This window comes from Enterobacter sp. SECR19-1250 (genome assembly GCF_013391025.1).
Lineage (GTDB): Bacteria > Pseudomonadota > Gammaproteobacteria > Enterobacterales > Enterobacteriaceae > Enterobacter > Enterobacter cloacae.
Genome location: NZ_JACASJ010000003.1, coordinates 1 through 107,434, shown reverse-complemented (window position 1 = coordinate 107,434; position 107,434 = coordinate 1). Strand labels below are relative to the sequence as shown.

Here is a 107,434-nt window from a genome sequence, read left to right as displayed (position 1 = left end):
ACGAATCACCCGGACACGCTGCATTATTGCGAGTCGGTGTTTGACGTTGACCCAAGTGCAGCCACCAGCGGTAAACCTGTTGGTCTGGCCTGGTTTAGCCCTGACTGCCGCCACTTTTCCAAAGCGAAGGGCGCTAAGCCGGTTAAGAAAGAGATTCGCGGGCTGGCGTGGATTGTCCTGCGCTGGGCGCTGTCAGTACGTCCCCGCGTCATGATGCTGGAGAACGTCGAAGAATTTAAGACATGGGGCCCGCTGCTGGATGAAGAATTACGCCCGGATCCTGAGCGTGCTGGTGAAACATTTGAGGCATTTGTCGGCATGCTGTCGACTGGTATCGCGGCGAATCACCCAGCACTGGCTGAGGTTTGTGAATTTCTTGCCATTGAGCCGCACGGCCAGCAGGCGCAACAGCTGATCGCCGGGCTTGGCTATGAGGTCGATTATCGTGAGCTGCGCGCTTGTGACTACGGCGCGCCGACGATCAGAAAGCGTTTCTTCATGGTCATGCGTTGTGACGGCCGCAAGATTCATTGGCCTGAAGCGACTCATGGGGATCCAAAATCACTGGAAGTACAAAGCGGCAAGCTGGCGCCATGGCGTACCGCGGCGGAGTGCATTGACTGGAACATCCCGGCCCGTTCCATCTTCGACCGCAAAAAGCCGCTGGCGGAAAATACGCTCAAACGTATCGCGCGCGGCATCCAGCGCTTTGTTATCGAAAGTGCATCACCTTTTATCGTGAAGTGTAACCACACCACGACGAAAGGAGGTTATGACTGTTTCCGCGGGCAATCGTTGTTAGAGCCATTGCAGACCATCACTAAAAAGCATGGCTACGCGCTGGCGGTACCGCATCTTACTAAATTCCGCACCGGGGCCACCGGGCAGCCAGTGACCGAGCCGGTTCCAACTGTCACCGCTGGTACGTCGGCGCGCCCAGGCGGGAATGGGCATGCGCTTGGCGTAGTTGAGGCCGCCCTGACACCGTTCCTGGCTGGCAATGGCGGCAGTGAGTACCAGGCAAAGCCGCGCCCGCTGGATAAACCCGCTCATACAATCCTCAAGCAGTCCCGCGCGTGCGTTGTTGCTCCGGTCATCGCCCGCCAGTTTGGCGCCAGTGTTGGGCACAGGGCTGACGAACCGAGCGCGACGATTACTGCTGGTGGTGGCGGTAAGTCGCAGCTGGTAACTCCAACACTGATCCAGATGGGGTACGGCGAACGCCCAGGGCAAGAACCGCGTGTTATTCAACTGAATAACCCGCTCGGCACGGTCACTGCTGGTGGTAATAAGTTTGCAACGGTGAGCGCGTTCCTGGCGAAGCACTATGGTGGGAATTACACGGGGCCGGGTGTTGGTATGGATGAGCCTGCCCACTCAGTCACTACTGTTGATCACCACGCGGTAGTTGCGTCGCACCTGGTGAAGCTACGCGGAACCTGCCGCGACGGTCAGACCATGGATACACCTATGCCGACTATTACCGCTGGTGGCCAGCACGTTGGCGAGGTCCGGACATTCCTCGAAACCTACTGCGGTGATAGCGAGGATGAATGGCTGGTGACGATCGAGGGGGTTAAGTACCAGATCGTCGATATCGGAATGCGCATGCTGCAACCGCATGAGCTTTATAAGGCGCAGGGCTTCCCTGACGGCTACGTTATCGATCAGGACTATCGCGGCAATCGTTACGCCAAAGACAAGCAGGTAGCGCGCTGTGGTAACGCAGTACCGCCGCCGTTCGCTCGTGCGCTGGTAGAAGCAAATCTTCCTGAATTATGTGCAAATCAAAAGGCGGGTGCAGCCGCCTGATATGGAGAAATAGCATGAATCAGTTAACCGCAAAGGGTGTTGTGACAATGTCCAGCCGTGAAATTGCCAGGCTGGTACAGAGCAAACATGGTGATGTGAAGCGCTCAGCTGAGCGCCTTGCATCTGCTGGTATTTTAACCGCGCCGTTGGCGCACACCCCCTACACACACCCGCAAAACGGGCAAACCTACGAGGAGTATTGGTTCAACAAACGTGATTCTCTGGTGATCGTCGCTAGGCTGTCGCCAGAATTTACCGCCGCTGTTGTCGATCGCTGGCAAGAGCTGGAGAACAGCCAGGCCGTAAGTGTCCCGCAAACATTGCCGGAGGCATTACGTCTCGCCGCGGATCTGGCCGAGCAGAAAGAACAACTCAGCCAGCAGTTAGCCGCTGCCGCGCCGAAAGTTGAGTTTGTCGATCGGTACTGTACTGCCAAAGGCTCAATGTCATTCCGCCAGGTGGCAAAGCTATTGCAGGCCAAAGAAACAGATTTCCGCTTGTTCCTCATTGAGAGCGACATTTTGTACCGTCTCGGTGGAGTACTGACACCGCGGCACCAGCATATTGCTGCCGGGCGGTTTGAAGTGAAAACCGGCACTACGAGTGAAACAAACTACGCATTCAGCCAGGCGCGTTTTACACCTAAAGGCATCGAGTGGATCGGCGGCCTGTGGACGGCACACATCGCTAAGGGGCATGCCGCGTGAGAGGACTGTTTACAGCCGAGACTGTTCCGCGCCTGGGGCTTGTGTTGTTAAAGCCAGGTAGCGATCTGATGTCACTGTTCCAGCAGGGGCGTGTGCTGGTGGAGCCTCAGCCAAAAAGTATGGCTGGGCTTCCGTCGGGGCTCGTCCCTGATGCGAGGCAGCCGCTGGCAGAAGATAAGTCCCTCGAGGAATTCTTCTCCGACGAGAGGGTTATCCGCGCCGCAGGCGGTTTATCCGCGTTGGACTCATGGTTAGAGCGCAACGTTAAGGAATGCCAGTACCCGCACGCTGACTATCACCACCGCGAGCTGGTAACAATGCGCCACCCTCCAGGGTCAATGCTGCTCTGCTGGCATTGCGATAACCAGCTGCGCGAGCAGACCACCGCGGCGCTGGCAGAACTGGCCCGGCGAAATCTCATCAACTGGCTGATCAATTCGATCCTGTCTGCGCTTGGCTACAACACCGAGCGCGAACTATCCCTCGGCGAATTGTGCTGGTGGGCCGTTTACTCGGGCATTGCTGATGCAATCACAGAAAGGATGGCACAACGCGCACTCCGCATGCCGGATGAGCCTTTTTTATCCGTTTATCGTGAAAGTGACATTGTGCCGATGCCCCCGGCAAAAAGCATTTTGCAGAAGAAGGTCACCCCTGCGGCCACGGCTGCGAAATTAAAGCATGGAGCAAATCAGGAAGTGGTCTACGACCAGCCAAAGATTCTGGCTCTGCATGCGGATCCAGAATCTCCTGAATCATTCATGTTACGTCCGAAACATCGTCGGTGGGTGAATGAGGATTATACCCGGTGGGTTAAAACCCAGCCGTGTGAAGGTTGCCGGCGGCCAGCGGATGATCCACACCATGTCATTGGTCACGGTATGGGCGGTACCGCCACAAAAGCACATGATTTGTTCGTGTTCCCTCTGTGCAGAGAGTGTCACGACAAACTACATGCCGATTTAGCAGCGTTTGAGAAAAAACACGGTACTCAGCTGGAGCTGCTGTTCCGGTTTATGAATCGAGCGTTGGCGATCGGCGTAATAACAAAAGCGTAATTGTATGGAGCGCTGAGCATTATGAATTTACAAGAACTCGAATATACCCGTATTGAATTGCGCCGCGCGCTGGCCGATTTCTCAGGATCGACGAAGGGACAGCTGCAGGCGTTCAGTGAGCATCCACCAGCAGATAAAAATAAGTATCCCCGGCACCATCCAGAAATAGTCATGGAGGGTGGGGAATGTTGTGGAGCGAAGGTTGTAAAAACGCTGGCCACTCCGCTTTATGTTCTGGAGACAAGAAGCCGTAGACGCCCATTACCCCCTATGAAGGATGCCGAGTTTGCGAGTTCTGCGTGGCGCCGCTCGGTGAATGGACTTGGAGAGCATCTGCAGGCGTGGGTTCGGTATTGCTATGGATATGATCTGTCTTTCCGGTACCAGACCTTAATGTGCCAGTACGTTTGGGCACAGTTTCAGCATCAGCAGGGGAGTAAGAAGCTCCAGGACAGAGTCACAAAAAAATTAGTGGGGCTGGTTTGGCTCGCGGCCCAGGAAGTTGCTGCATCACGCAATAACGATACGTACCAGGAGTATGCGGGGGCGGCACTGGCCCGCATGGTGAGCGTGGAGCGTTCAACCTGGCTTAGGGTATACGCTGCTCACTGGGCAGCATTTAAAGCAGCTTTCGTGGAAATGGACAGCCTGGCGTTATGTGAAAGCCTGGCGCGGTACGAAGAGTATGAGGAAGTTAAAGTGGTAGAAATGTGAAGTAAATTTCACTAACGTCTTCAATCAGGCTTGCAAAATGCAACAAAATAAGCGATATTTGAAGCTAATTTGATATGTTGCCAAAAGTATATAAACCCGCCAGTGAGCGGGTTTTTTTATGGCTTTTTTCCCGGTCTTCTCGGGATGTCGGATTTTCCATTCGGATAATTGAGCGCCTCCAGATCCGGAGGCTTTCTGCTGTGAAAATGGGCGGCTGGTGGATGTTGGAGCACCCACCAGCCATCAGCTCATGCTTTCAGGTCACAAGCTAACCAAGGCCCACTGCTTTAGCGCAAAAGCATAGTGAGCCTATCAGAGTTACGCTTACTGATCTATGAAAAATACTGTAATTATAAACAGTGTTGAGTTAGTCAACGCTGATAGCCTGCAATACATCGCCACTCTCCCTGATAACTCCATTGACCTGATAGTCACGGATCCGCCGTACTTCAAAGTGAAACCAAACGGCTGGGACAACCAATGGAAAGGGGATGATGATTATCTTCGATGGCTTGATATGTACCTCGCACAATTCTGGCGAGTGCTTAAACCTGCCGGCAGTCTTTATCTTTTCTCCGGTCACCGCCTGTCGGCAGACATTGAGATCATGATGCGTGAGCGGTTCAACGTCCTGAACCACATCATCTGGGCTAAACCGTCTGGCCGCTGGAATGGCTGTAATAAAGAGAGCCTTCGCTCTTACTTCCCTGCAACAGAGCGCATCCTGTTCGCTGAGCATTACCAGGGGCCGTATAAACCAAAGAGCGACGGGTACGCTGAGAAGGGAAGCGAGCTGAAGCAGCATGTAATGACTCCCCTAATTTCTTATTTCCGGGATGCACGTGAAGCGCTTGGCATATCCTCAAAACAAATAGCCGATGCGACTGGAAAGAAGAACATGGTGTCTCACTGGTTCAGCGGTAGCCAGTGGCAATTACCGAATGAATCCGACTACCGGAAACTTCAATCCCTTTTCACGCAGGTAGCCATCGAAAAGCACCAGAACGGCGAACTGGCAACACCACACCACCAGCTGGTGGCCCTGTGGCATTCGTTAAATCGCAAGTATTCAGAGCTGCTCGAAGAGTACAAATCGCTTCGGCGGCATTTCTCTGTTTCCGTATCCGTTCCTTATACCGACGTCTGGACACATAAACCCGTTCAGTTTTACCCAGGTAAACACCCATGCGAAAAACCCGCTGACATGTTGCGGCAGATCATCAACGCCAGCAGTAAGCCTGGTGATGTGGTGGCTGATTTCTTTATGGGGTCCGGTTCGACCGTGAAAATCGCGCTGGAACTTGGCCGCCAGGCTATCGGCGTTGAACTCGAGGAAGACAGGTTTAGCCAGACGGTGGAGGAAATAAGGGCGTTAACAGGGGAGTAAACGTGAGGTCGCTCAAGCGGCCTTTTTTATTACCTCAATAACACCCGCACACAGCGAGGTGAGAGACCATGAAAATGAATGATTCAGGGAACATTTTCACGCAGTTCTTCGCGTGGGTAGCAGCTCTGGCGTCAGCCATTGGTTTTACCACTCAGGATATGGTGTTCATGTTCTTTGGCGCCGCTGGTCTGCTTATCTCGTTTGCCTCCTATGTCAATGGTCGCGTGGATGCCCACCGCAGGCGTAGAGAGGACGAAAAGCGAACAAAAATGGTTAATGACTTCCTGAAAGGCGTTGGTGATAAACCCCTTCACGAACGTCCTGCGGCTGCAAGCGTGGTCGTTGAGGCATTACAAAAGGAAGGTGAGTGATGGGATCCAGAGCAAAATTAAGCGCTGCTGTTCTGGGGCTGGTACTTGCTGGTGCGCCAGCATCCGTCATTCTCGATCAGTTTCTGAATGAGAAAGAGGGAAACAGCCTTACAGCGTACAAAGATGGCAGCGGCATCTGGACGATTTGCCGGGGAGCTACCACGGTTGACGGCAAGCCTGTTACCCCAGGTATGAGGCTATCGCCAGAGAAATGTAATCAGGTGAACGCCAGCGAGCTGAACAAGGCGCTGGCTTGGGTCGACCGCAATATCCAGGTACCACTGACCGAACCTCAGAAAGCGGGGATTGCCTCATTCTGCCCGTACAACATTGGTCCTGGTAAATGCTTTCCTTCGACCTTTTATAAACGCATCAACGCCGGTGATCGTAAAGGGGCGTGTGAAGCAATCCGCTGGTGGATCAAAGATGGTGGCCGTGATTGTCGATTAACCAAAGGCCAGAAGAACGGCTGCTATGGTCAGGTCGAGCGACGGGACCAGGAAAGCGCGCTGGTGTGCTGGGGGATAGAACAGTGAAATTTAATCTCTTCGCGGTCCTGGTTGTAGTCATTGCAGGTCTGTCAGTCGCCCTCGTCAAAAGTTGCTCAAACGCCAGTAGCCTACAGAGCGATAACGACGTTCTTCGAAATGACAATGCCTTGCAGGGGCAGGTGATCGCTACTCAGGCTTTCAACTTCAATCGATTTAATCAGGTTGCAGAACATGCCAACAGGCTTAACTCCCTGATCGACATCAGCACTGAAGAAACTGTAACCGAATACCGGGAGATACTCCGCCGTGAAAAAACTTGTGATCTGCCTGTTCCTGCTGATATCGCTGGCGGGTTGCTCGAATACGCGCACCGTTTACGTACCAGCGCCATGCACACCGATACCAACAGACCTGACTCAGCCGATGATCGTGCCGCTGCCGCCAGCCCAATGACGTATTGCCAAGCTGTTTTGTGGATTAAGCCGCTGCTGGGAGTGATTGAGAAGGGCAATAATAATTTCGCGGGTATACGTCAAATCGAGCAGGATAGAAAATGAATCGTAACTCTATTTGCAGATAAATCACGGAATAAATTTATATGTGAATAGCATGAACTGCGAAGTAGAGCGGAAAAGAAGTTATCAGCATAAATGATAAGTATGCACTGCGATGACTAAGGTTGATCGCAGTGCAACCAAATCAGCGATTGGAAGGATGAACTCGAGCGTTTAGAATTGCGCAAAAGCCATCATATGGGATTCCTACGTCATGAATAAAATCTTTTCTGATTGGTAAGAACTCATTAAGCATACGCTGATAAATTGCTATGCGTGGGGAATGAGAGTTTTTTACAATGTTTTGAGTACTAAAACGGTCAAGTAATTCGAACATTCTTGTAATACTTGCGTACTCACTTTCATTGTTCCAGTCGAATCCACTGAAAATCACATCGTGCTTGTAATTGAAATTGCTAACATCTTTTAGTAATTTTTCTTTTTGAATGTCAGTCAAATTTTCGTATGTATATTGTAATAAGCCGAACATATCTAGGACATCACATACGAAAGTAACTTCAGGTGGGGTTGGTGCACCCGTTGACAAATCTTGATAAGCCCACTCGATGGCCCAGTAGTTTCCAGTATCGATTGCTGTTCGAATTATTTCAGGGTTATAGCTGTTCTCAATACCTAACTTTTCATAAATATCGCACATCATAAGGATTTGTAACTTTTCTGCTTGTGAGTAGCTCATATTAGTTTCCTTTTAAGGGCTGAATCGAAGAAAAGATATTGGGTTTTTTTCTCGATAATCAATGAAAATCACCATATTTATTGTCATTACCATGGGCAGACCATCGTAGTGGCATTAGTTAGGGAGACTGTTATGGCGACGCTTAAAGACCTTTCCAGTCAGTTAAGGCAGTTGCAGAAGCAGATACCGTTTGCGACTGCCCAGGCGATGACTAAAGTTGTTCGCCAGATTGAGTCAGCCCAAAGAACAGCATTTGAGCGGCATCTGGATAATCCAACACCTTTTACAGTTAAATCGGTAGGGTCGGTTGGTGCCAGAAAAAACAACCTTCGTGCAAAGGTGTTTGTTCGTGATACTGCTGCTGGTTACCTTGAACCCTTCGAGTTCGGCGGAGAGCACAAGCTTAATGGTAGTGCTTTGCTTAACCCGAAAGACATAAAGCTCAATAAATACGGCAATCTACCGCGTAATAAGCTCTCTCAGCTTAAAGCAAAGCCAAACGTATTTATTGGTGACGTTGGCGGCGTGAATGCCGTGTGGCAGCGAAAAAAGCCCAAAACCAAAAAAGCGAAGAAGCGGGCAAAGCGTTCTCCGAACGGCACGCGCAGGGATAAGATTAAGCAACCTGCACCAAAATTGCTCATTCGGTTTGGTGACGCTCTTCCGGTTAAACCAACGCTCGGCTATATGGACAGAGCAAACACCATGGCCAACGCATTATTACCCTCAGCGCTGCACCAGGCGATTGCTGAGGCGATTAGCTCGGCCAGATAGCCCCCCAGGGGTTTTGGGTCCTTCCTGAGCCTTTTGTAAGGCACGGGCATTGCGCGCCGCGGTGTTTTCCTAGCTACAACTTTCAGATTTGTGTCCCATGTCCCACCTCTGGCGATCATTACGGACACCTCGCCAGCTCTGGCTATTCCAGTTTATTCCAGTGGGACATTCTGGTGGGACATGGCAAAAATGTCCCAGGCGAATGTCCCACCCCAGAAAATGTCCCAGGTGATGTCCCATGACAACGATGAACCAGAGTCAGTACGCACAACATTCAGGTGTGGATCGCAAAACAATTGGCCGGTGGATTAAAGCTGGGCGCTTCATTGTGATGGACGGAGACCTGATTGACGTAGAGGCCAGCGATGCGGCATTGAAGAAAAACCGCGATGGCAAAGACCCGCGCGCCTCGAACGCGAAGAAAAAGAAAACTCCCGTCGTCAGCGATAACGATGATGACGGTGATGAAATCAATAAAACTGTCCGCCAGATAATGCTCACTGAAGGGGCAGATCTTTCGAGAGAGGAAGCGGGACGTATCCGCGAGAATTACATGGCCCTGCAGGCAAAGCTGCAGTATGAAAAAGACAGCGGCCAGCTTATTGAGCTGACAGCAGCCGAGGAGGTTTTATTCAACGCCTTTCGCCAACAGCGTGATGCCTGGCTTAACTGGCCGTCCAGGGTGGCGCCGCTAATGGCTGCTGATCTGGATGTACCGGCGGACAGGATGACAGAGGTGCTGATTGAACATGTCCACAAACACATCTCAGTCCTCGGAGAGCCAGAGTTTAACCCGGCAGAAGATTGAGCGTCTTGAATTAAGCGTCCGCAAAGGCTGGACACCCCCGCCGCGTATCAGTGTGCCGCAGTGGGCAGATGACTATCGTAAGCTGGCAAAAGAGGCTGGGAGCACTTCGGGAAACTGGGAAACATCGACGGTAGAAATTGCCCGCGGACCGATGCTTGCCGCGACGGAGTCCGGGGTTCATATCATCACTGTAATGTGCTGCACCCAGTTGATGAAGACAGCACTGCTGGAAAACCTTTTTGGCTATTTTGCCCACCTCGATCCTTGTCCGATACTGCTGCTGCAGCCGAAAGAAGAAGCCGCTGAACAGTTTTCGAAAGAGCGTATTAGCCCGCTGGTAAGGGTGACGCCGGTACTGCGTAAAATCATCGGTGATTCGAAACAGAAAAGCTCGAAAGAAACCATTCTTTACAAGGCATTCACTGGCGGATTTCTGGCGCTGGCGGGTGCTGGTAGCCCTGATAACCTTGCGCGTCGTCCGATTCGTGTCCTGCTGGCGGATGAAGTGGACAAGTACCCGATAACCCGCGAAGGCGATCCTATTGCGCTGGCCGAAGAGCGTACAGCGACATTTGGCCTGACCTGGCTGTCTGTGCGCGCCTGTTCGCCGACGGTGGAGGATGAGAGCCGCATTGCTGACAGCTACGCCGACTCCGATCAGCGCCGGGCATCTGTAGTTTGCCCGCACTGTGGCCACCGCCAGTTCCCCGACTTTTTCAAACACGTTCAGTGGCCGAAAGAGGGGGATAAACACCTGACTAAATCGGCGATGCTCTATTGCGAATGCTGTGGTAGTGGCTGGTCCGAAGGACAGCGCCTCAGAGCTCTGCACACTATCCGATGGCATCAGACGCGCCCATTTGAGTGCTGCGGGGAGCGGCATTCACCGCTGATGGATTATGACCTTGCCTGGCGGGCGGCAGACGAGGGCAGCGTTGAAAAGGTCTGGCAATGGTCAGAGTCGGAGCGGCATGCGGTCTATCGGGCAATCTGCCCCTCCTGTGGAAAGGAGGCAGTCGATAACCACCACGCGGGGTACCAGGCATCCAAGCTTTTCAGCCCCTGGCAAAAAGATAAGCCGTCGGATATTGCGAAAAAATATATCGATGCGAAGGGCGATCCGGATAAGGAACAGGCGTGGTGGAATACCCAGATGGGGCTTCCGCACCGGCCTAACCATGGGAAACAGCTCCCTGTTGATGTTCTGCTGGCGCGCCGGGAAATATTTCCGGCCGTCGTTCCGGACGGAGTGGCATTGTTAACGGCTGGAGTTGATACCCAGGACGATCGCTTCGAAATTACGATCACCGGCTGGGGGAGAGATGAAGAATCGTGGTCGGTCGCGCATGACGTTATTTATGGTGACCTTGAGACGGAAGAACCCTGGAAGCGACTGGATGCATACCTGAAACAGATCTGGCGACGTGGTGACGGGCGCGGCCTGAATATCATGGCAACGTGCATGGACTCCGGCGGCCACCATACGCAGAAGGTATACGAATTCGCCAAAGAGCGCCTTGGCCGTCGTGTCTGGGCAATTAAGGGGGAGTCTGCGCAGGGGGGCAAACGCAATCCTGTCTGGCCGACCAAACGACCATCATCGAAAAGCAAAGCCAGTTTCCGCCCTGTCATTCTGGGTGTTAACTCAGCAAAAGACGTGATACGCGGTCGCCTGCATCTTGAGCCACCCAAACCTGGTGCCGCCGCTGCGGGTTATATGCATTTCCCTGATGATCGCGATCTCGGGTACTTCAATCAGCTGCTGGCGGAGCGACTGGTTTACAAAGTCATTTCCGGGCAGAGGTACAGTATCTGGGAAGCAATACCAGGACGTGCTAACGAGGCGCTTGACTGCCTCGTTTACAGCTATGCCGCGCTGTGCGGTCTCAAACATATGGGGTTAAAACTCAACGTCCGGGCCGCCAACCTCGAAGCCGATCCGGATAAGTTCCTGCCAGCGCCAGTTGGACAGGAAGAAAAAATCAATTACGAGCTGCCGGGTGCGGTTATTGAAGAACCAACGCCGGTCAAACGTAAGCGAATATCGCAACTCCTGCCGAAATAAGGAAAATCATGTTCAACCGGAACACCAGCCTGCTTGCTGGCGCAATGACTGACGATCAGCTCAGAGATGCACTTGCGAAAGCTCAGCAGGCGTACATTGATTTAGCAACCGGGAGCCACGGTGTTTCGTTTTCCTATACGCAGGGAGACGGGACACGATCAGTGTCCTATCAGCAAAGCACCCTGGCTGATCTGCTGGCCCTGATTCAACTTCTGCAGGCGCAACTGGGGATTATCTCTCGTCCCCGGAAACCAGCGAGGTTTAGATTCTGATGAATAAAGTACAGATACTGGGCTCTGATGGGCAGCCGTTGCGACAGCAGCGTCCCTCTATGCTGGTGGGGGGGAGCCGCGTACCTTATGACGCGGCTGACTCTTTCAGCGATCAACTGGCTAACTGGCAACCCGCGCTGTGGTCGCCGGACAATGAAATTAATATCTACCGGGATCGCATCGTGTCCCGCGCACGCGATCTGGTCCGTAATGACGGCTGGGCAAACGGTGCGGTAACGCGTCTGCTGGATAATGCGGTTGGTGCCAACTTCCGGCCCATAATGAAACCCGATTACCGTGTTCTCAGAATGATCACCGGAAACAAAGCGTTTGATGCGTCCTGGGCGGAAGAGTACGGAAAAGCGCTGGACGGGCACTGGCGGACCTGGAGTAACGATCCTGGCCGGTATTGTGATGTTGAACGAAAACTCACCGTGTCGCAGATGTTACGCCTGGGATTTCGTCACAAGCTTATTGACGGGGATGCTCTGGCCATTCTCCAGTACAGAACTGACAGGCTTGGTCCCGGAAGAGGCCGTTACGCCACCACGGTACAGATTGTCGATCCTGACCGCCTCAGTAACCCTCAGCAGAATTTCGATATGCCAAATGTCCGTGGTGGCGTTGAAATTGATGCGGACGGTGCGCCGGTTGCTTACCACATCAGGGAGGCCCATATCGGTGACTGGTGGAGCGGGGCTAAAACCATGACGTGGCAGCGCATCCCGCGTGAAACTGACTGGGGCCGCCCGCATGTGGTTCACGATTTTGATCATGAGCGTGGCGCGCAGCACCGCGGTAACGGCATCCTGACTCCGGTTATTCAGCGTCTGAAAATGCTGGTGAAGTATGACCAGAGCGAGCTTGAGGCAGCAATTCTTAATGCCATATTCGCCGCATACATTGAGTCACCCTATGACCCTGCGATGGTTCAGTCTGCCCTGGGTGAGACCTATGACGAATCAGAGTTAGGCACTTATCAGGACGGGCGTGTTGAGTTCCATAACGATCGGCGTCTGACACTTCAGAATGGTGCCCGAATGCCCATTCTTTATCCTGGTGAGAAAATCACGACGGTTAACGCGGCGCGGCCCTACAGCAATTTTGAAGTCTTCGAATCTGCTGTTCTCCGTAATTTTTCTTCAGGAACAGGGTTGTCCCCACAGCAGGTCACCCAGGACTGGTCTGACGTTAACTACAGTTCTGCACGCTCCTCGTTGCTGGAGGCATGGAAAACACTGACTCGCCGCCGGGACGATTTTTCTACCGGCTTCGCTCAGCCCATTCTCACCGCCTTTGTTGAAGAAGTTCACGACAATGAGGATTTACCCCTGCCCGCAGGCGCACCTGATTTTGTTGACGCCAGAGCCGCGTATTCCCGTGCGCGCTGGATGGGGCCTGGGCGCGGCTGGGTGGATCCGGTTGCAGAGAAAAAAGGCGCCATTCTTGGTCTGGATGCCGGACTTTCCACCCTCGAGATTGAGGTGGGTGAAAACGTCGGTGAAGACTGGGAAGAAGTGCTTGATCAGCGCCAGAGAGAAATTGAGTCATGTCTTAAACGCGGATTACCGCTTCCGAGCTGGGCACAGGCTGACCAGTTTGCGAGCCAGACCATTACCGACCCGGAGGAAAAGTGAATCTACCCCATCTGGCCCAGCGATTATTTAATACCCCGCTGGCGCTGCACCCGAGTAAAGCCGAAGTCATCATGGCATCCGTAATGGACCGATTTGGTATCAGTAAAATCGAATCTTCTCTTGCCATGGAGGATGACTGGTACGGATATGACGATAACCAGGGGCGGGAATCCCGTCGTGATCCGGGTTATGACAATGTGCTGGGCGTCGCCGTAATCCCGATATGCGGAACGCTGGTACAAAAACTGGGCAGTCTGCGTCCGTACAGTGGCATGACAGGATATGACGGCATTCGTCAGGCCTTTCTTACTGCGATGGAAGATCCCGACATTTCGGGCATTTGCCTGGATATCGACTCACCCGGCGGCGAGGTCGCCGGCTGCTTCGATCTGGTTGATGTCATTTACGGATCCCGGGGGAAAAAGCCTATCCATGCCATTCTGACGGAAAGCGCCTATTCCGCTGCGTATGCCATTGCCAGCGCAGCGGACCGGATTTCTGTTCCGCGCACCGGCGGCGTGGGTTCTGTGGGTGTGATTACCATGCACCTTGACTGGACGCAGCGGATTAAAGATGACGGTCTTAAAGTTACGATCATCACCTATGGATCCCGCAAGGCTGAAGGTTCGCCGCTGAGAGAGCTGTCAGATGAAGCGCTGGCCGCCATTCAGCAGGACATTAACACCATGGGCGAATTGTTTGTGAACACCGTCGCCAGAAACCGGGGGATTAGCGCAAAGGTTATAAAAAGTACCCAGGCCGCCTGTTTTATGGCTGCTGATGGCGTTGAAATTGGACTGGCTGATGAGGTGTGTCCTCCTGACGCTGCGTTCAAAAACTTACTTGAAAAAACAGGAGCCTGAAATGGCAAAGAAAAAACCGTTTAGTTTTGCTCATCTTATGGGTCTTGGCGCTTCCGCTTCAGAGGAAGAAGAGGATAAAAAAGCCAAAAAAGCGAAAGCCCGTCGTGCTGAAGAAGAAGAGGAAGAGGAGACCGCAGAAGAGGAAGAAGAGGAAACTGCGGAAGAAGAGGAGGAAGAGACAGCCTCCGAAGAAGACGACGATCCTGAAGCAGAAGAAGATGAAGACGGTGATGACCCAAAAGAAAGTAAGTCAGCCCGACAGGCGCGTAGTGCAGAGCGTAAGCGCTGCGCCCGTATCTTCGGTAGTAAGCATGCAGCCGCGAATCCTTCCCTGGCCGCGTCACTGGCGTTCAATACCGGGATGAGTTCTGCAGCAGCAATTAACGTCCTGGCCTCTTCGGCTCCGGCAGCAGCATCAGCGCAGCCACCCCGCAAACGCTCTCTCGATCAGCGTATGCAGGAAAGCCACCAGGTTCGGCTTAACCCGGATAGTGGACGGAAAGAGACCGGAAAGTCTGCGCTGGTAAGTAAAATGACCGGCCTCTACAACTCCACAAGAGGAGAGAAATAATGGATCAGTTTGGTCAGAATGCGTTTGCGCCTGGCATGAAGAGCGCGCTGTTTATTCCGGATCAGCTTGTCGCTGGCACGCTCCAGCTGGTGACTGACACCGGGATCATTACGGGCGGTGCCTTTAAGCGTGGTACGGTCCTGGGCCTGGTGGCTGCCAGCGGGAAATACACGCAATGTGTGAAAACGGCTGAAGATGGCAGTCAGGTACCCGTTGCTATTCTGGTTGATGATGTTGATGCATCGTCTTCCGATCAGAACGGCGGCCTGTATCTGATGGGGGAATTCAACCAGCACCGAATTATTTTTGATAACTCCTGGACGACAGCTGACCTGAAAAAAGCGCTCCGACCGCTGGCTATCTTCCTGAAAGACAGTGACCAGGCACCTGTAACCACCTCCTGATTTCCCCCACGGCTCTCCTGACGAATGCTTTAATCGGCAGGGGCTGGCTCGTTTAAAATTTTTGCCAGCTGCGGCTGGCACTATCAAGAGACTGAATATGGAAAATATTTTTGATACCAGCGTGCTGGTGCAGGTTGTTCCTAACCTGAAAACCAGCCAGAACTGGCTGCTTGATCGCTTCTTCCCGAATGTCGTGACTTACGAGACTGAAGAAGTGGCGATTGATGTTGATGTCGGCCTGCGTCGTATGGCGCCGTTCGTCTCCCCGCTGGTGGAAGGTAAGCTGGTCGAATCCCGTAAATACCAGACCAATACCTTCAAACCGGCATACATCAAAGATAAGCGCGCGCCGGACCTGCGCAAACCTATCCGTCGCCAGATTGGTGAGCGTATTGGCGGGGAATATACCGCTGCCGAGCGCGAAATGCTGAACCTTCAGTTTGAAATGGCTGACCAGATTGACATGATCAACCGTCGTCTGGAATGGATGGCGGCCAGTGCGCTGGTGTCCGGGACCGTAACCGTCGCCGGGGAGGGCTATGAAACTAAGGTGGTGGATTTCGGTCGTGCTTCGGATCTAACCATCACTCTTAGCGGCTCGGATAAATGGCCACTGACCGTTGCAGCTGGCGCTAACAATACCCAGCCATCAGATGACATTGAAATCTGGCAGACTACTTTCCTGAAAGAGTCAGGCTCTGTAGCCACGGATCTGGTCTTTACGAATAAGTCATGGCGTGCATTCCGACTGGATACCACCATCAAGGATAACGCCATTACATTCCCGGCGCTGAGCCCGTTTGGTAACCAAATTAACGCCGGCCCACAGGCGATGAAGGGCGCAATTTATAAAGGGCGCTGGGGTAACTTTGACCTCTGGTTATATAACGACTGGTTTATTGACCCGCTGGACAACGTCGAGAAGCCTATGATCCCCGATGGCGCTGTCATTATGAGTGGGGCCGATCTGATGGGGACCCGCGCCTTTGGCGTTATCCTGGACCCGGCTTTCAACTACGGTCCGCTGGCCTATGCGCCAAAATCCTGGGTGAAAGAAGATCCAGCCCAGCGTCTTATCCTGATGCAATCCTCCCCGCTGGTTATTCCGAGCCGGGTAAATGCATCCCTCTGCGCAACGGTGGTCTGATATGGCAAAACAACCTAATACCGGGCTGGCTGATGATCTGAATGCAGAAGGATCTGCCAAAGATGGCCTAAGTGTTGACGACCTGAATGCGGGCGATAACACCCAGGTAAAACAGCCTTTGAGCAAAACAGATGATGCCGAATCGTCTGTTGATGACGATGGTGGTGACGAAAAATCCGAAGACACTGAATCGCAGGAGTATGTGGTGTTGAAAGGGAATTGCATTCGTCATGATGGGGAGATGTACCGCGAAAATATGCGCATCCCTGTAACCGGCAAAGATGCTGAGCGTCTTCTGCAGTCCGGCGTTATTGCTGATGTTGATGTGCTTCGTAAGCGAGTTCTTGCTTCTCAGCCATCAGTTTCAGTTACGACAGGGTAATGACATGGGCGTGGACTGGGATTCTCATCTTCTGAGTCCGCTGCATGATGTCTTTGGCGATGAGCACGAGTACCGTCCACGTAACGGTACTCCTTTTACAATTAACGGGATTTTTGACCGTGGTTATGCGCAGATTGCTGAAAACCTTGATGGCGATTCAGAAATTAACACCTCCAGCCCGATGCTGGGTGTGCGCGATGCTGAATTTCGCAAGCTGGGTAAATCGCAACCTGCTGTATCTGACCGAGTATTTATAAAGACGGTCGGTGGTCACATCATCAATCAGTTATTTGTTGTGTCAAACGTCGAACCCGACAGTCATGGCGGATCTCGTCTTGTCCTCAATGTGGTAAAACCGCGATGAATGCAGCAGCGATACGGCAAATGGTTGTCACTACACTAACCGGGACAACCAGCGCGGGTGACCGCGTATTCTCACCACGCGACTGGTCAACTTCACCTGATATGTATCCTGTGTTGTTGGTTCAGACGCCTTTTGAACAGAAAAAATCACAGGGGCGTAATACCCCTGCTTTTACTACCCTCACCACTGTCAGGATCACTGGGCGCGTTCAGGAGTATGACGGCGATACAGTGGATGATGGAGCCATGCGGGCAGAGCTGGCGCTTGAAAGCCTTCGCGAGCAGGTGGAGCGCGCGGTGATCAACAGCTACGAACTGACGCGGAACATTCAGAAATACGCGGAAGTTCGTTCAACCATCAATGTTGATTCAGACGGAGAGGCCCATATGGGGCAGCTTCTTTTTGAGATCGACATAGAGCATTACCAGGGGCCGGAAGATTTTTATCCTGTCCAGTCGGTTCCCCTTGAGGGCATGGATATTGCGGTCGACATGCCAGACGGCACAGTTAAACCGGGTATCAGCCTCAATCTTCAGGAGTAATCCATGTTTGTAAAGCCGAACAACGGGCTCAGCGTTCGCTGCCCCGTCAAGGGCACCCCATTGCCTAAAGAGGGTGCTGAAGTACCTGACAATATTTTCTGGCGTCGCCGTCTGAGCGATGGGGACGTGATCCTCTCTAAAAAGGATGAGGGCGCGCCAGAGAAACAATCCTTACCTAAAAAAGCGGGAGAAAATGAATGACCGTACCTTTCGCTCGTGTTCCCGATAACCTGCGGGTAGGGCTTTTCTTCGTTGAGTTTGATAACTCAATGGCGAATAACGCCACTGCCACGCAGCGCACTCTGCTTATCGGTGGGATGCTCAGTACCGGCTCAACCCCCCCAGGTATTCCGCAGCGAGTTTCCTCTTCGGATACCGTCGGTGAGCTGACCGGAAAAGGGGGAATTCTGCAGGCCATGATGGCGGCGTATCAGAAAAATGATACCGCAGCCGAAGTCTGGATCCTGCCGCTGGAGGAAGACTCCGATTCCATGGTGGCTGCAACCGGCACCATTAAAGTGAGCAGCGCACCGACGGCAACCGGAGTGATCTCCCTTTATATTGCTGGTGAGCGCATTCAGTTGACCGTTGTAGCAACAGATACGGTGACAGCGATCGCCACCTCTCTGGCCGCGGCGATTAACGCAAAAACCACGCTACCTGTAACCGCCAGCGCGGCTACGGATACCGTAACCCTGACCGCGAAGAACCTTGGTGCTACGGGTAACGGGATCGACATTCGCCTGAACTTCCTCGGCTTACCGGGAGGCGAGTCGACACCTGCAGGCCTGGAACTGACGATTACTGCTATGTCTAACGGAGCCGGGGCTCCGGATATTACCGGCGCGCTGGCTAACCTGCAGGATCGGACATTCGATTTCATCATCAACCCTTACGACGATACAACCTCGTTGAATGTGATGAAGGAGTTCCTGTCAGACACTGGCGGTCGCTGGGCATGGGACAAGCAGCTTTATGGTCATTCCTTTGGTACCACCACCGGGACTTACGCCCAGCTCGGTACCAAAGGTGAGCTGCGCAATAACCAGCATGAGACCCTGCTGGGCGTAAATAAATCGCCGTCCCCTTCCTGGGCATGGTCTGCAGCTTACACCGGTGCAGCGGCGGTGAGTCTGCGTAATGACCCGGGCCGCCCGCTACAGTCGCTCGCTGTTCAGGGGATACTTGCGCCAGAACTGCAGGATCGCTTTGAGTTGACCGAGCGTAACAATCTGCTGTACAGCGGCATTTCGACATTTACGGTCGACGATGATGGCACGGTGCGCATTGAAAACCTGATCACCACCTACCAGAAAAACAGCTACGGCGATGCAGATGATAGTTATCTGGAAGTGGAGACGCTGTTCAGCCTGATGTTTGTGACCCGCTACCTGCGAACAGCGGTGACCAGCAAGTTTGGCCGCATGAAGCTTGCTGCGGACGGGACCCGATTTGCACCTGGCGCGGCGATCGTCACGCCAAACATCATCAAGGCCGATCAGATTGCCGAGTACCAGACTCTGGTATGGAACGGTTATGCACAGGATGCGGAGGCATTCGCAAAAAACATCATCGTCGAGCAGAACGCCAAAAATCCGAACCGCGTCGATGTGCTGTGGCCGGGAACTCTCATGAACCAGTTGCGCATTTTCGCGCTGCTCAATCAGTTCCGCACGCGGGCTGAATCAACAGGAGCTTAAACGATGGCAGGTGATACTACTAACCGCCTGGCGGGAACCGCCTATGTCACTGTTAACGGTGTGACGGTAATGGTGGAGGGCTCGTTTAAATATCAGGCTGCCACCGTAAACCGTACCACCCTGACAGGGATGGATGGTGTGCACGGATATAAGGAAAAACCTGTGGCGCCATACATTTCTGCCCGACTGCGTGACAGTGGCGGAACGAATGTGCAGGGCTTTAACCAGCAGACGAACGTCAACGTGATCGCCGAGCTGGCTAACGGGAAAACTATCATTGGCCGTTCACTCTGGACGGTCAACGTCCAGGAAGTGGAAAGCGAAGATGCAGTATTTGATGTTCGCTGGGAAGGCCGCGACGTAACGGAGAACTAAGATGGCTGAGATTGAACGCGTTAAAACCATTCCCTTAACCGTAGCGCTGGATGATGCTGCGGAGAAGACCACCTATACGCAACTGGAGCTGAAAGCGCCCACGCTAAGTCAGGCGGAGCAGTTTTATGAGAAACAGGCTGCGTCAACGTCGCTCGCGGCGATGCGCCTGCTTATTGCGCTGGTTTCCGGTACGCGTGAAAGCGTGCTGCAGCCGATGGATTTTCTCGACTTCCGTAAGTGTGAGGAGTATCTGCTCAGTTTTTTGACCTGGAAGCCCTGACAACCTGGCAGGAGATGGCCGCTGACGTCACCTTCTATTTCCGCTGGTCTGAGGACAGGGCGTGGGGAATGACCCGCGCCCGGCTGAAATGGTGGGTGGCGCAGGCATCCCGGATAAACAAGCTTAGGAAACCTGACGACGATGAGTAATTCTTTTGATTTTGAGCTGGTGGCCAGCGACCAGGTTAGCGAGGCTATAGACCGCATTAATGAGGCTGTCCGTGACCTGGAGCCGAAGCTAGATAAAACCAAAGAAGGGCTCAAGTTAGGCGGTCAGGAAACAGCCGACGGACTGAATGGTTTTATTTCGCGCCTCGAGAATATGTCGAAGAGCGCGCGGGATAACGTGCAGTACATCGGCGATATGGTTCCCCCGCTGAAAATGGTGGGGGAGCTCGCGGGCAAGATGGGTACACTGGGGCTGGTTGGTGCTGCCGGATACGGGCTGAAACAGGTCGCTTATGGTTTTCGGGAGGCATCCCGTCAGGCCTATAACCTCGATGTCTCGGCAAAAAATGCGGGGATGCGCGTTGACGATTTTACCCGACTTTCCGGGGCTATGCGTATTCTTGGAGCAGACAGCGAGAGCGCTAATGCATCAATAGAGGGTATTTTCAAAGCATTCAATGAGGCTGCCAGCGGTAAAAACGAGGGGGTTATGGCCGCGATGGCGCAAATTGGTGCGCAAATCCAAAAAAACAGCGATGGGTCAGTAAATACCCTTAAAACACTGGAGTCTATTGCAAAAATTTTCCCAACCCTGAGACCTGAACAGCAGAAATCCACAGCCGATGCACTTGGGCTGACACCCGAATTGCTGGCGCTAATGCGTGAAGGCGAGCGTATGAAAAAGCTGCTGGCAAAATCGGATGAATTTGGTCTGACTGTGGATCCGGCGCTGAACCAGCAGTTGAGTGAAGTGAACGGCACAATGAATGAGCTCAGCGCATCCTGGGATGGGCTGTGGCAACGTTCAAAAAACAAGGCACTCAAGACCATTCTCTCGGATGGTTCGGTCAAAGACGGCCTCGAAGGTGTTACTGATCTGTTTACTAACGGTGACTTTACCGGCCTGTCTCATGCTCTCGGTTTTATCAACAGCGATGATGCTGCAAAGTTACGACGAATTCAGAATGATAAGACGCTATATAACAGTTTGCCCCGTAGTGAACGTGGACAGGTTGACGCGGGTTTCATGACTGATGCTGTAAGAAAGCGGTACGATGCAAATTACCGCGCGGCAGATTCTGCGATTCAGTTACAAAATGACATGGCTGCAGTAACAGCCCCACGGACTGCCGGGAGCAAATATGTGCCTTACCGCCAGAATGGCCAGTATGATGACTTACTGAATGAAGCTGGCCTGCAATACGGTGTTGATCCCCGTCTGCTGAAAGCCATTATGACTCAAGAATCTGGTGGAAATTCTCAAGCTATCAGTAGAGCAGGCGCGAAAGGATTGATGCAAATTATGCCGTCAAATTTTAATTCGACTGGGGTTACAGACTGGACTGACCCACGTCAGAACATTATGGCCGGGGCAAAAATCATGGCTGAAAACCTGAAAAGCTCAGGCGGTAATATTCCGCTGGCGCTTCGTTATTACAACGGGGGGTATGATACTAGCCGCTGGGGGCCGCAGAACCAGGCTTATCCTGGGGCGGTTCTTGGACACTATCAGAAAATAATTAATGAAGAACCACTAACCCGCGATGCTATCCCAGAAAACCAAGCCAATGAGCAATCAGCAGGTATCGGTATCAACCTACCTGTTCAACCTAGTGATGATTCGGCTTACCCAGATAGTGAGGTTAATAATAAATCTACAGGCACTGGGATTATCCAGCCCACCCAGCCTAACGCAGACCAAAATCAGGCTTTTGCCGATAAGCTTACCAGCTCATTTAAAAGCGCTGTTGAAGATCAGAAGATGAAGCTTGAAATCACCCTGGTCGACGGCAAAGGTGGCAGGAAGGAGTTCAATACCCAGAATGGCGGACGGATAACGTTACCCATGGCTTATTAAAAGATGATGGTATAAGGTGTGAATGTAAGATTTTAATTCAACACAGCGCTTGGATATTTCTATGAAAAAGATTACAGCTTACTTGTCTCTATCTCTTTTAATTATACCTTATGCTGCTCAGTCGCAGAGTTTAGCCAAGTGGGTGTATCCCAATGGCATACCAACACTGAAGCAGGATAGCAGAGGTATGGATGCTTTTGAGTTTGCTCTCGCTGTTACAAACTCGTCAACTGGTCAGGTGTCAATTCTTGATTTTCGACCAAACACCGATGCTGAATCTTCGTGCTATGGTATACATGAATACAGCAACCCCAAAATAAGAGATATTTCTCCAGCAAAAATCGCAGGGAAATATGTAAAAATGATATCTATTTGCCTTGGGCAGAGTAGCGGGATAATCCAACCAAAAACAGAAGAGGGAAAGAAATATTTTAATGGATTAGTGTTTACAGGTGCACCATTAGATATTTATCTCTCCGATACTAAATTTATTTCATTCCCTGCATCAGACACTGACTCGATGAAGAAAAAACTATCGGAACTAAATTCAGCAATGTGACATAAATAAGTAAAAAAACCGCCGATATGGCGGTTTTTTTATTTCCGGAGGTGAGATGCCAATTATCCAGAATGCAATAACATCCCTGATGGGCGGTGATGCCAGCGATGACTGGCAGGGGCAGTTAAGGCCCAGCTCATTCAGAGGAGTGCCATTTGCAATTGTTGCTGAGGAAGGAAGCCACGGCCGACGCCAGGCGGTACATGAATATCCCTACCGTGATACAGCCTGGATAGAGGATATCGGTCGAGCAACAAGGCGATTTGTTATTCGCGGTTTTTTGATTCAGAACAGCCAGGTTTATGGTGGCGGCGATGCCATCACACAGCGCCAGTCATTAATTGAAGCCTGTGAACAAAAAGGTAGCGGTACGCTCGTCCATCCGACACTGGGCGAATTAACGGTTTCCATCCCTGAGAATGGTTTGCGTATTTCCGGTTCGATGGAGAACGGGCGAGTATTTGAATTTACCCTGATGGCAATTGAATCAGGGCTTAAAGTGTTTGCTGTCACGGGCAGTACCGTTGCAGGCGCCACGGTGAAAACCAACTATCTGAAACTGGTCAGCACTGCTGTGCTGAGCACGATTGCCAGAGTTAAGAGTGAAATCCGCGGTGTCACACAGGCTATAAACACCATCAGAGGCACGGTCACGTTCTGGACTAACATGGTTGACAGCACCATCAGTCAGGTCACGAATCTCAGCAATGTCCTGAACTCCACGTTCGGGAATACCCGGTACGGACGTTACAGTAAAGGCTCTGTGGGCGGTAGTTCCTCTGCTGTTGCTGGCAAATCGTCAGTTGCTGATGTGGATGATGAGAGAGCACTGGCTGACAAGGTAACAGCCCAGTCGGTAATGGACCGGAAAAATGTTACCGACAGGTCGAGCCAGCTTAGCATCTCCAACACACCTGATGAGTTTGTCCAGGGCGTCGCCGACGTGGTAAACGCAATTCTTAACAGCGCCGGCAGCGTTAATGACCGAATCACAGCGCTGGAAAAACTGGCTAATTCAATCAGCACGGAGTACCAGCAGTCCGACAGCAGCAAAGCGATTTCGGCGACCATGAACACGCTGATTGTTGTGCTATGTACTGGTGCCATGACCAGTGCAGCTGCGGACTCCAGACCTGCCAGTACAGACGAGGCAGAAGAGCTAACTCAACGAGTTTCTGTGCAACTGGATACGGCGCTGGTTCTGGCTGGAGACCGCGCTGACGATGATACGTATAACGCGCTTCTCGCCGTCAGATCGGCATTCCTTTCCACGATGAGTGAGCGCGCTTCTGGTCTGAGCGAGCTTCTTCAGGTTACCACCGCTCAGCCGCTTCCGGCGCTGACGCTGGCAAACCGATTATACCAGGATGCCACCCGTGCAGATGAACTGGTGCAGGAAGCGCGCGTACCCCATCCGGCGTTTATGCCGACAACCATGAAGGTACTGAGGCAATGAATGCAGACAGCGATCTGGATGTTGTTTCTCTGACGGTCGACGGCAAAATCATCGAAGGCTGGGATTCTGTCCGGGTAACGCGGGGGATTGAGCGTTTTCCCTCTGATTTCGATCTTGGGCTGATGGATTACTTCCCTGGCAACGAAGATCGTCAGCTCGTTGAAGAGGGCATGTCCTGTGAAGTTCGTATCGGAGATGATCTGACGCTGACGGGATATGTGGATGACTGGGAACCCGCACTATCGCGCTCCCGCCATGAGGTCCGCGCCACGGGCAGGAGCAAATGTCAGGACCTGGTGGATTGCTCAGCCGAGTGGCCTAACAACGTCATTAATGCCAGTAATGCGCTTGAAATTGCTTCTCGCCTGGCATCCTACTATGGCATCACCGTAACCACGGATGTTGATGAACTTGTGAAGGTACCCCAGTTCACTCTGAACTGGGGGGAGTCTCCGCAAGAAGTCATCGATCGGGTGGCCAGATGGTCTGCTCTGCTTTACTACGATCAGCCCGATGGAAATTTGTTACTGACCCGGGTGGGAACACGTCGTGCGGCGAGTGGAATAGCCGAAGGGGTCAATGTCGAACAGGCGTACTACCGCAAATCGATGGCCGACAGGTTTTCAGATTATGTCGGTGTATCAATGAGCGTTTCTCCAATTGCAGGGTATTCGCCTGATACGGCCTATGACGCTGTGACTCTGGCAACGGCGAGAGATCCGGAGGCCGCCCGTATGCGGTACCGAAAACATATATCGATTGTGGAAAGTACCCTGATGGCTACTCAACAGGCACAAAGTGCGATCGACTGGGAAATGAACCGTCGGTACGGACGTTCAAAACAGCTCTCGGTAACCATCGATTCCTGGCGGGATAAAAACGGGAAACTGTGGGAACCAAACACATTGATCCCCGTTGATCTTCCCACGTTACGGTTGCCGGAGACTGAATTGCTGCTGGCAGAAGTCACCTATATGCGCGATGACTACGGCACCCATGCACGCATGACGCTGATGCCGCCTGAAGCATTCACCGTTCAGCCATATGCCTTCTACCAGAACCTGGCGGGATTTAACACATGAAGCAACTCTTTAAACATGCAGCGACCAGGATTGCCGGCATGCTGGGGATTGGCCGGATCACGGCCATGAAAGATGGTGGGGTGGTGCAGTCAATCCAGTACCAGACTCCGCTGGAGGTGGCCAGCGCACCGCGGATGGCAGAATTTGGCTTTTCATCCGGCCTGCCTGCCGGGACTGATGTGGTTCTGGCTTTTATTGGCGGTGATCGTTCCAGCGCGGTGGTAATTGCGTCCAACCACCAGGGGTTCCGTCATACAGGCCTGAAATCGGGCGAAACGGTCATGTATAACCAGTGGGGCCTTAATATTCTCCTGACGGAGAAGGGGATCTTCCTGGATGCAAAGGGCCAGGATGTTGAGGTCAATAACGCCACTAACGTGACCATCAATGCCAGCCAGGGGATCCTTGCAAATACCCCGATCCTGAGATGCACAGGTGACATTGTTGATAACTGTGAAACCAATACCCGAACACTGAAAGAGCTGCGGGATGCACATAATGACCACGATCATGTGGTTAAAAATGCCCAGAGTGGCAATGACAATATCCGCAGCCAAAAAACAGAGGATCAGGTGACATGAGTGACATCGCTTCATTCTGGAATGTGGATGAGATGTTTGCTGACTGGCAGAAAGGGCTGGGTGAACTCACCACGGGGAACGATTTACAGACTGCAATACTGGACAGCCTGTTTACTGACAGGCTGGCAAGGGCTGACGATGATTATGAGGACAGCGATCGCCGCGGCTGGTGGGGGGATTCCGGGGAGGAATCGCAACTGGGATCCCGGCTGTGGCTGCTACGGCGGAAAAAACTGACCCCGGATGTCGCAAAAAAAGCGGAGGAATACTCGAGTGAAGCGCTCAACTGGTTAAAGGTTGATGGTGTTGTCAGCGAGGTTATTCCTGTTGCCAGGATTGTCCTGCCTGACCGGCTCAATCTCATTATCCGCTATCAGGCACCGGGGAAGGACTGGCAGGAATTCAGGTTTTACTGGATATGGGAGCAACGTTAATATGCCGTTTAAACGACCGACGCTGAGCGAACTCCGCGACGGAAACCGGAAATTTATGCAGGCGGAGCTTGAGGATGTTGGTGCGCTCCTGCGCTTCGCGAACCTGAAGGTACTGGCTGACATGGATGCGGGGATGGGGCATCTGCATTACGCCTACCTTGACTATATTGCCCTGCAGACAAACCCGTTTACCTCTACCGATGAGTATCTCGCCGGGTGGATGGCCCTTAAGCAGGTATTCAGAAAACCAGCTGCAGCGGCGAAGTCGCCTGCGGTACAGGCTAGTGGCAGTGTTGACAGTATTATCCCTGTTGGCTCGATCATTAACCGCGGGGACGGATACCAGTACCGGACGGATGCAGATCTTAAAATTCAGGCAGATGGATTTGGTATCGTCGCGGTGACGGCTATACTGCCGGATATTACCAGTGATGTAACGGGTGGAGGCGCGCGCGGTAACGCTGATGCCGGGACCATAATGACCCTGGACGCGAATATTGCTGGCGTGGATCCACAGGTAACGTTACTGTCCGCTGCGACCGGCGGAGCCGATATTGAAACGGAAGAGGATTTTCGCAGTCGTGGCTTGCTGGCATGGCAGAATCCGCCTCAGGGTGGAAGCGACGCCGATTATAAAAAATGGGCGCTTGAGGTTTCGGGCGTCACCCGCGCGTGGGTAAAGCGGCGTCTGAACGGGGCCGGGACCGTTGGCGTGTATATCATGTGTGATCGGAATGACAATGGTGGGTTTCCGGTCGGTACCGACGGAATATCCCAACTTGAGGACTGGGGGGCTGTTAAAGCCACCGGAGACCAGCTCGCTGTCGCCGACCACATCTATCCGCAGCAGACAGACACTGCCATTGTTTTCGTATGTTCCCCGATCAAGAAAGTCATCAATATTGAAATCTCTGGTATCAAAAATGCCGACAGCACCACAGTTCAGGGTATAAAAGACGCGCTGACGGCGCTGTTTTTTGATGAGGCTAACCCTGATGGTTCCGGGAAAGTTTACCTCTCTGATATTAACGGGAGTATCGGCGGTGTTAGTGGCACGACGGGCTATATCCTTAACTCTCCGATGGCCAATATCACCTTTGCTGTTGGCGAAATTCCGGTGCTTGGCGGGGTGAATTTTGTATGAGCCTCTTTTCAAAAAATGATTATGCCGGTGCGCTTGGTGCGCTGCTACCGACGGGCAGGGCATGGCCCCGGTCGCAAAGAACGGTACAGGCTGCGGTATTACGGGCACTGGGTAGCTCGTTTCAGCGTTCTGACAGCGATGCGCAAAGCCTGATTACTGGCGCTTTTCCGCCTACAGCGACGGTAATGTTGCCAGAATGGGAAAGCTCTCTGGGGCTGCCAGATGATTGCGCGATTGGTGAGTCCGGTGGCGTCAGCGATCGCCAGCGCGCCGTGGTAGCAAAGTTAATCAGCACCGGCGGTCTGAACCGCGATTACTACATCCGGGTGGCCGCAGCTCTTGGTTATACCATCACTATCACACAGTTCCGCCCCGCTATGAGTGGCATGTCAGTATGCGGTGATGCGCTTAACGGTGACGAGTGGCCATTTACCTGGCGGATAAATGCGCCACAAACAACAATCAAGTATTCGCTTGCTGGCGCGTCCTACTGCGGCGATCCGCTCGCATCGTGGGGCAATAAACAACTGGAGTGTTCAATCAACAAAATTGCCCCATCCCATCTGAACATCATTTTCAATTATTCATAACTGATATTTCCCCCTCTGATTTTATCGCTTAACACTAAGTGAGGATTAACTATGCTCCGAATCGGGCAAGTCGAAGCCACTGCAACGCAGGATGGCAAATATACTGATGGAAGTGTTGCTGGTGGTATTGCCGCAACGAGGCTGCGGGCAGCAGCGTTTAACGCCATGCAGGAAGAGTTAGCGCATATCGTAGAGTCAGCAGGTTTGACGCTCGACATTAACGATATGACTCAGGTTTTAAAGGCCATTCAAAAACTGACACTGAGCCGTACAAACCCATTTGCCGATATCAAATCAGATGGTGCAGCGGCGATCTCTACGGCTCTCACAAACCTTGGTTTGGGAGAAGCGGCTAAAAGGAATGTAGGTACAGGGGCGAATCAGATACCTGATATGAGCCTGTTCGCGTCAATTAATACCGTAACGGCTGCTGCGCAAAAATTTCCGTCTGGATTAATTTTACAGTGCGGTCAGTTGAATGGCTCCCCGAATGTATCTTCAACATACGGGATGAGGTTCCCGATGACATTCTCAAGAGTCCTTGCTGTCACAGTTACATTGAACGTTACTGGCGCGTCAGGGCAGCCGACTGTATCGGCGACAAATGTCCAGAACACTGGATTTAATATTACGGTGTCGCCCGGTTCAGGATACGGTGCATCTTCTGATGCGTATTACATTGCAATGGGGTATTAACGAAATGTCATATTTTTATTCCGCATCGACAAACGGATTTTATTCGACTGAATTTCACGGCACCAATATTCCTGATGATGCAGTGGAAATCTCGGAATCAGAGTGGAAAACACTGATTAATGCACAGAGTGTAACAAAAATGATTACCTGTGGTGAGAACGGTCATCCTGTCATTGTTGACCGTCCTTCTCCAACACCAGAACAATTAGCCTTAATAAATGATGAAAAGAAATCTGCACTGATAGCAGAGGCAACGAATGTAATAGCTCCGCTTCAGGATGCGGTTGATTTAGGTATGGCAACAGATGATGAAACGAAACTGTTACTGGCATGGAAAAAATATCGGGTGCTGCTTATGCGTATTAATACTTCAACAGCACTCGATATTGAATGGCCTACGCCTCCGGCAGTTCAGGCCAGATGACATCCGGCGCTGTGCTGGTATCTGTTGCCATCACCGCGTCAATGTAATCCAGCACAGCGTTAAGGCGGGTGGTTTCTGCCTGCGTCAGCTTCCGCCCGGCCTGCAGCTTTAACTGAATCACGCTGATATTGACCATTGCTGCGTTTATCAGCGACTGTTTTTTCTGTTCAGCGTCAGCTACCAGTTCATCATGAGAACGTTCCGGAGTGGGTGGTACAGTAAATCCCCCGTCTGAATACGCCCAGCCGATTCCGGGATGCTCACTGATATCTGAAATATCAATGAGATGCTGATTATCCGGCACCGTGAATTCAGCCTCGCCATTCCAGGCAATGACATTCACAACCATCCCATTTTCAATAACTGCATATGACATATTCATTATGCAAACTCCTCGATAATACAAATCCCAGCAGCACCTTTCCCGCCTGTCATACTGGTTCCGCTATAACCGCCATCGTATGCACCACCGCCGCCTGAACCATATGCCTTACCGCTAACACCACCGCCAGCGCCTGCGCGTCCACCGCCCCCCCAGTACGATGTTCCGCCTTCACCGCTGACGCTGATATTTCCGTACTGACCGTCGCCACCATTTCCACCAGTGATGCGGATATCGCCAGTACTCGGCACACCTCCGTTACCGCCGTTTGTGTTTGTGACTCCTACTTTTCCGGCACCTTCGCCACCGATAGCAATTAACGATGCGAACGAACTATAGCCGCCATTAAGGCCGTAATTTGCTCCAATACCACCGGCTCCACCTGCGCCGATAGTGACTGGATAACTATTCTGTGTCGGGGTCATTATTGAAATTATTGTTCCACCGGCCCCGCCGCCAGCACCGAAAAACGTTTCATTATTGGATATAGCCTGGCAGCCGCCCCCACCACCACCGCCACCCGTTATTGTGACCCTGATCCGTTTTGTTCCCGGCGTTGGAGTGTACGTACCTGATGACGTGAAAACCCGGGTATTCACCCAGCGTCCCACGTATCCGCTTGTATCTCCCAAACCAACGTTTTTGAGAATGACCATTCTGCTCACCAGTGGCATGCTTTCTGCTTTTTTCAGGGGGTAAAAGTATGCTTATTGGTTACGTGAGAGTGTCAACAAATGACCAGAACACCGCATTACAGAGAAATGCGCTCGATAGCGCAGGATGTGAACTGATTTTTGAAGATAAAATAAGCGGCAAGACATCCGAGAGGCCGGGTCTCAAAAAGGTACTCCGTATCTTGTCGGAGGGAGACACGCTGGTGGTCTGGAAACTCGATCGGCTCGGTAGAAGCATGCGGCATCTTGTCGTTCTGGTGGAGGAGCTGCGAGAGCGGGGCATTAATTTTCGAAGCCTGACCGACAGCATAGACACATCTACGCCGATGGGCCGATTCTTCTTTCATGTTATGGGGGCTTTGGCAGAAATGGAAAGAGAGCTCATTGTTGAACGCACCCGGGCGGGATTAGCAGCTGCGCGAGCAAAAGGGCGGATCGGCGGTCGCAGACCTAAATTAACGGATGAGCAATGGGCGCAGGCCGGGAGATTGATCGCAGCAGGGGAATCTCGCCAGCGTGTGGCAATAATTTACGACGTAGGGGTTTCAACACTCTACCGAAAATTTCCGGTAGGCAGTGGTAATACATAATGCAGGCCGCCAGTTAATATTGAAGCCGGCAGCCTGAACCATTTTACAGTACAGCCTGGCGAACCGTCGGGAATTCAGACACCAACCACATATCGGACTCTTCAAACATTTCCTCCAGCATGCGGTTCAGCTTTTCCCGATCGCTTTTGCTGGCATCGCTATTCAAGGCGTTTGCCTGCATTGGCTTCACCCTCACTTCTGCATCAGGGAAAATCTGGTGCACTCGCTTTGTTAGCTCAGCCAGGATGATCTCTCTGGCCCCTTGGAGCCCTTCAACATTTCGCTTGTCATAAACCAGTTCAACAAACATACCGATCCTCTTATAAGTGAAAAATTGCCTGTGCTTGATCTGTTTTTATAAAAATACTACTGTATATGCATACAGTCAATGGGCAAGTGAGGGTGTGTTCATGCCTCGTCAACCGGATATTCGTGCTGCTTTTATTGCGGCCATACAGCAAAACCCGAAGGGCTATCTCTGCCTGCATACAGACAAATTCATCGCTGAACTGCAGGAGAGGCACTGGCATTTCAGCCAGGCGGATGCAAATACATGGATTGAGCGATACCAGCCGGACTTCGCCGATAAGACGACAAACGGAAGCGAGAACCGGTACTGGATCCTGCGTAACATGGGGAGGGTTTTCTAATGGGATTTCCATCGCCAGCCATGGATTACCAGGAGCAGCGCATGACGATAGATGTTATCTGCGGTGTAGATAACAACTGCCGGGTTATTGAAACTTCATGCGGCTTGGCCGTTATTAACGTCAGTCTGAAGCCAGAAGGAGGGGATACGTTGCTGGTTAGCATGGACGGGAGAAACCAGTTCGTGAAGCTAATGGGCCACGCGCTGATCACTCAAGATGGTGAAGCGATAGAAGGGGAAGCTCTGAATGACGTAACGGTACACGGCGTTCTTACACATACACTTAACCAAGTTAAAGACGATAAATCGCCTGTAATTTAGCGTGTAAATGTCGGGGGTTATTCCCCCATTTTTCCCCAATGATTCCCCGTACAAATTTTAAACATGAAAAAACCAGCCGTAAGAGGCTGGTTTTCAATGTGTTTTTGGTCGGCACGAGAGGATTTGAACCTCCGACCCCCGACACCCCATGACGGTGCGCTACCAGGCTGCGCTACGTGCCGACGCATGAAATGAATACTACTCGATTCCGTTTTGAATGCAAGGGAATCTGAGGCTAACTGGTTTATAATTAATCAGTTAGCGATAAACCGTTTCTCATCCGTCAGAACCTGTAGCAGCAGATTCAACTGCGGTTTCTGGTCTTTCAGCCGTTCACCCTGCAGATTATACGTCTGGTAGTTTCCGTTATTGTTCAATACCAGCGTCAGCATTGGCGTGGTGACCGCCAGCGTATCATTGCCCGCTGCCGTGACCCAGTTGTGGCGACGCGTGGCGCTGAAGAGATCCTGCCCCTGTGAATACTCATTTGCCGGTGTACTGACGTGCAGCAGCCGTTGCATCAGCGTGGTCATCACATCTTTATGTTCGGTGAGCATGTTAATGCGCTGAGCGGGGGTGCCCGGCCAGTGGATCACCAGCGGAACATGCAGATTCGGCCGCGACCAGCCCATACTCTTCGCTTCGTCGCCCAGCGGTACGCCATGGGCTGCCGTCACTATCACCACGGTGTTTTCGAGCTTGCCGGATTCGCGTAAGGCATCAAGCACGCGGCTAATCTGGTCATCAACATTGCCTGCTGCACGGCTGTAACGGCGCGCAAAGCCTTTCTGATTGCTGTCATCGAGCGTGGTGCCATTAAAGGCAACCCAGGAGAACCAGCGGTTATCTTCCTGCGCATAACGCTGCAGCCAGTTAATCCACTGACTGGCGGTCTGCTCGTCCGACTGGCTTTCCGCGGCTGGCAGGGAGAAATCAGACAGCAGCGCCTGGCGGTACAGCGCGCTGTTAAAGCCGTCTGAGGAGAACAACCCTAACTGATATCCCTGCTGATTGAGCCCGGTGATCAGCGCTGCAGGAATGCGCGCAGAAAGCACGCCGTCCATGTAGGCGGCTGAAATGCCATAGAACAGGCCAAAAATGCCCGCATCGGCGGTGTTGCCGGAGCTCATATGCTGGGTGAACGTCACGTTCTTGCTGGCGAACTCGGCAAGCGCAGGCATCTGCTTCTCGTAACGGGAGTAGTTCAGACCATCGACGGTGATCAGCAGGACGTTCTGTCCGCGTCCCATATCGCGATAGCGCAGATCGCTCAGCGGATACTGCACGCTAACCGCTTCCGGATTCCCTTGCTCAATCAGACGACGCTGGTACTCCTGCGCGTCCAGCAGACCGTGCTTCTCAAGGAAACGACGCGCCGTCATTGGATAAGAGAGCGGCAGGTTCGCCCGCTGCATGGTGATCGGGCGATAGAAGTTCGCATCCGCCCAGATATACATGATGTGCGAACTGATAAAGGAGACGAAAAAGATCGCGGCCACCGGTTTCGCGTAATGGCGTCGGCGGGTCAGGCTGCGCAGTTTTTGCCAGCTCCAGGTGGCAAACAGCATCTCTATCAGAAGGATCACCGGGACGCTGATAAACATCAGCTGCCAGTCACGGGCCGTTTCGTTCTGATCGGGGTTAATCACCAGCTCCCAGACGATGGGATTGAGATGCAGGTGGAAGCGGGTGAACACTTCACTGTCGATAAGCAGCAGCGTCATCCCTGCCGTTGCAAGGATGGCGGATAAAAATCGCATCAGACGCTGCGACATGACGATAAACGTCAGGGGGAAGAGGATCAGCAGATAGGTGGCGAAAACCAAAAAGCTAAAGTGCCCTACAACGCTTATCCAGGAGTAAATACGCCCGGTTAGCGTCGTCGGCCAGTCTGCGACAAACAGATAACGACAGCCGATAAGCGTCGCCAGCAGAATGTTGAACAGGGCAAACCAGTGCCCCCAGCTGACCATCTGGGAGACTTTTTCACGGTAGCGCTGACGATTCGTCACCATAAACTGTTGTTCGTTTCCCTTAATGGGCCTGGTCGTCGCTAACGGAAGACTGTAAAGCCTGGGCGAAAGATTTGGCGATCGCCTGACGCTGAGCCGGAGCAACGCTGGTATTGATAAGGTTGGTGACCATATTTCCCAAAACCATCAGGGAGAGATCGGTCGGTGTTTTATGTTTTTCCAGTACGTTGACCAGCTCACTGAGCAATTGTTCAACGTGTTCATCACTGTAGCGGGAATGTTGTGGCATAAATCAAAATCAGTTTGTTGATGAAAGGGCAACATATTACCGTAGCAACAGCTTTTTTTCCCCTTTTTTATCAGTTGTTGCACACATGTCCTGGTGGTGGTTGAATACCGCCCGGTCTAAAAGGAGAGTTTATCATGAGTCTGGAAATCAACCAGATTGCCTTGCACCAGCTTATCAAGCGTGATGAGCAAACCCTTGAAGTGGTGCTGCGCGATTCGTTACTGGAACCCACGGCAACCGTTGTGGAAATGATGGCGGAACTGCACCGCGTCTACAGTGCAAAAAATAAAGCCTATGGTCTGTTCAGCGACGAGAGTGAACTGGCTGATAGCCTGCGCCTGCAACGCCAGGGTGAAGAAGATTTCCTGGCGTTTAGCCGCGCGGCAACCGGGCGTCTGCGCGACGAACTGGCAAAATACCCGTTTGCCGACGGCGGTATCGTTCTGTTCTGCCACTATCGCTACCTGGCGGTCGAGTATCTGCTGGTCACCGTGCTGAACAATTTAAGCAGTATGCGCGTGAATGAGCAGCTGGATATCAGCTCCACCCATTATCTGGATATCAATCATGCGGATATCGTTGCGCGTATTGATTTGACCGAGTGGGAAACCAATCCGGAGTCGACGCGCTACCTGACCTTCCTCAAAGGGCGTGTTGGCCGTAAAGTGGCCGATTTCTTTATGGACTTCCTCGGTGCCAGCGAAGGTCTCAACGCCAAAGCGCAGAACAAAGGGCTGTTGCAGGCGGTGGATGACTTCACGGCGGAAGCGCAGCTCGATAAATCTGAGCGCCAGAACGTGCGTCAGCAGGTTTACAGCTACTGCAACGAACAGCTGCAGGCGGGGGAAGAGATTGAGCTGGAGTCGCTGTCAAAAGAGCTGGCCGGCGTCAGTGAAGTCAGTTTCCAGGAATTTACTGCTGAGAAAGGGTATGAGCTGGAAGAGAGCTTCCCGGCGGATCGCAGTACGCTGCGTCAGTTAACAAAATTTGCCGGAAGCGGCGGCGGGTTAACCATCAACTTTGATGCCATGCTGCTGGGGGAACGTATCTTCTGGGATCCGGCCACCGATACGCTGACCATTAAAGGTACGCCACCCAACCTGCGCGATCAGCTGCAGCGTCGTACTACTGGCGGTAAATAACCGCCATAAAAAAACCCCGCCGAAGCGGGGCTTTTTTTCGACATGTTTGCGATTACGCGCGAACGAAGTCGATGTGAGTCAGTTTTGGCTTGAACGCGTGACGCTGAACAGCCTGAACTTTCACTTTTTCTTCTTTACCGCCAACAACGATGGTCAGAACTTCGCTGTAGAATTCAGCTTTGGTCTGCATGTTCCATACTTTGTCGTGATCCAGTTCGATAGAAACTGGAGCAGCTTCGCCACCGTAAACGATAGCCGGGAACTTGTTAGCGGTACGCAGGCGGCGGCTCGCACCCTTACCCTGCACGTTACGTACTTCTGCTTCGATAGTGAACATTGATTTCTCTCTGTATTTAAAACCCTACTACAGGCGACCCAGCAGCAGGTGAGTGTTCTGCTTTGCGGATGCAAAAGCGGGCGGCATTATAGCCCCCAATCCACCTCAGGGCAATGAATTAATCCCCACTAAAAAAACCGCTTAGGGCGTCGGCGACGGCCTGAGGCTGCTCTTCTGGCTGAAAATGGCCGCAACGGGGGATCAAGCACCCGTCAACGCGTTCTGCAAACGCCCTCAGCGGCGAGGCCATATCAGGAATCGAACCCTGATCGGCACTGAGTGCCAGAACAGGAACAGAGAGTTTACCCCGTTCGCTAAGCGCCCGGTTTTGCGCAGCGGAGAGGGCGGCAGCGCGATAGTAAGCCAGCCCTGCGCGCAAGCCACCTTCGCGCGTAAAAATGCGCAGATACTCGTCAAGATCCGCCTCGCTGAAGGTGAGGGGATTCGCCGCTTTGCGACGCAGAAACCACTCCAGATAGCCGCGCTCTTTGCCCCTGATGAGGAATTCAGGCAGGTCGGCAATCACGTGAAAGGCAAAATGCCAGGTGCGCCAGGCGCGGTCCGCGGTGACGGGGAGGGCATCGGGTAAGGTAATACCCGGAATGCCGGCGTCCAGCAGCGCCAGCTTTATTACCTCATCGCTGTACATCGCCGCATAAGGCCAGGCAACCCAGGCTCCCACGTCGTGACCGGCCAGATAGTAGCGATGCACGCCAAGCTGGGTCAGCAGTTCATGAACATGGCTGGCGAGGGTGTGGGTGTCATACCCCTCTGACGGACAATCGGTATCACCCTGTCCGGGTAAGTCCGGGGCGATGACATGATAACGCTCGGCCAGCAAAGGGATAACATGGCGCCAGGCGTACCAGCTTTCGGGGAAACCTGCCAGCAGGACAACCGTCTGCGCGTGCTGTTCTCCGGCGGTGACGTAGTGCGTGCGGATGCCATTGATGAGCGTGAAGTGGTGCTGCGGGGCGATGGGCATGGTCATAACGATCTCCGGAATAATAGGAAATAATCGTTTCCTAATTGGTTAAAAAAACTCAGCCGAGCAGGCTGAGTGCCGCGTTAACGGCGCTATTGATTTCGTCCTCAGACAGGCCTTTTTTGCCGATCACGCGGTAACCCTGCAGCAGCGCGAAAAGATTACGTGCCGTTTGCTCCGTGGGCAGCGCGCGGGAAAGGCTACCGTCCCGCTGGCCCTCCTGAACCAGTTCGAGCAACAGCTGCTCGGTACGCTGCATGGCGGCTTTGATGTACTGCGCGGTTGCCTCATCAAAAACCGCCAGCTCGGTCGCGCTGGCGACCACCAGACAGCCGCGTATGCCCTCTGGACCGTGGCTGCTCTCGGCGTAGAAACGTAACACCGCCGCGATTTTATCTCGCCCGCTGCGTGCCGCCTCGGTACGCTGGCGCAGGGCGGCGCTGCGCGTCCGGGTGTAACGATCGAACGCCGCGAGAAACAGGCCATTCTTGCTGCCAAAGGCTTTATACAGGCTTCCCGCCGTAAGGCCCGTCGCGTCACTCAGCTCTTTGATTGAGGTAGCATGGTAGCCGCGCTCGCGGAAAACGAGCAGGGCGCTGTCGATGGCGGCGTCGGTGTCAAATTCACGCGGGCGACCGGGAAGACGTGGCATGAGTGAGTCCTGTTGTAATGCGATAATGCATAATAGGAAACAATCGTTTCCTATTCAAGGCCTGCCTGTCGTTAACGCAGTTCGTTGGCCCGACGAAAACGGCCTTCATAGTCAAAAACCTTTTCACGGACTTGCCAGTACTGGCCTTTCTTGCGGGCGACAACAAAATCCGGATGGCGCAGCAGCACCTGCTGATGCACGATATCCGCTACGGTTATCCAGCGCAGCGGTACGCCCGGTGTGCGGGTATGCGGGCGGATAAAGAGCTGTTCGAAAGCCGTGCGCTGAGCCGGAGTGTGCACCCGGAAGCGCTCGCTGACATCGGCACCGTCCTCATCGTAATAGGTGATTTTCAGCCATTCGCCTTTTTCATCCGCTCCCGGTTGCAGCGCCATGCCAGAGCAGCGCAGCACCAGGGCATCCTTTAACTTCAGCGCGGCCTTCAGCATGTCATCAGGGTCGACCAGAACCGTGTCACATTCGCGGCAGCGGCGGGCGGCAATATCATTTTCAGCGTTGCACTGAGGGCAGTTTTTAAAGCGGAAACGGAAATCGCACTGCTCGCGATGCCCTTCATCATCTTCAAACCAGCCCTGACAGCGGCGGCCAAAATGTTCGATCAGCGTACCGTCAGCCGTCGTCTTGCCCCAAAAGGTGTTGGCAAAGCCACAGGCAGGACAGAAGACCTGTACCGGCACGTTGTCACTTTTTCCTTTCGGCGTACCCACTTCAGGCGAGTAGAGATCGTGCGGGTTACCGGCGTAATCCAGGATCAGGCAGTCGGTTTTACCGGGAGCCAGACGCAGACCGCGGCCAACGATTTGCTGATACAGGCTGACCGATTCGGTCGGACGCAGAATAGCAATCAGGTCGACGTGGGGGGCATCAAATCCGGTGGTGAGCACCGAGACGTTTACCAGATAGCGAAACTGCTGCGCTTTAAACGCCTCAATCAGGCTGTCGCGCTCCGGGCCGGGCGTCTCGCCGTTGATCAGCGCCGCGTCGCCAGCGGGCAGTAAGCGGGTGATTTCGCGCGCATGCTCAACGGTGGCGGCAAAAATCATTACCCCTTTGCGCGTTTCAGCGAACTCTTCAATCTGGCTGATAATGTGCGGAGTGATGCGCTTTTGCTTTTTCAGCTCCTGGTTCAAATCCGCTTCGCTAAATAAACCGTTGCTCTGCGCCTGTAAGCGGCTGAAATCGTACTGGACGACCGGCATATCCAGCCGTTCAGGCGGGGTCAGGTAGCCATGTTTAATCATATAGCGCAGCGGAAGTTCATAGATACAGTCGCTGAACAGCGCCTTCTCATCCCCTCGCACCATACCGTGATAATGAAAGCGGTAAATCCAGCCTTTACCCAGGCGAAACGGGGTTGCCGTCAGGCCCAGCAGGCGTAAGTGAGGGTTCACCTCTTTCAGGTGAGTGAGGATTTGCTGATACTGGCTATCGTCGTCATCACTGATGCGATGGCACTCGTCGACAATCAGCAGCGAAAATTCGCTGCGAAACAGCTCAAGGTTGCGGGCAACAGATTGCACGCTGCCGAACACCACTTTGCCGTGGCTCTCTTTCCGCTTTAGCCCGGCGGCGAAGATATCGGCCTCCAGACCAAGCGCGCAATACTTGGCATGGTTTTGCGCAACCAGCTCTTTGACGTGCGCCAGCACCAGCACGCGGCCGCGCGCCAGGCGGGCAAGTTCGGCGATCACCAGGCTTTTGCCTGCGCCAGTGGGGAGCACAATGGCCGCGGGCTCACGGTGTTTGCGAAACCAGGCCAGGGTGGCGTCAACGGCTTCCTGCTGATAGGGGCGAAGTGTAAAAGTCATGGGGTCTCTGTATCGTTATTCCGCATATAGTATGCCACGAAACTTTTTCCCTTGAGTGGCGCAACCAGACCATTATACTGAACCGTTCCTGACTGCTTCTTTTTCGGACGCATTGTCCGACTTCCAGCACCATTAAGGCTAAAAAGATTTCATGCGACTTGATAAGTTTATCGCTCAGCAACTCGGCGTAAGCCGTGCTATTGCCGGGCGCGAGATCCGCGCCAGCCGCGTTACCGTGGATGGCGACATTGTGAGAGACAGCGCGTTCAAACTGCAACCTGACCATCAGGTGGAGTATGACGGCAACCCGCTCACCCAGCAGCACGGCCCGCGCTATTTCATGCTCAATAAGCCGGAAGGCTACGTCTGTTCTACGGACGATCCGGATCACCCGACGGTGCTCTATTTCCTCGACGAACCGGTTGCGCACAAGCTGCATGCGGCTGGCCGCCTCGATATCGACACCACCGGTCTGGTGCTGATGACCGATGACGGTCAGTGGTCCCACCGCATTACCTCTCCGCGTCATCACTGTGAAAAAACCTATCTGGTGACGCTGGAATCGCCGGTGGCAGATGACACGGCAGAACAATTTGCCAAAGGCGTTCAGCTGCATAATGAAAAAGACCTCACCAAACCGGCGGTGCTGGAAGTCATTACCCCGACCGAAGTCCGTCTGACCATCAGCGAAGGGCGTTATCATCAGGTGAAACGTATGTTCGCCGCGGTGGGTAACCACGTTGTGGGTCTGCATCGTGAACGTATTGGGGCAATTGAACTCGATCCCGATCTGGCGCCTGGTGAATATCGCCCGCTGACAGAAGAAGAGATCGCCAGCGTCGGTCTGCCCTCGCATTAATTTCAGGAGAACCCTGTGACCACCAGGCCACACTCGTCTTTCAAAATCGTGTTCATTCTTGGCCTGCTGGCCATGTTAATGCCGCTGTCGATTGATATGTATCTGCCTGCGCTGCCGGTGATTTCGGCGCAGTTTGGCGTACCGGCAGGCAGCGCACAGATGACGCTCAGTACCTATATTCTCGGTTTTGCCCTTGGCCAGTTGTTTTATGGCCCGATGGCCGACAGCCTCGGACGTAAGCCGGTTATTCTGGGCGGAACGCTGATCTTTGCAGCCGCAGCCGTGGCCTGTGCGCTGGCACAGAGTATCGATCAGCTGATCGTGATGCGTTTATTCCACGGCCTCGCGGCGGCGGCGGCAAGCGTGGTGATTAACGCCCTGATGCGTGATATCTACCCGAAAGAAGAGTTCTCCCGCATGATGTCGTTTGTCATGCTGGTAACCACCATTGCGCCGCTGGTGGCGCCGATGGCCGGTGGCGCGGTGCTGGTATGGTTCAGCTGGCATGCCATTTTCTGGATCCTGGCGCTTGCCGCACTGCTGGCCTCGGCGATGATTTTCTTCTTTATTGATGAAACGTTAGCCGTCGAGCGCCGCCAGAAATTCCACATCCGTACCACAATGGGGAATTTTGCCTCGCTGTTCCGCCACAAGCGCGTGCTGAGCTACATGCTGGCAAGCGGCTTCAGCTTTGCCGGGATGTTCTCCTTCCTGAGCGCCGGGCCATTTGTCTATATTGAGCTGAACCACGTTTCCCCTCAGCACTTTGGGTATTACTTTGCGCTGAACATTGTGTTCCTGTTCATCATGACCATCATCAACAGCCGCTTTGTTCGCCGGATTGGAGCACTGAATATGTTCCGTGCCGGGCTGTGGATCCAGTTTGTGATGGCTATCTGGCTGGTGGTCAGCGCGTTTTTCGGCGTGGGCTTCTGGGCGCTGGTGGTGGGGGTTGCCGCTTTTGTTGGCTGCGTCTCGATGATCTCATCCAATGCGATGGCGGTCATTCTCGACGAGTTCCCGCATATGGCTGGCACCGCGTCATCGCTGGCGGGGACGTTCCGCTTCGGAATTGGTGCCGTGGTGGGGGCGTTACTCTCAATGGCGACCTTTAACACGGCCTGGCCAATGCTGTGGGCGATGGCGTTCTGTGCCACCAGCTCCATTCTCTTCTGTCTTTACGCCAGCCGACCGCGAAAAGCCGTTCATTAATCTGCACATCAGGCCCGATACGGGCCTTTTTGTTGACCCATATCAACCAAACTTGCGTTCGTTTACCCTGTGTTTGTTTCTTTTATGTAAAATCTATTTGTGTAAAAAGTCACATCATTGTATTTAAAAAGGTTGAGTTAGATCGCAGAAACGGGTACATATAGCGCCGACGCGAACCTGGATACCTATAAAAAAGCGCTGAATAGTGCAGGTTGGCGATGATGTGTTACTATAAATGTAAATAAATTGTGAAGTAAATTTGCTTCCGGGGATCGAACGTGAATACATTACAACTCTCCATAGTCCATCGCTTGCCCCAGAGCTATCGCTGGTCGGCGGGTTTTGCAGGTTCGAAAGTTGAACCGATTCCGCAAAACGTTGCAGGTTGCGAGAATTGTCTGGTCGCGCTCAAACTGCTTAGCCCGAGCGATGAAGATGCATGGCCGGTAATGGAACGCTTAAGCCAGGCGCTGTCGGATATCGAAGTGGACAGCTCCGTACTGGAGTGTGAAGGCGAGCCGTGCCTGTTTGTTAAAAGTCAGGATGAATTTGCCGCAACCTGCCGCCTGAAAAACTTTGGCGTGGCCATTGCTGAGCCTTTCTCGGGCCAGTATCCCTTCTGAGTGCTAGTCTGCCGATAACAGCTGGCGCGTGTAGCTCTGCGTCGGTGCAGTAAATACGCGCTGGCACTCACCTTGCTCGACCACTTCTCCCTGCCGTAGCACAATCACCTGATGGCATAACGCCCGCACTACCTGTAGATCGTGGCTGATAAAGATATAGGCCAGCCGGTGCTTTTCCTGTAACCCTTTCAACAGGGTCAGGATCTGTGCCTGCACGGTTCTGTCCAGCGAGGAGGTCGGTTCATCCAGGATGATCAGCTCAGGTTTGAGGATCAGTGCGCGGGCAATGGCGATACGCTGGCGCTGTCCGCCAGAAAATTCAGCCGGGTAGCGGTGGCGCGTCTCGGGATCTAACCCTACCTCTGCCATCACACGCCTGACCTCATTTTCACGTTGCAGAGCCGTCAGGGTAGGCTGATGGACGCGCAATCCTTCTTCGATGATCTGCAAAATACTCAGCCTTGGATTGAGCGAGGAGTTGGGATCCTGAAACACCACCTGCATGCGGGGACGTACCGGCAGCATCTGCCGACGGTTCCAGCGGTGCAGCGGCATGCCGTCAAACAGGATCTCGCCCTGCGAGGCAATTAAACGCAGCAGTGCCAGGCCGGTGGTGCTTTTGCCTGAACCCGACTCGCCCACCAGTCCCAGCGACTCGCCCGGGCGCAGTGAAAAACGGATGTTCTTCAGCACGGCGTTCTGGTCGACCACGCGGCGCAGAATACCTTTACGGATGGGGAAGGAGACAGACAGCCCCTCGACGTTCAACAACGGCGCGCTGTCCCCCCGGAGAGGCACAGGATCGCCTGAGGGTTCACTGTCGAGCAGCCGCTGCGTATAGTGGTGCTGAGGTGCGTTCAGCAGTGCGGCGGCGGTGTTCTGCTCTACACAGCGTCCGTTTTGCATTACAGCGACGCAGTCGGCCAGCTTTTTCACTATGCTCAGGTTATGGGTGATAAACAGCAGACTCATGTTCAGCTCGCTACGTAACTCCCGCAGCAGCTGCAAAATCTGCGCCTGCACCGTGACGTCCAGCGCGGTTGTGGGCTCATCAGCGATCAGCAGTTCCGGGCGCGTCAGTAGCGCCATGGCAATCATCACACGTTGACGTTCACCGCCGGAAAGCTGATGCGGGAAATCGCTCAGCCGTTTTGCCGCGTTGCGGATGCCGGTTCTCTCGAGGCAGTCGAGGATTTCCCCGCGCGCGGCCTCTTTGCGCATGCCCCGGTGCAGGGAGAGCACCTCGTAAAGCTGTTTTTCCAGAGTATGCAGCGGGTTGAGTGAGACCATCGGCTCCTGGAAAATCATCGCAATTTTATTGCCGCGGACGCCCCGCAGGGTCTGTTCGTCGGCGTGCAGCAGCGAGCTGCCGTGAAACAGAATATCTCCTTGCGGGTAGCTCACTGGCGGAGACGGGAGCAGGCGCAGAATGGAGAGTGCCGAGACGCTCTTGCCGGAGCCGGATTCCCCCACCAGCGCCAGCGTTTCGCCACGCTGGATCTGCAGCGACAGATCGCTGACCACGGTGCGCGTCTCACCCTGTTTCGAAAAGGCAATCGACAGATTCTCGATACTGAGAAGGGGCTGCGTCATGTTACACCGCCTTGTTGGGATCGAAGGCGTCGCGCACGGCTTCGCCAATAAAAATCAGCAGCGAAAGCAGTACCGCCACGGAAAGAAAGGCTGTAATGCCCAGCCACGGTGCCTGCAGGTTGTTTTTGCCCTGCAGCAACAGCTCGCCGAGCGAGGGGGAACCGAGCGGTAGCCCGAAGCCCAGAAAATCGAGCGAGGTGAGGGTGGTGATGGAGCTGCACAAAATAAACGGCAGAAAGGTCAGTGTCGCCACCACGGCGTTCGGCAGCATATGGCGGAAGATGATCCCGCGGTCGCTCACGCCCAGTGCCTGTGCGGCACGAATATAGTCAAAATTACGGGTGCGCAGAAATTCTGCGCGCACGACGCCCACCAGCGCCATCCAGCCAAACAATATGGTGATCCCCAGCAGCCACCAGAAGTTTGGCTGCACCACGCTCGACAGCAGGATGATCAGAAACAGCGTTGGCATACCTGACCACACCTCAATCACGCGCTGACCCCAGAGGTCAATTTTACCGCCATAGTAGCCCTGGACGGCACCTGCCACCACGCCCATCACGCTGGAGAAGAGCGTCAGCATCAGCCCAAAGAGGATCGAAATTCGGGTACCGTAGAGGATGCGCGCCAGCACGTCGCCACCGTTGGCATCCGTTCCCAGCCAGTTTTGCGTGGACGGGGGAGAAGGGAAGGGGGTCGTGGTGGCGAAATTGATACTGTTGGCGCCAAAACGGATCGGGGCCCACAGTGCCCAGCCGTGTTGATCAATCTGCTGGCGCAGCCACGGATCCTGATACTCCGCCGGTGTTGCAAACGGGCCGCCAAAGTCACTTTCACTGTAGTTATTAAGCACGGGCACATACCAGCGGTCGTTGAAATGCACCAGTAAGGGTTTATCGTTGGCAATCAGCTCTGAGCACAGGCTTAACACAAACAGGACGGCAAAAATCCATAACGACCAGTAGCCACGACGGTTATGGCGAAAACGGGCCCAGCGGGCCTGATTGACGGGGCTTAAACGCGGCATCATCGGCCCTCAAAATCGATTCGGGGATCGACCAGCGTATAGCTGATATCACTGACGATATTCAGCAGCAGGCCAATCAGGGTAAAAATGTAGAGTGTGCCAAACATCACCGGATAATCCCGCGACACGGTGGCTTCATAACCCAATAGCCCCAGACCGTTAAGCGAGAACATCACCTCAATAAGCAGCGAACCGGTAAAAAACATACTGATGAACGTGGCAGGAAATCCGGCAATCACCAGCAGCATGGCGTTGCGGAACACGTGCTTCCACATGATCTGTTTTTCACCCACGCCCTTCGCGCGGGCGGTGACGACATATTGTTTGCGGATTTCATCAAGAAAGGCGTTTTTGGTCAGCATGGTCAGGGCGGCAAATCCGCCAATCACCGTTGCCAGCACCGGCAGCGTGATATGCCAGAGATAGTCGGTGATTTTCTGATACCACGGCAGGGTGCTGAAATCGGCGGATACCAGCCCCCGCAGCGGGAAGAGATCGAAATAGCTGCCGCCGGCAAAAAAGACAATCAACAGCACAGCGAACAGAAACGCCGGAATGGCATAGCTGATGATAATGAACGTGCTGCTCCAGATATCAAAACGGCTGCCGTTGTAGACCGCTTTGCGGATCCCAAGCGGAATGGAAACCAGGTAGATAATCAGCGTTCCCCACAGTCCCAGGGTGATCGACACCGGCAGGCTTTGTTTGATCAGGGTTAAGACCGAGGCACTGCGGAACAGGCTATCACCAAAATCAAACCGGACGTAATCCCACAGCATTTTGAAATAGCGCTCGTGAATCGGTTTATCAAAACCATAGCGATGGGTGATCTCGGCAATCACCTCCGGATCCAGCCCGCGGCCGCCGCGATAATGGCTTTCGCTGATATTCCCCACGCCCGTTCTGGCATGGCTTGCGCCCATTCCTTCTCCGCCACCGCCGGGCATCCCGCCGCTGGTGCCAAATTCAATCGCCGCAATCGCCTGATCGACCGGCCCGCCGGGCGCGATTTGCACAATAAAAAAGTTAATAGTGATGATGGCCCACAGGGTTGGGATGATCAGCAGGAGACGGCGGATTAGATACGCACCCATGATGATTCCTTATCGCCGCTCAGCTGGGAGTCTGGCGGCTTTGTTAACGTCATACCACCAGGTATCGAAGCCCAGCGAATAGATCGGGCGCACGGCAGGCAGCGAAAATTTGTCCCAGCGGGCAAGACGATCTTCACCCATATACCACATGGGCAGCATGTAGTAGTTCCAGGTTAACACTCTGTCGAGGGCGCGTCCTAATGGCAGGAGCTTCTGTTTATCGCCCTGTGCTGCCACGATCTTTGCAATTAGCGCGTCAACGACCGGGCTTTTTACCCCCGGCGCATTGTACGAGGAGTCGATGTAACTGGACGCCCAGGAAATCTGCAGGTCGGAGCTTGGCCAGGGCTGCGCGGGCCACAGGCTCTGCATCATATCGTAATCCCGGCTGCGCTTGCGGTTGGTCAGCTGGGCGATATCCACCTGGCGTATGTTCATTGTGATCCCCAGCCGGGCCAGGTTGTGCTTAAACGGCAAAACCCACTGATCGTTTGCCCCTGACGCGATCAGTAGCTCGAAGCTCAACGGTTTTCCCGTTTGGGCATTGACCCGTTTTTGATTTTTAAGGACCCAACCGGCCTCATCCAGCAGTTTGCTGGCTTTCAGCAAATTGTCACGATCAAAGCCGTTGCCATCGGAGGTGGGGGGATCAAACACGGTGGTAAACACTTCCGGCGGCAATTGTGCTTTGAAGGGGGCCAGCAGCGTCAACTCGTCGGCATTGGGGTAAGCGCGCGCCGCATATTCGGTATTCTGAAAATAGCTGTTAGCGCGGCTGTAGGCGCCATAAAACAGCGCCTTGTTCATCCACTCAAAGTCAAAGGCCAGGGTAATGGCCTGACGTACCCGGCGGTCGTTAAATACCGGACGCTGAATATTAAACGCCAGCCAGCGCGTGTCCTGGGCAGAGCTATTTTTTTGCTCGTCCTTGACGATGTAGCCTTTGGCAAAGTTTTTACCGATATAGCGCGTAGCCCAGTTTTTAGCGCTGCTCTCCAGGCGTAAATCGAAGGCTCCGGCCTTAAAGGCCTCAAAAGCCACGTTATCGTCCAGGTAGTAATCATAGCGAAGGGTGTCGAAATTCCAGCGCCCCCGGTTTACCGGCAGGTTGGCGGCCCAGTAGTCTTTTACACGGGAATAGACCACATACTGCCCCATGCGCCAGTCGGTGATGCGGTACGGGCCTCCTGCCAGCGGCGGTGTGGAGAGCGGGTCGCTCAGCTTATGGGCTTTCCAGAACGATTCAGGCATTACGGGCAGGGAGAACAGGCTCAGCATATTCTCTTTATTCGGCTCGCTCAGCTCAATGCGCACGGTGAGCGGTGCGATGGCCCTGACCGACGCGCCTTTGTAGACAATACGGAACTGAGGAACGCCTTCAGTCATAAATTTATGAAACGTAAAGGCGACATCGCTTGCCCTGACCGGCGAACCGTCATGAAAACGCGCCCGCGGGTTAAGCGAAATTTCCGCCCAGGCAAAATTATCCGCATACCGCACGTTTTCGGCGATCAGCGGATAGTAGCTTCCGGGCTCATCATCAGACGTGACAAACAGGGTATCGTAGAGAGATTCTGTGCGCGCCGCGGCCACGCCGCGCAGGGCAAAGCGGTTGAAGTTATCGAACGTGCCGGTGGCGGAGAGCGTCACATTCCCGCCTTTCGGCGCGCCAGGGTTGACGTAATCATAATGGGTGAAATTTACCGCGTATTTCGGTTCACCAATCACCGCAAACGCAACGTCTTCTTTGATGGTTTGCGCCTGGCTGGACAGGGCCGTCAGTGCCAACAGCAACAGTATGAAGCGCATAAACATCTCGCGGCAGCTCCCTCTTTAACAGACCGGCTCAGTTAAGCTGAATAATAAGTGACGTCACGGGCAATGTGAAATTATTCGCCAGCGTGCGTCAGGTCCGGCCGCCACTCACGGAACTGCTCCAGCGGCATCGGACGGCTAATCCAGTATCCCTGCAGGAAGTTAACGCCATGTTCGCGCAGCCAGGCCGCCTGTTCCGGCGTTTCCACGCCCTCTGCGACGGTGGACATGTTCAGCCGTCTTGCCAGCATCAGTACGGCATCAAGCACTGGTGAGGTGACGGTTTCTGTCCCGATGGCGTTAACAAAACCCCGGTCGATTTTGATGTAATCCATGGTGAAATGTTCAAGATAGATCAGCGCACTGCGGCCGGTTCCAAAATCATCGATCGCTATCTCAAACCCTTCGTTGTGCAGCCACTCGAACAGGTTGTTGGCTTCACGGTGGTTAAGCATGTCGCGCTCGGTAATTTCCAGCACCAACTGGAAGTGATCCGGCGGCAGTAACTCTTTAAAGGTGCGCATATCATCTTTAAAGCTGTCGGCGTGCAGATGCCCCGGCGCAATGTTGATACCGAGTTTTGCGCCCGGCGGCAGTTGGGTCTGTAATACCGGTGCATCGTGAATGATAAGGTCAAACAGATGCAGCGTGAGCGGAACAATCAGCTGCTGCGCTTCAGCAAAATTGATAAACGCATCAGGGGGGATCTCACCCATGGTGGGGTGCTTCCAGCGCATCAGGACCTCAACCCCCCGCATTTTCAGATCTTTTGCATCCACCACGGGCTGATAGACCACATAAAACTGGCCGCGCTTAATAGCGCTGAGGATCTCTTTGCCGGGATTAACGCGGATGGTGAGGATATAGAAATTCAGCGATCCTGCCGCAATACCGCACACCAGCCCAAAGAACAGGGCGTAGAGGATTTCGTCGCTTGTCCACTTTTCAGCGTAAAGCTTAATGGTCAGCGGCACGGCCTTAAGCGTGGCGGTACGCTCGGGCACGGCATGTAAAGCCTGCGCCCTGACCAGGGTACTGGACATGGTGGACAGCGCCATATCCCCGATGATGATGGCAATCCCTGCGAAGTCGTCCTGGCGCGCGGTATAAAGCAGGTACGGGGTCAGATTGAGATTAACTGACGTAAACACCCCGCCGTCTTTAACCAGAGGGTTTCGGTACCAGATGGCAATGGCGGGTTTATTCGGCAGCGTAGGCGTGCCCGGCAGTAATGCCATATCAATCTTCTTGTTGATGTGCAGCTCAGGTATTAGAGCTTCCATCGGCGTATCCATCGGCCCGGTGGCCGACGAGCAGAAGGCGATTTTGTCCCTGACCAGCAAGAACGCGCGCACATTGAGGCTGAAGGCCGCGCGCGACGTCAGCTCGGCATTGACGTCATGGCAGCTGTTCAGCGTGAGGGGCTGAAGAACATCGATAGAGGTTTTCAACTCTTCGAAATAGCTCTCCATGTAGAGGCTCACATCGGTAATCAGGGTGTCGAACCGGACTTCCCGCTTGTGGTAACTCCAGAAAAATTGCAATGAACCCAAAAGCAGGGCAGTGACCAGACCTGTAATAATACTGAGGAAAAGTATCTTGCGATGACTGGAAAAGTAGCGGGTGAACATAGACGTCGTGATTCCTGAATTGCCGCTGGATGTATTCAGTGTAACGGGCAAAAAAAAACACCGCCGAAGCAGTGTCTTTTTTTCATCATATCGCCAGCCAAGGGATAACCAACGATACAATCATCATATTAACTGCGGGTCAGTACGCGACGCGCTTCGTTGTAGCGCTTCTTCCAGTATGGCTCGTTCATGCTGGAAATGGTCACACCGCTGCTGGTGGAGGCATGCACAAACTGGTCATTACCAATATAGATGCCGACATGTCGACCCGTTGAACCGGCACGGAACAGAACTAAATCACCGGTGCGCAGTTTTGTACGTGAAATCGACTTGCCCACTTCCTGCTGTTCGTAAGTTGAACGCGGCAGGTCTAACCCAAACTGCTCACGGAAGGTACGCTGTACAAAGCTGGAACAATCGATACCTTTTTTGGTGCTGCCGCCCAGACGATAACGCACGCCTTTCCAGTCAGCATACTGGTCCATAATACGGGACTTCACGTCCAGATTACGTACCATATTTTCAAATTCATCCTGAGAGGCTTGCAGTGACGAGGAATCTTCCATTCCCACAACACGCGTCTCAGGATGCATATTCTTTGCGGTGTTCGATGTACTACATGCAGACAACAGTACCGCAACTGCTATCGCCGGGATCCCCCGCAAGATATATCTCAAAATCGGTTGAGATTTGACCATTTTGTTTATTTTCCCTTGAAGTCCTTAACGACAAATATCGTTATAAAAATGCCAAACGTGACGAGACTAATTATCTGTTCACAATGAGACAATTCTTTCTGGTCACATTTGTGGCGCAGCGCACAAATTTATTCACCAAGGAAATAATTATCTCTATGGGGCAAAACGAGTTCGAGATTAACCGATTGCCAGGGCTATTGCGAGTAAAAAAACCTTTTTTTTATAAGAAATTGTGATACAGAAAGTAAAAATCCGACATTGCTTAAAATGCAGTCAGATCCGGCGCTTAATCACGCAATTGATTCATTTTTATCATGAAAGAGATGACGGGAAGATGACAGTGCGAAACGATCGTGGCGGGAGATCTATCAGGGATCGCAATGATCCCTGATAGCGGACGTTAATTTTGGTTAATTATTTGTTTAATGCTTGTTGCTTTTTACCCGGCAGATAGCGATCGAACAGGGCTATTATCCGGTCGCTCAGCGGTGTCATCAGGCACCACGGTAACGCGACCAGCGCAACAGAGAGCGAGCCCACGGCAATATCGGTGAACCAGTGTGCGCCAATCATTACGCGAGGGAAGGCGAAAACCACAAAAATAATCAGGGCTATGGCGAACGCCTTCCTGCCGAAATAGCGCAGCATGACTGCACAAAAAATAAGCAGCATCATGCCGTGATCGCCAGGGAAACTGGCCTTCGAGGCATCTTTCGTTGGAATATGCAGCAATTCGCTGACGCGATAAATATCGGTAAAGAACAGCGTTGGGCTTGAGCGCTTGACCGGAATAATAGCCGTAGCAAGTTGGTTAATGGCGACAGCCAGCAGTAGCATCATCAGACCAATAATCATAATGCGGCGACGCCCGGTTTTGTCCTCTTTCAGCCAGAAAGAGAGCATCAGGCAGCCCATCGCCACCAGCGAACAGCCGTCAAACGCGCGGTTGTTGGTAATCGCCACCAGCCACAGAAAGGCATCACTCTTCACCAGAGCCTGGTTAAAGAAATGGAAGATGGCAGAATCCAGCGGAAACCAGAAACCGTGATCCACCGGGATATACCAGGAGAAAAAGAGTGCCAGTCCGGCGACATTGAGCAGCAAAATCAGGGGAATTCGAGTTGTCATAACATTCAGCATACAGGGAAATCAGGGGCAACGTTAGCCGCCCGAACTTAAACGAAGCTTCAACAGGCTGGACTGCAGGGCATTCCAGTCGGCGTTAACCGCACTAATTAACTCTATTCGGCTATCCGGGGGCGCAACATTCTGCGTTTCAATAAAGAAATCTTCACCCTGACGGTTGATGCGCACCAGGCCGTCGGGGGTGCGCATAATCCCCTTAACGCGATCGACCGGCGCCAGTCTTGCCCACTCAAGCACGCCTATAGTGTCGAAAACGGTGTCGGCATCAAAGATCCACCCGCAGGCCTGATGACCCTGACCGCTGTTGAGATTACGTCGCCAGCGCTGGTGTTCCGGCAGGCTCAACGCCGCCAGACCCTGCTTTGCGGGATGACTATGTGCATGCTCCGCACTGGCTGGCAGCTCGGTGAGGTTCAGGCGAGGCAGGTCGAGCAGGGCGACATCTATCTTCCCCTGAGTGGTTTGCACCCGCTGACGGTTGCCCCCGAAATGTTGCCACCAGGCATCGAATGCCGCCTGGCTTTCAGCCGTAGCCCGATCTTCTTTATTGGCGACGATAATATCTGCGCAGGCGAGCTGATCGCGGAAGTTGTCGTTGGCTACCGCTTTTTCATCCAGCAGCTGTCGCGGGTCGAGCAGGCAAAGCGTGGCGCGTAAGTCTATCCACGGCTCGTAAACCGGTGCGGTGAGTAAATCAAGAATTTGCTTCGGGTGGCCAAGCCCCGTCGGTTCAATCAGCAGGCGGTCGGGTTTACCCTGACGCAGCAGCGTGTTCAGCCCCACCTGCATGGGCAGGCCATTCACACAGCACATGCATCCGCCCGGGATCTCTTGGATCATGGCGCCGCTGTCAGACAGTAACGCGCCATCAATACCCACTTCGCCGAATTCGTTGACCAGCACGGCCCATTTTTCTGCCGGATCTTTATTGGCCAGCAGGTGGAGAATTGAGGTGGTTTTCCCGCTACCGAGAAAACCGGTAATAAGGTTGGTCCTGGTCACGTGCGCTCCGGTAGATAATTGTGATGATGTAACAATTATCTCTTATCCTGACGAAAAAAGGGCGCAATGAGAAGAGGAAGGGCAAACGGAGCGCATGTCCGTTCGCCTTAAGCGCAATAAACGTTAAAGTTTTAACGTTTCGATAACAGCCTGGCGCGCCCCGAGACGGGCTATACGTTGGTATGCCTGGTTCACCGACTCGACAAAAACGTGGTTTTGCGCGAGATCGTGACCAAAGACTTCGCTCAGCGTCAGCAGAGCGTTTACGCGGTTTGCGTCATTGCTGGCTTCAACCTTCGCACGGATTTTGTCGCTGAGCGGATCGCGGACATCAATCGTATTGCCTTGTTCATCTGTACCGCTGACGTAGCGGATCCAGCCCGCCACACCCAGCGCCAGCAGAGGCCACGCACTTTGACGCTCCAGATGAATACGGATCCCATCCAGCATGCGCTGGGGCAGCTTTTGACTGCCGTCCATCGCAATTTGCCAGGTACGGTGCTGCAGTGCCGGGTTGGCAAAACGGTCGAGGAGGCTGTCGGCGTAAGCCGTCAGATCAACGTCGGTGATACGCAGCGTAGGGGCCTGTTCATCCAGCATTAACCGCCGCGCGGCCTGACGAAACGCCTTATCCTCCATACATTCATTAATGTGCGCATACCCGGCGAGATAGCCCAGATACGCCAGGAAGGAATGGCTGCCGTTCAGCATACGTAATTTCATCTGTTCCCACGGCAGAACGTCCTGCACCATCTGCACGCCTGCCACTTCCCACTCCGGGCGTCCGGCGACAAAGTTATCTTCCACGACCCACTGTATAAAGGGCTCGCAGCTGATGGCGCACGGATCTTCCACACCGAGTTCCTGCGCGACCTCCGCCAGCGAGGCATCGGTGGCGCCGGGCACAATCCTGTCAACCATTGTGCCCGGGAAACTCACATGGGTATCAATCCATCCGGCCAGGTCTTCAGAGCGTTTCTGCGCCATGCCGAGCACGGCATTTTTCACCACGTGGCCGTTATCCGGGATGTTATCGCAGGAAAGGACCGTAAAGGCGGGTAAGCCGCGTTCACGGCGGCGGTGGAGCGCTTCGACTATGATCCCTGGGGCGGAATGGGGCTCCGTCGGGTTTTCCAGATCGTGAACGATCCGGGTGTTTTGCAAATCGAGTTTCCCGGTTGCGGGGTCGATGCAATAGCCTTTCTCAGTAATGGTGAGGGAAACAATTGCCACCTGCGGCTCGCAAAATTTCTCAATGATGGCGGCCAGCGAGTCCAGTTTTGCGTTCAGGCATTCATGCACGGCTCCAGTGATAATCGGCTGGTTGCCCTCCGCGCCTTTCTCCAGCACGGTGAAGAGGTGATCCTGCGCCCGCAGCTGGCTCATCAACACATCGCCGCTGAACAGACTAATCTCACAAATGCCCCAGTCGCCTCCTTTGGCATTCAGCACCCGATGGGTTAATAACGCCTGATGCGCACGGTGAAAAGCACCAAAGCCGAAGTGAACGATGCGCGAGCGCAGAAGCGAGCGATCGTAGCGCGGCTGCTGAACATGGGCAGGAAGCGAGGTGGAGGCAATTGTCTTCATGAAATACACACCTGATTAACCATTAATTAACAATGTCAGTGTAAAGTTATATGACAACAAAGAGAATTGGTAAGCCGTAAATATCGCTGTTCTGTGAGTTCGATCAATCAATTTGTGGCGCTGTGTTGACCCTCTTCATTAAACATGTATGGTAGTCGTCATCGCAGTAACTCATATTGGTATAACAACTTTGGAGGGTGGGGCAATGGAACAAACCTGGCGTTGGTACGGGCCGAACGATCCAGTTTCTCTTGATGATGTGCGTCAGGCTGGCGCAACGGCTGTCGTCACGGCGCTGCATCATATTCCGAATGGCCAGGTGTGGCCGGTAGAGGAGATTCAACAGCGTCAGGCGCTGCTGGCAGAAAAAGGCTTAACCTGGTCTGTCGTGGAAAGTATTCCCGTTCACGAAGATATCAAAACCCATTCTGGGGAGTATCAGACCTGGATTGCTAACTATCAGCAGAGCATCCGCAACCTGGCGGCCTGCGGCATCGATACCGTTTGCTATAACTTCATGCCTGTTCTTGACTGGACGCGTACTGACCTTGAGTATCAGCTGCCAGACGGTTCCCGAGCGTTGCGTTTTGATCAGATCGCCTTCGCGGCCTTTGAGTTACACATTCTGAAACGCCCTGGCGCGGAAGCCGATTACACGGCCGACGAGCAGCAGCAGGCGCGCGAATGGTTTAACGCAGCAAGCGAAGCAGACATTGAAAAGCTGACCCGCAATATCATCGCGGGCCTGCCGGGTGCAGAAGAGGGCTACACGTTGGATCAGTTCCGCGCCCGTCTGGCAGAGTACGGCGGCATTGATAAAAATCAGCTGCGCGAAAACATGGCGTACTTCCTGCGCGCGATTGTGCCGGTCGCGGAAGAGGCGGGCGTGCGTCTGGCCGTACACCCGGACGATCCTCCGCGTCCCATCCTCGGCCTGCCGCGTATCGTCTCAACCATTGAAGATATGCAGTGGCTGAAAGAGACGGTCGATAGCATCTCTAACGGCTTTACCATGTGCACGGGCTCGTATGGCGTGCGTGCGGATAATGACCTGGTGCGGATGATTGAAACCTTTGGCGATCGTATTCACTTCACGCATCTGCGTGCGACCTGCCGTGAAGAGAACCCGAAAACCTTCCACGAAGCGGCGCACCTGAGCGGTGACCCCCTCTGTCATCCTAGTTGTCCGGTTGGCAATTCTGCCTATGTTTATCGTAACGGGAGCGGCACCGGAGTGGTCGTGCCATCTTATTCTAAAGAGTTTAAAGCAGCAGCCGTCAGTAAGTTGTTGCCGCCGTTGAACCGAAGTGTGCCTTCTGTTTGTGAAGAGCAAGGTATTTCTAAATCAGCGCTGTATAGTTGGTTAAAACAGAGTCAACAACAGGGAGTATCTGTGCCAGGTCATCGTAGTGTTGGGGACGATTGGTCTCCGCAAGCCAAGTTAACCGTGGTGATTGAAACCGCTGCCATGTCTGAAGCAGAGCTCAGTGCCTACTGCCGTCAGAAAGGGCTCTATCCAGAGCAGGTTCAGCGTTGGAAAGAAGCCTGCCTTGAAGGGGCCGGTGGCCAGCAGAAACAGGAAAAAACCACGCGCAAGCAGCACAAGGATGACCAACAGACCATTAAAAAGCTCAGAGCCGAGGTGCGCCGCAAAGACCGGGTGTTGGCTGAGACCACGGCCTTGTTGGTGCTGTCAAAAAAGCTGGAAGCCTTGTACGGCGAAGACCCGGACAGCGACGAGGACAATTAACGTCACTGGACGAGCGTGCAAGGCTATTGGCGTTGTTTGATGAAGCAGTGGCCGCCGGTGCGGCTCGCTACAAAGTGGCCGCGCTTATCGAGCTCAGTGAGCGCACGCTGAAGCGCTGGCGACACACGAACGGCACGGTGGTTGAAGACCAGCGACCCTTGGTGACACCGGCCGTCCAGCCGCACATACTGACCGATGCTGAAGAAGCGGCCATCCTCGCGGCGTGCAATAATCCAGAATATCAGAGCTTGCCGCCCTCGCAGATAGTGCCGTTACTGGCTGACCAAGGAATTTACCTGGCCTCAGAATCTTCGTTTTATCGAGTATTGAAAAAACACCGGCAACAGCAGCATCGAGGGCGTATGAAGCCTTCGCGCCAAGTGCCGCAGCCCACCAGCTTCACGGCGACCGGGCCGAACCAGGTCTGGAGTTGGGACATTAGCTATTGTCCTTCCATGGTGCGGGGTCAGCATTGGTATCTGTACCTGATAATGGACATTTACAGCCGTAAGATAGTGGCCTGGGAGGCCCATGAAGTGGAGTCCGGAGAACTCGCCAAGCAGCTGGTTGAACGGGCCTTACTACGAGAGAAATGCGGGCAAACACCGCCGGTATTGCACTCCGATAATGGGGCGCCAATGACGTCTTATGTATTCAAAACCCGGCTGGCCGAGCTGGGGATGTTGATGTCTCACAGCCGGCCGAGAGTCAGTAACGATAATCCGTATTCGGAGTCGCTGTTTAGGACCGTAAAATACTGTCCGCAATGGCCGGCAAAGGGCTTTGCCTCACTGACGGTGCTGCGTGATTGGATGCTGGCGTTCGAGCAGGGATATAACGAACAGCACCTGCACAGTGGCATTAACTTCGTGACGCCGGCAGACCGGCACCGGGGCGTTGATGAAGCACGTTTAGCACAGCGACATGCGGTATATGAACAAGCAAAAGCGCAGCATCCTCGGCGCTGGTCTGGTGAAACACGCAATTGGGAAGTGACCGGACCGGTTGCACTCAATCCAAGTAAACTTGAGGAGTTTGAACGGAATAAAATAGCCGCTTAGACACGGCTATTTGGACAACTGGGTTGAAAACCGCCGGTGATGTGAATATGGTGGCGGTGGTGGATGCCATTCTGGCGGAAGAGGCACGTCGTAAACAGGCTGGCGATTTACGTCCTATTCCGTTCCGCCCGGATCACGGACACCAGATGCTGGACGATCTGCGTAAGAAAACGAACCCGGGCTATTCGGCGATTGGCCGCCTGAAAGGGATGGCAGAAGTGCGCGGCGTAGAGCTGGCGCTGAAGATGACGAAGTATCCTGAACTTCTGTAAGTGCTGTTGCCCGGTGGCGCTACGCTTACCGGGCCTACAAAAAACCGGCCTGAGAGCCGGTTTTTGTGTTTTTGTAGATCGGGTAAGGCGAAGCCGCCACCCGACAAAAGCCGCACTCAGTCAGCACGACCCATATAGCGTTTTTCTTCGATATGGATGCGGATTTTCTCACCCGCGGACAGGTATTCAGGTACCTGCACCACCAGACCGGTGGTCAGCGTCGCGGGTTTGTTACGCGCACTGGCGGACGCGCCTTTGATACCCGGTGCCGTTTCAACGATTTCCAGATCAACCGTCTGCGGCAGTTCCAGCGCCAGCAGCACGACGTCCCAGGTCAGAACCTGCATATCCGGCATACCGCCTTCAGGAATGAACAGCAGTTCTTCTTCAATCTGATCTTTGGTGAAGATGTACGGGGTGTAATCTTCTTTATCCATGAATACATATTCGTTGCCGTCGATATAGGAGAAATCAACATAGCGACGGGTCAGAGTGACGGTATCAACGATATCGTCACCTTTGAAACGTTCTTCCACTTTAAGGCCGGTACGTACATCGGCGAAACGCATTTTGTACAGCGTTGCTGCACCACGGGCGCTCGGGGCCTGAATATCGATATCTTTCACAATCAGCAGTTTGCCGTTGTAATTCAGTACCATACCTTTCTTAATTTCGTTCGCTCTTGGCATTGCAGTAATCCTGTCTACGGGAGGTAAAAAATATCGCGCCAAATTACTCGTGCGCGGCCTTTCAGGCAAGCGGAATTCGTGGCTTTTGCTATCAATACATAAAAGGTGTTACTGTGCGCCCGATACCCGACTGCGCGGGTCTTTCACCGATAGAGAGCATTTATGGATTGTCGTCCCGATTGCGGCGCGTGCTGTACCGCACCGTCCATTTCCAGCCCCATTCCAGGAATGCCGGAGGGCAAGCCTGCGAATACCCGCTGCGTTCAGCTCTCTGAAACCAACCTGTGCATGATCTTTGGCTCGCCTCTGCGCCCGAAGGTCTGCTCCGGGCTGCAGCCCTCCGCCGAGATGTGCGGCAACACGCGCGCGCAGGCGATGACGTACCTGCTTAATCTGGAAGCACTCACCGCACCTTAAACGTCTTTAATTCTTGTCAGGCACGCTATCGTCAGGGTGCACATCACCAGCGCAATCCAGAACACCGTGTGATAGTTCCAGATTTCAGCCACCACGCCGGCCATTGAGCCTGCGATGATCCAGCCCACGCGGGTGGTATTAGTATAAAGGGTGGTGGCAGAGCCTGCCTGGCCCGGCATCAGATCCTGGAAATAGAGCATGCCAATTCCGGCGAGTATGCCGATATAGATGGCGTTCAGCAGCTGTAAAGCCAGCAGCAGCCCCGGCGTGTGAACCGTCAGCATTCCAACATAGAACAGTAGCCCGGCGACGGCGGCGATACGCATCAGAAAACGTTTCCCGAAACGCTTCGCATAATAGCCAGCAATCAGCATTGTGGGGATTTCAAGCCCGGCCGCGGTCCCCATCATGATGCCAGCAAGCTTCTCGGGCAGATGCAGCTCATCAATAATAAACAGCGGCATATTAATGATATACAGGCTGTTTGTGCCCCACATCAGCGTACAGATAATAAAGAGGAGCAGGGCGTCACGACGGTTACGACGCGGTGCCTCCAGCACGCCTGTTGCCACTTTTGGCTCTTTACGCATCGACGGCAGAAAGAACCACACCATGGCGCCACACACCACAAAGGCCACTGCCGCACTCAGGTACATCACCGTAAAGCCAAACCCCATCGCCAGCGCGTAAGCCAGCGGCGGGCCAATAACCCACGCCAGCGATACTTGCGCACGCAGAATAGAGCTGAACATTACCGCTTCTCGCCCGGTATGGTCGGCATGCTCACGGGCAAGGGCGAACATCTGCGGATTCGCCGTTGAACCGAAACTGCTCAGAAACACCCCGATAAACAGCAGAACAAAATAGTTGCGGTTCCAGGCAAACAGGACGCAGGCGAACACCCCCAGCAGACAGCAAAAGACGATCAGGCTTTTACGATCGCCTTTTTTATCTGAACGCCCCGCCAGAAACTGGCTCACCAGGATGCCGATAATGGCGCTTCCGGTAAAGAAGAAGCCCACCATCGCCGGACGCGCATGGACTTCATTGGTCAGGAACAGGCTCAGCGTAGGGGTCTGCAGCGCACCGGCGATGCCGGTCAGGAAGGCAACAATTAAAAATGCCGTTGAGGTGAAATCAAAGGGCTTCGGTGAGACGGCGGCGGGCGTGTTATGCATGTTTCACAGTCGGTGAGTTTCCAGGAGACGCGGAGTGTACGTCGCGTGTCAGAAAATAAACAGAGGGTGAGGTCAATTTCGCCACGAATAATCAAAATGGCATTTCATATTCGCGCGCAGCTGACCTTAGCTGAAACTGATTTGCTGACCGTCAGCAAAATTCAGCTGAACGAGGAAGAAATGTGCTGCATCTCTAAATTCTGCAATCAGAAATGTAACTTTCCTTGCAACGTCTTGCAGAAAGCGCAAGACTTTTTGAAACGTTTCAGCGCTATCTTGTTTTAACAAACGGAGCAGGCTAGCGCATTTTTTCTCAGTGAAGCTGAAACGATTCACTTTCAGCAGGAGAGGAGAACCATGTTCCAGTTATCTGTACAGGATATCCACCCGGGCGCTCAGGCCGGGAACAAAGAAGAGGCCATTCGCCAGGTTGCTGCTGCCCTTGTGCAGGCCGGCAATGTGGCTGAAGGCTACGTCAACGGCATGCTGGCGCGTGAGCAGCAGACCTCGACCTTCCTCGGCAATGGCATCGCCATTCCGCACGGCACCACAGACACCCGCGATCAGGTGCTGAAAACCGGCGTTAAGGTTTATCAGTTCCCGCAGGGCGTTGTATGGGGCGAGGGGCAGGTGGCTTACGTGGCCATCGGTATCGCGGCCAGCAGCGACGAGCACTTAGGTTTGCTGCGTCAGCTGACCCATGTGCTGAGCGATGACGCCGTGGCCGAGCAGTTGAAATCTGCCACCACCGCTGAAGAGCTGCGCGCTCTGCTGATGGGCGAAAAACAGAGCGAAGCGCTGAAACTGGATAACGACACGCTGACGCTGGACGTTGCCGCGACCGATCTGGTGACGCTGCAGGCCCTGAACGCCGGACGCCTGAAAGAAGCCGGGGCAGCAGACGCTACCTTTGTTACCCGCGTCATTAACGATAAGCCTCTCAATCTGGGCCAGGGTATCTGGCTGAACGACAGTGCTGAAGGCAACCTGCGGAGTGCTATCGCGGTGAGCCGTGCCGCAAGCGCCTTTGACGTAGACGGTGAAAACGCTGCACTGCTGGTGACCGTCGCCATGACCGATGACCAGCCGGTTGCCGTGCTGAAGCGTCTGGGCGATCTGCTGCTGAACAACAAAGCTGAAAAACTGCTGAACGCGGATGCCGCCACCGTGCTGGCTCTGCTGACCAGTGATGATGCGCTGACGGATGACGTGCTGAGCGCAGAGTTCGTTGTACGTAACGAGCACGGCCTGCATGCCCGTCCGGGCACCATGCTGGTGAATACCATTAAACAATTCGAAAGTGAGATCACCGTGGCTAACCTGGATGGCACGGGCAAAGCGGCCAATGGTCGTAGTCTGATGAAAGTTGTCGCGCTGGGCGTGAAGAAGGGTCACCGTCTGCGTTTCACCGCGCAGGGTGCGGATGCTGAACAGGCGCTGAAAGCGATTGGCGATGCCATCGCGGCGGGTCTGGGGGAGGGCGCATAATGAGCAGACGTGTTGCGACTATTACGCTGAACCCGGCTTATGACCTGGTGGGGTTTTGCCCGGAGATTGAGCGCGGCGAAGTAAACCTCGTGCGTACCACTGGCCTGCATGCTGCGGGCAAAGGGATTAACGTCGCGAAAGTGCTCAAGGATCTCGGTATCGATGTCACCGTGGGGGGATTCCTCGGTAAAGATAACCAGGATGGTTTCCAGCAGCTGTTCAGCGAGCTGGGCATTGCTAACCGTTTCCAGGTTGTTCAGGGCCGTACCCGTATCAACGTCAAACTGACGGAGAAAGACGGGGAAGTGACCGATCTGAATTTCTCTGGCTTTGAAGTGACGCCGTCTGACTGGGAGCGTTTTGTTAACGATTCTCTGACCTGGCTGGGCCAGTTCGACATGGTGTGCGTCAGCGGCAGTCTGCCATCTGGCGTAAGCCCGGAAGCCTTCACCGACTGGATGACGCGCCTGCGCAGCCAGTGCCCGTGCATCATTTTTGACAGCAGCCGTGATGCGCTGGTCGCCGGCCTGAAAGCGTCCCCGTGGCTGGTGAAGCCTAATCGTCGTGAACTTGAGATCTGGGCTGGCCGGAAGCTGCCAGAATTAAAAGATGTGATTGACGCTGCCCATGCGCTGCGCGAGCAGGGTATCGCTCACGTGGTGATTTCGCTTGGTGCAGAAGGGGCGTTGTGGGTTAACGCGTCTGGCGAATGGATCGCCAAACCGCCGTCGGTTGACGTTGTCAGCACCGTTGGCGCAGGGGATTCGATGGTTGGTGGTCTGATCTATGGCCTGCTGATGCGCGAATCCAGTGAACATACTTTACGTCTTGCCACCGCCGTTGCAGCCCTGGCCGTGAGTCAGAGCAATGTCGGCATTACCGATCGTACCCAGTTAGCCGCGATGATGGCGCGCGTTGACTTAAAACCTTTTAACTAACAGCAGGAGAGGAATAATGAAAACGCTGCTGATTATTGACTCCGGTCTCGGACAGGCTCGCGCCTATATGGCGAAGACCCTGCTGGGAGCGGCGGCGAACAAAGCACATCTGGAAATGACCGATAACCCGGGCGACGCTGAACTGGCGATTGTGCTGGGTGATAAGGTCCCGGCTGACAGCGCGCTGAACGGCAAAAAAGTGTGGCTGGGCGATATTAATCGCGCGGTGGCACATCCGGAACTGTTCCTGAGCGAAGCGAAAGGCCACGCGTCTGTCTACAGCGCACCGGCTGCGGCAGCACCGGTTGCTGCCACGAGCCCGAAACGCATTGTGGCGGTGACAGCTTGTCCGACGGGCGTCGCGCATACCTTTATGGCGGCTGAAGCGATTGAAACCGAAGCGAAAAAACGCGGCTGGTGGGTGAAAGTTGAAACCCGTGGCTCGGTGGGTGCGGGCAATGCCATCACCCCGGAAGAAGTGGCGGAAGCCGATCTGGTGATCGTTGCGGCGGATATCGAAGTGGATCTGGCGAAATTCGCGGGTAAACCGATGTACCGCACCTCTACCGGCCTGGCGCTGAAAAAGACCGCGCAGGAGTTTGATAAAGCGCTGGTGGAAGCCCAGCCTTATCAGGCAACCGGTGCGGCTAAACCGGCTACCGAAGGGAAAAAAGAATCTGCGGGCGCCTATCGTCACCTGCTGACCGGTGTGTCTTATATGCTGCCGATGGTGGTGGCGGGCGGTCTGTGTATCGCACTGTCATTCGCGTTTGGTATCACCGCATTTAAAGAAGAAGGAACGCTGGCTGCGGCGTTAATGCAGATTGGTGGCGGCTCCGCGTTTGCACTGATGGTGCCGGTGCTGGCAGGCTTTATCGCCTTCTCCATCGCTGACCGTCCGGGTCTGACGCCGGGTCTTATCGGCGGTATGCTGGCCGTGAGCACCGGTTCCGGCTTTATTGGCGGTATCATTGCCGGTTTCCTGGCGGGCTACGTCGCGAAGCTTATCAGCTCGAAACTGAAGCTGCCGCAAAGTATGGAAGCCCTGAAACCGATTCTGATCATTCCGCTGATTTCCAGCCTGGTGGTCGGTCTGGCGATGATTTACCTGATTGGTAAGCCGGTTGCAGGTATCCTGGCGGGTCTGACCCACTGGCTGCAAACCATGGGCACGGCAAACGCGGTGCTGTTGGGTGCTATCCTCGGTGGCATGATGTGTACCGACATGGGTGGTCCGGTAAACAAAGCGGCCTATGCATTCGGTGTTGGCCTGCTGAGTACCCAGACCTACGCGCCAATGGCGGCCATTATGGCGGCCGGTATGGTGCCACCGCTGGCGCTCGGCCTGGCAACGATTATTGCGCGTCGTAAATTCGACAAAGCGCAGCAGGAAGGCGGCAAAGCGGCACTGGTACTAGGCCTGTGCTTTATCACCGAAGGGGCGATTCCTTTCGCTGCCCGTGACCCAATGCGTGTTCTGCCTTGCTGTATCGTTGGCGGCGCGGTGACCGGGGCTATCTCAATGGCGATTGGCGCGAAGCTGATGGCACCGCACGGTGGTCTGTTCGTTCTGCTGATCCCAGGTGCTATCACCCCGGTACTGGGTTACCTGCTGGCGATTGTTGCCGGTACGCTGGTGGCGGGGCTCTCTTACGCGGTGCTGAAACGCCCTGAAGCGGAAGCGGTGGCAAAAGCAGCCTAAAAGAGGTGTCGGGTGGCGGTTTCGCCTTACCCGACCTATAAAAAAGCCGGACGCTTAACGCGATCCGGCTTTTTTTATGCCGCCTGTTCAGCAGTCTGCTGTGCCTTCAGCCAGGCGATCTCTTCCGCCCAGATATCCGGATTGATGGTTTCCAGCACCATGGGGATACCATCGAAACGGGCGTCCTGCATGATAAAGCGGAACGCATCATGGCCAATATTACCTTCACCCAGGCTGTGGTGACGGTCTACGCGGCTGCCAAAGGCGCTTTTGGCATCGTTTAAGTGCATTCCGCGCAGATACTTAAAGCCCACCACGCGTTCGAACTCATCAAAGGTGTTTTTCGTGGCCTCGGTTGTGCGCAGGTCGTAACCGGCTGCAAACGCGTGACAGGTATCGATACATACGCCCACGCGGGATTTATCTTCCACGCCGTCGATGATGGCAGCCAGATGTTCAAACTTAAAGCCGAGGTTGCTGCCCTGACCGGCGGTATTCTCGATCACCGCGGTAACCCCCTGGGTTTTATCCAGCGTGATGTTAATGGACTCCGCAATGCGTGCCAGGCAGGCCTCTTCGTCTATCTGCATCAGATGGCTACCCGGATGGAAATTCAGCAGCGTCAGCCCAAGCTGCTCGCAGCGCTGGACTTCATCCAGAAACGCTTCGCGGGACTTCTCCAGCGCTTCCTGAACCGGATGGCCGAGGTTGATCAGATAGCTGTCGTGGGGAAGGATTTGACCCGGCCCGTAGTGGTACTTCTCACAGGCGGCTTTGAAATCATCTATGACGTCAGCGGTAAGCGGCGCGGCGCGCCACTGGCGCTGGTTTTTGGTGAACAGGGCGAAAGCGGTCGCCTCAATTTCGGCGGCGCGAATGGCGGCATTCGCAAGGCCACCGGCAGCGCTGACGTGCGCTCCAACGTATTTCATAAAGGGACTCCTGTTAACCCGAAATGCGTATCATAACGGGTTAACAGGAGAAGGATGTAGTGGTTTATGCCATCAGGCTGTGAACCACGAGGTTAATCGCACCGCCACCCACAATCAGCCAGATGAAGAGCACCAGCGCCATCAGCAGCGGTTTCGCACCGGCTTTTTTCAGCGCGCTGACGTGCGTGGTCACCCCCAGCGCCGCCATCGCCATCGCCAGCAGCACGGTATCCAGCGTCACCAGCATATCGACCACCGCTTTTGGCAGCAGGTGGAAGGAGTTGAAAATCGCCACCACGATAAAGAGGATCGCAAACCACGGTATGGTGATTTTACTCTTCTGATTACCACCCGCGGGCGCAAGCTGTTTCACGCGGGCGGCCAGGATAATCAGGAAGGGTGCCAGCATCATGACGCGCAGCATTTTAGCAATCACCGCGGCGTTTTCTGCTTCCGGGTTAATGGCATGACCCGCCGCCACGACCTGCGCCACTTCATGCATGGTTGAGCCAATGTAGATGCCATAGGTTTCCGGGCTAAACCAGTGGGCAACCAGCGGATACATGGCCGGGTAGAGGAAAATAGCCAGCGTACCGAAGATCACCACGGTCGCGACCGCCACCGTAACTTTGCTGGATTCCGCCTTGACCACAGGTTCGGTTGCCAGTACCGCCGCCGCACCGCAAATACTGCTCCCGGCACCGATCAGCCAGCTGGTCTGTTTATCCAGGCCAAAGATTTTCTGCCCGATAAAGCAGGCCAGTAAAAAGGTGCTGGTCAGGGTCAGGACGTCAATGGCGATACCGCTAATGCCGACATCCGCAATCTGTGAAAAGGTGAGGCGAAAGCCGTAAAGAATGATCCCGAGGCGCAGCAGATGCTGCTTGGCAAAAATAACGCCGCCATCACAGGACTTCCAGATGTGCGGGTAAACGGTGTTACCCACGACCATGCCGAGCAGGATCGCCAGCGTTAAGGCGCTAAAACCGGCACCGGCGACGGCGGGAATGCTGCCGCCCCATAATGCCACACCGGTGACGACCGCGCTGAGCGCAAGACCCGGCACGAAGTGCCACAATGTACGATGATGCTGTAAGGTGATTTCTGACATAACCTTCTCCTTTGTCTGGCTAAAGGTTACGGCGCGCTGGTTTAAAAATAAAATTGATTATATACTTATAATCAATCTATATAAGTGGTAAGCAACCATGCACATTACTTTGCGTCAGCTGGAAGTTTTTGCCGAAGTGCTGAAAAGCGGGTCGACGACCCAGGCCTCGCAGATGCTTTCGCTTTCCCAGTCTGCGGTCAGCGCCGCGTTAACCGATCTTGAGGGCCAGTTGGGCGTGCAGCTCTTCGACAGGGTAGGGAAGCGGCTGGTGGTTAACGAACATGGCCGCCTGCTTTATCCCCGCGCGCTGGCACTGCTGGAACAGGCAACGGAAATTGAACAACTCTTCCGGGAAGAGAACGGTGCCATCCGCGTGTATGCCAGCAGCACTATCGGGAACTATATCTTGCCGGAAGTGATCGCCCGCTATCGCCGGGATTTCCCGACCCTGCCGCTGGAGATGAGCGTGGGGAACAGTCAGGATGTGATTAATGCGGTAATCGATTTTCGCGTGGATATCGGTCTTATCGAAGGGCCATGCCATAACGTCGATATCATTGCGGAACCCTGGCTGGAAGATGAGCTGGTGGTCTTCGCCTCACCCGCCTCGTCGTTATTGCAGGGTGAAGTAACCCTGGAACGTCTGGCGCAGGCGCAGTGGATCCTGCGTGAGCAGGGCTCCGGCACGCGGGAAATTGTTGATTATCTGCTGCTCTCCCATTTGCCGCATTTCCAGCTGGGGATGGAGCTGGGCAACTCAGAGGCAATCAAGCATGCGGTGCGACATGGCCTTGGGATCAGCTGCCTTTCACGACGGGTCATTATTGAACAGCTTGAGGCCGGAACGCTGGTTGAAGTTCCGCTTCCGCTGCCCAAACTGGTGCGCACGTTGTGGTGTATTCACCATCGTCAGAAACATCTTTCCAGCTCGCTGCAGCGTTTTCTGCGCTATTGCGCCATGTAAAAGCGCCCCTCACCCCAATGGGGAGAGGGAAAAATTATGCTTTACTTATAATCCTGGCCGAGTCATGAAGCTCTCTTATAACTCAGTATTTCTGCCGGAAGGAACGCGGATCGTCTGCTACAATCGCGCCTCATTTATTAGATGGACAGCATTTTCACATGGTTTCAGAAACTAAAACCACAGAAGCGCCCGCGCTACGCCGCGAACTCAAGGCGCGTCACCTGACGATGATCGCCATCGGCGGCTCAATCGGTACAGGTCTTTTCGTTGCCTCCGGGGCAACCATTTCGGCAGCTGGCCCGGGTGGGGCACTTTTCTCTTATATCCTGATTGGCCTTATGGTCTACTTCCTGATGACCAGCCTGGGCGAACTGGCCGCGTACATGCCGGTATCCGGTTCGTTTTCGACCTACGGTCAGAAATACGTTGAAGAAGGCTTCGGCTTCGCGCTGGGCTGGAACTACTGGTACAACTGGGCGGTCACCATCGCCGTTGACCTTGTCGCCGCACAGCTGGTTATGACCTGGTGGTTCCCGGACACGCCAGGCTGGATCTGGAGTGCGCTGTTCCTCGCGGTCATCTTCCTGCTGAACTACATCTCCGTTCGCGGCTTTGGCGAAGCGGAATACTGGTTCTCTTTGATCAAAGTGGCAACCGTCATCATCTTTATCGTCGTCGGTGTGGCGATGATCGTTGGTATTTTCAAAGGGGCGGAACCGGCCGGGTGGAGCAACTGGACGATTGGCGATGCGCCGTTTGCCGGTGGTTTCTCGGCGATGATTGGCGTGGCGATGATTGTTGGCTTCTCCTTCCAGGGCACCGAGCTGATTGGTATTGCCGCCGGTGAGTCTGAAAACCCGGAGAAGAACATTCCGCGCGCGGTGCGTCAGGTATTCTGGCGTATTCTGCTGTTCTATGTGTTCGCGATCCTGATTATCAGCCTGATTATCCCGTACACTGACCCAAGCCTGCTGCGAAACGATGTCAAAGACATCAGCGTCAGCCCGTTCACGCTGGTCTTCCAGCATGCCGGTCTGCTCTCTGCGGCGGCGGTAATGAATGCCGTTATCCTGACAGCGGTGCTGTCTGCGGGTAACTCCGGTATGTACGCCTCAACCCGTATGCTCTATACCCTGGCCTGTGACGGTAAAGCGCCGCGTATTTTTGCAAAACTGTCTCGTGGCGGTGTGCCGCGTAACGCGCTGTATGCCACAACGGTCATTGCTGGTCTGTGCTTCCTGACCTCCATGTTCGGTAACCAGACGGTCTACCTGTGGCTGCTCAACACCTCTGGTATGACGGGCTTTATTGCCTGGCTGGGGATTGCCATCAGCCACTACCGCTTCCGTCGCGGCTATGTTATGCAGGGACACGATCTGAACAACCTGCCGTACCGTTCCGGGTTCTTCCCGCTGGGGCCGATTTTCGCCTTCATTCTGTGTCTGATTATCACCCTGGGCCAGAACTATGAAGCGTTCCTGGCGGACACCATTGACTGGGGCGCCGTAACGGCCACCTACATTGGTATTCCGCTGTTCCTGGTGATCTGGTTTGGCTACAAGCTGATGAAAGGAACGCACTTCGTTCGCTACAGTGAAATGGAATTCCCTGAACGATTTAACAAATAAACCGCACTTCCTCTCTTTTAGCCCGCTCATTTGAGCGGGCTTTTTTATCTCCACATTATGCAGAACGGATATAATTTTTAACAATTTAATTGATAATAATAATCGTTTGCTTTATCGTTACGTCAAAATAAGCAGACCACCGACCCGCCGGAGATGCGGGCGGAGCAAAAGGCATTGTGGGCAATAATCTTTTGATTTAGTTGTATTTACCTCATGGAGATATGGAATGTTTAGGTTGAATCCCTTCGTCAGGGGAGGACTTTGTGCGTCCGCAATGTCCCTGGCACTGCCTGTCATCGCTGCGGAATCCAGCGACACACTGGTTGTCACGGCGTCAGCGACTGAGCAAAACCTGAAGGACGCACCGGCGAGCATCAGCGTCATCACCCAGGAAGACCTGCAGCGTAAACCTGTTCAGAACCTGAAAGATGTGTTGCAGGACGTACCGGGCGTGCAGCTCACTAATGAAGGGGACAACCGTAAAGGGGTAAGTATTCGCGGTCTGGACAGCAGCTATACGCTGATCCTGATCGACGGTAAGCGTGTTAACTCCCGCAACGCCGTCTTCCGCCATAACGATTTCGATCTGAACTGGGTTCCGGTCGATGCGATCGAGCGGATCGAAGTGGTGCGCGGGCCAATGTCCTCGCTCTACGGCTCAGATGCGCTGGGCGGCGTGGTGAACATCATCACCAAAAAAATCGGTCAGAAGTGGACGGGCACCCTGAGTGCCGACTCCACCATTCAGGAACACCGCGATCGCGGGGACACCAACAACGGCCAGTTCTACACCAGCGGCCCGCTGGTGGACGGCGTGCTGGGGCTGAAGGCCTACGGCAGTGTGTCTAAGCGTGAAAAAGACAAGCAGCAAGAATCGTCTACCACAACGAGCGGTGAAACGCCGCGCATTGAGGGCTTCACCAGCCGCGATGCCAACGTGGAATTTGCCTGGACGCCGACGGAAAATCATGACTTTACCGCAGGCTATGGTTTCGACCGCCAGGATCGTGATTCCGATTCCCTCGATAAAAATCGCCTTGAGCGCCAGAACTACTCCCTGAGCCACAACGGCCGATGGGGGACAGGCAACAGCGAACTGAAAGTTTACGGCGAGAAGGTGGACAACAAAAACCCGGGTAACAGCCATACCATCACTTCCGAGAGCAACGCCGTTGATGGTAAATACGTGCTGCCGCTGGGTGAAATCAATCAGCTGCTGACCTTCGGCGGCGAATGGCGTCACGACAAGCTGAAAGATCCGGTAAACCTGACCGGCGGCTCCGGCAGCGCGACCTCTACCAGCCAGTATGCTCTCTTCCTTGAAGATGAATGGCGGATATTTGAACCGCTGGCGCTGACTACCGGCATCCGTATGGACGACCACGACACCTACGGCGATCACTGGAGTCCTCGAGCGTATCTGGTCTATAACGCGACCGATACCGTCACGGTGAAAGGGGGCTGGGCAACCGCGTTTAAAGCGCCATCCCTGCTGCAACTGAGTCCGGACTGGATCACCGGATCGTGTCGCGGTGCCTGCGAGATTGTCGGTAACCCGAACCTGAAACCGGAAACCAGCGAAAGCTTTGAACTCGGGCTGTACTACAGCGGGGAAGAGGGATGGTTAGAGGGCGTGCAGGCCAGCATTACCACCTTCCAGAACAATGTTGATGACCGTATCAGCATCAGCCGTACGGCGAACGTTAACCAGGCTAAGAGCTACCCGAACTACGTGGGGCTGAATGCTGACGGTGAACCGATCTTCCGCTATTACAACGTCAACAAGGCGCGTATTCGTGGCGTGGAAACCGAGCTGAAGATCCCGGTGTCTGAGGACTGGAAGCTGACGCTGAACTATACCTACAACGACGGGCGTGATATCAGCAACGGCGGTAACAAACCGCTGTCCGAACTGCCGTTCCATACCGCCAACGGTACCGTGGACTGGAAGGCGACGCAGGACTGGTCGTTCTACGTCCAGGGCCACTACACCGGCGAGAAACGTGCGTTAACCAGCGCAGACGCAACGCCAGGCGGCTATGTCATCTGGAATACCGGCGCGGCATGGCAGGCAACGAAAAGCGTGAAGCTGCGCGCGGGCGTGCAGAACCTGCTGGATAAAGATCTGAGCCGCGACGATTACAGCTACACGGAAGATGGCCGCCGCTACTTTGTGGGTGTGGATTATAAGTTCTGATGTGGTTTTCATGCCCGGTGTCGGCTGCGCCTTACCGGGCAAAAAAGACCGCACTTACCCGAACAAATGCTCCGCATGGAAGCGGAGGTGATCCTCAATAAAGGATGCAATGAAATAGTAGCTGTGGTCATATCCGGGCTGAATACGCAGCGTCAGTGGCCAGTCTTTCTGACGTGCGGCTTCAGCCAGCACGGCGGGCTGTAGCTGTCCGGCCAGGAACTGATCCGCATCACCTTGATCGACAAGCGTCGGGATCGCATTTCCAGGCTGGCTCGCCAGCATCAGGGCACAGCTGTCCCATTCCTGCCAGCGTTGTGCGTCATCACCCAGATAGTTCATGAAGGCTTTCTGCCCCCACGGTACCTGGGTGGGGTTTACAATTGGCGCAAACGCGGAAACGCTGGTGTATCTGCCAGGATTTTTTAGCGCCATGATCAACGCGCCGTGCCCACCCATGGAATGCCCGCTGATGGCACACCGGTTGCTTACTGCAAACTCCCCCTGTATCAGGGCTGGCAGCTCGTCGGCAATGTAGTCGTACATGCGGTAATGGCTCGCCCACGGCTGCTCTGTGGCGTTCAGATAGAACCCGGCCCCTTTGCCCAGATCATATCCGGCATCGTCCGCCACCTCATCGCCACGCGGGCTGGTGTCTGGCATCACCAGGGCGATACCCAGCTCGGCCGCCACACGCTGCGCACCCGCTTTGGTGGTGAAATTCTCATCGTTACAGGTTAATCCTGAGAGCCAAAACAGAACCGGGGGCTTAACACCCTCTTCAGTGGGCGGCAGGAAAATACTGAACGTCATGGCACAGTTCAGGACAGTGGAGTCGTGGCGCCAGCGCTGCTGTCGACCTTCAAAACAACGATGCTCTTCGAGCAGTTCCATGCAGGGCTCCTTAATGCGAATTGCTATTCATTCAACCCATAATACAGAGTTTTCATTTACCTGTGAGCAACTTTCACTTTCGCAAGACTGCGAGATCCTGCATCATAAATTTACTTTTTATTAACAACTGGAGCGGTCATGGCGCTGCGAATTGCGCTCAGTGGATTTGTGGTTCTGGTGGTAGCGATGGGAATTGGGCGCTTCGCGTTTACCCCTCAGGTGCCGCTGATGATTGCCGCCGGGCAACTCACGCTCACCAGCGCAGGTCTGGTGGCGGCGATGAACTATCTGGGCTATCTGGTGGGCGCATGGGATGCGATGCGCGGCCATCGCTTCGTTGAAACCCGCCTTTGGCTGGGTATTACTGGCGCTGTGGCGCTGACGCTGCTTTCCGCCGCAGCGGATAACGCGCTGGTACATGGCCTGCTGCGCTTTGTGATTGGCTGCATGAGCGGCTGGTCGATGGTGCTGATTGCCGCCTGGACCAACGAGCGGCTGGGGCAACTGGGTAAACCGGGTTTGAGCGCGGCCGTGTTTGCCGGGCCGGGCGCAGGTATCGCCCTGAGCGGACTGCTTGCGGTCTATATTCACGCAAAAGCGTTGTCGGCCGGGGCCGCATGGCAGATTTACGGCGTGCTGGCGCTGGTGCTTATCGCACTGGTTGCCCGCTATTTACCGCGTGCCGGGCAACTGCATCGGCCGGGCAGCGCGCCTGAACCCCTTATTCTGACGAAAGATTTGAAGTGCCTGGTCTGGAGCTACAGCCTGGCCGGATTTGGCTACATCCTGCCTGCAACATTCTTATCGCAAATGGCGGCCGTGCGTTTTCCCGGCAGCCTGTTTGCACAGTTTGTCTGGCCGATATTTGGCGCTGCCGCTGTTGTGGGGATTGTGCTCAGTATCGTTTTGCGTCACACCTCTACCTCGAACCGCAGGCTGGCTATCGTGCTGTGGTTACAGGGGGCGGGTGTGCTGGCGGCGTGGCTACTGCCGGGAATTGGTGGCTTGCTGACGGGCGGCCTGCTGGTCGGCGGCGGATTCCTGTGTGCCGTTCAGCTCTCTTTACTCTACGGGCGCGAGCTTGCACCCGAACATACCCGCTATATGGCGGGGCTGCTGACTACCGGTTATGCCATTGGACAGCTGGTGGGGCCGATGACCTCGGCGTTATCCACCTGGCTTACCCACAGGCTTGAGCCTGCGCTGGGGCTGGCGGGCATTGCGCTGTTCATTGCGGGCGCGCTGGTGTGGAACCGTCAGGCCGAAAGGCAGCAGCAATTGCAATAATTATCGTCGTGAATACTGGATTATGTGCGCGGCCTCACGCACAATGAGCGCACACTTTTGCCACAACGAGGGCAAAAGACGCCACACCTGCAGGAGAAAAGAATGTCATCACTCAGTAAAGAAGCGGCCCTTGTCCACGAAGCCCTGGTTGCGCGCGGTCTTGAAACGCCACTGCGTCCACCCGTTCAGGAAGTGGATAATGAAACCCGTAAACGTCTGATTGCCGGGCACATGACCGAGATCATGCAACTGCTGAATCTCGATCTGAGCGACGACAGTCTGATGGAAACGCCGCATCGCATCGCAAAAATGTATGTCGACGAAATTTTCTCCGGCCTGGACTACGCCAACTTCCCGAAAATCACCGTCATTGAAAACAAAATGAAGGTGGATGAGATGGTGACGGTGCGCGATATCACGCTGACCAGCACCTGCGAGCACCACTTCGTGACCATCGACGGTAAAGCGACCGTGGCTTACATTCCAAAAGATACGGTGATTGGTCTGTCCAAAATCAACCGTATCGTGCAGTTCTTTGCCCAACGCCCACAGGTGCAGGAGCGTTTGACGCAGCAGATCCTGACCGCGCTGCAAACGCTGCTGGGCACCAATAACGTCGCGGTCTCTATTGACGCGGTTCACTACTGCGTGAAGGCGCGCGGTGTACGTGATGCCACCAGTGCGACCACCACCACGTCGCTGGGCGGTCTGTTTAAATCCAGCCAGAACACCCGCCAGGAGTTCCTGCGCGCCGTGCGTCACCACAACTAATCTGACAGGGCAGGGACCATGGAGCGAAACGTCACGCTCGATTTTGTTCGCGGCGTCGCCATTCTCGGTATCCTGCTGCTTAATATCAGCGCCTTCGGTCTGCCGAAGGCCGCTTATCTTAACCCCGCCTGGTATGGCGAGATCACCCGTCGCGATGCCTGGACGTGGGCAATCCTCGATCTCTTTGCTCAGGTGAAATTCCTCACCCTCTTTGCGCTGCTGTTTGGCGCCGGTCTGCAACTGCTGCTCAAACGCGGCACCCGGTGGATCCAGTCACGTCTGACCCTGCTGGTGCTCCTTGGCTTTATTCACGGCCTGTTCTTCTGGGACGGTGATATTCTTCTCGCCTATGGATTAGTCGGGCTGATTTGCTGGCGCCTCATCCGTGATGCGCATAGCGTCAAAAGCCTGTTTAACACCGGCGTGATGCTCTATGTCATGGGGCTTGGCGTGCTGCTGTTGCTGGGTATGATCGCCGGCGACGCAACAAGCCGCTCGTGGATACCGGACGCCGCCAACCTGCAGTATGAGCAGTTCTGGAAGTTAAAAGGCGGTGCGGAAGCGATAAGCAATCGCGCGGATATGCTGGGCGATAACCTGCTGGCACTGGGGGCGCAATACGGCTGGCAGCTGGCGGGGATGATGCTGATGGGCGCATCCCTGATGCGCACCGGCTGGCTGAAAGGGGAATTTAGCCTGCGCCACTATCGTCGCACCGGAGTCTTGCTGGTGCTGCTGGGCGTGGCGATCAATCTTCCGGCGGTGATTGCGCAGTGGCATCTACACTGGGATTACCGCTGGTGCGCTTTCCTGCTGCAGGTTCCGCGCGAGCTCGGTGCCCCGTTCCAGACCATCGGCTACGCCGCGCTCATCTATGGCTACTGGCCGCAGCTCTCCCGCCTCTGGATTGTCAGTGCCGTGGCCTGTGTTGGCCGCATGGCATTAAGCAATTACATTTTGCAGCCCCTCATCTGTACCACGCTGTTCTATCGATTTGGCCTGTTTATGAAATTCGACCGCCTTACGCTGGTGGCGTTTGTTCTTCCGGTCTGGACGATAAACCTGGCGTTTTCGGTTCTCTGGCTGAGGTATTTCCGCCAGGGGCCGCTGGAGTGGGCGTGGCGTCAGTTAACCGCAAAAGCGTCAGGTGTTTCATTAAATAATACATCCAGATAACGATCTGGATCACAATCATTAACAAAATGGATGTAACCGTTTTCATCTGTGTGAGCTTCTTCACGTAGTCCCCTTTCTCTCGCTGCCAAAATAGCCACCTTGCTAAACACAGGGGGTGTCTGTGAGTTGCTGCAATCCTTTTAAGGATGGTGAATATGATCACCATTCGTGACGTCGCCCGTCAGGCGGGCGTTTCTGTGGCCACCGTCTCTCGCGTGCTGAACAACAGCGCGCTGGTCAGCCCTGAAACCCGTGAAACCGTAATGAAAGCCGTGACCCAACTGGGTTACCGGCCCAATGCTAACGCGCAGGCGCTGGCTACGCAGGTCAGTGACACCATTGGCGTGGTGGTGATGGACGTGTCGGATGCGTTTTTTGGCGCGCTGGTGAAAGCGGTGGATGTTGTCGCCCAGCAGCACCAAAAGTATGTGCTGATCGGCAACAGCTATCATGAAGCAGAAAAAGAGCGCTATGCCATCGAAGTGCTGATCCGCCAGCGTTGTAACGCGCTGATTGTGCATTCAAAAGCCCTGAGTGATGAGGAACTTGCCGGATTTATGGAGCAAATCCCCGGCATGGTGCTCATCAACCGGATTGTGCCCGGCTATGCCCACCGTTGCGTGGGGCTGGATAACGTGAGCGGCGCCATGATGGCCACGCGCATGCTGATTAACAACGGGCACCAGCGAATCGGTTATCTGGCCTCCAGCCACGCGATTGAGGACGACGAACTGCGTCGCGAAGGCTGGCAAAACGCCCTGAAAGAGCACGGCATTGTGCCTTCTGAAAGCTGGGTAGGCACCGGTACCCCGGACATGCAGGGAGGGGAGGCGGCGATGGTCGAGCTGCTGGGCCGTAACCTGCAGCTCTCCGCGGTGTTTGCCTACAACGACAGTATGGCTGCCGGAGCACTGACGGCATTAAAAGATAACGGCATTGCGGTGCCACAGCATTTGTCGTTGATCGGTTTTGACGATATTCCCATTGCCCGTTACACCGACCCGCAGCTGACAACGGTACGCTATCCCATTGTCTCGATGGCCAAACTGGCGACTGAGCTGGCGTTACAGGGCGCGGCAGGGCTGCTTGATACGGGAGCAACACACTGTTTCATGCCGACATTAGTGCGCCGCCATTCGGTCTCTGCCCGGCAAATTGTGGTTCCGATCACTAACTGATAAAGCCAGCTGATGTAACCGCTTTCAATCTGTGAGTAAATTCACAGTATCTTAACAAGGCGCTGACTATGATGTCAGCGTTTTAGGGGCTGAAACGCTATGTAACAGTGATTATTCACTTTCACTATAGCCAACGTGCCGCAAACAACGAATAAAACGCATTTCTGGAGCGTTACCGAACACGGAAGATAGAAATTATATAAGTGAACTTCGGCTGTCAGTAACGTTTTATTAACACCTGCCCGCCGATCGTTATTCACAAGAACTACCCTGCATAAAAAAAACCGGAGATACCATGAATAAGAAGGTGTTGACTCTGTCTGCTGTAATGGCAAGCATGCTTTTTGGTGCAGCAGCGCACGCTGCGGATACCCGTATTGGTGTGACTATCTATAAATACGACGACAACTTCATGTCTGTTGTGCGTAAAGCGATCGAGAAAGATGCTAAAGCAGCGCCAGATGTTCAGCTGCTGATGAATGACTCCCAGAACGACCAGTCCAAACAGAACGATCAGATTGACGTCCTGCTGGCAAAAGGCGTGAAGGCACTGGCAATCAACCTGGTTGACCCGGCTGCTGCAGGCACAGTTATCGAGAAAGCGCGCGGCCAGAACGTGCCAATCGTCTTCTTCAACAAAGAACCTTCCCGTAAAGCGCTGGACAGCTATGACAAAGCGTATTACGTCGGTACTGACTCCAAAGAGTCCGGTATTATCCAGGGCGATCTGATCGCGAAACACTGGGCGGCCAACCCGAACTGGGATCTGAACAAAGACGGCCAGATCCAGTTTGTGCTGCTGAAAGGCGAGCCAGGCCACCCGGATGCTGAAGCGCGTACCACTTACGTTGTCAAAGAGCTGAACGACAAAGGTCTGAAAACCCAGCAGCTGGCTTTAGATACCGCGATGTGGGATACCGCTCAGGCGAAAGATAAAATGGACGCGTGGCTGTCTGGTCCTAACGCGAACAAAATTGAAGTGGTTATCGCTAACAACGACGCGATGGCAATGGGTGCGGTAGAAGCCCTGAAAGCACACAACAAATCCTCTATCCCTGTGTTCGGCGTGGATGCGCTGCCAGAAGCGCTGGCACTGGTGAAATCAGGTGCGATGGCCGGTACCGTGCTGAACGATGCCAACAACCAGGCGAAAGCCACCTTCGATCTGGCGAAAAACCTGGCCGACGGTAAAGGTGCGGCTGATGGCACCAACTGGAAAATCGACAATAAAATCGTTCGCGTACCTTACGTGGGCGTAGACCAGTCCAACCTGGCTGAGTTTATCGGTAAATAAGATAGTTAGTTATGTCTCCACAGGGCGCAACATGTTGCGCCCTTTTATAACGCGATATGCGAGGCCAACAAGGTATAATTATGGTCAGCACAACTACTCCGTCGTCCGGTGAATTCTTGTTGGAAATGAACGGCATCAACAAGTCGTTTCCCGGTGTTAAGGCACTCGATAATGTTAATTTAAAAGTTCGGCCTCATTCAATTCATGCCTTAATGGGTGAAAACGGTGCCGGTAAATCAACATTATTAAAATGTCTTTTTGGGATCTATCAAAAAGATTCTGGCAGCATTCTTTTTCAGGGGAAAGAGATCGATTTCCATTCAGCGAAAGAAGCACTGGAAAACGGTATCTCTATGGTTCACCAGGAATTGAACCTGGTACTGCAACGCTCGGTAATGGATAATATGTGGTTGGGACGTTATCCAACCAAAGGTGTTTTTGTCGATCAGGACAAAATGTACCGTGACACCAAAGCCATTTTCGATGAGCTGGATATTGATATCGATCCGCGCGCCCGCGTGGGAACATTATCCGTCTCGCAAATGCAGATGATCGAAATTGCTAAAGCGTTCTCCTATGATGCCAAAATTGTCATCATGGATGAACCGACATCGTCATTAACGGAAAAAGAGGTTAACCACCTTTTTACCATTATTCGTAAGCTAAAAGATCGCGGCTGCGGCATTGTTTATATCTCCCATAAAATGGAAGAGATCTTCCAGTTGTGTGATGAGATAACCATCCTGCGCGACGGCCAGTGGATTGCCACTCAGCCTCTCGAAGGGCTGGACATGGACAAGATCATCGCCATGATGGTGGGCCGTTCCCTGAACCAGCGTTTCCCGGACAAAGAGAACAAGCCGGGTGAGGTGATCCTTGAGGTGCGTAATCTGACCTCGCTGCGTCAGCCCTCTATTCGCGACGTCTCCTTCGACCTGCACAAGGGCGAAATTCTGGGTATTGCAGGCCTGGTCGGGGCAAAACGTACCGATATCGTCGAAACCCTGTTTGGTATTCGCGAGAAAGCCGAAGGCACCATCACGTTGCACGGTAAGAAAATTAACAACCACAACGCCAACGAAGCCATTAATAATGGTTTTGCACTGGTGACGGAAGAGCGGCGTTCGACCGGTATTTATGCCTATCTGGATATTAACTTTAACTCGTTAATTTCTAATATCCGCAACTATAAAAACAAAGTGGGTCTGCTGGATAACTCCCGCATGAAGAGCGATACCCAGTGGGTTATTGACTCTATGCGCGTAAAAACGCCGGGGCATCGTACGCAAATTGGTTCGCTGTCGGGCGGCAACCAGCAAAAAGTCATTATCGGTCGTTGGTTATTAACGCAGCCAGAAATTCTGATGCTGGATGAACCAACCCGCGGTATTGACGTCGGCGCGAAGTTTGAAATTTATCAGCTGATCGCTGAACTGGCGAAAAAGGATAAAGGGATCATTATCATCTCTTCCGAAATGCCGGAATTGTTAGGGATCACAGACCGTATTCTGGTTATGAGCAATGGTCTCGTTGCCGGTATTGTTGACACGAAAACGACAACGCAAAACGAAATTTTGCGTTTAGCGTCTTTGCACCTTTAAGATCAGGGGCTCCTCATGAGTGCGTTAAATAAAAAAAGTTTTCTCACTTATCTGAAAGAAGGCGGTATTTACGTTGTTCTTTTAGTATTGCTGGCCATTATCATTTTCCAGGACCCTACGTTCTTAAGTCTGCTGAACCTGAGTAACATTCTGACTCAGTCTTCCGTGCGTATTATCATTGCGCTGGGCGTGGCGGGGCTCATCGTCACCCAGGGGACTGACCTTTCCGCAGGGCGACAGGTCGGCCTGGCGGCGGTGATCGCGGCAACCCTGTTGCAGTCGATGGAAAACGCCAACAAGGTGTTCCCGGAAATGGCGACCATGCCCATTTTCGTGGTGATCCTGATTGTCTGCGCCATCGGTGCAGTGATTGGTCTGATCAACGGTATCATCATCGCTTACCTGAACGTGACGCCATTTATCACCACCCTGGGTACGATGATCATCGTTTACGGTATCAACTCCCTGTACTACGACTTCGTCGGTGCGTCCCCCATCTCGGGCTTCGACAGCGGTTTCTCGACCTTCACGCAAGGATTTATTGCGCTGGGCAGCTTCCGCCTGTCGTACATCACTTTCTACGCGTTGATTGCGGTGGCGTTCGTCTGGATCCTGTGGAACAAAACCCGCTTTGGTAAGAACATCTTCGCCATCGGGGGCAACCCGGAAGCAGCGAAAGTGTCCGGCGTTAACGTGGCCCTGAACCTGCTGATGATTTATGCCCTGTCCGGTGTGTTCTATGCCTTCGGCGGGATGCTGGAAGCGGGCCGTATCGGCTCTGCCACCAACAACCTCGGCTTTATGTACGAACTGGATGCGATTGCCGCCTGCGTGGTGGGCGGGGTCTCCTTCAGCGGCGGTGTGGGTACCGTGCTTGGCGTGGTCACCGGTGTGATCATCTTTACGGTCATCAACTATGGTCTGACCTACATCGGCGTGAACCCGTACTGGCAGTACATCATCAAGGGCGCCATTATCATCTTCGCGGTTGCGCTGGACTCACTGAAATACGCGCGTAAGAAATAATTATCAGGCGAATAAATAAAACCCGCTGCCCGTGAACGGCATGCGGGTTTTTTACGTGAAAAGTGAAGCTATAAGCGATTTGGAAATGGGCACCAGTCCGGTTTGAAGCCCAAAGGGTTTAAAGATTTTATTTATAATGTCAGCGGAATAATTGCCTCTGCCATTTTCTACATCCGACAATGTTTTCCGGGATACGCTGACCAGCTTTGCATATTCATCCTGCTTCATCCCCAACACTTCGACCCTGAGTCTTTTCAGCGCCTCACCCTGTGTGATTTTACCCAGTAAAATGTCCCGTATGGCTGCATGCAATACAGCCTGGCGATGAAGAGTACTAATCCGTGTTAAGCCTGATGAAACGCGTTGCCTCTTTACTACCGATGACTTGTCCGGATCTCCATCTTCATCATGACGTCGCTTTTCATTTACGCTGCGTACCCGGGCTAATGTTTGTAGAAGCTCTGATTCAGATTTATTAGATATTTTCATAATAAACCCCAACGAGAAAGTTTATTCGGAATATAGCGAAAACCAATCGCGGGCATTTCCATTATCTGGTCGGGAACGCCTCGCGCCTCCAGCCTTTCCGGGAGCTCGATGAGCTGGACGGCTGTATCATGCAGAGCGTCAAGTAAAGTTGTGGGAGGGATCCACTCCGCCAGCGCTTGCGCGATAGCGTTGAAATTATAATCCCCCCCTGATTCACAAGATAATGACCACTTCAGGGTTCGCGGTATCCCCTCTGGATCGGCTTTCATTGGAGCAAAGTCATAAATAGGGGAGAGCATAATGTGATTTTCAGCTTTCACAAAGGCGGTATTTCGCCCATGGTTGTCACTATTCCCAAAAATAATATTTAACAGATCGCGACGTACCCATTCTGTTACAAAACCAGGGATATCAAATTGATAGCCCTGCTGCTGAACCATATGGCTGGAGGTAATTTTATTAATTAACGCGCGCAGCGTTGCTTCATGATCCAGGAGAGTACCGGGTGCTTTTTGTAATAGTGAATACACCGATTCCATACCCAGCCTGATCAGTTGATCCTGCTCATTTCTCACTATGTCGAAACGTGGCAACCACAGCGAAGGATAGTGGCTACCTTCTTCAAGGCGCATTGTGTCCACTGGGATCGTGGAAAAGCCCATCGCGTTAAGCTCATGGTAATAATGAAATTCAGCCCGGAGAATATTACAATCAACTTCTGTTCTGTTTCCGCGTGGATATTTAACCAAATAATAGCGGTCCCGGTTATCCGGCTCGTTTTGCCAGGTATCGATCCAGATGGCATCCGTTTCACTACAGCGCAGCAACAGTTTCGGCGCTTCACCCCCAGCGCCGGTTGCACCACCCGCCGCCGCGCCTCTTTCCTGGGCATAATCCAGAAAATCTGCCGCACGATCGATGACGTCCGAAACAGTAAACGTTTTAGTGCGTGCGAATTCATTCCATTCAGGAACGGATTCTTTTATACGCAAATTCCCGACAGGGGACATTGTGCCAAATTTCAACAATAAAAAATTCTGCTGACCAACAGGCAACTCACTGATATCGAGTGCATTTATCCAATAACGGCGACTGGCTCCGGCAGGAATGATATCGTCGATAAATCGCAGCCAGCCCGGTTGACCCTGGTCATCAAAAAAGAGTGATACAGGGTGGTTGACTGAGACCGCGTGAAAATCATCATAGTCAAGAAAATTAATCGCATACTCAGTAAGATAGTCTAACTGTGTGGTGTTCCAGTCATTGTTTTCGCTTCCCGGATATTTGATGAGGGCGATATCCGTCCATGTTTCATTCAGATATGCTTGTACGGTTAACGTCTCCATCTCACCTCCATAAAACAGCAATGAGTAAAATATTACTCATTGTTAATGAAAATGGCAACTAGCGCCACTTATATCACTCATTAGGTATCTGATGACAGAGTAATGCGTGTTATATCACGCATTATAGAATTTGATTACTTTTTCTTCTGCATGTCCAGCAGCTGCTCCGGCGTCACCGCCGGATAACCCTGCGCATCTTCCGGCACTTCATGCATGGCCGGAATCGGCACCAGTGGGCCTAAAAAGCGCGGTTCACGTTTGAAGATATAGAGATCGGCCAGCGCGCCAAAGCGAGCGCCAAACTCACGCACGCGCACGCTCAGCATATCTTTTGGCGAGGGCACCGCATAACACTGCGCCTGGATGCCCATGTGCAGCGCGATAAACAGCGCACGTTCGCAGTGGAAGCGCTGGGTGATGATGATGAAGTCGTTGGTGTCGAACACTTTGCGCGTGCGCACGATGGAGTCGAGCGTGCGGAACCCGGCGTAGTCGAGCACGATATCTGCCGGATCAACGCCTGCGGCAATCAGGTCTTTGCGCATGGTGACCGGTTCGTTGTAGCTTTGCAGTGCGTTATCGCCGCTTAACAGCAGGTAATTGACCTTGCCGCTGTTGTAGGCGTTGAGCGCGCCCTGAATACGGTAGCGGTAATACTGATTGATGACGCCGGTGCGGTAATACTTCGCGGTGCCGAGCACCACACCCACCTGGCGATAGGGCAGGTCCTGCAGGTCATCAAAAATGTAGGGGGCCGTTTTCCAGCTCATCCACCGGTCGAGACCCAGCACGATCAACAGCAGTATGCCGATCAGGACAGACAGGCTGTAAAAAACGCGCTTTAACATGCAGATGGCTCGTACCGAAGGTGAATTTAACTCAGGCTACTGTACCCGCCTGGTTAGCGCAAGAAACAGCGCATCAACTGAAGGCTTTTTCAGCAAAACGGGCGGGCATGTCTGCCCGCCAGAAGGATCACGCCAGCAATACACGCTCGATTGACGTGCAGCCCAGCGCTTTCAGGGTGGCGGCGGTGGCATCCCATTGAATCAGCGGTGCATCGGCAATTTCTGCCAGAATGGCGCGCTGAATATCCGGGTAGTCATAGCCGTTCAGACTCAGCAGGTTCAGTGCGCCCTGCAGCGGTGGCAGCGTTGGGTTAAACGCGGCGTTTTCGGCATAGCTGCCGTTAAAAATACGCCCATCGCGGCATTGCAGTGCCACGCCGCTCGGGGATTTGCTGTACGGCGTATGGCTCTTGTTGGCAGCGCGAATGGCCGCCTGGGTCAGGTCATCACCGGTCAGCGCGAAACCGTGGTCCTGCTCGTCCATCAGCAGGGTTTTGATTTCAAGATCTTTCGGACCAAAGGCGTCAGGCAGGTAGTCGCCCAGCGTATGCGGCGCGCGACCCGGCAGATTGATGCGCAGCTGCAGCCCGCTGTTCAGTTCATTCATAAACTGACGGCAGTGCCCGCACGGGGTGTAGTTCACGGTAATGGCGCTCAGGGCCTTTTCGCCGCGCAGCCAGGCGTGGCTGATGGCGCTCTGTTCCGCATGAACAGTCTGCTGCATGGTTGCGCCCAGGAACTCCATGTTTCCGCCGAAGTACCAGGTTCCGCTGACGCCGCGCGCAATCGCGCCAACGTTAAAGTGGGAAAGATCGGCACGTGCACAGGCGGCAGCCAGCGGCAGCAATGCGAAAGCCAGCGCGTCTTCGTCAAGATCCGTGGCCTGTTTCAGCGTGGTGATCTGCTCAGCGGTGAGCAGGGCGGGGAAATGCTCATCCGCCAGAATCGGGGCCAGAGCTGATTGCAAATTCTCTGCAAGCCGGGCGAAAGCCGCTTGAAAACGTGGATGCATGGCGTTTGCCTCATAAAGGTTAATGGATCGGTAGTGTACGGAGCCGCTGGGGCTTTATATGTGATCCATATCTCATTATGTATGCAACTTATGAAAACAAAATGAAATTTGCGCGACGCATCGCAAATTTTAGCCCATCACCGCCAGAATCACGGGGAAAATGAACGGCGCCATCAGCGAGGTCATGATTCCGCAGATCACCAGTGCCAGCGAGCTGAACGCCCCCTCCTGATAATCCAGCTCCGCACAGCGGGCGGTGCCCAGCGCGTGCGACGCGGTGCCCATCGCCAGACCGCGTGCGGCTTTGGTATGAATGCGCATGACATTGAGCAGGGTATGGCCAAACACGGCGCCCAGTATGCCGACAAAGATCACGCACATGGCGCTGATGGCAGGAATGCCGCCGAGGCTGCCGCCCACGGCCATGGCGATAGGCGTGGTCACCGATTTCGGCAGAATAGAGGCGGCAATTTGCGCAGAGGCCCCCATCAGCAGTGCGACTGAAGTACCGGTGATCATCGCCACCAGGCTCCCCACAAAACAGATGGTAATAATGGATTTCCAGCGGGCGCGGATCTGGTGCAGCTGTTCATATAAAGGAAACGCGAGTGCGACCACGGCGGGTTGCAGCAGGTCGTTTAAAATTTTGCTCCCGGCAAAGTAGCGTTCGTAAGGAATACCGGTAAGCAGCAGGAACGGGATAATCACCACCATCGCCACCAGCAACGGGTTAAGCAGCGGCATCTTGAACCGGGCGGCAAGTTTGCGTGCCGCGAAGAACACCGCCAGGGTTAATGGCAGCGACCACCAGATATTGGCCATCATTGTTTTGTTCCTTTCTGTCCAACCACTTTACGTTCGCCATGTACCAGATGCGAACTCCAGCTCACCACAAGGAAAACCACCAGCGTACTGACTGCGCAGGAGACGACAATCGGGCCGAACTGGGCTTTAAGCAGATCGAAGTACTGCATGACCCCGACGCCAATCGGCACGAACAGCAGCGCCATATAGCGAATAAGAACGAAGCAGCCGGGGTTGACCCACTTAGCGGGCAGAATTTGCAACGCCAGCAGAACAAAGAGGATCAGCATGCCGATAATGCTACCGGGAATGGTGATAGGAAGCAGGGAAGCGATGAAAATCCCGGCGTACAGGCAGGCGTAAATCAGGACGAATGCGCGCAGATATTGCCAGATAATGTTCAATGATTTTCTCATGGTTAAAATCCTTGCTGAAACGCATTCATCATACAATTAAACCCGAAAGTGTGCCATGGATCACATCATGAATTTTAAGCATACCCGTCATTCCAGAATAGAACGTCGTGCTTTCAACATACATACAGAGCGATTACTATAGCGCGTCTTTTTTCACAGGTACTGCTATGCGTGTTTTACTGGCCCCAATGGAAGGCGTGCTCGACTCCCTCGTGCGCGAACTTCTTACCGAGGTGAACGATTACGATCTCTGCGTGACGGAGTTTTTGCGCGTGGTCGATATGTTGTTGCCGGTAAAATCGTTTTACAGACTCTGCCCGGAGCTGCACCGCCAGAGCCGGACTACCTCCGGCACGCTGGTGCGTATTCAACTACTGGGCCAGTATCCTGAATGGCTGGCCGAGAACGCCGCCCGCGCCGTCGAGCTCGGCTCTTACGGGGTCGATCTCAACTGTGGCTGCCCGTCGAAGCTGGTGAACGGCAGCGGCGGCGGGGCGACGCTGCTGAAAGATCCTGAGCTGATTTACCGTGGCGCGAAAGCGATGCGTGAAGCCGTGCCTGCTCATTTGCCGGTGACGGTGAAAGTGCGCCTGGGCTGGGACAGCGACGCGCGGCAGTTTGAAATTGCCGATGCGGTGCAGCAGGCCGGGGCTACTGAACTGGTGGTGCATGGCCGCACCAAAGAAGATGGCTACAAAGCCGAGCGCATTAACTGGCAGGCAATTGGTGAGATCCGTAAACGCCTCAGCATTCCGGTGATCGCCAACGGTGAAATCTGGGATTACCAGAGCGCGCAGGCCTGTCTCAAGGCCACCGGCTGCGAGGCGGTGATGATCGGCCGCGGGGCATTGAATGTGCCTAACCTCAGCCGGGTGATTAAATATAACGAGCCGCGTATGCCGTGGGCTGATGTTGTTACGCTGCTGCAAAAATATAGCCGTCTGGAAAAGCAGGGCGACACCGGGCTATATCACGTGGCGCGCATTAAACAGTGGCTCAGCTATTTACGCAAAGAGTACGATGAAGCGCTGGGGTTATTTCAGGAGATTCGGACATTACAGACTTCTGCGGATATTGCGCGGGTGATCCAGGCAAAATAATAAGCGTGTGACCGCAATTATCGCTGTGAAGCGCTGGACCAGACGCATGGGCTGGTTGACCTTTGCCCGGCGCGGTGCCGGGCAAATGAATCAGAAAATCATCTTGAACACACCCGTTACCACCAGCAGTCCTATCAGAAATATAATTAAAATGACCCACAATAATATTTTCATTCCCTTCTCCTGCGTATGTATGTCAACAGTAAGTGTAGCAGGCAATTTATAATTAAGATGAATTTGTTAATTTGACTTATTCTCGGCATGTATAATTTTCTAATTACAAAAATGTATGACAATTTGCGCATTGCCACGCATTACTAAAAAAAAGAGAGGTATCAGGCGTACTTTGCGCCTTTATTTTTTGGCGTGAATGGCGTAATGAAACGTTTTCTTATTTTATCTCTGAGTGCTCCCTTTGCCGTTATTCTGGCCGGCTGTGCGCCGCAACATGCCACGGTAACTCCCCTTAATACCCAGTCACTCACGGCGTCGGTTAATACGGTGCTGCCTCATCAGGACTGGCCGAAAAATGCATGGTGGAAAGCGTATAACGATCCGCAGCTTGATAAGCTAATTGCCAAAGCATTAAGCGATGCGCCCGATATGCAGATTGTCCGTCAGCGTATTACCCTTGCCGAAGCCCAGGCCAAAGCAGCCCTGGCGGCCGACGGCCCGCAAATTGATTTTTCGGCCGATGCCGAACGTCAGAAAATGTCCGCTGAAGGGCTGATGGGGCCCTTTGCCATAACCGACCCGGCTGCGGGCACCACCGGCCCCTGGTATACCAACGGTACCTTTGGTCTGACTGCGGGCTGGGATCTGGATTTGTGGGGCAAAAATCGCGCCCGGTTGGAGGCCCGGATAGGCAAGGTGAATGCACAAAAAGCGGAGCTTGAGCAGACCCGTCAACTGCTTGCCAGCAGCGTGGCGCGGCTCTACTGGGACTGGCAAACTCAGGCGGCCGTAGAGGAGGTCCTCACGCAGATCAAATCCCAACAGGACAATATCATCGGTGCCGATCGCGAGCTGTATCAGCACGGGATCACCTCCTCTGTGGAAGGTGTCGAAACCGACATCAGTGCCAGCAAAACCGAAGAGCAGATCGCAGAGGTTCACGGCAAAATGAAAGCCATCGAGGCGCGTCTGAACGCGTTGACTAATACCCCCGCGCTGGCGCTCACACGGCATGCCTTACCGACGGTTGAAGCGTCGTTACCGTCGACGCTGGGATATGAACTGCTGGCCCGACGGCCGGATCTGCAGGCGGCGCACTGGTATATCGAAGCGTCAATGAGCGAGGTCGATGCCGCCAGAGCGGCGTTTTATCCTGATGTGAATCTGATGGCGTTTTTACAACAGGATGCCCTGCACCTGAGCGATCTGTTCCGTTCTTCAGCCCAGCAAATGGGGGTGACCGCCGGGCTGACTCTGCCCATTTTTGACAGCGGCAGGCTGAACGCGCAGCTGGATATTGCCCAGGCGCAGAACAATCTGTCGGTGGCGAACTACAACAAGGCGGTGGTGGATGCCGTGAACCAGGTGGCGCGCACGGCCAGCGAAGTGGAAATGCTGACGGCGAAAAATCAGCATCAGCAGCAGGTAGAAAAAGATGCGGCGCGCGTCGTGGAGCTGGCGCAGGCACGTTTTAGCGCCGGAATTATTGCCGGTTCGCGCGTCAGTGAAGCCAGAATTCCAGCGCTGAAGGAACATCTCGCCGGATTGATGCTGCAGGGCGAGTATATCGACGCCACGCTACAGCTCACCTCCGCGCTGGGTGGTGGTTATCATCATGGCTAATCAGGGTCATTATCTATACTTACCTCTTTGCCGTTCTTCAGGAGGTGAGTATGACCAAAGTAGCGATTGTTACCGCATCGGATTCCGGGATTGGTAAAACCACGGCCCTGATGCTGGCTGAACGTGGGTTTGATATTGGCGTCACCTGGCACTCTGATGAACAAGGGGCCCGGGATACCTGCCGCGAAGTGGAGGCGCAGGGACGGCGGGCTGAAGCTATCCACCTTGATCTAAGTACCCTGCCACAGGGCGCGCAGGCGATAGAAACGTTAATTGCCCGTTTTGGTCGCCTGGACGTGCTGGTTAACAATGCGGGTGCGATGACCAAAGCGCCCTTCCTGGATATGCCGTTTGACGAGTGGCGAAACATTTTCACCGTCGACGTGGACGGTGCGTTTCTCTGTTCGCAGATTGCCGCACGTAAAATGGTGGAGCAGGGGGAAGGAGGGCGAATCGTCAATATCACCTCGGTGCATGAACATACGCCGCTGCCGGAAGCCAGCGCCTATACCGCCGCAAAACATGCGCTGGGAGGATTAACCAAATCGATGGCGCTGGAACTGGTGCAGCACAACATTCTGGTGAATGCCGTTGCGCCGGGGGCGATTGCCACACCGATGAATGATATGGACGAGAGTGCAGTGAAGGAAGGGTCGATGCCAGCGATCCCGCTCGCAAGACCGGGATACACCAAAGAGATCGCCAGTCTGGTGGCGTGGTTATGCGACAGCGACGCCAGCTACACCACAGGGCAGTCGTTTATCGTCGATGGCGGGTTTATGCTGGCGAATCCGCAGTTTAAGCCGGAAGGTTAGCTTCCCCTCACCCCGTGGGAGAGGGTGCTTTAAGTTCCCTCTCCCAGTGGGAGAGGGTGAGGGCAACAGACCGCACTCACTCCTCATCCTGCTTCTTCTCTCTGTGCCGCATCCACAGCCTGACTCCAATCACCGCCACCACCACCAGAATCAGCCACGCCCAGTGCTTCAGATGCTGGTCAAGGTTATGCAGCCACGGGCCAATCACTTCTCCACCCACGTAACCGAGTGTGGTAAAGATCAGCGCCCAGGCGCACGCGCCAATCACGTTCAGCGGCAGGAAAATTTTCGGCGGCAGGCGGCTGGCGCCAATCAATATCGGCCCGATAATCCGAAAGCCGTACATAAAGCGGGTGCCAATCACAAACAGGTAAGGGTGGCGCTGGATCAGCCGCTGCGCGCGGTTAATTTTCTTCTTGTGCTTAGCGAAACGCTTAAGCAGCGTTGGCCCAAAACGCAGCCCCAGAAAGTAGAGCAGCTGATCGCCAATCATCCCGCCCAGCGCAACCGCGGCGACAACCAGCGGGAATTTAAGTAATCCCTGATGCGCGGCGACGCCGCCTAACAGGGTGATGGTTTCACCTTCTGCCACGCTTCCGACAACCAGCGCAGCGTATCCGTATTGTTCAATAACTCCGTTGATATCCATTACGTAAATATCATCTCCCTCAGCGTGCCTCGGTTAATCATATACCCCTTGTGACAACCGCGGGGCAATCAACGGAAATTTCCCACTGTACATAAAATAATCTAAACCCTGCATTATACTTAAGGTATCGATGACGGGCCGACAACAAGGGGGCGCTATGAACCATGTCTGGGGACTTTTTTCCCATCCCGATCGTGAAATGCATGTCATCAAAAGTGAGAACGAAACGGTCTCGCATCATTACACGCACCACGTGCTGCTGATGGCGGCGGTGCCGGTGATATGCGCGTTTATTGGTACAACACAAATCGGCTGGAACTTTGGTGATGGCACCGTAGTACAGCTTTCCTGGTTTACCGGGCTTTATCTTGCCATTCTCTTTTATGGCCTGATGCTGGCAGGGGTGGCGGTTATGGGACGCGTCATTCACTGGATGGCACGTAACTATCCGCAGCGTCCTTCCCTAGCACACTGTATGGTCTTTGCCGGATACGTCGCAACCCCGCTGTTCTTAAGCGGTATTGTTGCGCTCTATCCCCTGGTCTGGCTGTGCGCGCTGATCGGGACCATTGCGCTCTTTTACACCGGCTATCTGCTGTATCTGGGCGTACCTACCTTCCTGAATATCAATAAAGAAGAAGGCCTGAGCTTTTCCAGCTCTACGCTCGCCATCGGCGTGCTGGTACTGGAGGCGTTACTGGCGCTGACGGTGATTCTTTGGGGTTATGGTTACCGTCTCTTCTGAGTTAATTGCATTGCTGGCGTAAATGCCAGCAATGCAGCATCTGTTCACGATTATCCGCTGGCGACAATGCACGGTGACCGCTATGATGCCGAAGCCAGCCTGTGTTTCTCCGTCGACGCAGGCGGTGTACGTCATAACGTGCGTGAATAATTATCAGAAGTCTCACCATGCTGAAATTCCGAGTTTCTTTACTTAGCCTGGCACTGTTGCTGGGGGCGTCCGCTGGCGTGCCAGCTGTCGCCAAAACGCCCGCGGTGACCACCGCTGCTGCCCAACCGCAAATCGCTTCCGGCAGCGCGATGATTGTTGATCTCAACACCAATAAGGTGATCTACGCCAGCCATCCGGATCTGGTGCGCCCGATCGCCTCGATAACCAAATTAATGACCGCGATGGTAGTGCTGGATGCACATCTGCCGCTGGATGAAAAACTGAAAGTGGATATCAGCCACACGCCGGAGATGAAAGGGGTTTACTCCCGCGTGCGCCTGAACAGTGAGATCAGCCGTAAAAACATGCTCTTGCTGGCGCTGATGTCGTCAGAAAACCGCGCCGCGGCGAGCCTCGCCCACCATTATCCGGGCGGCTACGACGCCTTCATTCGAGCGATGAATGCCAAAGCCAAAGCGCTGGGAATGAATAACACCCGTTTTGTTGAGCCGACAGGTCTGTCGATTCACAACGTCTCTACGGCGCGCGATCTGACCAAACTGCTGATTGCCAGCAAACAGTACCCGCTGATTGGGCAGCTCAGTACCACCCGTGAAGAGATGGCGACCTTTGCGAACCCGGCCTATACGCTGCCGTTTCGCAATACGAACCACCTGGTGTATCGCGAGAACTGGAATATTCAGTTAACGAAAACCGGCTTTACTAACGCGGCGGGGCAATGTCTGGTGATGCGTACCGTGTTCAACGGTAAACCGGTGGCGCTGGTGGTGATGGATGCCTTCGGCAAATATACTCACTTCGCCGATGCCAGCCGACTGCGCACCTGGATTGAAACCGGGAAAGTGCAGCCTGTTCCGGCTGCGGCATTGACGTATAAAAAGCAGAAAGCCGAGCAGATGGCGACGGCGCAGAACGATTAGGTAAAAGCAAAACGGTAACTGTGTTACCGTTTTTTATGTTTTCTCCCTCTTCCACCGGGAGAGGGCGGGGGTGAGGGCACCAGACCGCACTGGTCCTATTCCGGCAGGGTCCAGTCTCCGTCGTTGAGCGGGCGCTGCATAATCACCGTATCCCGCCAGTCGCCTTTTTTGTAGCCCACGCTGCGCAGCTGACCGACCACTTCAAAACCGTGCTTTTTATGCAGCCGCAATGACCCGGCGTTATTATGGCCATCCCCCACAACGGCAATCATCTGACGCGAGGGACCTTGTTCGCAGCGTTCAATCAGCGCGTCCATTAGTGCACTGCCAAAACCGCGTCCGGTGGTGCTGGCATCCACGTAGATTGACTCTTCCAGCGTGAAGCGATACGCGTGTCGTGGACGGTATGGCGTGGCATAGCAATAGCCCACCACAATGCCGCGATACAATGCCACCAGCCAGGGCAAACCGTTATCGGTCACGTTTTTCAACCGCTTACGCATTTCATCAACGGTGGGGGGGATTTCCTCAAACGACGCACGTCCGTGAAGTACATGCCATGCATAAATAGCCGAAATGGCATGCACATCGTCGGGAAGGGCATCGCGCACTTCCACTTCGGTTACGGATAAAATATCAACAGCCGACATGATGTGCCTGCTCCTCGTCAAAGAATGCCGGAGAAACGTTTCTCCGGCGAGTGCAGGTACTCTAGTACGATTGAGCTGTGCTTAACAATCTCTTAAATATGGCTGTATGAATTAATCAGATGCTTGCGTAATGGCCTGCTCTGCGTTACCGCTCTCTTTCCAGTATTTATTCCGCGTTGTTTTACCAATGCCGGGATTCATACTGTTTGTAGGGTCATTCTCGCGATAAAACTGCTTAAGTGTCTCAGGGGCTTTGTAAAGATGCCCAACGTTGTGTTCCGCAGGATATTGTGCGCCACGTTCGCGCAGAAGGGCGAGCATCTCCTCTTTCAACGCGTGCGCGTCGACCCCTTTTTTAACGATGTAATCCTGGTGGAAGACGTAGCACATAAAGTGGCCGTAGTAGAGCTTATGCACCAGCTTGCTGTCGATTTCCGGCGGCAGGTGTTCAAACCACTCGGTATCGTTGCGTCGCAGGGCAATATCCAGCGCCAGAATATCCTCTACTTCTTCTGAGTGTACGGCCTGGTAACGGATGGCGGCCCCCGCAGCAGCAAAACGGTGCAGGAACGCTTTGCTCCCCTCGTCAGGTGTACAGGCGAAGAAATCTCCCTCGGCGGTTTTAAAGAATTCGCTCAGCCAGTTTTGTGCTTCGGCGATCCCGTCCCCGGCCATTTTCAGCAGCAGGTGATGTTCATACTTGTCGCGCCAGGTTTTCATTCGCTCCGGCAGGTGGGCCGGGAAAACGTTACCCAGCTTCTGCATAAAGCGGTCGGTGAAGTGGGGTTTAAACAGCGGCACTTTCTCCAGCATCGCATCGGTGCGGCCCTTCATGGTGAAGAAGAACGGCATCTTGTCGGTGCCGAGCTTGTCGATCATCAGGAACGTATCTTTGCCGTAGCGTTCGGCGATGTCGTAAATATCCCGGTGCATATACTCGCCCGCCACCGGCAGATGCGTGAATTCGCCCAGAATATGACGACGGATTTCGGTCAGCACGTCAGGCTGATTGGTGCCGATGTAAAACACCTGCTGTTTTTTCTCGGCCGGGAAGGTGTCGAGCCGGACCGCGAAAACGGCCAGTTTGCCCGCGCAGCCGGAGGATTCGAACAGGCGATCCGGGTCGGCGTTGTAACGCGCTGGCGTATCCGCGTTGATATCCCGTACGCGGGTGATGTAATCGTGATCGTGGGCATGACGGCCATCGTGCTGTACGTCTTCATCTTTCACGCGATCGTCGTCGAGCTTACTCAGGATCTGCTCCGGCGTGACGCCCAGATCGATTCCCAGATGGTTCACCAGCGTCAGCTTGCCGTTTTCATCAATACGGGCATAGAGCGACATTTCGGTATAAGCCGGGCCGCGCTGCACCAGCGAACCGCCGGAATTATTACAGATCCCGCCAATGACGGAGGCGCCGATGCAGGATGAACCAATCACCGAATGCGGTTCTCGCCCAAGCGGCTTAAGCGCTTTTTCCAGCGAGTAGAGGGTGGTGCCAGGGAAGGCCAGTACCTGCTCGCCTTTATCGAGCAGGTGAAGTTTGTCGAGGCGCAGGGTGCTGATAATCACGATGTCGCGATCGTAATCGTTGCCGTTCGGCGTCGAACCTTCGGTCAAGCCGGTGTTAGCCGCCTGCATTAAAATGATCTTGTCCGCGGCGACGCAGGCGCTCAGGACGCGCCACAGCTCCAGCAGCGTGCCGGGAAAAACCACCGCCAGCGCATCGCCCTGTCCGGAACGAAAGCCCTTACGGTAGCGGGCGGTTTTAGCCGGGTCGGTGAGCAGGTGAGAGTGACCAACCAGGCGCGACAGTTCGTTAATAAAAGTCGTGTTATCGGCAGTTCGAACAGAAGACATCTTCCACTCCTTGTGGTGGGGCAAATTTCTCGCTGTAAAGCATAGCGCGATTAGCTGTTTAGAGGGCGCGTATTTGCGAGAAAAATCAGAGAATAACCCTGCAACGTTCTGAGGGTTTGTGGCACACTGCGCTTTTCGCACGCCCTGGCCGAGATCTTCCGGCGGAAATTGATGAGAGAGTAAAACGACATGAAATGGCTATGTTCTGTAGGTGTCGCCGTCAGCCTGGCACTGCAACCTGCGCTGGCAGATGAACTGTTTGGCAATCACCCGCTTACGCCTGAAGCACGGGACGCGTTTGTCACGGAATTGCTCAAGAAAATGACGGTCGATGAGAAGATCGGCCAGCTGCGTCTTATCAGCGTCGGCCCGGATAACCCGAAAGAGGCGATCCGCGAAATGATTAAAGAGAGCCAGGTAGGGGCGATTTTTAACACCGTGACCCGTCAGGATATCCGCAAAATGCAGGATCAGGTGATGGAACTTAGCCGCCTGAAAATTCCGCTGTTCTTCGCCTATGACGTGGTACACGGACAGCGTACCGTTTTCCCTATCAGCCTCGGTCTGGCCTCCTCCTTTAACCTCGACGCGGTGAAAACCGTCGGGCGCGTCTCGGCATATGAAGCCGCAGACGACGGCCTGAACATGACCTGGGCCCCGATGGTTGACGTCTCCCGCGATCCGCGCTGGGGCCGCGCGTCAGAGGGCTTTGGTGAAGATACTTATTTGACCGCCACGATGGGGAAAACCATGGTGGAAGCGATGCAGGGTAAAAGCCCGGCGGATCGCTATTCGGTTATGACCAGCGTCAAGCACTTCGCCGCCTATGGTGCCGTGGAAGGCGGTAAAGAGTACAACACCGTCGACATGAGCCCGCAGCGCCTGTTTAACGATTACATGCCGCCGTACAAAGCGGGCCTGGATGCCGGTAGCGGCGCGGTGATGGTCGCCCTGAACTCGCTCAACGGCACGCCTGCCACCTCTGACTCCTGGCTGCTGAAAGACGTGCTGCGCGACCAGTGGGGCTTCAAGGGCATCACCGTCTCTGACCATGGCGCCATTAAAGAGCTCATCAAACACGGTACGGCCTCCGACCCGGAAGATGCGGTGCGCGTGGCGCTCAAATCCGGCATCAACATGAGCATGAGCGACGAATATTACAGCAAATACCTGCCGGGGCTGGTGAAGAGCGGCAAGGTGACGATGGCGGAGCTGGACGATGCCACGCGTCACGTGCTGAACGTGAAATATGACATGGGGCTGTTTAACGATCCATACAGCCACCTGGGGCCGAAAGAGTCAGACCCGGCGGACACCAATGCCGAAAGCCGTCTGCACCGTAAAGAGGCCCGAGAAGTGGCCCGTGAAAGCCTGGTGCTGCTGAAAAACCGCCTCGACACGCTGCCGCTGAAAAAATCCGGCACCATTGCGGTGGTCGGCCCGCTGGCCGACAGCAAGCGCGACGTGATGGGGAGCTGGTCTGCTGCGGGCGTGGCCGATCAGTCCGTGACCGTGCTCACCGGTATTAAAAATGCGGTCGGTGAAAACGCTAAGGTGGTGTACGCCAAAGGGGCGAACGTCACTGATGATAAAGATATCGTGACCTTCCTCAATCAGTATGAAGAGGCGGTGAAGGTGGATCCGCGCTCGCCGAAAGAGATGATTGACGAAGCGGTAAACGCCGCGAAACAGTCTGACGTGGTGGTTGCCGTGGTGGGTGAAGCACAGGGGATGGCACACGAAGCCTCCAGCCGAACGGATATCACAATCCCGCAAAGCCAGCGCGATCTGATCGCCGCCCTGAAAGCCACCGGCAAGCCGCTGGTGCTGGTGCTGATGAACGGTCGTCCACTGGCGCTGGTGAAAGAAGATCAGCAGGCTGATGCTATTCTGGAAACCTGGTTCGCCGGTACGGAAGGGGGTAACGCCATCGCCGACGTGCTGTTTGGTGATTACAACCCGTCGGGCAAACTGCCGATGTCCTTCCCGCGCTCTGTCGGGCAGATCCCGGTGTACTACAGCCACCTGAATACCGGCCGTCCGTATAACGCCGATAAGCCAAACAAGTACACCTCCCGTTACTTCGATGAAGCGAACGGTCCGCTGTATCCGTTTGGTTACGGTTTGAGCTACACCACCTTTAAGGTCTCTGACGTGAAAATGTCGGCCCCGAGCCTGAAGCGTGACGGTAAGGTGACTGCCAGCGTTGATGTGACGAACACCGGTAAACGTGAAGGTGCGACGGTGATCCAGATGTATGTTCAGGATGTGACCGCCTCCATGAGCCGTCCGGTGAAACAGCTGCGCGGCTTTGAGAAGGTCGACCTGAAACCTGGTGAAACCAAAACCATCAGCTTCCCGATTGACGTGGATGCCCTGAAGTTCTGGAACCAGCAGATGAAATACGATGCGGAACCGGGCAAGTTCAATGTCTACATTGGGGTGGATTCCGCCCGCGTGAATAAAGGCGAGTTCGAGCTGCTGTAACCTTTCCCTCCTTTGCATCCCCCGTTCACCGGGGGATGCGTCTTACCTTATGCTAAAAAGGCATTTTGCCGGGTAAATCTGCCGTTTTAAGCTACGCTTTTCTCTCAAGCCTCTGAAAAAGGCAGCAAAAAAATGAGGATAGTGGAATGACGATTAAAACGGGGATGGTAGTTTCTGCGGCGTTATTCGCGGCGCTAAGCCTGCCGCTACAGGCGGCAGAACCGGTAAAAGTGGGCTCAAAGATCGACACTGAAGGCGCGCTGCTCGGGAATATTATTTTGCAGGTGCTGGAAAGCCACGGCGTGAAAACCGTGAATAAAGTTCAGCTGGGTACCACGCCCGTGGTACGCGGGGCCATCACCTCCGGCGAGCTGGATATTTATCCGGAATACACCGGCAACGGGGCATTTTTCTTCAAAGATGAAAACGATCCGGCATGGAAAAACGCCAAAGCCGGGTATGAAAAAGTCAAAAAACTCGATGCAGAACAGAACAAGCTGGTCTGGCTGACCCCGGCTCCGGCCAACAACACCTGGACCATCGCGGTGCGTAAAGACGTGGCGGAGAAAGGCAAACTGACGTCACTTGCGGATCTCAGCCGCTATCTGAAAGAGAAGGGCGACTTCAAGCTTGCGGCCTCGGCGGAGTTTATCGAGCGTCCGGACGCGCTGCCTGCTTTCGAAAAAGCCTACGACTTCAAGCTTGACCAGGCACAGCTGCTCTCGCTCGCGGGCGGTGACACCGCGGTGACCATCAAGGCGGCGGCGCAGCAGACCTCTGGCGTCAATGCGGCGATGGCCTACGGTACGGACGGCCCGGTCGCGGCGCTTGGTCTGCAAACCTTAACCGATCCAAAAGGCGTTCAGCCTATTTATGCCCCCACGCCGGTGGTGCGTGAGGCGGTGCTGAAAGCCTACCCGGATATCGCCGACTGGCTCAAACCGGTCTTTGAAAAACTGGATGCAAAAACGCTGCAACAGCTCAATGCGAGCATTGCCGTAGAGGGACTGGATGCCAAAAAAGTGGCCGCCGATTTCCTGAAACAACAAGGGCTTGTGAAGTAACAGGACAGGGCTGTGCCAATAAAATGTCATAACCGCGTACTGCTGCTGTTGGCCTGTGTGGCCATTGCGGCGGTCGCGCTACCGTTTGTCAATGTGGCGCCAAACCGCCTGATGTCGGGGGAAGGGCGCGCGCTCTGGCAGGTCTGGCCGTTTACGCCGCTGCTGCTGGTTGTGGCGCTGGGTGCACTGGTTGTGCTCTCGCTCAGCCGTGGGCGGGTTGCACAGTGGCTGACGCTACTCCTCAGTGAAGGCCTCTTCATCACCTTGTTCTGGAGTGCCGGGCTTGCCGCCACGCACATGACCTCGGCGGAAAGTCCACTGGCGCGAACCACCGTGGGCAGTGGCCTGTGGCTGTGGCTGGCGCTGTGTCTGCTGGCCTGCAGCGATGCGATCCGCCGCCTGATCCCGTCATCTGCCTGGCGCTGGGTGCTCAATGCCCAGATCTGGTGTATTCCGTTGCTGCTGCTGTTCAGCGGTGAGCTGAATAATCTCTCGCTGTTAAAAGAGTACGCCAACCGTCAGGAGGTGTTTGATGATGCGCTGGCGCAACACCTGACGATCCTCTTCGGCACGCTGTTCCCGGCGTTACTGCTGGGGGTACCGCTGGGCATGTGGTGTTATCGTCATCCCTCCCGCCAGGGCGGGGTTTTTGCCGTGCTCAACGTGATCCAGACCATCCCTTCCGTGGCCCTGTTTGGCCTGCTGATTGCGCCGCTGGCGGGGCTGGTGAAGTCATTTCCGGCGTTAGCCTCGGTCGGTATCGCCGGAACCGGATTAACCCCCGCGCTTATTGCCCTGGTGCTGTACGCGCTGCTGCCGCTGGTCCGCGGCGTGGTGGCGGGCTTAAGCCAGGTCGCGCCGGATGTACTGGAGAGCGCCCACGCGATGGGGATGAGCCGGCGACAGTGCTTCTGGCAGATCCAGCTGCCGCTCGCCTTGCCCCTGCTGCTGCGCAGCCTGCGGGTGGTGGCGGTCCAGACCGTCGGGATGGCGGTTATCGCCGCGCTGATTGGCGCAGGCGGTTTTGGCGCGCTGGTGTTCCAGGGGCTGCTGAGCAGCGCGCTGGATCTGGTGTTACTGGGCGTGGTGCCCACGATTGCACTGGCGGTCGTCATCGATGCGCTGTTTGCCTTATGGCTCGCGTTGCTCGGGAGAAGAGCCAATGATTGAATTTCACGATGTCAGTAAAACATTTGCCGGTCGTCCGGCAGCAAGTCACCTGAACCTGAATTTTGCCGAGGGGGCGTTTTCGGTACTGATTGGCACCTCGGGGTCGGGGAAATCCACCACGCTGAAGATGATCAACCGCCTGGTGGAGCACGACAGCGGTGTAATACGTTTTGCCGGGGAAGAGATCCGCAGTCTGCCGGTGCTGGAGCTGCGTCGTCGCATGGGCTACGCCATCCAGTCCATCGGCCTGTTTCCCCACTGGACGGTCGCGCAGAACATTGCCACCGTGCTGCAGCTGGAAAAATGGTCGCGGGCAAAGAGTGACGAGAGGGTGGACGAGCTTATGTCGCTGCTGGGGTTAGAGCCTGGGCTGCGTGGCCGCTATCCGCATCAGCTTTCAGGTGGACAACAGCAGCGTGTGGGAGTGGCGCGCGCGCTGGCGGCGAACCCGCAGGTATTGCTGATGGTTGAGCCTTTTGGCGCGCTCGATCCCGTTACGCGCGGGGCACTGCAGACCGAGATGACCCGCATTCACCGCATCCTTGGCCGGACGATCGTCCTCGTGACCCACGATATTGATGAGGCGCTGCGGCTTGCCGATCATCTGGTGTTGATGGACCACGGGGAAGTGATCCAGCAAGGTACGCCGCTTGAACTGCTGACCCATCCGCAGAACGATTTTGTGCGCGAGTTTTTTGGGCGCAGCGAACTGGGCGTCAGACTGCTCTCCCTGCGAACCGTCAGCGATTATATGCGTCGGCAGGATGTGGCGATGGGCGGTGAACCGTTACAGGAACAGATGAGCCTGCGGGACGCGCTCTCCGCGTTTGTGGCGCGCCAGTGCGAGGTACTGCCGGTTACGGATGCCGCTGGGGCACCGTGCGGCACCCTGCATTTTCGCGATCTGCTGGCCGGGGAGGTGACGCGTGAAGGTCATGCGTGATCCGCTCCTCTGGCTGACGGGGCTTTTTGTTGCACTGCTGTTTCTGATGCCACACAGTGGGGCGCTGTTCAGCTCGCTTTTTCCCGGCCTGCCGCGCCCCGTCTATCAGCAGGAGAGTTTTATCAATCTTGCCCTGGCGCACCTGTGGCTGGTGGCGCTCTCCAGCGCGATTGCCGTGGTGCTGGGCGTGGGGGCGGGGATTGTGGTCACCCGGCCCTGGGGAAGAGAGTTTCGCCCGCTGGTAGAGACGATTGCGGCTATCGGACAGACATTTCCGCCGGTGGCGGTACTGGCGATTGCGGTGCCGGTGATCGGGTTTGGTCAGCAACCGGCTATCATTGCGCTGATCCTTTACGGCGTGTTGCCTGTTCTTCAGGGGACGCTGGCGGGCATTGCGTCGGTACCGGCATCGGTACTGAGCGTGGCCGAAGGGATGGGCATGAGCAGCGGTCAGCGGCTGTGCAAGGTTGAGCTGCCGCTTGCGGCACCGGTGATTATCGCGGGGATCCGTACGTCGGTGATTATTAACATCGGCACGGCGACCATCGCGTCTACGGTGGGGGCCAATACGCTGGGAACGCCGATCATTATCGGCTTAAGCGGGTTCAATACGGCCTATATCGTTCAGGGTGCGGTACTGGTGGCGCTGGCGGCCATTGTTATCGATCGCCTGTTTGAACGACTGGCCCGGCTTCTCAGCCGACACCGCCACGAACAATAAATGAGTACCCGGCCAGCATCACGCCGCCGATGCCGCTCACGGCCATCAGTACAAAAAGGGTAATTACGGCCAGTTTGGTTGCCTTCATCATCTGCTCCTGTTGTTAACGGAACAATTATACGGTGAAGCGCAGCTGTTAATGAACCATTAAATGCCGTTACGTTTCATCGGGGCCTAGGGCGTAAACCGGATAGCCGTGCTCCCGCCATTCCGTCAGCCGCTGTTGCTGCGAGGCGGTGGGCACTTCCCCGCACCAGACCAGCAGAGTCTGGCCGTCGAAGAATTCGGGCCGTAGCTGAGCCAGCGAATGCGCCAGCACCTCCACGCGCCAGCCCTGCTGGGTGGCGATCCAGGCTTCGAGCCACAGCCGCGTGGTATCGTGCACGTTCCAGCCAACAACCAGCGCGTCTTTTCCGCCCTTGTTTCGCGCCGAGGCCAGACAGACGGCGATATAATTGATCAGCACCCCGTCGAGCATACTCAGCAGCGCCTGCAGGGTAGAGTGCTGGCATTGCAGCCGTCGACGAAGCGGGATGAAAAGATGGTTGATTAAGGTTTGCGCCGGATAATCGCGGCCTTGCTCTTTGATCCACGCGCGCAGACGTTGAACGTTGCCCGCCTGCAGAAGCCGGAGCAGGGTTTCCTGCTGTTCGCGCCAGCGGTGTTGGGTACCGGGATCGTCATGGCAGAGCAGCGACTTTACCTTGCTCACCTGCACACCGTTATCTATCCAGCTTTTGATCTCGCGGATCCGATCGATGTCGGCATCATTGAAAAGGCGGTGACCGCCGTCCGTGCGCTGCGGTTTGAGTAAACCATACCGTCGCTGCCAAGCCCGTAGCGTGACGGGATTGATATCACAAAGGAGTGCCACTTCACCGATCGTGTAAAGCGCCATATTCGCCCCCTGGCTAACGCGTCCCCAGCTTAACTGTAGACCCAGTTTGTCGAACCAGGAAGGATTGCCTTTTTTTTGTACAAATAATGCGAAGCAGCCGTTATGTTCGGCAAAAGATGTGATGACGGACACGATTTATCGCTTTTTTGGACTGCTTCAAAGAAACTTCGGCGCCTTCAGTGTATGTTACGCGTTTTCAGAAGGTGCGGTTCCTGAGTATGTACGAGTTTAATCTGGTGCTGCTGTTGCTTCAGCAGATGTGCGTGTTTCTTGTCATCGCCTGGTTGATGAGTAAGACGCGTCTGTTTATCCCGCTGATGCAAGTCACCGTCCGCCTGCCGCACAAGCTCCTCTGTTATGTGACTTTCTCCATTTTCTGCATCATGGGGACCTATTTTGGCCTCCATATTGAAGACTCCATTGCCAATACGCGCGCCATCGGCGCGGTGATGGGCGGGCTGCTCGGCGGCCCCGTTGTGGGTGGCCTTGTCGGTTTAACCGGTGGGCTGCACCGCTATTCCATGGGCGGGATGACGGCGCTGAGCTGCATGATCTCGACCATCGTGGAAGGGCTGCTTGGTGGCCTGGTGCACAGCTACATGATCAAACGTGGCCGCCCGGATAAAGTCTTCAGCCCGCTTACCGCCGGCGCGATCACCTTTGTGGCCGAAATGGCGCAAATGGCGATCATTCTGCTTATCGCCCGACCTTTTGAGGACGCACTGCATCTGGTGAACAGTATTGCCGCCCCGATGATGGTCACCAACACCGTGGGCGCGGCGCTGTTTATGCGCATTCTGCTCGACAAGCGCGCCATGTTTGAGAAATACACCTCGGCGTTCTCTGCCACGGCACTGAAAGTCGCCGCTTCAACCGAGGGGATCCTGCGTCAGGGCTTTAACGAAGAAAACAGCATGAAGGTGGCGCAGGTGCTCTATCAGGAGCTGGATATCGGTGCCGTTGCGATTACCGATCGTGAAAAGCTGCTGGCCTTTACCGGTACCGGCGACGATCACCACCTTCCCGGCAGACCGATTTCGTCCGCGTATACGCTTCGTGCGATAGAGACCGGTGAGGTAGTCTATGCCGACGGTAACGAAGTGCCTTACCGCTGTTCGCTGCATCCGCAGTGTAAGCTCGGCTCTACGCTGGTCATTCCGCTGCGGGGGGAAAACCAGCGGGTGATGGGAACCATTAAGCTCTACGAAGCGAAGAACCGCTTGTTCAGCTCGATCAACCGGACGTTGGGGGAGGGGATTGCGCAGCTGCTTTCCGCGCAGATCCTGGCGGGGCAATATGAGCGGCAAAAAGCCCTGTTAACGCAGTCGGAGATTAAGCTCCTGCACGCTCAGGTGAACCCGCATTTCCTGTTTAATGCCCTCAACACCCTGAAAGCGGTGATCCGCCGCGACAGCGATCAGGCCGCGCAGCTGGTGCAGTTTCTGTCGACGTTTTTCCGCAAGAACCTGAAACGGCCGTCTGAGATTGTGACCCTGGCCGATGAGATTGAACATGTTAACGCCTACCTGCAGATTGAGCAGGCGCGCTTCCAGTCTCGTCTGCAGGTGTCGTTATCCGTACCGGATGAGCTGGCGTATCAGCATCTCCCGGCCTTTACGCTGCAGCCTATTGTGGAAAATGCCATTAAACACGGGACATCGCAGCTTCTGGGCACCGGGGAGATCACTATTTCTGCCAGCCGTTTTAATCATCATCTGGTGCTGAATATTGAAGACAATGCCGGGCTTTACGTCCCGTCCGCTTCCGGCGGGCTGGGGATGAGCCTGGTGGATAAACGCCTGCGCGCTCACTTTGGGGATGGATGTGGCATTACCGTGGCCTGTGAGCCGGACCGATTTACCCGTATTACGTTACGATTGCCGCTGGAGGAGACCGCATGTTAAGAGTGCTGATAGTCGATGATGAACCGTTGGCACGGGAAAACCTGCGCGTGCTGTTGCAGGAGCAGAGTGACATTGAGATTGTGGGAGAGTGCGCCAATGCCATTGAAGCCATTGGTGCTGTGCATAAACTGCGTCCGGATGTGCTGTTCCTCGACATCCAGATGCCTCGTATCAGCGGGCTGGAGATGGTCGGCATGCTTGATCCTGAGCATCGCCCGTATATCGTGTTTCTGACGGCGTTTGACGAATATGCCGTGAAGGCCTTTGAGGAACACGCGTTCGATTACCTGCTGAAGCCTATTGAAGAGAAGCGGCTCGAAAAGACCCTGACGCGTTTACGCCAGGAGCGTACGGTACAGGACGTCACGCTGCTGCCGGAAAACCAGCAGCCGCTGAAGTTTATCCCGTGTACCGGGCATAGCCGGATTTACCTGCTGCAAATGGATGATGTGGCATTTGTCAGCAGTCGCCTGAGCGGGGTGTTTGTCACCAGCGCCGAGGGCAGTGAAGGCTTCACCGAGCTGACGCTGCGCACGCTGGAGAGCCGCACGCCGCTTGTCCGTTGCCATCGGCAGTATCTGGTTAACATGGCGCACCTGAAAGAGATCCGTCTGGAAGATAACGGTCAGGCAGAGCTGGTACTGCGGGCCGGTCAAACGGTACCCGTCAGTCGTCGCTACCTGAAAAGTTTGAAAGAGGCGATTGGGCTGTAAAACTGGTACACTGCGCGCCATTGCATCATCGACAGTTAAAGGCACTCATGCTTAGTAATGATATTCTTCGTAGCCTGCGCTACACCCTGAAAGCAAACAACAACGATATGGTGCGCATTCTTGCGCTGTCTGCCATGGAATCCACCTCTGCTGGTTTTGACATCTGGATGACCAAAGAGGACGAAGAGGGGTTTGTTCGCTGCCCTGACATTATCCTGTCAGGCTTCCTGAACGGTCTGATCTACGATAAGCGTGGCAAAGATGATTCTGCACCTGAACTGGCGCTGGAGCGTCGGGTGGACAACAACACGGTGCTGAAAAAGCTGCGTATCGCGTTCTCGCTGAAAACGGATGATATTGTGGCGATCATGACAGAGCAAAAATACCGCGTATCCGTGCCAGAAGTGACCGCCATGATGCGTGCGCCGGGCCACAAAAATTACCGCGAGTGCGGCGACCAGTTTCTGCGTAACTTCCTGCGCGGGCTGACCCACCGGGTGCATAATACGAAGGCGTGATTGCGGAATGGGTGCGGCCTGATGCCCTCATCCCGGCCCTCTCCCTGTGCGAGAGGGAGAACAAAAAAGCCGGAGTTAATCTCCGGCTTTTTTGTTATTTCACCTGCTGACCCGGCTTCGCGCCTTCGTCAGGGCTTAACAGGAAGATATCTTTCCCGCCAGGGCCTGCGGCCATCACCATCCCCTCAGAGATGCCGAAGCGCATTTTACGCGGTGCCAGGTTCGCGACCATGACTGTCTGACGGCCAATCAGTACCTGCGGATCAGGATAGGCAGAACGGATGCCGGAGAAGACGTTACGCTTCTCACCGCCCAGATCCAGCGTCAGGCGCAGCAGCTTGTCAGAGCCTTCCACGAATTCCGCGTTTTCAATCAGCGCCACGCGCAGGTCAACTTTAGCGAAATCGTCAAAGGTGATGGTCTCCTGAATCGGATCGTCAGCCAGCGGGCCGGTCACCGGTGCGGCAGCTGCTTTCACCTCTTCTTTCGAGGCTTCCACCAGGGCTTCAACCTGTTTCATTTCGATGCGATTGTAGAGCGCCTTGAAGGTATTCACCTTGTGGCCAAGCAGCGGTTGCTGGATTGCATCCCAGCTCAGTTCGGTGTTCAGGAACGCTTCTGCACGCGCTGCCAGCTGCGGCAGTACAGGCTTCAGCCAGGTCATAAGCACGCGGAACATGTTCAGACCCATGGAGCAGATCGCCTGCAGGTCAGCGTCGCGGCCTTCCTGTTTCGCGACAACCCACGGGGCCTGCTCGTCCACATAGCGGTTGGCAACATCGGCCAGCGCCATGATTTCACGAATTGCTTTACCGAATTCACGGCTTTCCCAGGCTTCGCCAACCGCAGCGGCGGCATCGGTGAAGGTTTTATACAGCTCAGGATCGGCCAGTTCGGCAGAAAGCACGCCGTCAAAACGCTTGGCGATAAAGCCCGCGTTTCGGGAGGCCAGGTTCACCACCTTGTTCACGATGTCCGCGTTCACGCGCTGCACGAAATCTTCCAGGTTCAGGTCGATATCGTCGATGCGGGAAGAGAGCTTCGCCGCGTAATAATAACGCAGGCTGTCCGCATCAAAGTGGTTCAGCCAGGTGCTGGCTTTGATGAACGTCCCACGCGATTTGGACATCTTCGCGCCGTTCACCGTCACGTAGCCGTGAACAAACAGGTTGGTTGGCTTGCGGAAGTTGCTGCCTTCCAGCATTGCCGGCCAGAACAGGCTGTGGAAGTAAACGATGTCTTTGCCGATGAAGTGATACAGCTCGGCGGTGGAATCTTTCTTCCAGTATTCGTCGAAGCTGACGGTGTCGCCACGCTTGTCGCACAGGTTCTTGAAGGAGCCCATGTAGCCGATTGGTGCGTCCAGCCAGACGTAGAAATATTTGCCCGGTGCATTTGGAATTTCGAAACCAAAGTAGGGCGCATCGCGGGAGATATCCCACTGCTGCAGGCCGGATTCGAACCACTCCTGCATTTTGTTCGCTACCTGCTCCTGCAGCGCGCCGCTGCGGGTCCACGCCTGCAGCATTTCGCTAAAGGATGGCAGGTCGAAGAAGAAGTGCTCGGAGTCACGCATCACAGGCGTGGCGCCGGAGACCACCGATTTCGGGTCGATCAGCTCTGTCGGGCTATAGGTAGCGCCGCACACTTCGCAGTTATCGCCGTACTGATCCGGTGATTTACATTTCGGGCAGGTGCCTTTGACGAAACGGTCCGGCAGGAACATGCCTTTTTCCGGATCGTACAGCTGAGAAATAGTGCGGTTTTTAATAAAACCGTTCTCTTTCAGACGGGTGTAGATAAGCGTTGACAGCTCGCGGTTCTCCTCGCTGTGCGTGGAGTGGTAGTTGTCATAGCTGATGTCAAAGCCAGCAAAATCGGTCTGATGCTCCTGACTCATTTCGGCAATCATCTGCTCCGGGGAAACACCCAGCTGCTGGGCTTTCAGCATGATCGGCGTGCCGTGGGCATCGTCCGCGCAGATGAAGTTAACCTCGTGGCCGCGCATTCGCTGGTAACGGACCCAGACATCAGCCTGGATATGCTCCAGCATGTGGCCGAGGTGGATTGAGCCGTTGGCGTACGGCAGTGCGCACGTTACCAGAATTTTTTTCGCGACTTGAGTCATAGTAGGCATTACTTCTTTTAACTGTGAAAAGGGTTTTTGATATTACCAAAAGGGGCATTATTAAGTAAGCACAAACCACGGCCTTTCAGGTAAACTTGTTCATCTAAGGTCTTATTCACAAGAACAAAGGAGTCGGGATGAGTTCGCAATCCCAGGCCAAATCACCGGAAGCCTTACGAGCAATGGTCGCCGGGACGCTGGCTAACTTTCAGCATCCAACCCTGAAGCACAATCTCACTACGCTGAAAGCGTTGCACCATGTCGCATGGCTGGACGATACGCTGCACATTGAGCTGCAGATGCCGTTCGTCTGGACCAGCGCCTTCGACGCGCTGAAAGAGCAAACCAGCTCGGAGCTGCTGCGCATTACCGGTGCAAAAGCGATTGACTGGAAGCTGAGCCACAGTATCGCCACCCTCAAGCGGGTGAAAAACCAGCCCGGCGTTAACGGTGTGAAAAACATCATCGCCGTCAGCTCCGGCAAGGGCGGGGTGGGGAAATCGTCTACTGCCGTCAACCTGGCGCTCGCGCTGGCGGCCGAAGGGGCGAAGGTCGGTATTCTGGATGCGGATATCTACGGGCCGTCAATTCCCAACATGCTGGGCGCAGAAAACCAGCGTCCAACCTCGCCGGATGGAACCCACATGGCGCCAATCATGGCGCACGGTCTGGCAACGAATTCCATCGGTTATCTGGTGACTGATGACAATGCGATGGTCTGGCGTGGTCCAATGGCCAGCAAAGCGCTGATGCAGATGCTGCAGGAGACCTTGTGGCCGGATCTGGATTATCTGGTGCTGGATATGCCGCCGGGTACCGGTGATATCCAGCTGACGCTGGCGCAGAACATTCCCGTCACCGGGGCGGTTGTTGTCACCACGCCGCAGGATATCGCGCTGATCGACGCCAAAAAAGGCATCGTGATGTTTGAGAAAGTCGAGGTGCCTGTGCTCGGTATCGTCGAGAACATGAGCATGCACATCTGCAGCAACTGTGGTCATCACGAGCCTATCTTCGGCACCGGCGGTGCAGAAAAACTGGCGGCGCAGTATCACACCCAGCTGCTGGGACAGATGCCGCTGCACATCACGCTGCGTGAAGATCTGGATAGCGGGAAACCGACGGTCATCAACCGCCCGGACAGTGAGTTTGCGGAGTTGTACCGTCAGCTGGCGGGGCGCGTTGCGGCGCAGCTTTACTGGCAGGGTGAAGTCATTCCTGGCGAAATCGCCTTCCGCGCGGTGTAATTCTTCTGCGCTTGAGTGCCGGGTGGCGCTTCGCTTACCCGGCCTACAAATGGCACCATCATGTAGGTCGGGTAAGGCGAAGCCGCCACCCGACATTAACGCAATCGGTAATGCATCAGATAGTACTCTCCCTCCGGAGAATCCCCCGTTGCCTCGATGTGCCAGCCATGACGCTGATAAAACGCGATAGCCCGTTCGTTTCTCACCAGGCACTTTAACGCCCCCGTACTGGTAAACGTTTTTTGTACCTGTTCCAGCAGCAAACGGCCTACGCCCAGGCTCTGATACTGCGGATCAACGAACAGATTGTGCAGAAAGTTATCATTCGTCCAGACTGACGCAAAGCCCACACGATGGCCGTTCTGTACGGCAACCCAAATCACTTCGTCTCGGGTTGCCTCGTCAAAATCTTCGAGTTGCCATTCTGCACCGTTCAGCCACGGCCACGCCTCGCGGCGGGCATGCAGGTAAAGGGTGCGCAGGAAAGGACGATCGCTCTCCTGCCACGGCCGAATATGGACGGTATCAGCGATGATAGAAGATATCTCCGTTATAGGCTTTATAGATCTTACCGTCGGCATCGCCGATCAGGACATAGTTCTCGCCCATATAGGTCCAGTGCGTACCCGCATCCGGCGCCGGGAGGTTACGCAGTTGATACTGTTTGATGGTGTATTCAGGGGTTTGATACAGCGCCGGAGCCGTGTCGCCAATTTTGAACTTCGTGAAATCAGCAATGAACTCTTGTTCTTCATAAGCTTTGATGCCGCCAGATGCTGACGCCGTTTGCGGGGCTGCCGAAGCCGCGCTCGCAAGAGACATTACTACACCCAGAAGCAGCCATGTACGCTTAGCCATTTTTTCTCCAGTTATACCGTTACTGATACGCTCAGCCTGCTGTGTTGACGATATGGCAGACAGCCTATTTTAAGTATCCCAGCAGAGCCTGTTAGAAAAAAAATGTAACAAAAGTGGACGGTTTTGTGTAGATCAAACGGTTAAGGAAGGTGCGAACAAGTTCCTGATATGAGATCATCATATTCATCCGGAGCGCATCCCAGAGGGACATCATGAGCCATCAACTCACCTTCGCCGATAGTGAATTCAGCACTAAGCGCCGTCAGACCCGAAAAGAGATTTTCCTCTCCCGCATGGAGCAGATTCTGCCATGGCAGAATATGACCGCTGTCATCGAGCCGTTTTATCCCAAGGCGGGCAATGGCCGACGGCCCTATCCGCTGGAGACCATGCTGCGTATTCACTGCATGCAGCATTGGTACAACCTGAGCGACGGTGCCATGGAAGATGCCCTGTACGAAATCGCCTCCATGCGCCTGTTTGCCCGATTATCCCTGGATAGCGCCCTGCCGGATCGCACCACCATCATGA

Annotated in this window: 108 protein-coding genes, 1 tRNA gene and 4 pseudogenes; 74 read left to right on the top strand and 39 right to left on the bottom strand. The window is 54.4% G+C overall.

The features are described from left to right. From HX884_RS01745 to HX884_RS01710, 8 genes are all read left to right on the top strand, one after another. Positions 1–1,812: DNA cytosine methyltransferase (locus tag HX884_RS01745; RefSeq protein ID WP_178327548.1), on the top strand; the 1,812-nt coding region annotated here is incomplete at its 5' end. A 14-nt stretch (positions 1,813–1,826) separates the two neighbouring features. Then, complete coding sequence (locus HX884_RS01740) at positions 1,827–2,519, top strand: phage antirepressor KilAC domain-containing protein (protein ID WP_061091832.1); 693 nt, start codon at positions 1,827–1,829, stop codon at positions 2,517–2,519. Then, a complete protein-coding gene (locus HX884_RS01735) occupies positions 2,516–3,577 on the top strand; it encodes a DUF968 domain-containing protein (protein ID WP_061091831.1) in 1,062 nt (353 codons plus the stop codon). Before HX884_RS01740 ends, HX884_RS01735 begins: the two co-directional genes overlap by 4 nt. A gap of 21 nt (positions 3,578–3,598) precedes the next feature. After that, the gene (locus tag HX884_RS01730) at positions 3,599–4,291 is read left to right on the top strand and encodes a bacteriophage antitermination protein Q (RefSeq protein ID WP_061091830.1); all 693 of its coding nucleotides are present in this window, start codon (positions 3,599–3,601) and stop codon (positions 4,289–4,291) included. Between the two features lie 334 nt (positions 4,292–4,625). Beyond that, a complete protein-coding gene (locus tag HX884_RS01725) occupies positions 4,626–5,678 on the top strand; it encodes a DNA methyltransferase (protein WP_063929860.1) in 1,053 nt (350 codons plus the stop codon). Between the two features lie 68 nt (positions 5,679–5,746). Then, on the top strand, positions 5,747–6,049 hold the full coding sequence (locus HX884_RS01720; protein ID WP_178327547.1) for a hypothetical protein: 303 nt from the start codon (positions 5,747–5,749) through the stop codon (positions 6,047–6,049). Further along, positions 6,049–6,585 carry a lysozyme gene (locus HX884_RS01715; RefSeq protein WP_059686801.1) on the top strand — a complete coding sequence of 179 codons (537 nt, stop codon included), beginning with the start codon at positions 6,049–6,051 and terminating at the stop codon, positions 6,583–6,585. The genes HX884_RS01720 and HX884_RS01715 overlap by 1 nt, the downstream gene beginning before the upstream one ends. Then, the gene (locus HX884_RS01710; RefSeq protein WP_059686803.1) at positions 6,582–7,097 is read left to right on the top strand and encodes a hypothetical protein; all 516 of its coding nucleotides are present in this window, start codon (positions 6,582–6,584) and stop codon (positions 7,095–7,097) included. The genes HX884_RS01715 and HX884_RS01710 overlap by 4 nt, the downstream gene beginning before the upstream one ends. 142 nt (positions 7,098–7,239) lie before the next feature. Here the strand turns inward: HX884_RS01710 and HX884_RS01705 are convergent, their stop codons facing one another. Next, positions 7,240–7,791 carry a YfbU family protein gene (locus HX884_RS01705; protein WP_178327546.1) on the bottom strand — a complete coding sequence of 184 codons (552 nt, stop codon included), beginning with the start codon at positions 7,789–7,791 and terminating at the stop codon, positions 7,240–7,242. A gap of 132 nt (positions 7,792–7,923) precedes the next feature. Here HX884_RS01705 and HX884_RS01700 point away from each other — a divergent pair, with 132 nt between their 5' ends. From HX884_RS01700 to HX884_RS01575, 27 genes are all read left to right on the top strand, one after another. Next, on the top strand, positions 7,924–8,565 hold the full coding sequence (locus tag HX884_RS01700; protein ID WP_059686807.1) for a hypothetical protein: 642 nt from the start codon (positions 7,924–7,926) through the stop codon (positions 8,563–8,565). Between the two features lie 238 nt (positions 8,566–8,803). Further along, positions 8,804–9,373, top strand: a complete 570-nt coding sequence (locus tag HX884_RS01695) for a hypothetical protein (protein ID WP_000210383.1) — start codon at positions 8,804–8,806, stop codon at positions 9,371–9,373. After that, positions 9,315–11,438 carry a phage terminase large subunit family protein gene (locus HX884_RS01690; RefSeq protein ID WP_059360704.1) on the top strand — a complete coding sequence of 708 codons (2,124 nt, stop codon included), beginning with the start codon at positions 9,315–9,317 and terminating at the stop codon, positions 11,436–11,438. Before HX884_RS01695 ends, HX884_RS01690 begins: the two co-directional genes overlap by 59 nt. 8 nt (positions 11,439–11,446) lie before the next feature. Then, on the top strand, positions 11,447–11,710 hold the full coding sequence (gene gpW / locus HX884_RS01685; protein ID WP_000483309.1) for a gpW family head-tail joining protein: 264 nt from the start codon (positions 11,447–11,449) through the stop codon (positions 11,708–11,710). Continuing rightward, on the top strand, positions 11,710–13,347 hold the full coding sequence (locus HX884_RS01680; protein WP_001045359.1) for a phage portal protein: 1,638 nt from the start codon (positions 11,710–11,712) through the stop codon (positions 13,345–13,347). Before gpW ends, HX884_RS01680 begins: the two co-directional genes overlap by 1 nt. After that, a complete protein-coding gene (locus tag HX884_RS01675; protein WP_049015398.1) occupies positions 13,344–14,210 on the top strand; it encodes a S49 family peptidase in 867 nt (288 codons plus the stop codon). The genes HX884_RS01680 and HX884_RS01675 overlap by 4 nt, the downstream gene beginning before the upstream one ends. 1 nt (position 14,211) lies before the next feature. Beyond that, positions 14,212–14,781 (top strand): hypothetical protein, encoded by a 570-nt coding sequence (locus HX884_RS01670; protein ID WP_063927633.1) that lies wholly within the window; start codon positions 14,212–14,214, stop codon positions 14,779–14,781. After that, positions 14,781–15,185 carry a head decoration protein gene (locus tag HX884_RS01665; protein ID WP_023294067.1) on the top strand — a complete coding sequence of 135 codons (405 nt, stop codon included), beginning with the start codon at positions 14,781–14,783 and terminating at the stop codon, positions 15,183–15,185. The genes HX884_RS01670 and HX884_RS01665 overlap by 1 nt, the downstream gene beginning before the upstream one ends. A gap of 97 nt (positions 15,186–15,282) precedes the next feature. After that, positions 15,283–16,332, top strand: coding sequence for a major capsid protein (locus HX884_RS01660; RefSeq protein WP_063929859.1), 1,050 nt, complete (start codon positions 15,283–15,285; stop codon positions 16,330–16,332). Position 16,333: 1 nt separating this feature from the next. Then, on the top strand, positions 16,334–16,714 hold the full coding sequence (locus HX884_RS01655) for a hypothetical protein (protein ID WP_223825720.1): 381 nt from the start codon (positions 16,334–16,336) through the stop codon (positions 16,712–16,714). Between the two features lie 4 nt (positions 16,715–16,718). Then, positions 16,719–17,078 (top strand): hypothetical protein, encoded by a 360-nt coding sequence (locus HX884_RS01650; RefSeq protein WP_063417625.1) that lies wholly within the window; start codon positions 16,719–16,721, stop codon positions 17,076–17,078. Beyond that, entirely contained in the window at positions 17,075–17,620 is a 546-nt protein-coding gene (locus tag HX884_RS01645; protein ID WP_063929858.1) for a hypothetical protein, read from the top strand. Before HX884_RS01650 ends, HX884_RS01645 begins: the two co-directional genes overlap by 4 nt. A gap of 3 nt (positions 17,621–17,623) precedes the next feature. Further along, positions 17,624–17,821: a DUF2635 domain-containing protein gene (locus tag HX884_RS01640; RefSeq protein ID WP_049015412.1), complete on the top strand. Its 198-nt coding sequence runs from the start codon at positions 17,624–17,626 to the stop codon at positions 17,819–17,821. After that, a complete protein-coding gene (locus HX884_RS01635) occupies positions 17,818–19,320 on the top strand; it encodes a phage tail sheath subtilisin-like domain-containing protein (RefSeq protein ID WP_063929857.1) in 1,503 nt (500 codons plus the stop codon). The genes HX884_RS01640 and HX884_RS01635 overlap by 4 nt, the downstream gene beginning before the upstream one ends. A 3-nt stretch (positions 19,321–19,323) precedes the next feature. Continuing rightward, positions 19,324–19,695 carry a phage tail tube protein gene (locus HX884_RS01630; RefSeq protein WP_000896638.1) on the top strand — a complete coding sequence of 124 codons (372 nt, stop codon included), beginning with the start codon at positions 19,324–19,326 and terminating at the stop codon, positions 19,693–19,695. Between the two features lies 1 nt (position 19,696). Then, positions 19,697–19,975 carry a phage tail assembly protein gene (locus HX884_RS01625; RefSeq protein WP_000807719.1) on the top strand — a complete coding sequence of 93 codons (279 nt, stop codon included), beginning with the start codon at positions 19,697–19,699 and terminating at the stop codon, positions 19,973–19,975. Positions 19,976–19,989: 14 nt separating this feature from the next. Continuing rightward, positions 19,990–20,124 (top strand): hypothetical protein, encoded by a 135-nt coding sequence (locus HX884_RS27125; RefSeq protein WP_255411056.1) that lies wholly within the window; start codon positions 19,990–19,992, stop codon positions 20,122–20,124. Then, on the top strand, positions 20,117–22,000 hold the full coding sequence (locus HX884_RS01620) for a transglycosylase SLT domain-containing protein (RefSeq protein ID WP_063929856.1): 1,884 nt from the start codon (positions 20,117–20,119) through the stop codon (positions 21,998–22,000). Before HX884_RS27125 ends, HX884_RS01620 begins: the two co-directional genes overlap by 8 nt. Before the next feature lie 61 nt (positions 22,001–22,061). Beyond that, on the top strand, positions 22,062–22,559 hold the full coding sequence (locus HX884_RS01615) for a hypothetical protein (RefSeq protein WP_088765747.1): 498 nt from the start codon (positions 22,062–22,064) through the stop codon (positions 22,557–22,559). A 55-nt stretch (positions 22,560–22,614) separates the two neighbouring features. Then, complete coding sequence (locus HX884_RS01610; protein WP_063929854.1) at positions 22,615–24,015, top strand: DNA circularization protein; 1,401 nt, start codon at positions 22,615–22,617, stop codon at positions 24,013–24,015. Then, positions 24,012–25,097, top strand: coding sequence for a phage baseplate assembly protein (locus HX884_RS01605; RefSeq protein WP_063929853.1), 1,086 nt, complete (start codon positions 24,012–24,014; stop codon positions 25,095–25,097). The genes HX884_RS01610 and HX884_RS01605 overlap by 4 nt, the downstream gene beginning before the upstream one ends. After that, positions 25,094–25,678 carry a phage baseplate assembly protein gene (locus HX884_RS01600; protein ID WP_045888898.1) on the top strand — a complete coding sequence of 195 codons (585 nt, stop codon included), beginning with the start codon at positions 25,094–25,096 and terminating at the stop codon, positions 25,676–25,678. Before HX884_RS01605 ends, HX884_RS01600 begins: the two co-directional genes overlap by 4 nt. Next, positions 25,675–26,112: a phage GP46 family protein gene (locus HX884_RS01595; RefSeq protein ID WP_001279799.1), complete on the top strand. Its 438-nt coding sequence runs from the start codon at positions 25,675–25,677 to the stop codon at positions 26,110–26,112. Before HX884_RS01600 ends, HX884_RS01595 begins: the two co-directional genes overlap by 4 nt. 1 nt (position 26,113) lies before the next feature. After that, positions 26,114–27,256: a baseplate J/gp47 family protein gene (locus tag HX884_RS01590; protein WP_016237005.1), complete on the top strand. Its 1,143-nt coding sequence runs from the start codon at positions 26,114–26,116 to the stop codon at positions 27,254–27,256. Beyond that, positions 27,253–27,846, top strand: coding sequence for a YmfQ family protein (locus HX884_RS01585; protein ID WP_023294058.1), 594 nt, complete (start codon positions 27,253–27,255; stop codon positions 27,844–27,846). The genes HX884_RS01590 and HX884_RS01585 overlap by 4 nt, the downstream gene beginning before the upstream one ends. 51 nt (positions 27,847–27,897) lie before the next feature. Continuing rightward, complete coding sequence (locus HX884_RS01580; protein ID WP_178327545.1) at positions 27,898–28,542, top strand: hypothetical protein; 645 nt, start codon at positions 27,898–27,900, stop codon at positions 28,540–28,542. Continuing rightward, entirely contained in the window at positions 28,514–28,966 is a 453-nt protein-coding gene (locus HX884_RS01575) for a tail fiber assembly protein (RefSeq protein ID WP_178327544.1), read from the top strand. Before HX884_RS01580 ends, HX884_RS01575 begins: the two co-directional genes overlap by 29 nt. Here HX884_RS01575 and HX884_RS01570 read toward each other — a convergent pair. Both HX884_RS01570 and HX884_RS27480 read right to left on the bottom strand, forming a co-directional pair. Further along, entirely contained in the window at positions 28,938–29,348 is a 411-nt protein-coding gene (locus tag HX884_RS01570) for a tail fiber assembly protein (RefSeq protein WP_088765743.1), read from the bottom strand. The two genes, HX884_RS01575 and HX884_RS01570, sit on opposite strands and share 29 nt — an antisense overlap. After that, positions 29,348–29,989, bottom strand: a pseudogene (locus tag HX884_RS27480) (glycine-rich domain-containing protein); the annotation flags it as partial. The pseudogene HX884_RS27480 and the gene HX884_RS01570, both read right to left, overlap by 1 nt. Before the next feature lie 62 nt (positions 29,990–30,051). Here HX884_RS27480 and HX884_RS01560 point away from each other — a divergent pair. Next, positions 30,052–30,612, top strand: a complete 561-nt coding sequence (locus tag HX884_RS01560; protein ID WP_061091813.1) for a recombinase family protein — start codon at positions 30,052–30,054, stop codon at positions 30,610–30,612. Between the two features lie 43 nt (positions 30,613–30,655). Here HX884_RS01560 and HX884_RS01555 read toward each other — a convergent pair whose 3' ends face one another. After that, the gene (locus HX884_RS01555) at positions 30,656–30,922 is read right to left on the bottom strand and encodes a DinI family protein (protein WP_023294054.1); all 267 of its coding nucleotides are present in this window, start codon (positions 30,920–30,922) and stop codon (positions 30,656–30,658) included. Positions 30,923–31,022: 100 nt separating this feature from the next. On the opposite strand from HX884_RS01555, the gene HX884_RS01550 reads away from it, so the two are divergent. Further along, the gene (locus tag HX884_RS01550; protein WP_023294053.1) at positions 31,023–31,262 is read left to right on the top strand and encodes a hypothetical protein; all 240 of its coding nucleotides are present in this window, start codon (positions 31,023–31,025) and stop codon (positions 31,260–31,262) included. Beyond that, on the top strand, positions 31,262–31,582 hold the full coding sequence (locus HX884_RS01545; protein ID WP_023294052.1) for a hypothetical protein: 321 nt from the start codon (positions 31,262–31,264) through the stop codon (positions 31,580–31,582). Before HX884_RS01550 ends, HX884_RS01545 begins: the two co-directional genes overlap by 1 nt. Positions 31,583–31,687: 105 nt before the next feature. Here the strand turns inward: HX884_RS01545 and HX884_RS01540 are convergent. From HX884_RS01540 to HX884_RS01530, 3 genes are all read right to left on the bottom strand, one after another. Then, positions 31,688–31,764, bottom strand: a tRNA-Pro gene (locus HX884_RS01540). A 72-nt stretch (positions 31,765–31,836) separates the two neighbouring features. After that, positions 31,837–33,597 (bottom strand): LPS biosynthesis-modulating metalloenzyme YejM, encoded by a 1,761-nt coding sequence (yejM, locus tag HX884_RS01535; protein WP_178327543.1) that lies wholly within the window; start codon positions 33,595–33,597, stop codon positions 31,837–31,839. A 19-nt stretch (positions 33,598–33,616) separates the two neighbouring features. Further along, the gene (locus HX884_RS01530) at positions 33,617–33,844 is read right to left on the bottom strand and encodes a YejL family protein (protein ID WP_001135586.1); all 228 of its coding nucleotides are present in this window, start codon (positions 33,842–33,844) and stop codon (positions 33,617–33,619) included. 134 nt (positions 33,845–33,978) lie between these two features. Between HX884_RS01530 and yejK the strand changes: the two genes are divergently transcribed. Continuing rightward, positions 33,979–34,986, top strand: a complete 1,008-nt coding sequence (gene yejK / locus HX884_RS01525; protein ID WP_014832722.1) for a nucleoid-associated protein YejK — start codon at positions 33,979–33,981, stop codon at positions 34,984–34,986. Positions 34,987–35,038: 52 nt separating this feature from the next. Here the strand turns inward: yejK and rplY are convergent, their stop codons facing one another. The 4 genes from rplY to HX884_RS01505 all read right to left on the bottom strand — a co-directional run bounded on the left by rplY (position 35,039) and on the right by HX884_RS01505 (position 38,789). Next, positions 35,039–35,323, bottom strand: coding sequence for a 50S ribosomal protein L25 (rplY, locus tag HX884_RS01520; RefSeq protein ID WP_013097994.1), 285 nt, complete (start codon positions 35,321–35,323; stop codon positions 35,039–35,041). Between the two features lie 118 nt (positions 35,324–35,441). Then, positions 35,442–36,314: an alpha/beta fold hydrolase gene (locus HX884_RS01515; RefSeq protein WP_045292131.1), complete on the bottom strand. Its 873-nt coding sequence runs from the start codon at positions 36,312–36,314 to the stop codon at positions 35,442–35,444. 52 nt (positions 36,315–36,366) lie between these two features. Beyond that, positions 36,367–36,960, bottom strand: a complete 594-nt coding sequence (locus HX884_RS01510) for a TetR/AcrR family transcriptional regulator (protein WP_178327542.1) — start codon at positions 36,958–36,960, stop codon at positions 36,367–36,369. Between the two features lie 71 nt (positions 36,961–37,031). Further along, positions 37,032–38,789 (bottom strand): DEAD/DEAH box helicase, encoded by a 1,758-nt coding sequence (locus tag HX884_RS01505; protein WP_178327541.1) that lies wholly within the window; start codon positions 38,787–38,789, stop codon positions 37,032–37,034. 151 nt (positions 38,790–38,940) lie between these two features. Here HX884_RS01505 and rsuA point away from each other — a divergent pair, with 151 nt between their 5' ends. The 3 genes from rsuA to HX884_RS01490 all read left to right on the top strand — a co-directional run bounded on the left by rsuA (position 38,941) and on the right by HX884_RS01490 (position 41,483). Further along, positions 38,941–39,648, top strand: a complete 708-nt coding sequence (rsuA, locus tag HX884_RS01500) for a 16S rRNA pseudouridine(516) synthase RsuA (RefSeq protein WP_013097990.1) — start codon at positions 38,941–38,943, stop codon at positions 39,646–39,648. Positions 39,649–39,663: 15 nt separating this feature from the next. Beyond that, the gene (locus HX884_RS01495; RefSeq protein WP_178327540.1) at positions 39,664–40,860 is read left to right on the top strand and encodes a Bcr/CflA family multidrug efflux MFS transporter; all 1,197 of its coding nucleotides are present in this window, start codon (positions 39,664–39,666) and stop codon (positions 40,858–40,860) included. Between the two features lie 278 nt (positions 40,861–41,138). Further along, the gene (locus tag HX884_RS01490; protein WP_013097988.1) at positions 41,139–41,483 is read left to right on the top strand and encodes a YejG family protein; all 345 of its coding nucleotides are present in this window, start codon (positions 41,139–41,141) and stop codon (positions 41,481–41,483) included. 3 nt (positions 41,484–41,486) lie between these two features. On the opposite strand, the gene yejF is transcribed toward HX884_RS01490, so the two are convergent. The 9 genes from yejF to HX884_RS01445 form a co-directional block, all read right to left on the bottom strand. Next, positions 41,487–43,076: a microcin C ABC transporter ATP-binding protein YejF gene (yejF, locus tag HX884_RS01485; RefSeq protein ID WP_178327539.1), complete on the bottom strand. Its 1,590-nt coding sequence runs from the start codon at positions 43,074–43,076 to the stop codon at positions 41,487–41,489. Position 43,077: 1 nt separating this feature from the next. After that, entirely contained in the window at positions 43,078–44,103 is a 1,026-nt protein-coding gene (locus tag HX884_RS01480) for an ABC transporter permease (protein WP_178327538.1), read from the bottom strand. Then, positions 44,103–45,197: a microcin C ABC transporter permease YejB gene (locus HX884_RS01475; protein WP_178327537.1), complete on the bottom strand. Its 1,095-nt coding sequence runs from the start codon at positions 45,195–45,197 to the stop codon at positions 44,103–44,105. Before HX884_RS01475 ends, HX884_RS01480 begins: the two co-directional genes overlap by 1 nt. Positions 45,198–45,206: 9 nt before the next feature. Next, positions 45,207–47,012, bottom strand: a complete 1,806-nt coding sequence (locus HX884_RS01470) for an extracellular solute-binding protein (RefSeq protein ID WP_178327536.1) — start codon at positions 47,010–47,012, stop codon at positions 45,207–45,209. Positions 47,013–47,086: 74 nt separating this feature from the next. Continuing rightward, positions 47,087–48,643 (bottom strand): cyclic di-GMP phosphodiesterase, encoded by a 1,557-nt coding sequence (locus HX884_RS01465; RefSeq protein WP_178327535.1) that lies wholly within the window; start codon positions 48,641–48,643, stop codon positions 47,087–47,089. A 128-nt stretch (positions 48,644–48,771) separates the two neighbouring features. After that, the gene (gene mepS, locus HX884_RS01460; protein WP_023619753.1) at positions 48,772–49,341 is read right to left on the bottom strand and encodes a bifunctional murein DD-endopeptidase/murein LD-carboxypeptidase; all 570 of its coding nucleotides are present in this window, start codon (positions 49,339–49,341) and stop codon (positions 48,772–48,774) included. Positions 49,342–49,755: 414 nt separating this feature from the next. Next, a complete protein-coding gene (locus HX884_RS01455; protein ID WP_029883087.1) occupies positions 49,756–50,469 on the bottom strand; it encodes a phosphatase PAP2 family protein in 714 nt (237 codons plus the stop codon). Between the two features lie 33 nt (positions 50,470–50,502). Further along, a complete protein-coding gene (locus tag HX884_RS01450) occupies positions 50,503–51,489 on the bottom strand; it encodes a GTP-binding protein (RefSeq protein ID WP_178327534.1) in 987 nt (328 codons plus the stop codon). A 123-nt stretch (positions 51,490–51,612) separates the two neighbouring features. Next, complete coding sequence (locus tag HX884_RS01445; RefSeq protein ID WP_178327533.1) at positions 51,613–53,079, bottom strand: mannitol dehydrogenase family protein; 1,467 nt, start codon at positions 53,077–53,079, stop codon at positions 51,613–51,615. 205 nt (positions 53,080–53,284) lie between these two features. Here HX884_RS01445 and uxuA point away from each other — a divergent pair. The 3 pseudogenes from uxuA to HX884_RS01430 form a co-directional block, all read left to right on the top strand. Next, positions 53,285–54,244: pseudogene (gene uxuA, locus HX884_RS01440) on the top strand (mannonate dehydratase); the annotation flags it as partial. Positions 54,245–54,319: 75 nt separating this feature from the next. Continuing rightward, a pseudogene (locus tag HX884_RS01435) lies at positions 54,320–55,890 on the top strand (IS3 family transposase). A 20-nt stretch (positions 55,891–55,910) separates the two neighbouring features. After that, positions 55,911–56,162 (top strand): annotated as a pseudogene (locus HX884_RS01430) (mannonate dehydratase); the annotation flags it as partial. 116 nt (positions 56,163–56,278) lie between these two features. Here the strand turns inward: HX884_RS01430 and yeiP are convergent. Next, positions 56,279–56,851: an elongation factor P-like protein YeiP gene (yeiP, locus tag HX884_RS01425; RefSeq protein ID WP_178327532.1), complete on the bottom strand. Its 573-nt coding sequence runs from the start codon at positions 56,849–56,851 to the stop codon at positions 56,279–56,281. Positions 56,852–57,013: 162 nt separating this feature from the next. On the opposite strand from yeiP, the gene HX884_RS01420 reads away from it, so the two are divergent. Next, complete coding sequence (locus tag HX884_RS01420; protein ID WP_038420213.1) at positions 57,014–57,268, top strand: YkgJ family cysteine cluster protein; 255 nt, start codon at positions 57,014–57,016, stop codon at positions 57,266–57,268. Here HX884_RS01420 and setB read toward each other — a convergent pair. After that, a complete protein-coding gene (setB, locus tag HX884_RS01415) occupies positions 57,265–58,446 on the bottom strand; it encodes a sugar efflux transporter SetB (protein WP_013097970.1) in 1,182 nt (393 codons plus the stop codon). The two genes, HX884_RS01420 and setB, sit on opposite strands and share 4 nt — an antisense overlap. A 357-nt stretch (positions 58,447–58,803) precedes the next feature. Here setB and fruB point away from each other — a divergent pair, with 357 nt between their 5' ends. The 3 genes from fruB to fruA are packed head-to-tail and all read left to right on the top strand — an operon-like array spanning position 58,804 to position 62,574. Then, positions 58,804–59,934, top strand: a complete 1,131-nt coding sequence (fruB, locus tag HX884_RS01410; protein WP_062934672.1) for a fused PTS fructose transporter subunit IIA/HPr protein — start codon at positions 58,804–58,806, stop codon at positions 59,932–59,934. After that, positions 59,934–60,872: a 1-phosphofructokinase gene (gene fruK / locus HX884_RS01405; protein WP_014170919.1), complete on the top strand. Its 939-nt coding sequence runs from the start codon at positions 59,934–59,936 to the stop codon at positions 60,870–60,872. The genes fruB and fruK overlap by 1 nt, the downstream gene beginning before the upstream one ends. 16 nt (positions 60,873–60,888) lie before the next feature. Next, positions 60,889–62,574, top strand: coding sequence for a PTS fructose transporter subunit IIBC (gene fruA / locus HX884_RS01400; RefSeq protein ID WP_047352229.1), 1,686 nt, complete (start codon positions 60,889–60,891; stop codon positions 62,572–62,574). Between the two features lie 74 nt (positions 62,575–62,648). On the opposite strand, the gene nfo is transcribed toward fruA, so the two are convergent. Next, the gene (gene nfo, locus HX884_RS01395) at positions 62,649–63,506 is read right to left on the bottom strand and encodes a deoxyribonuclease IV (RefSeq protein WP_013097964.1); all 858 of its coding nucleotides are present in this window, start codon (positions 63,504–63,506) and stop codon (positions 62,649–62,651) included. 64 nt (positions 63,507–63,570) lie between these two features. After that, positions 63,571–64,617, bottom strand: coding sequence for a YeiH family protein (locus tag HX884_RS01390; protein ID WP_013097963.1), 1,047 nt, complete (start codon positions 64,615–64,617; stop codon positions 63,571–63,573). A 97-nt stretch (positions 64,618–64,714) separates the two neighbouring features. Here HX884_RS01390 and yieE point away from each other — a divergent pair, with 97 nt between their 5' ends. The 3 genes from yieE (at position 64,715) to cirA (ending at position 69,406) form a co-directional block, all read left to right on the top strand. After that, on the top strand, positions 64,715–65,581 hold the full coding sequence (yieE, locus tag HX884_RS01385) for a DNA-binding transcriptional regulator YeiE (RefSeq protein WP_029883079.1): 867 nt from the start codon (positions 64,715–64,717) through the stop codon (positions 65,579–65,581). Positions 65,582–65,739: 158 nt separating this feature from the next. After that, entirely contained in the window at positions 65,740–67,209 is a 1,470-nt protein-coding gene (locus tag HX884_RS01380; RefSeq protein ID WP_013097961.1) for an amino acid permease, read from the top strand. Positions 67,210–67,435: 226 nt separating this feature from the next. Further along, positions 67,436–69,406 (top strand): catecholate siderophore receptor CirA, encoded by a 1,971-nt coding sequence (cirA, locus tag HX884_RS01375; protein WP_178327531.1) that lies wholly within the window; start codon positions 67,436–67,438, stop codon positions 69,404–69,406. Between the two features lie 54 nt (positions 69,407–69,460). Here cirA and fghA read toward each other — a convergent pair whose 3' ends face one another. Then, complete coding sequence (gene fghA / locus HX884_RS01370; protein ID WP_178327530.1) at positions 69,461–70,297, bottom strand: S-formylglutathione hydrolase; 837 nt, start codon at positions 70,295–70,297, stop codon at positions 69,461–69,463. 138 nt (positions 70,298–70,435) lie between these two features. Between fghA and HX884_RS01365 the strand changes: the two genes are divergently transcribed. From HX884_RS01365 to mglC, 7 genes are all read left to right on the top strand, one after another. Further along, positions 70,436–71,584 (top strand): YbfB/YjiJ family MFS transporter, encoded by a 1,149-nt coding sequence (locus tag HX884_RS01365; protein ID WP_178327529.1) that lies wholly within the window; start codon positions 70,436–70,438, stop codon positions 71,582–71,584. 102 nt (positions 71,585–71,686) lie between these two features. Further along, a complete protein-coding gene (folE, locus tag HX884_RS01360; RefSeq protein ID WP_013097957.1) occupies positions 71,687–72,355 on the top strand; it encodes a GTP cyclohydrolase I FolE in 669 nt (222 codons plus the stop codon). 18 nt (positions 72,356–72,373) lie between these two features. Continuing rightward, positions 72,374–73,531 (top strand): DUF418 domain-containing protein YeiB, encoded by a 1,158-nt coding sequence (yeiB, locus tag HX884_RS01355; protein ID WP_178327528.1) that lies wholly within the window; start codon positions 72,374–72,376, stop codon positions 73,529–73,531. A gap of 155 nt (positions 73,532–73,686) precedes the next feature. Further along, entirely contained in the window at positions 73,687–74,709 is a 1,023-nt protein-coding gene (gene galS / locus HX884_RS01350; RefSeq protein ID WP_058680889.1) for an HTH-type transcriptional regulator GalS, read from the top strand. A gap of 295 nt (positions 74,710–75,004) precedes the next feature. Next, on the top strand, positions 75,005–76,003 hold the full coding sequence (mglB, locus tag HX884_RS01345) for a galactose/glucose ABC transporter substrate-binding protein MglB (protein WP_014832691.1): 999 nt from the start codon (positions 75,005–75,007) through the stop codon (positions 76,001–76,003). Between the two features lie 80 nt (positions 76,004–76,083). Next, complete coding sequence (mglA, locus tag HX884_RS01340) at positions 76,084–77,604, top strand: galactose/methyl galactoside ABC transporter ATP-binding protein MglA (protein WP_029883073.1); 1,521 nt, start codon at positions 76,084–76,086, stop codon at positions 77,602–77,604. 15 nt (positions 77,605–77,619) lie between these two features. Next, entirely contained in the window at positions 77,620–78,630 is a 1,011-nt protein-coding gene (gene mglC / locus HX884_RS01335) for a galactose/methyl galactoside ABC transporter permease MglC (protein ID WP_013097952.1), read from the top strand. 51 nt (positions 78,631–78,681) lie between these two features. On the opposite strand, the gene HX884_RS01330 is transcribed toward mglC, so the two are convergent. The 6 genes from HX884_RS01330 to HX884_RS01305 form a co-directional block, all read right to left on the bottom strand. Further along, on the bottom strand, positions 78,682–79,119 hold the full coding sequence (locus HX884_RS01330) for a helix-turn-helix transcriptional regulator (protein ID WP_178327527.1): 438 nt from the start codon (positions 79,117–79,119) through the stop codon (positions 78,682–78,684). Next, complete coding sequence (locus HX884_RS01325; RefSeq protein WP_178327526.1) at positions 79,116–80,465, bottom strand: type II toxin-antitoxin system HipA family toxin; 1,350 nt, start codon at positions 80,463–80,465, stop codon at positions 79,116–79,118. The genes HX884_RS01330 and HX884_RS01325 overlap by 4 nt, the downstream gene beginning before the upstream one ends. Before the next feature lie 134 nt (positions 80,466–80,599). Further along, the gene (gene sanA / locus HX884_RS01320) at positions 80,600–81,313 is read right to left on the bottom strand and encodes an outer membrane permeability protein SanA (protein WP_178327525.1); all 714 of its coding nucleotides are present in this window, start codon (positions 81,311–81,313) and stop codon (positions 80,600–80,602) included. Positions 81,314–81,440: 127 nt separating this feature from the next. After that, positions 81,441–82,325 (bottom strand): cytidine deaminase, encoded by an 885-nt coding sequence (cdd, locus tag HX884_RS01315; protein ID WP_178327524.1) that lies wholly within the window; start codon positions 82,323–82,325, stop codon positions 81,441–81,443. Positions 82,326–82,454: 129 nt separating this feature from the next. Beyond that, positions 82,455–83,150: a CidB/LrgB family autolysis modulator gene (locus HX884_RS01310; protein WP_013097948.1), complete on the bottom strand. Its 696-nt coding sequence runs from the start codon at positions 83,148–83,150 to the stop codon at positions 82,455–82,457. Beyond that, positions 83,147–83,545, bottom strand: a complete 399-nt coding sequence (locus tag HX884_RS01305) for a CidA/LrgA family protein (RefSeq protein ID WP_023619766.1) — start codon at positions 83,543–83,545, stop codon at positions 83,147–83,149. The genes HX884_RS01310 and HX884_RS01305 overlap by 4 nt, the downstream gene beginning before the upstream one ends. A 167-nt stretch (positions 83,546–83,712) precedes the next feature. Between HX884_RS01305 and dusC the strand changes: the two genes are divergently transcribed. From dusC to HX884_RS01290, 3 genes are all read left to right on the top strand, one after another. Continuing rightward, positions 83,713–84,645 (top strand): tRNA dihydrouridine(16) synthase DusC, encoded by a 933-nt coding sequence (gene dusC, locus HX884_RS01300; RefSeq protein WP_013097946.1) that lies wholly within the window; start codon positions 83,713–83,715, stop codon positions 84,643–84,645. Positions 84,646–85,023: 378 nt separating this feature from the next. Next, on the top strand, positions 85,024–86,442 hold the full coding sequence (gene mdtQ / locus HX884_RS01295; protein ID WP_178327523.1) for a multidrug resistance outer membrane protein MdtQ: 1,419 nt from the start codon (positions 85,024–85,026) through the stop codon (positions 86,440–86,442). A gap of 50 nt (positions 86,443–86,492) precedes the next feature. Beyond that, a complete protein-coding gene (locus tag HX884_RS01290; RefSeq protein WP_178327522.1) occupies positions 86,493–87,257 on the top strand; it encodes an SDR family oxidoreductase in 765 nt (254 codons plus the stop codon). A 76-nt stretch (positions 87,258–87,333) separates the two neighbouring features. Here the strand turns inward: HX884_RS01290 and HX884_RS01285 are convergent, their stop codons facing one another. Beyond that, a complete protein-coding gene (locus HX884_RS01285) occupies positions 87,334–87,906 on the bottom strand; it encodes a DedA family protein (protein WP_013097943.1) in 573 nt (190 codons plus the stop codon). 157 nt (positions 87,907–88,063) lie between these two features. Between HX884_RS01285 and HX884_RS01280 the strand changes: the two genes are divergently transcribed. Both HX884_RS01280 and pbpG read left to right on the top strand, forming a co-directional pair. Beyond that, positions 88,064–88,651, top strand: coding sequence for a Yip1 family protein (locus HX884_RS01280; RefSeq protein WP_013097942.1), 588 nt, complete (start codon positions 88,064–88,066; stop codon positions 88,649–88,651). A gap of 167 nt (positions 88,652–88,818) precedes the next feature. After that, positions 88,819–89,742, top strand: a complete 924-nt coding sequence (gene pbpG / locus HX884_RS01275) for a D-alanyl-D-alanine endopeptidase (protein WP_178327521.1) — start codon at positions 88,819–88,821, stop codon at positions 89,740–89,742. A gap of 95 nt (positions 89,743–89,837) precedes the next feature. On the opposite strand, the gene HX884_RS01270 is transcribed toward pbpG, so the two are convergent. Beyond that, positions 89,838–90,392: a GNAT family N-acetyltransferase gene (locus HX884_RS01270; RefSeq protein WP_178327520.1), complete on the bottom strand. Its 555-nt coding sequence runs from the start codon at positions 90,390–90,392 to the stop codon at positions 89,838–89,840. A 111-nt stretch (positions 90,393–90,503) separates the two neighbouring features. After that, a complete protein-coding gene (gene dld / locus HX884_RS01265; protein ID WP_178327519.1) occupies positions 90,504–92,252 on the bottom strand; it encodes a D-lactate dehydrogenase in 1,749 nt (582 codons plus the stop codon). 189 nt (positions 92,253–92,441) lie between these two features. Between dld and bglX the strand changes: the two genes are divergently transcribed. From bglX to HX884_RS01240, 5 genes are all read left to right on the top strand, one after another. After that, entirely contained in the window at positions 92,442–94,739 is a 2,298-nt protein-coding gene (bglX, locus tag HX884_RS01260) for a beta-glucosidase BglX (protein ID WP_178327518.1), read from the top strand. Positions 94,740–94,885: 146 nt separating this feature from the next. After that, positions 94,886–95,803: an ABC transporter substrate-binding protein gene (locus tag HX884_RS01255; RefSeq protein ID WP_013097936.1), complete on the top strand. Its 918-nt coding sequence runs from the start codon at positions 94,886–94,888 to the stop codon at positions 95,801–95,803. A gap of 12 nt (positions 95,804–95,815) precedes the next feature. Continuing rightward, positions 95,816–96,973, top strand: a complete 1,158-nt coding sequence (locus HX884_RS01250; RefSeq protein WP_020690143.1) for an ABC transporter permease — start codon at positions 95,816–95,818, stop codon at positions 96,971–96,973. Continuing rightward, a complete protein-coding gene (locus HX884_RS01245) occupies positions 96,966–97,916 on the top strand; it encodes an ABC transporter ATP-binding protein (protein ID WP_178327517.1) in 951 nt (316 codons plus the stop codon). The genes HX884_RS01250 and HX884_RS01245 overlap by 8 nt, the downstream gene beginning before the upstream one ends. Further along, on the top strand, positions 97,900–98,637 hold the full coding sequence (locus HX884_RS01240; RefSeq protein WP_013097933.1) for an ABC transporter permease: 738 nt from the start codon (positions 97,900–97,902) through the stop codon (positions 98,635–98,637). The genes HX884_RS01245 and HX884_RS01240 overlap by 17 nt, the downstream gene beginning before the upstream one ends. On the opposite strand, the gene HX884_RS01235 is transcribed toward HX884_RS01240, so the two are convergent. Together HX884_RS01235 and mlrA are read right to left on the bottom strand one after the other, a co-directional pair. Then, positions 98,612–98,725 carry a protein YohO gene (locus tag HX884_RS01235; RefSeq protein WP_010433613.1) on the bottom strand — a complete coding sequence of 38 codons (114 nt, stop codon included), beginning with the start codon at positions 98,723–98,725 and terminating at the stop codon, positions 98,612–98,614. The two genes, HX884_RS01240 and HX884_RS01235, sit on opposite strands and share 26 nt — an antisense overlap. Positions 98,726–98,794: 69 nt before the next feature. Further along, on the bottom strand, positions 98,795–99,535 hold the full coding sequence (mlrA, locus tag HX884_RS01230; RefSeq protein WP_095428161.1) for an HTH-type transcriptional regulator MlrA: 741 nt from the start codon (positions 99,533–99,535) through the stop codon (positions 98,795–98,797). 218 nt (positions 99,536–99,753) lie between these two features. On the opposite strand from mlrA, the gene HX884_RS01225 reads away from it, so the two are divergent. The 3 genes from HX884_RS01225 to HX884_RS01215 are packed head-to-tail and all read left to right on the top strand — an operon-like array spanning position 99,754 to position 102,670. Next, positions 99,754–101,439, top strand: a complete 1,686-nt coding sequence (locus tag HX884_RS01225) for a sensor histidine kinase (RefSeq protein ID WP_013097931.1) — start codon at positions 99,754–99,756, stop codon at positions 101,437–101,439. After that, complete coding sequence (btsR, locus tag HX884_RS01220; RefSeq protein ID WP_057071273.1) at positions 101,433–102,152, top strand: two-component system response regulator BtsR; 720 nt, start codon at positions 101,433–101,435, stop codon at positions 102,150–102,152. Before HX884_RS01225 ends, btsR begins: the two co-directional genes overlap by 7 nt. Before the next feature lie 47 nt (positions 102,153–102,199). Further along, positions 102,200–102,670 carry a DUF1456 family protein gene (locus tag HX884_RS01215; protein ID WP_057071272.1) on the top strand — a complete coding sequence of 157 codons (471 nt, stop codon included), beginning with the start codon at positions 102,200–102,202 and terminating at the stop codon, positions 102,668–102,670. A 94-nt stretch (positions 102,671–102,764) separates the two neighbouring features. Here HX884_RS01215 and metG read toward each other — a convergent pair whose 3' ends face one another. Then, positions 102,765–104,798: a methionine--tRNA ligase gene (gene metG, locus HX884_RS01210; protein ID WP_178327516.1), complete on the bottom strand. Its 2,034-nt coding sequence runs from the start codon at positions 104,796–104,798 to the stop codon at positions 102,765–102,767. A gap of 137 nt (positions 104,799–104,935) precedes the next feature. On the opposite strand from metG, the gene apbC reads away from it, so the two are divergent. Further along, entirely contained in the window at positions 104,936–106,045 is a 1,110-nt protein-coding gene (gene apbC / locus HX884_RS01205) for an iron-sulfur cluster carrier protein ApbC (protein ID WP_013097927.1), read from the top strand. Between the two features lie 95 nt (positions 106,046–106,140). On the opposite strand, the gene HX884_RS01200 is transcribed toward apbC, so the two are convergent. Together HX884_RS01200 and HX884_RS01195 are read right to left on the bottom strand one after the other, a co-directional pair. After that, positions 106,141–106,626, bottom strand: a complete 486-nt coding sequence (locus HX884_RS01200) for a GNAT family N-acetyltransferase (protein ID WP_028028119.1) — start codon at positions 106,624–106,626, stop codon at positions 106,141–106,143. Beyond that, on the bottom strand, positions 106,571–106,903 hold the full coding sequence (locus HX884_RS01195) for an RcnB family protein (protein ID WP_013097925.1): 333 nt from the start codon (positions 106,901–106,903) through the stop codon (positions 106,571–106,573). Before HX884_RS01195 ends, HX884_RS01200 begins: the two co-directional genes overlap by 56 nt. Positions 106,904–107,115: 212 nt before the next feature. Here HX884_RS01195 and HX884_RS01190 point away from each other — a divergent pair. Next, positions 107,116–107,434 (top strand): IS5/IS1182 family transposase (locus tag HX884_RS01190; RefSeq protein WP_001549863.1); only part of this gene is annotated, 319 nt, incomplete at its 3' end.

Coding starts and splice junctions, on each gene's coding strand:
- HX884_RS01740 (WP_061091832.1), top strand. CDS start 1,827: ATGAATCAGTTAACCGCAAAGGGTGTTGTGACAATGTCCAGCCGTGAA.
- HX884_RS01730 (WP_061091830.1), top strand. CDS start 3,599: ATGAATTTACAAGAACTCGAATATACCCGTATTGAATTGCGCCGCGCG.
- HX884_RS01725 (WP_063929860.1), top strand. CDS start 4,626: ATGAAAAATACTGTAATTATAAACAGTGTTGAGTTAGTCAACGCTGAT.
- HX884_RS01720 (WP_178327547.1), top strand. CDS start 5,747: ATGAAAATGAATGATTCAGGGAACATTTTCACGCAGTTCTTCGCGTGG.
- HX884_RS01715 (WP_059686801.1), top strand. CDS start 6,049: ATGGGATCCAGAGCAAAATTAAGCGCTGCTGTTCTGGGGCTGGTACTT.
- HX884_RS01705 (WP_178327546.1), bottom strand. CDS start 7,791: ATGAGCTACTCACAAGCAGAAAAGTTACAAATCCTTATGATGTGCGAT.
- HX884_RS01700 (WP_059686807.1), top strand. CDS start 7,924: ATGGCGACGCTTAAAGACCTTTCCAGTCAGTTAAGGCAGTTGCAGAAG.
- HX884_RS01695 (WP_000210383.1), top strand. CDS start 8,804: ATGACAACGATGAACCAGAGTCAGTACGCACAACATTCAGGTGTGGAT.
- HX884_RS01690 (WP_059360704.1), top strand. CDS start 9,315: ATGTCCACAAACACATCTCAGTCCTCGGAGAGCCAGAGTTTAACCCGG.
- gpW (WP_000483309.1), top strand. CDS start 11,447: ATGTTCAACCGGAACACCAGCCTGCTTGCTGGCGCAATGACTGACGAT.
- HX884_RS01680 (WP_001045359.1), top strand. CDS start 11,710: ATGAATAAAGTACAGATACTGGGCTCTGATGGGCAGCCGTTGCGACAG.
- HX884_RS01670 (WP_063927633.1), top strand. CDS start 14,212: ATGGCAAAGAAAAAACCGTTTAGTTTTGCTCATCTTATGGGTCTTGGC.
- HX884_RS01665 (WP_023294067.1), top strand. CDS start 14,781: ATGGATCAGTTTGGTCAGAATGCGTTTGCGCCTGGCATGAAGAGCGCG.
- HX884_RS01660 (WP_063929859.1), top strand. CDS start 15,283: ATGGAAAATATTTTTGATACCAGCGTGCTGGTGCAGGTTGTTCCTAAC.
- HX884_RS01655 (WP_223825720.1), top strand. CDS start 16,334: ATGGCAAAACAACCTAATACCGGGCTGGCTGATGATCTGAATGCAGAA.
- HX884_RS01650 (WP_063417625.1), top strand. CDS start 16,719: ATGGGCGTGGACTGGGATTCTCATCTTCTGAGTCCGCTGCATGATGTC.
- HX884_RS01645 (WP_063929858.1), top strand. CDS start 17,075: ATGAATGCAGCAGCGATACGGCAAATGGTTGTCACTACACTAACCGGG.
- HX884_RS01640 (WP_049015412.1), top strand. CDS start 17,624: ATGTTTGTAAAGCCGAACAACGGGCTCAGCGTTCGCTGCCCCGTCAAG.
- HX884_RS01635 (WP_063929857.1), top strand. CDS start 17,818: ATGACCGTACCTTTCGCTCGTGTTCCCGATAACCTGCGGGTAGGGCTT.
- HX884_RS01630 (WP_000896638.1), top strand. CDS start 19,324: ATGGCAGGTGATACTACTAACCGCCTGGCGGGAACCGCCTATGTCACT.
- HX884_RS01625 (WP_000807719.1), top strand. CDS start 19,697: ATGGCTGAGATTGAACGCGTTAAAACCATTCCCTTAACCGTAGCGCTG.
- HX884_RS27125 (WP_255411056.1), top strand. CDS start 19,990: ATGGCCGCTGACGTCACCTTCTATTTCCGCTGGTCTGAGGACAGGGCG.
- HX884_RS01620 (WP_063929856.1), top strand. CDS start 20,117: ATGAGTAATTCTTTTGATTTTGAGCTGGTGGCCAGCGACCAGGTTAGC.
- HX884_RS01615 (WP_088765747.1), top strand. CDS start 22,062: ATGAAAAAGATTACAGCTTACTTGTCTCTATCTCTTTTAATTATACCT.
- HX884_RS01610 (WP_063929854.1), top strand. CDS start 22,615: ATGCCAATTATCCAGAATGCAATAACATCCCTGATGGGCGGTGATGCC.
- HX884_RS01605 (WP_063929853.1), top strand. CDS start 24,012: ATGAATGCAGACAGCGATCTGGATGTTGTTTCTCTGACGGTCGACGGC.
- HX884_RS01600 (WP_045888898.1), top strand. CDS start 25,094: ATGAAGCAACTCTTTAAACATGCAGCGACCAGGATTGCCGGCATGCTG.
- HX884_RS01595 (WP_001279799.1), top strand. CDS start 25,675: ATGAGTGACATCGCTTCATTCTGGAATGTGGATGAGATGTTTGCTGAC.
- HX884_RS01590 (WP_016237005.1), top strand. CDS start 26,114: ATGCCGTTTAAACGACCGACGCTGAGCGAACTCCGCGACGGAAACCGG.
- HX884_RS01585 (WP_023294058.1), top strand. CDS start 27,253: ATGAGCCTCTTTTCAAAAAATGATTATGCCGGTGCGCTTGGTGCGCTG.
- HX884_RS01580 (WP_178327545.1), top strand. CDS start 27,898: ATGCTCCGAATCGGGCAAGTCGAAGCCACTGCAACGCAGGATGGCAAA.
- HX884_RS01575 (WP_178327544.1), top strand. CDS start 28,514: ATGCGTATTACATTGCAATGGGGTATTAACGAAATGTCATATTTTTAT.
- HX884_RS01570 (WP_088765743.1), bottom strand. CDS start 29,348: ATGAATATGTCATATGCAGTTATTGAAAATGGGATGGTTGTGAATGTC.
- HX884_RS01560 (WP_061091813.1), top strand. CDS start 30,052: ATGCTTATTGGTTACGTGAGAGTGTCAACAAATGACCAGAACACCGCA.
- HX884_RS01555 (WP_023294054.1), bottom strand. CDS start 30,922: ATGTTTGTTGAACTGGTTTATGACAAGCGAAATGTTGAAGGGCTCCAA.
- HX884_RS01550 (WP_023294053.1), top strand. CDS start 31,023: ATGCCTCGTCAACCGGATATTCGTGCTGCTTTTATTGCGGCCATACAG.
- HX884_RS01545 (WP_023294052.1), top strand. CDS start 31,262: ATGGGATTTCCATCGCCAGCCATGGATTACCAGGAGCAGCGCATGACG.
- yejM (WP_178327543.1), bottom strand. CDS start 33,597: ATGGTGACGAATCGTCAGCGCTACCGTGAAAAAGTCTCCCAGATGGTC.
- HX884_RS01530 (WP_001135586.1), bottom strand. CDS start 33,844: ATGCCACAACATTCCCGCTACAGTGATGAACACGTTGAACAATTGCTC.
- yejK (WP_014832722.1), top strand. CDS start 33,979: ATGAGTCTGGAAATCAACCAGATTGCCTTGCACCAGCTTATCAAGCGT.
- rplY (WP_013097994.1), bottom strand. CDS start 35,323: ATGTTCACTATCGAAGCAGAAGTACGTAACGTGCAGGGTAAGGGTGCG.
- HX884_RS01515 (WP_045292131.1), bottom strand. CDS start 36,314: ATGACCATGCCCATCGCCCCGCAGCACCACTTCACGCTCATCAATGGC.
- HX884_RS01510 (WP_178327542.1), bottom strand. CDS start 36,960: ATGCCACGTCTTCCCGGTCGCCCGCGTGAATTTGACACCGACGCCGCC.
- HX884_RS01505 (WP_178327541.1), bottom strand. CDS start 38,789: ATGACTTTTACACTTCGCCCCTATCAGCAGGAAGCCGTTGACGCCACC.
- rsuA (WP_013097990.1), top strand. CDS start 38,941: ATGCGACTTGATAAGTTTATCGCTCAGCAACTCGGCGTAAGCCGTGCT.
- yejF (WP_178327539.1), bottom strand. CDS start 43,076: ATGACGCAGCCCCTTCTCAGTATCGAGAATCTGTCGATTGCCTTTTCG.
- HX884_RS01480 (WP_178327538.1), bottom strand. CDS start 44,103: ATGCCGCGTTTAAGCCCCGTCAATCAGGCCCGCTGGGCCCGTTTTCGC.
- HX884_RS01475 (WP_178327537.1), bottom strand. CDS start 45,197: ATGGGTGCGTATCTAATCCGCCGTCTCCTGCTGATCATCCCAACCCTG.
- HX884_RS01470 (WP_178327536.1), bottom strand. CDS start 47,012: ATGTTTATGCGCTTCATACTGTTGCTGTTGGCACTGACGGCCCTGTCC.
- HX884_RS01465 (WP_178327535.1), bottom strand. CDS start 48,643: ATGTTCACCCGCTACTTTTCCAGTCATCGCAAGATACTTTTCCTCAGT.
- mepS (WP_023619753.1), bottom strand. CDS start 49,341: ATGGTCAAATCTCAACCGATTTTGAGATATATCTTGCGGGGGATCCCG.
- HX884_RS01455 (WP_029883087.1), bottom strand. CDS start 50,469: ATGACAACTCGAATTCCCCTGATTTTGCTGCTCAATGTCGCCGGACTG.
- HX884_RS01445 (WP_178327533.1), bottom strand. CDS start 53,079: ATGAAGACAATTGCCTCCACCTCGCTTCCTGCCCATGTTCAGCAGCCG.
- yeiP (WP_178327532.1), bottom strand. CDS start 56,851: ATGCCAAGAGCGAACGAAATTAAGAAAGGTATGGTACTGAATTACAAC.
- HX884_RS01420 (WP_038420213.1), top strand. CDS start 57,014: ATGGATTGTCGTCCCGATTGCGGCGCGTGCTGTACCGCACCGTCCATT.
- setB (WP_013097970.1), bottom strand. CDS start 58,446: ATGCATAACACGCCCGCCGCCGTCTCACCGAAGCCCTTTGATTTCACC.
- fruB (WP_062934672.1), top strand. CDS start 58,804: ATGTTCCAGTTATCTGTACAGGATATCCACCCGGGCGCTCAGGCCGGG.
- fruK (WP_014170919.1), top strand. CDS start 59,934: ATGAGCAGACGTGTTGCGACTATTACGCTGAACCCGGCTTATGACCTG.
- fruA (WP_047352229.1), top strand. CDS start 60,889: ATGAAAACGCTGCTGATTATTGACTCCGGTCTCGGACAGGCTCGCGCC.
- nfo (WP_013097964.1), bottom strand. CDS start 63,506: ATGAAATACGTTGGAGCGCACGTCAGCGCTGCCGGTGGCCTTGCGAAT.
- HX884_RS01390 (WP_013097963.1), bottom strand. CDS start 64,617: ATGTCAGAAATCACCTTACAGCATCATCGTACATTGTGGCACTTCGTG.
- yieE (WP_029883079.1), top strand. CDS start 64,715: ATGCACATTACTTTGCGTCAGCTGGAAGTTTTTGCCGAAGTGCTGAAA.
- HX884_RS01380 (WP_013097961.1), top strand. CDS start 65,740: ATGGTTTCAGAAACTAAAACCACAGAAGCGCCCGCGCTACGCCGCGAA.
- cirA (WP_178327531.1), top strand. CDS start 67,436: ATGTTTAGGTTGAATCCCTTCGTCAGGGGAGGACTTTGTGCGTCCGCA.
- fghA (WP_178327530.1), bottom strand. CDS start 70,297: ATGGAACTGCTCGAAGAGCATCGTTGTTTTGAAGGTCGACAGCAGCGC.
- HX884_RS01365 (WP_178327529.1), top strand. CDS start 70,436: ATGGCGCTGCGAATTGCGCTCAGTGGATTTGTGGTTCTGGTGGTAGCG.
- folE (WP_013097957.1), top strand. CDS start 71,687: ATGTCATCACTCAGTAAAGAAGCGGCCCTTGTCCACGAAGCCCTGGTT.
- yeiB (WP_178327528.1), top strand. CDS start 72,374: ATGGAGCGAAACGTCACGCTCGATTTTGTTCGCGGCGTCGCCATTCTC.
- galS (WP_058680889.1), top strand. CDS start 73,687: ATGATCACCATTCGTGACGTCGCCCGTCAGGCGGGCGTTTCTGTGGCC.
- mglB (WP_014832691.1), top strand. CDS start 75,005: ATGAATAAGAAGGTGTTGACTCTGTCTGCTGTAATGGCAAGCATGCTT.
- mglA (WP_029883073.1), top strand. CDS start 76,084: ATGGTCAGCACAACTACTCCGTCGTCCGGTGAATTCTTGTTGGAAATG.
- mglC (WP_013097952.1), top strand. CDS start 77,620: ATGAGTGCGTTAAATAAAAAAAGTTTTCTCACTTATCTGAAAGAAGGC.
- HX884_RS01330 (WP_178327527.1), bottom strand. CDS start 79,119: ATGAAAATATCTAATAAATCTGAATCAGAGCTTCTACAAACATTAGCC.
- HX884_RS01325 (WP_178327526.1), bottom strand. CDS start 80,465: ATGGAGACGTTAACCGTACAAGCATATCTGAATGAAACATGGACGGAT.
- sanA (WP_178327525.1), bottom strand. CDS start 81,313: ATGTTAAAGCGCGTTTTTTACAGCCTGTCTGTCCTGATCGGCATACTG.
- cdd (WP_178327524.1), bottom strand. CDS start 82,325: ATGCATCCACGTTTTCAAGCGGCTTTCGCCCGGCTTGCAGAGAATTTG.
- HX884_RS01310 (WP_013097948.1), bottom strand. CDS start 83,150: ATGATGGCCAATATCTGGTGGTCGCTGCCATTAACCCTGGCGGTGTTC.
- HX884_RS01305 (WP_023619766.1), bottom strand. CDS start 83,545: ATGAGAAAATCATTGAACATTATCTGGCAATATCTGCGCGCATTCGTC.
- dusC (WP_013097946.1), top strand. CDS start 83,713: ATGCGTGTTTTACTGGCCCCAATGGAAGGCGTGCTCGACTCCCTCGTG.
- mdtQ (WP_178327523.1), top strand. CDS start 85,024: ATGAAACGTTTTCTTATTTTATCTCTGAGTGCTCCCTTTGCCGTTATT.
- HX884_RS01290 (WP_178327522.1), top strand. CDS start 86,493: ATGACCAAAGTAGCGATTGTTACCGCATCGGATTCCGGGATTGGTAAA.
- HX884_RS01285 (WP_013097943.1), bottom strand. CDS start 87,906: ATGGATATCAACGGAGTTATTGAACAATACGGATACGCTGCGCTGGTT.
- HX884_RS01280 (WP_013097942.1), top strand. CDS start 88,064: ATGAACCATGTCTGGGGACTTTTTTCCCATCCCGATCGTGAAATGCAT.
- pbpG (WP_178327521.1), top strand. CDS start 88,819: ATGCTGAAATTCCGAGTTTCTTTACTTAGCCTGGCACTGTTGCTGGGG.
- HX884_RS01270 (WP_178327520.1), bottom strand. CDS start 90,392: ATGTCGGCTGTTGATATTTTATCCGTAACCGAAGTGGAAGTGCGCGAT.
- dld (WP_178327519.1), bottom strand. CDS start 92,252: ATGTCTTCTGTTCGAACTGCCGATAACACGACTTTTATTAACGAACTG.
- bglX (WP_178327518.1), top strand. CDS start 92,442: ATGAAATGGCTATGTTCTGTAGGTGTCGCCGTCAGCCTGGCACTGCAA.
- HX884_RS01255 (WP_013097936.1), top strand. CDS start 94,886: ATGACGATTAAAACGGGGATGGTAGTTTCTGCGGCGTTATTCGCGGCG.
- HX884_RS01245 (WP_178327517.1), top strand. CDS start 96,966: ATGATTGAATTTCACGATGTCAGTAAAACATTTGCCGGTCGTCCGGCA.
- HX884_RS01235 (WP_010433613.1), bottom strand. CDS start 98,725: ATGAAGGCAACCAAACTGGCCGTAATTACCCTTTTTGTACTGATGGCC.
- mlrA (WP_095428161.1), bottom strand. CDS start 99,535: ATGGCGCTTTACACGATCGGTGAAGTGGCACTCCTTTGTGATATCAAT.
- HX884_RS01225 (WP_013097931.1), top strand. CDS start 99,754: ATGTACGAGTTTAATCTGGTGCTGCTGTTGCTTCAGCAGATGTGCGTG.
- btsR (WP_057071273.1), top strand. CDS start 101,433: ATGTTAAGAGTGCTGATAGTCGATGATGAACCGTTGGCACGGGAAAAC.
- HX884_RS01215 (WP_057071272.1), top strand. CDS start 102,200: ATGCTTAGTAATGATATTCTTCGTAGCCTGCGCTACACCCTGAAAGCA.
- metG (WP_178327516.1), bottom strand. CDS start 104,798: ATGACTCAAGTCGCGAAAAAAATTCTGGTAACGTGCGCACTGCCGTAC.
- apbC (WP_013097927.1), top strand. CDS start 104,936: ATGAGTTCGCAATCCCAGGCCAAATCACCGGAAGCCTTACGAGCAATG.
- HX884_RS01200 (WP_028028119.1), bottom strand. CDS start 106,626: ATGCCGACGGTAAGATCTATAAAGCCTATAACGGAGATATCTTCTATC.
- HX884_RS01195 (WP_013097925.1), bottom strand. CDS start 106,903: ATGGCTAAGCGTACATGGCTGCTTCTGGGTGTAGTAATGTCTCTTGCG.